The following is a 111,296-nucleotide window of genomic DNA, read 5'->3' on the forward strand; positions in this document are numbered from 1 at the left end:
GCAGGTCGATGATGTAGATGCCGTTACGCTCTGTGTAGATGTACGGAGCCATCTTGGGGTTCCAGCGTCTTGTCTGATGTCCGAAATGAACACCTGCTTCCAGTAACTGCTTCATAGAAATTACACTCATGTTTCTTTCCTCCATTTGGTTGTTCTTCCGCGAGTTTCTTCACCGTGAAATACCGGTTCATATGCAATCCAGGCACCTTTCCCGGTTCCGCCCGCGTGTTTTTTCACTAACTTTGAAAGTATAACATAAGAAAAGGGCTTTGACAAGCCCTTTTCCTTGACAAATTTGCAATTTTCAGCCTAATCTATCCGCTTTAATCTGCCAGCCAGTTGTACAACTCCTCATATTTCTTCGCAGAATTATTCCAGGAGAAGTCCACAGCCATGCCACGGTCAATAATCTTGTTCCACTCACGCTTCTTATCATAGTAGATATGCTCTGCGTAGCGGACAGTGTGCATCATCTCGTGGGCGTTGTAATTGGTGAAGCTGAAGCCGGTTCCCTTACTCTCGTACTCGTTGTACGGCTCTACCGTATCCTTCAGGCCGCCGGTCTCGCGGACGATAGGCACGGTGCCATAGCGCAGACTCATAAGCTGGCTCAAGCCGCAGGGCTCAAACTGGGACGGCATCAGGAAAGCGTCGCAGGATCCGTATACCTTGTGGGACATGGCCTCGGAATAGAAAATATTTGCCGAAACCTTGCCCTGGTACTTCCATGCGAAATGACGGAACATATTCTCATAACGCTCCTCACCGGTTCCCAGAACTACAAACTGTACCTCATCCTGACAGAGCTCGTCCATCACATAGGCAATCAGATCAAAGCCCTTCTGGTCTGTCAGGCGGGATACGATACCGATCATCATTTTCTTCGGATCCACATCAAGACCCAGCTCCTGCTGCAGGGCGGTCTTGTTCTTCACCTTCTCCTTACGGAAGTTTACAGCGTTATAATTATGAACCAGATATTTGTCGGTCTCCGGATTGTACTCGTTATAATCGATACCATTTACAATGCCACGCAGGGAGTTGGCACGGGCACGCATCAGGCCGTCCAGGTGTTCTCCATAATATGGCATCTTAATTTCCTCGGCATAGGTATCGCTTACGGTGGTCACGGCATCCGCGTATACGATGCCTCCCTTCAGATAGTTAGCGTCGCCATAGGCTTCCAGCTTATCCGGCGTAAAATAAGATGCATTCAGACCGGTGATGTCCTTGACCGTCTTCATATCCCAGATTCCCTGGAACTTCAGGTTATGTATGGTCATAATAGTCTTAATTCCCCGGAAGAACGGGTTGTCCTGGAATGAGTCATTCAAATATACAGGAACCAGTCCGGTCTGCCAGTCATGACAATGGATGATGTCCGGACGGAAATCCAGGGACGGCAGTGCAGAGATCGCGGCCTTGGAAAAGAACGCGAACTTTTCGATATCCTCATAGATGTTGCCATAGGGTTTCGGTCCGGCGAAATAATATTCATTATCAATAAAGTAAAACTTCACGCCCTCATATTCCATCTCCAGGATGCCTACATACTGACTGCGCCATGCCAGGTTCATATAGAAATGGGTCACATACTTCATCTGATCCTTCCACTCCTGACGGATGCACATATACTTAGGAATCATTACCCGGATATCGTACTGCTCTTTGTCAAAATATTTCGGCAATGATCCTACTACGTCTGCCAGTCCTCCCGTCTTAATAAAAGGAACCGCTTCTGAAGCGACAAATAAGATCTTTTTCACTGCATTTCCTCCCAGCTCATTTTGGATTTTATTTATATCCATTATAACGCATTCGAAATGCATTTAAAAGTATAATTTGTGCAATTTTTACATTTAAGAGACCTTTCGCTTATTTTCCAGACGGATGCGATCGGAAATCAGGGCGATAAATTCTGAATTGGTGGGCTTTCCCTTACCGTTGCTGACCGTATAGCCAAACAGCTCGTCGATGGTATCCATTTTGCCGCGGCTCCAGGCCACTTCGATGGCATGTCGGATGGCGCGCTCTACCCGGCTTGGCGTGGTCTGATAATGCTTGGCGATGGTGGGATACAGTACCTTCGTCACAGAGCTCAGCATTTCCATATCCCTGACTGACATAATAATCGCGTCGCGCAGATACTGGTAACCCTTGATATGGGCCGGCACGCCGATTTCATGAATCATATTTGTAACATCGGTCTCCAGATCGTGCTCTCCGTACAGGCGCCCCGGCTCCTGTGCCTCACCGGAACAGACCGGGCGTTTCAGCTTTTCGCCGTGTTTCAGAAAGCTTCTGAGTCGTCCCAGCAGCATTTCATTGTTAAACGGTTTCATAATATAATAGCTTGCGCCCAAAGCAAAGGCATCCTCGGTCACGCTCTCCTGCCCGATTGCAGAAAGTACAATAATTGCCGGAAACTTTTTCAGACTCTTATCTTCCTTAAGTTTTTCCATAACGCCCAGTCCATCCATCTTCGGCATAATTAAATCCAGTAGCACCACGTCCGGCGTGTTTTTCCGAATCAGTTCCACGGCGTCTTCTCCATTTGCTGCCGTGCCAACCAGCTCCATCCCATTTTCCGTCTGTATCAGGGCATTCAACATTTCCAACATTCTTTCATTGTCGTCCGCAATTGCAATCGTCAGCCTTTCCATAAGATTCCCCCCATTTCTGTACTGTCTGTGATTTGTTTTGTGATATACCTATTATAACCATTTATTTCCTTTTTCCGCAATTCCAATCGTTCTGCATTTTCAGACAGACAGGGACAGATTTCGACAGGCTTTTTCTTTAACTGACATGGGAAAGCATTTCTTCCACGAAGATGCCGTATCCTTTTGTCGGATCGTTCACAAATACATGGGTTACCGCGCCAATCAGTTTCCCATTCTGGATAATCGGACTGCCGCTCATGCCCTGGATAATGCCGCCTGTCAGAGCCAGAAGCTCCGGATCTGTGACCCGTAAAATCATTCCCTTGTTCACGTCCGACGCGTTCCTTTTCACCTCCTCGATGGCAATGCGGTAATCCCTCATTTCCCCGTTGATCCCGGAACGCACCCAGGCCTCTCCCTCTGTAATTTCCTGTTTATATCCCACCTCCACTGCTTCCCCGTCCAGCTTATCTCCCAGCCTCTCTGTTCCTTCCCCGAAAATCCCAGCCTCTGTATTTTCCTGAATCTGTCCGCAGATCAAGTTGTTTCGATAACGGATAAGCCCGGCTACCTGCCCCGGATTACCTGGTTCTCCACGGTGGATTTCCGCCACGGTCGTGTCGTAGAGCTTTCCTTCGCTGATCTTCAGAAGCTCCCCGGTATCGGAATCATTGATACCGTGTCCCAGAGCGCCAAATTTTCCATTTTCTGTAAGAAATGTCAGCGTACCGATCCCCTGGGTATTGTCCCGTACCCAGATGCCAAGCCTGTAACCATTTTCTGTATCAGCGGCCTGCAGGCGGATTTCAAAAGTCCGGCCGGAACGTTCGATTCCCAGAACCAGTTTCTCACTTCCATTTTCTTCCACACTCTCTATCAGCTTTTCCTTTTCCCGTATCTTCACGCCGTTCACAGAACGGATATAATCTCCGGCCTGCACCAGCCGGAAGGCCGGTTCATAATTCAAACCGTCGCGTCCGGTCACTTTCCCGGTTCCAATCACCATGACGCCATCGGTCTCCATATAGATGCCGATGGGAATACCGCCGGGCGTTACCGTCGTCTTTGGCGTCACCTGCACGTTCGTTTCTTTCAGGGGAATCACCCCCAGATACCGATAGGAAATCCGGTAACTGCTTCCGTTTCGACTGTCGTAAGATGCTTTGGTGACACTCTCCTGAATCTGTGCCGCCACCGGGAAACCGGGTGTTTCCGGCCCTGCGCCGCCCTCCGTCTGGGTATAGGAGTCCGGTATCTGAGCCCGTTCCCGGAAATAATCATATACGCCAAGTACCAGCAGGCTTATTCCCAGCAAAACCAGAAGATATTTTCGGTATGTTTTTCTGCATATCATCTTTGCACTCTCCTCGCCGCGCTGCCTAAGATCAAAAAAGACAGAAACGCATGTCACGTTTCTGTCTTTAGTATGCAGAATCTCCGGTTATCTAGTCTGGGACTTTTTGTTACCTGCCAGTTCTTTCATTTCGGAGGCATTTTGGAAAACAGCGTCTGTAATCTCCGCGCCGCCCAGAATACGGGCCAGCTCTTCGACACTTTCTGTCTCAGTCAGACGCCGGATCTCGGTCCGTGTGCCGCCGTCCGCTACCTGTTTTTCGATACGGAAATGAGTGTCCGCCATGGCCGCGATCTGAGCCAGATGGGTGATGCAGATGACCTGTCTGCTCCTGCCAATCAGCATCATTTTCTCCGATACTTTCTGAGCGGTACGGCCACTGATTCCCACATCGATTTCGTCGAAAATCACAGTTTCAATCTGATCCTTATCAGCCAGTACAGTCTTAATCGCCAGCATGATACGGGACAGTTCACCGCCGGAAGCTATCTTTGCCAGCGGCCTTAAGGATTCACCCGGATTCGTGGAAATTACAAATTCCGCGTCGTCAAAGCCGCCCGACGTATAACCGGAAATGCGGTCAAACTCCAGTTCGAACTCCACATCCAGGAAGTTCAGGTCAATCAAATGCCCCCGAATCTTTGCGCAGAGCACTTCGGCATAGCGTTTCCGGATGACGCTCGCCTCCTCACAGAGACCCTCCAGTTCCCGCTCTTTTTCCGCAGTCTGCTTTTCCAGACGCGCCAGATAGGCGTCGTAGTCCAGCAGGGCCGCCAGGCGCTCCTGCTGCTTCTGACCGTATTCCAGTACCGCTTCCAGCGTTTTGCCATACTTGGATTTCAGATGGTTTAGCTGATTCAGGCGCTCTTCCACCTGCTCAAATTCTTCCCCTGCAAATTCCAGAGAGGATACGTAATCAGAAAGCTCCCGGTTGAAATCATTTAACAGGCTGTCGATGTCTGAAAGCTGACCGGTCAGATCCCTCAGGTCTTCATCCAGGCTCTGGACGCCCTGCAGTTCCCGGAGCGCCCGGCCAATAGCCGTTCCGGCGCCTTCCGCTTCCTCGTAACCGGTCAGTCCGTAGGCGGTTCCAGCCGCCTCCATCAGCCGCTTCGCGCCGGTCATTTTCCGGTATCTCTGCTCCAGCTCCTCATCCTCGCCGATGCTCAGACCTGCGTCCTCAATCTCCTTTGTTTCAAATTCCAGAAGAGACAGCTCCCGCATGCGGCTCTCCTCGTCCATCCGGGCGTTCTTCTGTTCTTCTGTAAGTTTTTTCCATTCCGTGTAAGCCGCCGCCAGCTTTTCCTTTATGGGCTGCAGTTCTTCTTTGGCATATTCATCCAGAATCTCCAGATGCTTTTTCTTCTGCAATAAGGACTGGTGTTCGTGCTGGCCGTGTACGTCGATAAGAAGGGCCGCTGTCTCCCGAAGCTGATTTAAAGTGACAGTCTCGCCGTTGATTTTGTTGATGCTTTTGCCGTTCATGATTTTCCTGGACAGGATAATCTGCCCATCCTCGGGAATCACGTCCAGCTCCTTCAGGCGGTCTTTTAACCTCTCACTGGTAACGGAAAAGACCAGCTCCGCCAGACCAAAGTCCGCGCCCGGGCGCACCAGATCCTTAGCCACCTTGCCGCCCAGCGCCAGACCCACGGAACCGATGACGATGGATTTTCCCGCTCCGGTCTCACCGGTCAGGATATTCAGACCTTCCGTAAAATCAATCTCTGCCTCACGAATCAATGCCAGATTTTTTACATGCAGATGCTCTAACATACTTTTCCTCTCGCTAATCCCTGATTGCTTTTCTTAATTTTTCCATGACGATCATCGTATCGTCCACACTGCGTACTGCGCAGAAAATAGTATCGTCTCCGGCAATGCAGCCCACGATCTCCTGCCAGTGCAGGGCATCTAGCGCCGCTGCAGCTGCCATGGCCATGCCTGCCACTGTCTTGACCACCAGAATATTTTGAGCCATTTCCATGGACAGAAAGCTGTCACGCAAGATACCGATGTACTTGTCACCCATATGATCGCTGCTGCCGGGGACCACCACATATCGCTGCCGTCCGTTTACTGCCATCTTGGTCAGCTTCAGCTCCCGAATATCTCTGGACACCGTAGCCTGGGTGACCCGAAAGCCCGCGTCATTCAAACGGCTGGCCAGCTCCTCCTGCGTCTCGATGGCATACTCGTTGATCAGTTCAATGATTTTTGCATGCCGCTCTATCTTCATTTCGTCTTTCCTCCTAGTTGCCGCGCATTTTGTCACGCAGGACCTCCAGAAAGCTGACCCTGCTGATTTTCAATATGTTGACCGTCTTTTCCGACTTCTTTATCTCCACATAATCTCCTGTAGCCACCGGCACCTGCACCTCGCCGTCAAAGGTTACAAAGGATTCTTCTCTCTGGTTTCTCCTTCCGGCTCCGGTCCGCACCGTCACCCGGTCTCCGCCGGACAATACGATGCTTCGCGCAGTCAGCGTATGGGGACAGATGGGCGTCACCACAATCATGCTGGCCATGGGCGATACAATGGGACCGCCCGCGGACAGGCTGTAACCGGTGGATCCGGTGGGAGTCGATACAATCATGCCGTCGGCGGAATACCGGTTCAACGGCTCCCCGTTGACGGAAATCTCGTAATCGATAATACGAAGCGCCCCTGCACGGTTCACAACGATGTCGTTCAGCGCCAGATTTTTCACCGGCTCTCTGCCCTCCCGGTATACGGTTCCCTCCAGAAGCATCCGGGGTTCAATGGTATAATTGTCAAGAATCAGACTGTCCAGGGCGTCCGGCACACCGGCTCTCTCGATCTCAGCCAGGAAACCCAGGGTTCCCAGATTTACGCCAAGCAAAGGAATTTTTCGATCCACGGTGTCCCGAGCTGCCTGGATCAGGGTTCCATCGCCGCCCAGCACCAATATGCATTCTGTTCCGGCCGGAATCAGGGAGGCGTCTGTGTAGCGATAATCTCCATTTTCTCCGGTTTCTTTTTCTTTCTGAAATTCCCTGACCGTACATTCACAGCCTCTGGCTCTCAGATAGTTGCAGATCTGACGGGTGGTTTCCAAATTTTTATCTTTTTCCACATTGGTAATCACATAAAATCGATTCATCTGTATCTCTTCCCGATTTGCTTATTTTACATCCAGTGTGCCGTGGGCCTCGTCCACGATCCGCTCCGGCTCTACGCCCTCGGGCAGATGACTTTTCAGTTCTTCCCAGGTCGGAATCTCCTCTGCCGCTTCCCGGCCAGTCTTTTGCAGCCATACCAGGTATTCGATGTTTCCCTCCGGCCCCTTGATGGGGGAAAATTCCAGTGCCAGAATATCAAAGCCAATGGACCAGGCATAGGTCAGGACCATCTGAATCACTTCCAGATGGGTGCTCTTTTCCCGCACCACGCCCTTCTTGCCAACCTTCTCCCGGCCTGCCTCAAACTGGGGCTTAATCAGCGCCACCACCTGGCCGTTATCGCTTAAAAGCTCCCGCACCGGAAGCAGTACCTTCGTCAGAGAGATAAAGGCCACGTCGATGGAGGCAAACTGGGGACGCTCATCGATCTGATCAGGAGTCAGGTAACGGATATTGGTTTTCTCCATGCAGACCACACGCGGATCGCTTCGAAGCTTCCAGTCCAGCTGATTGGTTCCCACATCTACTGCGTACACCTTTACCGCGCCGTTCTGCAGCATGCAGTCGGTGAAGCCGCCGGTGGAAGATCCCACATCCATGCAGACCTTTCCTTCCAGACCCAGATCAAAATGGGCCACTGCCTTTTCAAGCTTCAGACCGCCCCGGCTCACATAGCGCAGCTTCTGTCCGTGAATTTCGATGGGTGCAGCCTCTTCGAACATGGACCCGGCCTTGTCCTCCCGCTGCCCTTTTACAAAGACCTTGCCTTCCATAATGATGGCCTTGGCCTGCTCTCTGGATTTTGCCAGGCCTCTGTTTACCAGAAGCACGTCCAGACGTACCTTCATATCATTCTCTCCTAAGCTTTATTCTTACGGCTTCACCTTTCAGCGAAGCCGCCTGTAAACTTTTTACATTCCACCCACATAAGCCGTGATCACACGTTTTACAATGGTTTCCGCGTCCAGTCCTACCTCTTTGTGCAATAGCGCCACATTGCCATGCTCCACATACTCATCCGGCAGGGCGATATTCAGAACCTTCATATCGAAGTCTCTGTCATTGACATACTCCAGCACATGATCGCCGAAGCCACCGTTCCTTACATTTTCTTCCAGTGTTACCAGAAGCTTATGCTGCTTCGCCACCTCTTCCAGCATCTGCTCGTCGATGGGCTTGACGAAACGGGCATTGATGAGCGTGCAGTTGTAACCGGTATCCTTTAAGGCATCCCGCACTTGCTCCGCCGTCTTCACCATACTGCCCACAGCCATCAGGGCGATATCCGCTTCCTCATAGATCCACTCGCTCCTGCCATAGGCAATGGGCGCGCGGAATTCCTGCAGGCCGTCGTAGGCTTCACCCCTGGGATAGCGCAGGGCGATGGGACCGTCATAGTTTACCGCGAACTTCATCATATCGGAAAGCTCCCATTTATTTTTCGGAGCCATAATGGTCATATTCGGAATACCTGACAGATAGGACAGATCAAAAATGCCCTGATGAGTCTCGCCGTCGCTGCCCACCAGTCCTGCCCGGTCAATGGCAAAAATTACATGCAGGTTCTGGATACAGACGTCATGCAGCACCTGATCGTAGGCGCGCTGCAGGAAAGAGGAATAAACCGCTACCACCGGCTTCAAGCCGCCTGCCGCCAGACCTGCCGCAAAGGTTACGGCGTGCTGCTCCGCGATTCCCACGTCGAAAAACCGATCCGGGAACATATTTTTAAAGCGCTTGAGACCGGTTCCGTCCGGCATGGCCGCCGTAATGGCCACCACCTTCTCGTCCCGATCGCCCAGCTTCCGCATCACTGTGGAAAAGATATCCGTATAATTGGCCTTGGACCGTCTGTTCTTGGGCAGGCCTGTCTCAATTACGAAAGGCTCCGCGCCGTGGAACCGGGACGGATGACGCTCCGCCGGCTCATAGCCCTTACCTTTTTTCGTACAGACGTGAATCAGCACCGCGTGATGCACTTTTTTTGCGTCGTTGAAGGTACGAATCAACTGGTCGATATTGTGGCCGTCCACCGGCCCCAGATAGGTGATACCCATGTCTTCAAAGAACATGCCCGGGATCACCAGCTGCTTCAGGCCGCTCTTGGTCTTCTTCAGCTGCCGCACAATGCCGTCGCCGTATACCGGTATTTTCTCCAGGGTATTCTGTAATCCTGCTTTAAAATTGTTATAGCCTTCGTTGGAACGCATACCGTTCAGGTACTGGCTCAAACCGCCCACGTTCTCCGCGATGGACATCTGGTTATCGTTCAGAATGATAATAAAATTGCTCTTTAACTGAGAGGCATTGTTCAAAGCCTCGAAAGCCATGCCGCCGGTCATGGAGCCGTCACCGATAACAGAAATGACGCTTTGATGACCGCCAGTCAGCTCCCGGGCCTTTACCAGACCAATGCCTGCTGAAATCGAGGTGGAACTGTGACCGGTATCGAAGCAGTCGCAGTTACTCTCCTTCCGCTTCGGAAATCCGCTCATGCCGCCATATTTCCGCAGGTCATCGAAGCCTGCCCTTCTTCCGGTCAGCAGCTTATGCGTATAGGACTGATGGCCCACATCCCAGACCACCTGATCCTCAGGGAAGTTAAATGCCAGATGCATGGCCATGGTCAGCTCCACCACGCCCAGATTCGAAGCCAGATGGCCGCCTGTCACACTGATTTTCTCGATCAGAAAATCCCGGATCTCCTGCGCCAGCGGCTCCCAGTCCTCTTTGTTCAGTTTTTTAATATCATTGACCTGATTGATCTGCTCCAGCAGCATATCCTCACCTCAGTTCTATTTTTCTCTTGTAATCAGCATTCGGATCAGTTCTTCCAGGAACGCGTTCTTATGCTCCAGGGAAGCCAGAGTGGAAAGAGCTCTCTCGGAAATCTCCTCCACATCCTTCTTTGCCTTATCAAGGCCTTCCAGCGTTACATAGGTAGTCTTGTTATTCTTATCGTCACTGTGGATCGGTTTTCCAAGCACCTCCAGCGTACTGGTTACATCCAGAATATCATCCTGGATCTGGAAAGCCAATCCCACATCGCCCGCCACGCGCTCCATGGCGGCCACTTCTTCATCAGAAGCGCCTGCCAGGACCGCGCCCACCATCATGGCCGCTTCAATCAGCGCGCTGGTCTTCAGCCGGTAGATAAAATCCAGTTTTTCTCTGGAGAGAGGCTGTCCCTCGGATTCCACATCCACCACCTGGCCGCCGATCATACCGTAGATGCCTGCCTTTCCGGACAGAATCTGTAAGGCCTTTGCGGTCCGCGGACTGGTTTCCATATCGAAAGCTCCCGCCGCTGTCTCAAAAGCCAGATTCAGAAGTGCGTCACCTGCCAGGATACCCATGGCTTCGCCGTATACCGCGTGGGTCGTCTTCTTGCCGCGACGGTACTCGTCATTATCCATAGCCGGAAGATCATCATGTACCAGTGAATATGTATGAATCATTTCCATGGCTGCCATGAAGGGCTCCACGACCTTTCCCTCGCCGCCGAACATCTGATAGGTCTCTTTCATCAGAAGGGGCCTGGGTCTCTTGCCGCCTGCCAGTACACTATAGTTCACCGCCTCCAGAACAGTCTTCTGGAACCCGGTCTCCTGCGGCAGATAAGTTGTAAGCAATTTTTCAATTTCTTCTGTCTTGGTACGAAGCTCTTCTTTAAAACTCATCCAGTTTGCCCTCCTCATTCATGACCAGCATTTTTTTCTCTACCTTATCCAGCTTTTCGCCGCAGGCCTTCAGAAGCTTCATGCCCTCGGCGTAAATCGCGAAGGATTCTTCCAGCGGCACGTCCCGATCCGCCAGCTTCTCAAGCATTCCGTCCAGCTCCGCGAAATTTTCTTCCAGTGTCGCTTCTTTTTTCTTCGTCGCCATACCGCTCTACCCTCTCTTTATCCTTTCGCGGCCTTCTACTACCGCTGTGTATACACCGTCTGTCACATGGATTCGGAGCTGTTCGCCCTCTGCAGCCTCGTCAATTCCGGTTACAGCCTTTCCATCCGGCCCTTCCGTATAGGAATAACCCTGCTGCAGCTTCAGAAGCGGGGAAAGTCCGTGCAGACGCTCAATGTACAGATTCAGGCTATGCTTTCGATCTAACAGCTTGTCCTGCATGGCCTGCGTAAGACCGTTGGATAATTCAGACAGACGCATCCGCTTTTCCAGAAGCTGTGTCTCCGGATTGATACGCTGTACCCTGGTTTTCAACTCCGCCAGTCTTCTGTAATATTCTTCCATTCTGTGACCGAAGATATTCTCAAACTGCCTGCGATAGCCCTGCATCCGCTCCAACAGCTCCCGGATATCCGTCACAGCCAGTTCCGCCGCCGCTGAAGGCGTCGGCGCCCTGAGATCCGCCACATAATCGGCAATGGTCGTATCTGTCTCATGACCGACTGCTGAGATCACCGGCGTATTGCAATCAAAGATGGCCCGTGCCACCTTTTCCTCATTAAAGGCCCACAGATCCTCGATGGAACCGCCGCCACGGCCCACAATCAACACGTCCAGGCCCAACGCATCCAAGGCCTTGATACCTCGCACAATGCTGTCCGCCGCGCTCTCTCCCTGCACCTGAGCCGGGTAGAGAATAATCTGTACATAAGGGTTGCGCCGCAAGGCAATATTGCGGATATCCTGCACTGCAGCTCCTGTAGGCGCCGTCACCACACCCAACCGTTTCACATAGTAAGGAATCGGCTGCTTGTATTCCTGCGCGAACATGCCCATTTCCTCAAGCTCGTTTTTCAGCTTCTCGTAAGCCTCGTAAAGCTGGCCCACGCCGTCTTTGATAATCTCTCTGGCATAAAGCTGATAGCTGCCGCTGCGCTCGTAGACGCTGACACGCCCCAGTACAATGACCCTTTGTCCATCCTGCATAGGAAAGGCCAGACCTTTCCGGTCGCCCGCGAACATGACACATGCCACGGATCCGCTCTCATCCTTCAGAGAAAAGTAGATGTGCCCGGAACTGTGATATTTACAGTTGGACACCTCTCCCTTTACATAAATACGGTTCAGCATAAAATCCTGTGTAAACATATTCTTGATGTATGTGTTTACCTGCGCTACCGTATAGACATGCTTCATTCCGCTTTTCCTGTCTTTCCTATCTTACCTAAAATACCGTTCACAAAGGCCGGAGACTCGTCGCCGCCAAACTTTTTGGACAGCTCCACCGCCTCGTTGACTGCTACGCCCACGGGAACGTCCTCATCGTATTCCATCTCATACACAGCCAGACGTAAAATGGTCAGATCGGCCTTGCCCATACGGGATACCTTCCAACCTTCCGCCGTATCTTCCAGAGCCTTGTCGATCTCCGGCAGTTTTTCTATAATATGCGCATATTTCTTCTCAATATACTGCTGATCCTTCGGCTCCACCTCACCCAGGCTGTCGAAGAACATCCGGATCTGCTCCGGCATCTCCTCTGCGCTGTTAAACTCGATACGAAATAGCAGTTCAAAAATATGCTCTCTTAACTCTCGTCTTTTCATCTTGTCCTTTTTCCCTCTTAATCGTTTGAAAAGGGAGCCGCTGACTGCAGCCGCTCCCCTTCCTGTGCTACTTATTTATCCTCTTTTCCCATATTCACATTAACAATGCGGATATTGACCATGGCAACTTCCAGTCCTGTCATGTTCTCAATGGCGCTCTTCACACGATCCTGTACCTTCTCAGATACCTTCATGATGCTGTAGCCATACTCAATATTCAGAGCCAGATCCACGTCTACGCTGCGGTCTGTCACAAGAACCTTGACGCCCTTGGACAGGTTCTTGACGCCCAGCTTTCCGATCAGTTCGTTGGTGATATTGCCGGCCATGGAAGCCACGCCCTCTACCTCGGTAGCTGCCAACCCGGCTATGGTAGCGACTACCTCGTCCGCGATCTGAACTTCGCCCAGCTGACTGTCCTCATGTATCATATGAACGCCTCTTTTTTCTTCCTTTGACATATCCAAAACCTCCTGTTTTCTGTGTAAATCAGGTTATCCTGCTTACACGAAGCTTTTTTCTTACTTTCTCACACGACCTGGCAACAGATACGCCTCTCCTGCCATGCTTTTTATATTTTATCACACTTTACACGTTGTTGACAAGGGTTTCCCATGGTCTGTGGCCGTAATAATTACCGGCCAAACTCGGACAGGATCAGACCAGGATTTCGATCAAGCGTCATGCCCACGCTCCATGCGTTGGCCCAGATCAGCAACGGTCTGCCCTTCAGATCCTTGATCTTCTTCATATCAGAGGTGCCCACCAGCTTGCTCATGTCGATATCCTCGTTCTCGATCCAACGGATATGCTCGTAGGGCAGCGGCTCCAGACGGATGTCCACGTTGTATTCATTTTCCAGACGATACTTCAGAACGTCGAACTGCAGAACGCCCACGACGCCCACGATGATTTCCTCCATACCGGTGTTGAACTCCTGGAAAATCTGGATAGCTCCCTCCTGGGCAATCTGTTCAATGCCCTTGACAAACTGCTTCCGCTTCATGGTATCAATCTGACGCACACGCGCGAAATGCTCCGGCGCAAAGGTCGGAATTCCTTCGTACTTAATCTGCCTGCCCGGCATACAAAGGGTATCTCCGATGGAGAAAATACCCGGATCAAAGACGCCGATGATATCGCCTGCGTAAGCCTCGTCCACAATCTTCCGGTCCTGCGCCATGATCTGCTGAGGCTGGGACAGACGCTGCTTTCTGCCGCCCTGCACATGGTAAATCTCCATGCCGGCGGTAAACTTGCCGGAACAGATACGGATAAACGCGATACGGTCCCGGTGTGCCTTGTTCATATTTGCCTGAATCTTGAATACGAAAGCAGAGAACTCCTCTTCCATGGGATCAATCAGCCCCACGTCTGCCTTACGGGGCAGCGGAGAAGTGGTCATCTGTAAAAAATGCTTCAGGAAAGTCTCCACGCCAAAGTTGGTCAGAGCCGATCCGAAGAATACCGGGGACAGCTTTCCCTGGCTCACCAGCTCTTGATCGAACTCCGCGCTGGCGCCGTCCAGAAGCTCGATGTCATCCATGAGCTTTTCTTTCTGACCCGGATCCAGGATGCTGTCAATCTGTGGATCGTTGATGGACAAATCCAGCTCCTCACCTTCCTTGGTTCCCTTTTCAGTGTCGGAGAACAGCAGCACCTTCTCGGTGTTCCGGTCATAGACGCCCTTGAATGCCTTACCGGAGCCGATGGGCCAGTTTACCGGGCAGGTGGCAATACCAAGCTCATTCTCGATATCGTCCAGCAGTTCAAAGATATCCATCGCTTCCCGGTCCATCTTATTGATAAAGGTAAAAATGGGGATATGGCGCATGGCGCAGACCTTGAAAAGCTTCCGGGTCTGAGCCTCCACGCCCTTACTGCCGTCAATAACCATAACTGCGGAATCCGCAGCCATCAGGGTACGGTAGGTGTCCTCGGAGAAGTCCTGATGTCCCGGAGTATCCAGAATGTTGATACAATAGCCGTCGTAATTAAACTGTAATACCGACGAAGTAACAGAGATACCTCTCTCCTTTTCGATCTCCATCCAGTCGGAAACCGCGTGACGGGCCGTGGCCTTTCCCTTTACAGAGCCTGCCAGGTTGATAGCTCCGCCATAGAGCAGGAACTTCTCAGTCAGGGTCGTTTTACCTGCGTCGGGGTGGGAAATAATCGCGAAGGTTCTTCTTTTTTTAATTTCATCTACATAATTTGCCATAAATTCATTCATCCTTATCTTCTATGTGTATATGCCTGCGATTCAAAAGCCCATCCGGACACCTTTTCCGAAATGGGCATAACTAATATCCAGTATACACATTTTCGGGACTTTTGCAAGGGGTTGCTTTCTCTCTTCCATTTTTGTTCTATATGTGTTATAATCTTAACAATCAGGTGACTGCTCCGTGCCTGAACAATTCTACAATAGATGTATTTTATAACACAGGATGGTGACTCCTATGGAAAGCGAATTACAGAAAACCTTTCTCGATACCACAGATATTCCGGATATACAAACTTATTTTGTCAATCAGGCCTTTGAATTCCAAGAATTGATGATGATGTACAGCTGTGCCATCCGTGAGATGCGAACCAAGCTGGAGGTGCTGAATGACGAGCTGAGTGTCCATCATCAGCGCAACCCCATTGAATTTATCACCTCCAGGGTGAAGAAGCCTTTGAGTATCGTAGAGAAGCTGCACCGTTACGGCGTGCCCGTCAGCGTGGAGTCTGTAGAAAAGAATCTGAATGATGTGGCTGGCGTCCGCGTGATCTGTTCTTTTATCGACGACATTTATACCGTGGCGGATATGCTGCTGCGCCAGGATGATATTACTTTAATTAAGAAGAAGGATTACATTGAGCATCCCAAGGACAACGGCTATCGCAGCCTGCACCTGATCATCGAGATCCCGGTCTTCTTCTCCAATCAGAAGAAAAACATGCGGGTAGAGGTGCAGATCCGGACCATCGCCATGGACTTCTGGGCCAGCGTCGATCATCGGCTGAAGTACAAGCAGGATATCGAGGATATGGAAAATGTGGACGAGCTCTCGGCGGAGCTGAAGGACTGCGCTGATATCATTGCCCAGACCGACAGGCGGATGCAGGCCATCAAGGATAAGATATATCCCGGTAACGCCCTGCCTCAGACCAATATGGATAAGCTGAAAAAGCTGACGATTCCCCTGAACAACCGAGAAATTTAACTGTACAAAAATAAGACCGTCTCCTTCCAAAAAGGATTCGGTCTTATTTTATGTAAGGATTAATCTTCGAAATTACGGTTATGGCTGTAATGACCCGGATTCGGAACCGGAGCGATGGTGCTAACCCAACGGTTCGTGTAGTTGAAGAAGCCTGCTACAAAGGCTGCTTCCAGAATCTGATGATCATCCAGTCCTGCCTCACGGAGCTTATTCACCTGCTCCTGATCAATGTCGCGGGGATGCGCAGTTACGTACCATGCATACTCGCAAAGCGCGTAGTCCTCTTTGGACAGCTCATCCTTAGCGGAACGATAATTATAGGAAATCTTGTCTACCAGACGGGCATTCTTCCACATACCGCGGAGGTTATCGCCATGGGTGGTCAGGCAATAGCAGCAGCAGTTATAAGAAGATACGACTACGCCGATCATCTCCTTCTGCGCGTCTGTCAGATAGCAGGTGTCATTGTACAGGGAATTCTTGAAATTCAGGAATCCAATGTACTCCTTGGCGTTCAGGGGAAGAATCTTAAACAGATTGTTAATAAAGCCCCAGTTTTTCTCCATGACCTCCACATTTTTATTGAAGACAGCGTATTCCTCGTCTGTCATCTCCTCGCGATCCGGTTTCTGCAGTCTTGAAAGCTGCTCGTCAAATTCCAGCATAATAAAATTCCTCCTAGTTTAATCTTCGGGGCAGATTGCGAAGCATCTTGCAGGGAAGCCTGTACCATCCTTCAGCTTCGGGAACGCGCATACAATCATAGCTCCCACAGCCGGTACCTGATCCAGATTTCTCATAACCTCAATCTGGATGCGGTCAGTCTCCAGAATGTACTGCTCGCCCGGATACGGATACGCGTCCTCTCTGGTGGTCACGTAGCTGGGGTCGGTATCTGCCGGCTCATGTCCGATAGCGCCGATATTACGCTCCTCTACCAGCCACTTGATCGCGTCTACGCTCCAGCCCGGATAATGAGGATTGCCACTCTCGTCCGGATTGTCCAGATTGGACTTCTTATGCCAATCGGAACGGAATGCTACGAACGCGCCCTCCGGGATTCTGCCGTTCTCGCTCTCCCACTTTTCCAGATCTGCTACAGTCATGGTGAATTCGGCGTTCTCGGCACATTCCTTGGACTTGTCTACGACTACCAGAGGATATACCAGCTCTTTTACGGTAATCTTGCTCATGTCACGACCGTCGCCCCAGAAATGAAGCGGTACGTCTACATGGGTACCATACTGGCTGGCTACGCTGTACTGAATACATCTCATGGGAGCCATCATGTCGTCCGGGGTTCCCTCTCTGTAGTCGAAAAGAAGAGTTCCTTCCAGCGGCTTGAAGCCATACCAGTGCGGAGTTTCCGGGCTCAGCTCATGTGTCAGGTCTACCCATTTGTAACCTGTCCCTTTTACTTCTTTCACAAAATCCCACAATTTAAGGTTTGCCATAATATTATCCTCCTTTAACTAAAAAAAGTCAATACAAGACGCGCTTCTTCGGAGTCTCCATTGACTTTATTTTTCACTGTGCAACTTTGATTTGTTATAGTGACTTTATCATAAGATTGTTTTTTTGTCAATACCCTATTTCATATATAGGAATTATATGTATTATAGCTTTCGTACTTTCATATAACACAGTATTCCCTGTAGAGCAAAAAGAAGGCACCCACCAAAACTCTCCGGTGAGTGCCTTCTTACTTTATCTGTCGTTATTCGGCTTATATTTAGAACTTGCCAGCGTCTGCTGCTTCCTCAATAGAAACTGTAGCCCCTTATTTTACTGGCTTTCTAAGTCGTTTTGTTAGTTACCAGTCTGTTACTATTGACACTTTCTACTTATTTGTGCCGCTTAAGCGTGTGTAATGAAGCAGACGATACCAGCCGCCTTTAGTCTCTTTACCGTGGCTTCCGCGTTTTCCTTTTTAGTATAAGCGCCTACCTGTACTTTGTAAAGCCCATTAAGCAGCCTTACGAATACGTCCGTATGTCCGGTCTTCTTAATCTGCTCCGCCATAAGGTTAGCGCCTTCTTTTCTTCTGTAAGCCCCAGCCTGTACCCTGTAGTACTTTTCGGCATCCGCCCCGGCTGCTCCCGCTCCTTGGTTCTCCTGGCTCTCTGTCTTGCCGTCAAACTCTGTAAGCTTATACTGCTCGATAATCTCAATAAGTTTGTTTGCATATTCCGGGTCTGTCGCATATCCAGCAGCCTTAATAGCGTTGCAAGCCTTCTTATAGTCTGTTTCTCCGATTACTTCTTTATAGCGCTTATTTGCCTTCAAAAATGCGCTATGGTCTGTAACGGATTCTTCCCAGCTATCATAAGCGCGGAAAGCTTCGCTTTTCACGGCTACCAGATTTACCCCGTCGTAGCACTCTTTTGTATCTTTGCAATATACTTTACCCTTCCAGGACTTTGTAGCCTTAATTCCGAAAAGGGCTTTACCCTCTGCGGCAAGCCCGGACGTTCCCCAGCCCGTTTCCGTGATAGCCTGGGCGATTGTCAAACTTGCCAGCACTCCGCTTTTCTTCATATCAGCGGACGCAAGCGCGCCCACTGTTTTAATAAAGTTTTTCTGTTCTGTATTCATATCGAAGCCCCCTTATACAGCCGTCAAGCTTGCTACAGCTACCCAACTGTTGATTCCCTTAAGCTTTGCTTCCTGTACTCCTTTATTTGTCTGTACCTTGTCTACCGTGTGTCTTTTGCCGCCTAACTGTGCCGCCGGGACTGCTTTTCCTCTGGTCGAAGACAAGCCGCCATATACCGCACCGCTCTTAATCGTAACAATGCTTCCGGCTTTAATTTCCTGTGTTGCCGGGCTGCTTCCCGCTTCCTGGCTGCCTTTCTTTAACCCGAACTGTACAGCGATTGCATTAGCTACGGCTGCTGCAATCTGTGTCTTTTTAGCTGCGTATGCGCTCATATCGTCCTTATCGTCGATAAAGCACACTTCCAGCAGCGCGGAAGATACGCCCGCCGCCTTCGCTCTGTAGATTACTGTAAAATTCGTTCTCTTAACTCCGCGGTTCTTAAAGCCCAGGGCTGCGATACTCTGTACAATCTTCGTTTCTACCCCTACGGTCTTTTCCGCTGTAGTAACGTAGATTTCCGTACCTGTCGTCCGTCCGTTTCCTTTAAGGTCTGCTGCCCCGGAATTAAAATGGACTTCCAGTACATAACCATAGTTTCCGAAGTTAACCGCCAGTTTTCCGGCTTTTGCGTCTTTGTATGCGTTTCTTTCCGTCGGGTATAAATCCACCTGGGCGTATGCGCTCAAAGTCTTCTTAATTTCCTCGACCATGTAAATAGTCTCGTCTGCTTCTTTTCCGAACTGTGATACAGCGCCAGGGTCGCCTGCTCCGTGTCCGCTAATAAGTAAAATCTTCATGTTTCTTATGCTCCCTCTGTGATTTTTCTTAAAATGTCGTCTTCTGTATCTTCATCCGAAACCGTAACCGTATTATACACATAGTCGTATAAGCTGCTGTTGTCTTCCAGCATTTTCTTAAACTTTACTAACGCTTCCTCTAACAGTTCGTCGTATTTTTCTTCTGTTAAAAATAATGTGATAACCGGGAATCTTTCTGTAAGCCAGTCCCATACCATAGCCCTTTTTACCTGTCCGGTCTTCCGCTTTAATTCCTTTTCCGCTTCCGTAACCATATACAGCAGCGCGATTCTTATTTTATCTAACTGCTGCTGCGGCGTAAGCTTCAAAAAGCGTAATACTGCATATACAGTAAGTCCCAGCAATGCAAGCATAATTACAAAAATTACCCAGTTTTCAAGAATCATTTTCAAAGTTTCCATACTTCGCACCTCTAAAAGTTTTGTATTTCCGTTGGTTCTAACGCTTCGTCTATAAGTGCTTCTGTTTTATCTTTCATCTTTTGTATGGTTCTTTCTTTGATTTCTTCCGCCGGGTTTTCTTCTCCCATGTCGATAAGCTTTTTTATCATGCCTAGCTGTATCTTAATGCCATTTTCAAGCTGTACCGCTTTCAAATACCATATTACAGCAGCGCCGAACACGCCCCCGGCTGTCGGAATTATGTAAGTAAATACTTCTGTAGGCTTTTCGTTCCATGAAAATATAAGGGCTACTATGCAAGTGCATACAAATATTGAACCAGTGCTTAATACTACCTTTTTCTTAAATTCCCGCTTCTTTGCTCTCACTGTGCGCTTAAGCCTTCCAGGTCTTTAATTCTATGGTTTGCTACTTCCTGTTTTTCATCAAGTACCGCCTGGTCTTTTTCTAATTTGTACACCCTTTCTACTACGTTGTTGTGTTTGTCTAATTTTGCTTCGATATAATTAAGTCTGGTCTTAATCGTCCCGTATATCGCGCCGATAGACACCCCGTACACAACTAACTGAATAAGTAAACCTATCCAAAATTCACTACTCAAGCCTTACTAACTCCTTCCTACGGCTCTAACATCCGTTCCAGGTCTTCGCGACCTTCTTTTATGTCTTCTATCATCATTAGTAACTGCTTGTCTTCGTCTTCCATGCTCCTATAGTTCTCTAATTCTTCCAGCAGCAGCCTATTTACTTCTGCCAGGTCTGCTATTATGCTGCTCTGTACCTCTACTACGTCCAGGTCGTAACGCGCTACGTTCGTAGCCTGTACTTCGCCTTCTTCCCTCTGGCTTCTGATTCTGTTAATTATCCGGCGTAATACTGCCATTGCCTATTAACTCCTTTTTCTTAATTTCTGCTTCTATTTGCCCTTTAATCTTCATGCGTAGCCTGTAAGTGTCCGCGTGTTTCGCGTGTCCTTCCCAGCTTGCATATTTCATAAGCAATTTTTCTTTTGTTATTTTTCCGCTTCTGTAGGCTTTGATAGTTGCCCTAATATGTTTAGGGCTACGCTTCCTTATCTTCCGGTAATCTTTGTAAATACGATACCCGCAAAAATCAAAGCCATTCTTAGCGTTGATTATCTGCGTTTTCGGATTTAAGGTAAGCTTAAGCCGCTCGCCTAAAAATGCGTCTATCTTTTGTAACACTTCTACCAGGTGTTCCCGGCTATTGCTAACTATTGCAAAATCATCCATGTAGCGTATATACTTATCTTCCTTCAATTCATGTTTTACGAAGTTATCTAATTCATTTAATACCAGGTTTGCGAAAAGCTGGCTTAATAAGTTTCCCACTGGAAGCCCGCGCCCGTCTTCCCCGTAGCTGTCGATAATGTAGTAAAGCAGATTCAATAGGTCTTTGTCTTTGAAAATCCCGCTTAATATTTGCTTTAATACTTCGTGGTCTACACTATTGAAATATTTGTGTATATCCGCTTTTAATATATAAACCTGTTTTCCTTCAAAAGATAGGTTTCTTATGCACTCCTGGGCGTAATCTGCCGCTTTGTGCATACCCTTACCCGTTCTACAGGCGTAGCTATGATAATAAAACCGTCTTTCTACAATCGGTTCTATTTTATTGTTTATCATGTGCTGTGCTACTCTGTCCCTAAATGGTAGCGCGTATATGTCCCGCTTCTTCGGTTCATACACTACAAAGCGCCGGGCTTCCCCTTGTCGGTATGTTCCGGCTTCCAGGTCTGCCACCAGGTCGTATAATTCTTCTTCCAGGTTATCCGTGAACCTTAACACTTCTTCCCGGTATCTTTTGCACTTTCGCGCCTTTCTGTATGCGTCTTCTGCATTTTCAAAGGTCGCTATATCCTTTATTCCTATGTTACTTCTTTTCATCTTCTGCCGTTTCCGCTTCCGCCCTTCGCTCTCACTACTAACCGGAAGCGTCCTTTTTTATGTTTGCCTGGTAGTCCCAGGACGGGCTATACGTTCTGACTATATGTAAATAGTCCTTGCTAGTAAGCCGTAGCTTGCTAAGTCTGAAAAGTTCATAAGTCACAGCCGAAGCGCGCGCCAATGTTAGCGTTGACATTCCAAGGGTAATTGTTGCAGTTGACAGCGCGGCAGCCAGCGTTAACGCCGTTGTTCCAGTTGCCGCCCGCGAGAAGGCGAAGCAACGTATAGCCCATATTCCTAATTTTGTACTGATTTAATGAAGCCGCCTAACATTTTTCCTATTTCTGTTAGCTTTTTCGCGGCTACTCCGTATGTATGCCCGCTTATGTACTCCTGGTCGTAGGCAATTCTGATATAATACCGTAAAATCACTAATTCTACGTCCGCGTCGTATAAAAGCTTTTTCTTCGTCGTGCTTTTCCCGGCTCTAATGATGTACCGTAAAATATCCATGATACAATTTTTAGTATCTTTCTGTAGCGAAAACTTTTCACTTTTCGGATATTGTCTTAGCACCGGGTATATGTACTTTATAAAATCGTACAGCTTTTCTTGTATCTCTAAATTGCTTTTCATATAATCGCCCTTCCTCTGATTCGCGATTATATCACAGCTATTTTGTTTTGTGTCGCCGTTCCTCATTGTTTCCTATATCCTGGAAATTTACCTTAAATTTTTACCGCGTGTGCGGGCTTCCGCCCGCACAAAACAGATTACAGACTGTCACAGCCGAAGCGCGCGCCAATGTAAGCGATGACATTCCAAGGGTAATTGTCGCAGCTGACAGCGCGGCAGCCAGCGTTAACGCCGTTGCTCCAGCCGCCGCCCGCGAGAAGGCGAACAAGTCCGTAAGTTCCTTCTGTGTATGCCTGTCCGTTTCCAGTGCCTAATACGTCCTTCCAGCTCCAGGACTGTGTACCGTCGTATCTGTAGCTTAATTCGTCCAGCCATTCCCACACATTACCTACGCAATCTACGCAACCGATAGCAGATACAGCATTAACTACTTTACCCGTCGTAGTTCTGGCGGTATTCGTTGTAGCCGCCCAGGCGTTCGTATTATTGCCGTCTGCTCCCTGTGGGCTGCCGTATGCTGCTTGCTGCCATTCCGAATAAGATAACAAGCGCTTACCGGATTTTAAGCCCAGGTCGATAAAGTCATAGCTGTTATGTCCTTCCGTTCCTGTAAGCGGTGTTGCATTGTACGCTGATTTCACGCCGCCTACTCCATTGCTGGACGCTAAGTAAATATCCACCCACAAGCCGCCGCCAGCGTATACCATGCCTTCCGGGCTGCATTTCGGGCGGTGCTTCAACGTCCATACGGAACGCGGAACGATACCGGACGCTACATTAGATTCCCAGCCGCTGCCTTTCTCCACTCCTGCAGTATTGATAGGAATAAGCTTACTGCTTACCTGTCTTACCCTTCCATAATGGAAGCCGCCGATTTTACGGCTTGTCTCTGCATTGTAGCCGTCCGGGTATGTACTGTTAAGGCTGATTTTGTATACTTCGTCTAGGTCTTCGCTGCCAGGGTCACAAATATAAACATAGTAATCTTTTCCCACCACAAACGCACTACCAGCGTCCAGGTTTCCGGTACTAAGTACTGTAGCGTCCGTTTTGAATACTCCTGTACTTCCGACCGTAACCACACACCCAGCCGTTACCGTAAGTGACGTAAGCCCGGAAGCGGTTAAATATTCCGCCGAAGGTGTTACCAGGTCGCCAATATTTGCCATTTTCGCAACCGTAAGTTTTGCCCGCGGGTCTTTGTTAATAAAATCATTACTTAAAAATCTACTCATATCTTGCTAACACTCCTTTGATACTGTCTAATTCTCCCTGGGTAATTCCCAAAGTGTCTAAGATATTTACCGGGCTTTCTACCCCTACTTTTTCTGCTGTTGTTTCCAGGTCGGCGTTAACTCCTATTACCGTCTTCTTTTCCTCTTTTGCTTCTCCCGTGTCTTCTCCCCGGCTCTGCTGCTCAACCGCTACATGCTCTACGCTTTTAATTGTGTATTCTTTGCCTTCACACAATACCTTAGCGCCCTTTTCCGCTTCTGCCAGATAGTTAGTAGTAATGTATCTTTTGTCCTCTGAAATTTCGACTACCGGAACAAAGATATACTTTTCTTCTTCGATTCCGTTAATCACTTCCCTTAACTCTGCTGCTTCCAGTGTGCCAGCCTGTACCATTCCTAACAGGTTATAAATGTCTTTCCCTGTTCCTATTACTTTAGGCATATTCCGCATAATCTCCCGCCTTCCTTATTCCGTTGTTTCGCTTAAGTACCCGCTTCCTAAGTATGATTTATCTAACCACGCTTCTTCCGCAAAATCGTTAAGCTTATCAATATTGTTATAAATGTCCTCTATTAGTCCTTTGTAATTCTGCGCCTGTTCTGCTGCTGCCGTCGCTACCTTTACGGCTTCCTGGCTGGCTGCTGCCGCTGCCGTCGCTTCTTCCTTAACCTGGTTCGCGATTCCTATAGTATCGTTTGCCGTTTTCATAGCTGTAGCAGCTAAAATAGTCGCTTCTTCTACGGTATCTTTTGATTTTTCCACTTCTTGTAATGCGTTTATGATTGCCTTGTACTCTATCGTACTGGCTATCTTATCGCCTACAATTACCGCCGTATCTACCTTTATATTAAAAGTCCAGGAAGCTATATAGCTTTCCTTTTCGTAGACGCTTATAGCGCACTCTGCATATCCGGCGGCGGCTGTCATTTGTTCGGTAATCTCTGCTGTTATCAGATTTTCGACGTAAGTACAATCGTTTAAGATTTCTTCCCCGTCGGACTTCCTACACTCAATCCTTACTATTGCCCCTTCCGGCATTTCGTAAGGTTCGCCGTCATTCAGCAGCACTACTAACAGGTTTCGCGTTTCACTATCAAACTGTTTAACCCTTATAGTCTTTTCTACGCTGTGACGGGCGAAGTCAAATACTAGCCTTCCTACTACCACTTTGCACCGTCCTTACTCGCTCAAATAGCAATTATTTACATAAGACAAGTCTAACCAGGCTTCGCTACTTTGTCCCGCCTGTATGCTTGCATTGTCGTATAGTTCCTTAGTTAATTCGTAATAGTGTTGTGCATTTTTGCCCCCGGCTGCTGCCGTTTCCGCCGCTGTCTTGGCTTCCTGTGCCTTCGTACTGGCTGTCCCCGCTGCTGTTTCTGCTTTCCCCTTGGCTGTTTCCGCCGCTGTTCGGGCTGTGGTGGCTGCCTGTGCCTGTTTTGCCGCCGTCCCGGCTGCCGTCTCTGCTTTTCCTTGGGCTGTGGCGGCTGCTGCCTTAGCGTTCTCTGCCGCTCCCCTGGCTGTCTCGGCTTTTCCCTTGGCTGTTTCTGCCGCCGTTCGGGCTGTGGTGGCTGCCTGGGCTTCCTGGGCTGCCGTCCCCGCTGCCGCTTCCGCTTTTCCCTGGGCTGTTTCCGCTGCCGTCCTGGCTGTGGTAGCTTTACCTTCGGCTGTTTCTGCTTTCCCCTGGGCTGTCTCTGCTGCCGTCTTTGCGCTGGCTGCTGCCTGTGCCTGTTTTGCCGCCGTACTAGCTGCCGTCTCGGCTTTTCCCTGGGCTGTGGCGGCTGCCGCCTTAGCGTTCTCCGCCGCTGTCTGGGCTGTTTCCGCCGCTCCCCTGGCTGTTTCTGCTTTCCCCTTGGCTGTTTCCGCCGCTGTTCGGGCTGTGGTGGCTGCCTGGGCTTCCTGGCTGGCTGTCCCCGCTGCCGCTTCCGCTTTTCCCTGGGCTGTTTCTGCTGCCGTCTTTGCGCTGGCTGCTGCCTGTGCCTGTTTTGTTGCCGTACTGGCTGCCGTCTCTGCCTTTCCCTGGGCTGTGGCGGCTGCTGTCTTTGCTGCGGTAGCTACCTGGGCTTCCTGGCTGGCTGTCCCCGCTGCTGTTTCTGCTTTCCCCTTGGCTGTTTCTGCTGCCGCCTGGGCGTTGGCTGCTGCCTGGGCTTCTTTAGCTGCCGCGTCTGCATGTTCTCCCGCTGCCGTTGCCTGTGTTGTTGCTACTCCGGCTGCTCCCTGGGCTTCCTTCGCCTTACTTTCCGCCTGGGCTGCATATTCTCCGGCTGCTGTCTTTTCCTTTTCGCTTCCGGTCTTTGCCGCTTCTGCTGCCGCCGCGTATTCCTTAGCCGCTGTCGCCTGGGCTGCCGCTAAAGATACCTGGTTACTTGCCGCTTCCGCCGCTGCCTGGGCTTCCTGTGCCTTCGTACTGGCTGTCCCCGCTGCTGTTTCTGCTTTCCCCTGGGCTGTTTCCGCTGCCGTCTTGGCGCTGGTTGCTTCTTTCGCCGCCTTTTCCGCTACTTCCTTCGCTGCTAAAGCCTGGCTATTTGCCCCTTCTATAGAAGCCGTCGCCCGCTGTATGCTGCTACTTGTCTTATCAAAATAGTTTTCTAAGAAGTTCCCTAACTCTACTTCCTCGTTTTCTTTTGTTATACAATTCCATTTGATACGGATACAGCGCGCTTTTACCTCTATCTTTATTCCTTTGTGTCTACAGGTTATCGTATCGCCTACTTCTACGCTTTCCAGTTGCTTATACTCCGCATACTCTACCGTATTTGCCAATTCCACCATATTAACTGTGTAATTAACCGTAGGGTCGTCGATTCCTTTTTTATATTCCTCGTTACAGGCTTTTACAAGCGCTGCCCTTAATGCTGTTAAATTAGCGTAGCCCGTTTCCCCTTCGCTACAATCTTCCTGTAGCTTAATATCGTCAAAGTTTATTACAGCGCCTTTTACCTCTGCATAGCTTCCTATTTTGGGGCTGTCTACCCACGGTTTCGCCCCTTCCAGGACATACCCGTTATAAGCTACTGGAATAATTCTTGTTACTACGTCTTCGTCGCTTACGCTTTCTTCTATCGCTTCCAGATTATGCCCGAACTCTGCTCTTACGCCTTTGTCGCTTCCAATCTGTCGCATAATATATACGTCGTAATTATCGTACAGCCGTTCCCCGCCCCAGCGGTTTATAAAGCTGTTTTCGTCGTCGCCCGCTATTGCTTCTACTATGTTCTTCCGTACATAATAAGCCGTATTCGCTGTCGTTATATCACTGTGGGGTGTAAACTTCGTCCCGCTAAATATAATATCAAGCGCCTGTTGTCCGTTTTTGTTTGTTGGGCGTACATCAACCAGGTAGTTTCCTAAGTTGTCGTAGTATATATGCCTTGCGTATACTGTTACTTCGTCGTCGCTCTTTTCTCTTTTGTAGATTCTGAATAGCTGTTTATCTGAATATGGCGTAGGTGCTGCTATAACATTATCATTAACCAGGTATTCCCAGCGCCCCAGGTTGTCGTATTCGTGGGTTAGTTCTATCTGGCAGATTCCGTCTAACCCCCATTCAAAGATACATTCTAAGGGCGTAAGCGTTATATCTCCGTTCTTCTGGTAATTTGTATTAGTACTTCTATATACTTCTATCATAATTCCCGCCAGTTAGGGACTAACACCACCTTAAAGCCCTCTGTGTATTTAAAATTATTATCCCCTTCCTGTAAGTAAAGCCCTTCGTACTTCCCGGTAAGTGCCGCGTTGCTAATCTCATTCGCTGCGTTGTAGCATATTTCTAACTTCGTATCTATGTTTAGCTGCTCTGTCACTTCTGCCGTTACCTGGTTTCCGTTTACTTCTAAGGTTATTTCTCCATTGCCGTATATCTTATATACTGGCTGTGATTTCATGTAGGGGTTATACAGGTATTCCCCTATTTCTTTTTCGTCCTGTCCGTCTACCCGATACATATAACTTTCACAAGTGAAAACAATTTCAAATTTCCCCTTGCGCTTCGCCGTTCTTTCCGTATCACTCATTACCGCCTTTTTGACTTTATAGTAATACTCCGGGTCGTCGCTAAGTATCAGCCTGTTATCTTTCCCGCTGTACAGCCACTTTTTTACTTTTCGTAAGTCCTGCGCCCATACGTCCGGTGTCTTCGATACAAAGTTAAAGCTTATCGGTATTTCTATATCTTTGTACGTCTTCTTATCCCTGTGTAACTCCCCGTCGCGTCCTTCCACCTTAATAGTGTCGTACTCCCGTTCCGGTACAGGGATAGTAGGGCGGCTTATTACGCTTAACCCTACGTCCTTGCATGATTCGCCATTATAGAAAATGTGGAATGTTGCCCGCATTATGCCGCCCCTTTCGTCTTATCCTTATCGTTCTGGTCTTTTGTGATTCCCTTAACTACTTCTTTCTTCACTTCCTTAGCAATTACTTTTTTGTCTAAGGTCGTTGTATTTGTGGTATATACAATAACTGTAATATCCCTATCCTTTGCAATTTGCTTTGTGCTTACCTCTCCGCCGATAGTAGAAATTTTAGCCGTATTCTTTACCGCCGTTACCGGGTTAACCTCTGCCGCTACCTTTGTTGTCATGCCCTGTAATTCTTCTTTCAAGTCACTCTGTAGCGTTGGCATTTCTGCCGTAATACCTACCCCGATACCTTGCGGTATCATCTTACCTACTAAATCCCTAAACAGTCTTGACGGCGAATGAATACCTAAAGCGTCCTTTGCTCCGTCTAATAAGCTTTTTGCCAGGCTCTTAACCTTTCCGGTCAGCCAGTCCCAACCGCTGCTTATTCCGTTCCATATTCCCGAAACAATATTACTTCCTATCTCCGCCATTTTGCCAGGCAAGCTACTTACACCGTTTACCACAGCGTTATACAGCCCCTTAGCTGCTTCCGTTCCTTTTGCCGCTAACTGTGTTCCCCAGTTTACGACTTGCTGTACAGCGCCTACAATAGCGTTCCAGACCTTACCCGGCATTTGCGACAATGTAGTAATTGTCTGATTCAGTAAGTTTGTTGCTGCTGTTACCGCCCGGCTTCTCATTTGTTCGCCCCAGGTCGTTACTTGCTGTACCGCACTTATGATAGCGTTCCAGATTTTACCCGGTAACTGCTGCATGAAGCTAACCACATTTGCTATAAGCTGGGTCGTTTTTGTTACCGCCTGGGTCTTCATATTCTCGCCCCAGGTCGCTACCTTCTGTACCGCGCTTATAATAGCGTTCCAGATTTTGTCCGGTAACTGCTGCATGAATATTACGACACTGTTTACAAATTCCGGTATTTTCGTCGTAGCCCAGGTGTATAAATCAATTCCGAATTTTATAATATACCCCAGACAAAAACCGATAACATAAGCGATTTTGTTAGGCAGTTCTGAAAAGAACGTAACCACATTTGTTACAAGCTGGGTTATTCCTTCTTCTGCTGCCGTTCTAAGTCCTAACGCCCACTCGCGTATAGCGTCTACAGTACTTATAATAGCGTTCCAGATTTTGCTAGGAAGCTGCTGTAGGAATGTAACCACGCCATTAAAGGCGGCTTCGATTTTTGCTACAATATTCGCCAGAAATTCGATTACCTTTGCGAAAGAATCCGGCAGCGTCTGGGTGAAAAATTTCACGATTGCCGTTACCACAACTTCAATAGCATTTTTTATTTTTCCCCACACATTCGCGATAGCTGCCCTTGCGTCTTCGTTCGTAGCAATAAAGGTAACAATAGCAGCCACAAGCCCGGCTACCAGCGTCACAATTAAAATAATCGGGTTAGCGTTCATAGCTGCGTTCATAGCCCATTGTGCTATAGTAGCGCCTTCGTTTGCCAGTTTGAACGCCTGGAACGCTGATACTACACCCTGGATAAGCGAAGCCACTTTAAACGCTGCGAACCCCGCACCGATTCCGGCTAATACGCTTACTATCGCGTCGCCGTTATCTGCAATCCAGCCCAGCCCTTCCAGAAGTGTAGGCAGAACAGCCGCCACTATTTCGCTTGCTTTTTCTACCATATTTCCGAAGCCTGTAGCTATCTTCTCTAATGCTCCGCTTAAGCTGCCGTCCGTTAAGTCGGTCTGTAGCTGCCCGATAACTTCCGTTATATTTTCTACCGCGTTCGTAAGTGGTGTTTTGAATTTCTCATAAGCTGCGATTCCTAAGCCTTCTAGCCCACTTTTCAGTATCGTAACTTTTCCCTGTAAATTGTCGTTCATTGTAGCCGCCATATCTGCCGCTGCACCGTCACAGTCTGAAATATAGCCGCTTAACTCGTCGAAGCGCTCCCCGCTGTTTGCCAGCAAAGCGTTTACGCTCTTAAGGTCTACTTTATTGAAGATACTATTAAGTACTTCTGTCTGTTCTCCCTGGGTCATTGTTCCCAGGATTCCGTTAAGGTCGTTAAAGGTTTCATTTAACGGGCGCATGTTCCCGTTTGCGTCGAATACCTGTAAGCCCAGCGCTTCCATTTGCTTTTTAGCTTTATCTGTAGGCGCTGTAAGGCTTAGAATTACATTTCGTAACGCTGTTCCGCCTTCTGCTCCCTTTACGCCGTTATCTGCGAAAATACCTAATACGGTATTCATTTCGACCACGCCGCCCGCCAGGTTCTTAGCAGTTCCGCCTACCGTTAGAATCGCTTCGCCTAACTGCTGTACGTTTGTATTACTTTTCTGCGAAGTCTTCGCCATTTTGTCAACGAAGCTTTCCGTAGTCCCGGCTGCGTCCCCTAGTGCGCTCATGCTATCCGTAACCATATCGGAAGCTGTCGCTAAATCCATTCCCCCGGCTGCTGCAAGGTTAAGGACTGTCGGTAACGTCTCTATGGACTTGTCCGCGTCATATCCGGCAAGCGCCATATAGTTAAGTGCTTCTGCTGCCTGTGTTGCCGAAAACTGCGTAGTTGCTCCCGCTTCCTTCGCCGCTTTCTGCAATTTGTCAAATTCTTCGCTTCCGGCTGCTATTTCCTCTGTCGTGATTCCCATAGTAGCCGCTACCTGGCTCATTCCGCTTTCAAAATCCGAACCTACGCCAACTGCTGCCGTCGCAAGTGTCTTTAAGCCATTAGCCAGGGCTTTAACGCCATTTATGATAGCGCTGGATATTAAATTAGCTTTTATAATATCGCCCAGGCTTACCGTTTTCTTCCCGGTTTCGTCCATGTTGTTTCCGGCTGCTGTTATTTCCTTTCCGAAAACCGTCCATTTCTTACCTGTGCTGTTTAATTCTTCTTCGGTTCGTTTTAATTCTGTTTGTTGGTCTGCTAAGGCTACCCGCGATTCATTGACTTTAATAGTATTTTTTGCTATCGCGTCTTCCTGTTTCTTAACTGCGTTTTCAGCCTTTGCATGTGCTTCTTTCGTTTCGTCTAGCTGTGCCTTTAATTTTTTACTTTCTTCGCTGTCTTTACCTGTCTCCTTAACGCTTTCCTTGTATGCTGCGGTAAGTTCCGCTACCTTCTCTTTTAACTTCTGCTCTGTTGCCTGTAATTCTGTAAGCTTCTGCTTCTGTGCCGTAAGATTTGTCTGTTGAAGCTTAATAGCGTCCGTCTGTAGCTTTATCTTAGCCGTTAACTCCGTCTGTTTAGCCTTAAGTAAATCGGTCTGGCTGCCTAACGCCTTCGCCTGTGCCGCTTCTACTTTGTATTCGCTGGTTACAAGCTTCATTTGCGTAAGCATTGACTTCATTTGACTGGTAAACTCGCTTGTATTAGCCCCTATTCGTAGACTAGCACCAGCCATTTATATAACTTACTCCTTCGCTTGCGTTTCTCTGTCATATTCGACTTGAAATACAACGTAGTCTAAAAGGTCGCTTAAGTCCGATTCCAAACAGTCCTTATAACTGTTTCGCATATTCTTAATACATATCTGTAAAATATTATCCAGGGCGTTTCTGTACGTTTCCCATATTTCTTCCTGGGAATGTTCCTCGATATAACCATTTTCCCGGTCGTATTCGTCGAAGGCGCTACCCTGGTCTTCTACTTGCTGGCTGCCGTTCAAAATGTCGCTTATGTTCCGTATTTTTTCATTTACGGAAGCGTCCACGATTTCGGCTACCGCCTTAAATGTACTAATAACTTCTGCTACGTCCAGTTGTTCTATTTCTTCTTCCTCTATCCTGTCATTAAACACTACTCTGATAACAGCAGAATACAGGTATAATAAGTCGTTTTCGTCTTCGGTTTTGCTTATCAACTCCATAAGCTGTATGTACCGCCTGTAAGCGTATGTCGTGATACTGTAGAAATGCTTAAGTTTCCCGCCGCATTTGATACAGGTATCAATTAAACTTGTGAACTCAAATTTTTTTTTGCGTCTTTCGCCTGTTCTGCCAAACGCTTAATAATGTTCGCATTGATAAGCGCAAAGTTAAAAATAATCTGTGATACGTCCGCAAGTTCCGCGTTTGCTTCCTCAAAAGTAAACTGATTATCATAGATTTCTACAATCGCTTTTACCATGCGGTCTAAGTCGTCGTCTGTGTATGTCTGCTTTTCCGGTGTTACCAGGTCGTCGTATACTTCCCTAAACGCCCGGTATTTCTTTCGCCCGATTTTTCCGCTTTCGTACTCTTTACCGCCTACGGTAATAATATTTGTCTTTAAGGTCTTTGCGGTTTCCTCTGCCTGGATGTTGGTATTATTCATAATTTCCGCGTTGATAAGTGAGAAATTAAGAATAATGCTGCTGATTTCGTCTAAGCCGTCGTCTGCTTCCTCAAAAGTGAACTGATTCCCAAACACCAGTACAATAGCTTCTATCATGCTATCTAAGTCGTCGTCGCTAAAGGTCTGCGCTTCCTTCTCTTTTCCTAACAGGATTTCGTATACTTCCGCAAATTTCCTATATTTTTCTCTTGTGATTTTTCCGCTTTCGTATTCCTTACCGTTTAAGCTGATTTTCATAATATAACCCTTTCTGTAAAGGGTGTCAGATTCTGACACCCTCTCATTTTATTAGTGTCCTGTTTCGCTTGCTGCTTTCGGTACTTCCTTATACTCCTGGACTTCGCTAAACCATGCAGCGATAGCTTCTTTTGCCGTCGTGTGTTCTTCCAGTAAGTTACTTTCGTCCACGATAAGGGCGTAAAGCTTCTTTTTTTCTCCCTCTATAGTATCTTCTTTCTTTCTGGCGTAGAAAGTGAAGGTAATCTTAATTGTTTGGGCTGTCTTTTTGTCCTTAACCGTTTCGTATGTAACGTCCGGGTGTTCCGCTTTTCCGCAATAGTACCAGCTAAATTCATACTTGCCGTTCCCCTGTTTTGCCCGGAAGCCTAACGCTACTTCTTTTGCCTTATCCCCTTCCGCTTTTGCCAGGAAGCCGTATTTATAAAGAGTATCAAACAGTAACGCATAGTCTCCCGGCGTTAATCTGTTTACCTCTAATTCAATTTCTGTTTTTTCGTATGTCTCTACGGTGTCTTCTACCTCGTCGTCGCTGTAGGTATACTCGACGCTAAAGGTATCTTTTACCGTTGCGGCGATAGCCTTAGCAAGTCTTACGGGTACGTCCGCTGCGTATACGTCTTCGTCGTTCGTTGTGACTGCTGCTACGCAAATGTCCTTTAAGCCTACCAGGCGGCTTCTGGTAATGGTTTCTGTATTTTCCTTTACTGTTGCCATGTTTTAATTTTCTCCTTCCACATTCATAGAAAAGTAAAAGCGCGCTGCTTTATGGTAGATTCCTGTTTCTACTTCGTACTGGTCGTTTCCGGTAAAATAGGTAAAGCCCGCCTTTTTCAGCAGCTTCTTAACCTTCTTTTTCAGCTTAAAGCAGTCTTCTTTACTCCATATATCAACCTGTATGTAATATTCTTCGTTTTCGTTTGTATCTTCGCTAAAATCTATATCTTCGTCACTCATAAAGTAAAATGTTATGTGTGTATCGTTTATATTCTGGTTATACCAGCCTTCTTCCGTGTGTACCCCTGTTATCCCTATCACTTCCGCTATAAATGCGGTTAAGTCCAGGTCTTCACTGTTGGGGTATTCCGCCAGAACTCTATTAAGCTGTTCTTTTTCTTCTTCGCTCAAAAGTGCCATGCTTATTCCCCCAGCTTTTCCTTTAATGTCTTTTCGTATTCTTCTTCTGCAATTTCCTTTAGCGCCTGGTATGTCGGTCTTGCTGCGTCCAACATAAAATGTTTAGGCTTGTGCATGGTCGTACCCCATTCATGGAATTTCATATAAAAGAACGGGGAAGTATCGCCCCTGTCCCATCCCACCAGTTCGCCGTAATTCCCGCTTTGCGTCGTTCCCTTCTTCGGTACATTGTCCGCCGCGTGCTGTCCGGTTCTGCTGCCTTTTCTGCCGGATTTCATAGGGTTACTGCTGTATGCTTTCTTCCGTATCTGTCCTTCCGCTTCCTGTAAGCCGATTTCGCCAGCCCGTTTTATGATTTTCTTGTTTAGTGCCTTTAGTTCTGATTCCGTAGAAAGTCTTTCTATTTCCTTCTGCATTTCATTCAGTCCTAAAAACTCCATTGAAATATCAAAACTCATACTATTTCCTGTGCCTTTATCACGATTTTCCTACGGTTATACTTTCCGTAGTCTGCCGCGATAATGTTAAACACCCTTTCGCCCCATTTAACCCGGTATTCCTTTGTATTTAAGGCTTCCAGTTTTAAACAAAACCTGGTTTCAAAATTCACTACGTTTTCTAATTTTGCTTCCAGGGCGCTATATAACTCTTTTCCGTACAGGCTCTTTACATCACACCAGCACTTATGATAGTCTTCCCATGTTTCCACTGGTCTTCCTTTTTCTACTGTCTTTTTACGTTTTTGAATTACTAAATACATAATCACGCCCCCACATTCGCCAGCTTGTCTAATATGGTTTTTGTGATATTATCGGTTTTTGTGTTGCTTCCTACCGTAGTAGAACGCACTTCGTACATATCGCTTACGATTTTCTTTAGAAGAAGGGCGGCGATTCTCCGCCCTTTTTCGTATTCTTCGTCGCTTTCGTAGTTCGCCTTATCCTTATACCCAGTGCCTACGCAACTATCTATATAAGCTTCGGCTGTCAAAATAAGCCCGCTTATTTCCTCGTCGTCTTCGTCGTAGCTTACCCTTAAATAGTTCTTCGCCTGTTCAAGCGTTAATAATTCTGCTGCCATTTCCTACCCCTTCCGGGACGCATTAGGCAGCCGGGGTAAATTCTACCTTGAAGTCTGCCCTGTCGTCCAACTTCTCACAGTCAAAGCGTTCCTGTACCTTAAGTGCTGTTTCGTCAGATTCAAAGAATACAGACTTATCTGTAGACACTGTGTAGCCCTTTCTTTCAAAGAACTTAACCAGCGCATACAGGTTAACCACATAAAATACTACCTTTCCGGTCGCGCTTGCTGTTACCGCTTCGTCGCTCAAAGTGATAAGCTGGCGGTTCTGGAAGTAGTCTTTACCGTTTACGGTCTTTACTAAATCCAGGTTTCTACCGTTCTTATCTTCCTGGGACTGCAAATATACATAACCTGTAAGGTTTGTGATAACTACAGTCTTTGCGCGAAGTGTCGGTAATACGCCGTCGATTACCTTTTTAACCCCGCGCCAGTCTGTCACGCCTGTAGACTTGTCTGTAGCGTTGTCCTCGACAATCTGTAAGATTTCGTCGTTTTCACTGTTAACGCCAGCTTCCGCAAAATCCGGCTTAATAACATCCTGGATGATATTAACAGCTTCGTCTTCCTGTAAGTCGTTGGCAATCGGAACTAACGCGCCGTAGTTCTCGATATTGTAGCTAATATCCTGTGTGTTAGCGGCTTCCCCTGTCAACTTAGTACCAGATTTATACTTAGTAAGCTTCTTGCCGCCAATCTTTGCAAACGGCATTTTTCCATGATTGGAAGTAGCGCGTACAATGTGGCAATGTTCCTTAAGGCTGGGGAAGCCCTCACGCAATACCTGGATGTCATTAACGAACTGCTCCGGCAGAATCGCGGCGTTGTTGTCAATGGTTACGGCTGCTCTTTCCTCGTCCGTAAGTGCTTCTTTTCCCTTAAGCGCAAATTTAACTGCTACTCTCAACTCGCTTACTGCGGAAGCTGTACGCTTTTCTTCCTTCTTGCGCTTCTGTCCTCTTAATTCCTCTTTTTCCTCGTCGTCTTCTGCTTCTCTTACAGCAAGCAAGCGCTGTAATCTTCTTTTTTCCTCTAACGCCGCTTCTGCCTTATCCGCGTCGCGGCTTTCCAGGTAGCCGTTAATCTCCTCTGTTTTCTTTCCGATTAACTCTCTGATTTCCTGTACTGTCATTTCTTAAAACTCCTTTTCGTTTTCTTCCCTAAGCTGCATAAGCCGGGCTTCCATTTTTAATTTTTCTAATCTCTTTTCTTCTTTCGCTTCTTCTTTTACCTTCTCAAAGCTTCTACAGCTAATTTCTGAACTGTCATAAGCCGGGAAGGTGCAAGGGCTTACTTCCAGCAGCGCCGCCTTTACTACGCTTCTTTTGTAAATTTCTTCGCCTTCATGTACTACTTTGCTCCACCTGTCTTCCTGGCAGATAAAGCCGAAGCTGCTACCGTCTACATCCCCGCGCTGTACGCTCTCTTTTACGTCATTTCCCCAGGTATTGTTAGGTAAATCAATATCATACGCTAACCCTGTAGTATCTGCCGTATTGAAGCGTAACGTATCGGTTTTTGTGCTTCCTAACGGTCTGCTTGTGTCGTGATTCCATAAGGCTTTTATCTCTTTCCCCGCTTCTTTACAGCTATTTAAGCTTTCGTCGAAGCAGCCCGCCGCGATTTCCTCTAAATATTTGTCGCCCCAGCGGTCTACTATCAAAACAGGGGTATTGTATTTAACTGCATATCCGCCGATTGTCCGGCTGTCTTCTCCCTCTGCTGCCGCTCTTACTTCCAGGGCGATTCCCTGGCACTTCCGGCAGTAATTACGAATTTCCGGGCTTTCTCCTTCCGTTCCTCTATTCGTTGGCATTGCTCCCGCTCCCTTCTTCTTTTTTGCCTATGTCTTTTAGCTTCAAAACTCCGGCATTTACTATTAGTTCGTCCCCGTCCGGCAGCTTTTGGCGCTGTAGTTCTAGCCTGGCTTCGTTCGGGGTGTAGATTCCGTTAGAAACATAAGCACAAAGTATTTTCTGCTGTGTTTCTGCCGAAGTCCTCAAAATCACGTTCGTATTAAAACGTGCTTTGTAGCCCTTGTCCCGTTTCTCTTTTGTTAATGCGCTCCATGTAGTTTCCTGTTCTATGGATTCAAACAGTATTAACAGTGTGTCAATTAAAAAGCTTAATTGCTGCTGTTCCAGGGAATTATTATTAGCGTCCTTAAGGTCGTTAAGCTGGTGCATTTTGATACCAAAAAGCGCCGCTATCTGGCTTATAGACATTCTTCTAATCTGTTCGTACTGCGCGTCCGCCAGTGACAAATTGATAGGCTGCACACTAAAGCCCGCCGGGACTGTAAAAATACGTTTTCCTTTGCTGTAAAGCCGCCCGAATTTCTCTTGTGTCTTCCTTAACTCTTTTTCGTCCTTAATGTCAGACGTAAGCTGTACTACCAGCTTATTAGTAAGCCCGTTATCGTACAGCGTATTAAGGTAATTCTGCGCCTTTATCTGCCCTTCTATCGTGCCTTTCACAATTTCCCTAATCGGTTTTGTGTTGATTCCGTCCATTGTAAAGCCCTTGAATATAAGCAAGTCTTCATAAAAGCCGGATTCTGTAAGACTGCTGCCTACAATCCTGTAATCTACTAAAACCTTGTGCCTAAGCTTCGATTTTAATAGCCCCGCGTCGTCTACCGTGATTCCTTCCACTGTACACGGGTACAGCGCTTCTATTTCTCCGTTTTTTCCGTACTGCTTCGCAATCGCGCTAATACCTTCATGCTGCCTGGTGGCTTCTACTGCCTTCCACATGTCAATAGCTGTCATGTAGGGGTTAGGGCGAAGGCTTAACAGTTCGTTTAGTCTTTCTTCTGTTGCCCTTCTTATTCCGTTTTCTGTGTCTTGCACCAGGTAAAGCGGCGTTTTTGCTACCGCTTCCGATAACTGCTTAATGCAAGTAAAGTACGTTGCTTCCCTCATGGCTGCCGCTGGCTGCTCTGAATCTATCCCGAATACCTTTAGGAATAGCTTTTCTTCATCCGTAAGCGTTATGCTATCGGTCGTTTCTTCCCTCTTTTCCAAAAAATCTAAAAACATTACTTCTTACCACTCCTAACCAGCATAACCGCCGCTACCAGCATTTCGCCGCTTAGTAGATATAACCCCGCGTGTTTGCTTATGTCATACGTTACCGCAAAACCAATAACCAGGGCTGCCACTAATAGCGCGTCTGCGACTATTAACCTTTTATTTTTTATCTGTTTTATTCTCTTAAGCATTTTCTACCTTCTTTACATAGCGTCCAGGTATTCAACCGGGTTATAATGTTCAATACCGTTTTCTTCGATACACAATAACAAGCCCATAAGCATAGCTATAATGCCGTCTATCTTAAATTTCGATTTCTTCTTGCTGTACTTCACGCCTAACATTTCGTCGTAAACCGCTATACAGTTCTTAGCCATGAACCGGAAACACTCATTTTCTGCTATGATGATTCTTTCATCTACTAACAGGTTTTCAAAATCATTTATAACCTGTGTCATGGTCTTCGTTCCCTGTCCTAACGGTATTACTTCCCAGCGGTCTTCCAGCCTGTTAATAATCGTCTGGCTTCCCCACTGGTCGAAGCCTATTTGTTCTATCCTGTACGTTTCGTCCAGTTCCGTAGCATGGTCTAAAAACCTATCGAAGTTTATATATTTCCCGTCAAGCGCTATTAAATCGCCTTTCTTTATCCAGTATTCATAAGGGTTATTATCCTTATGCTGTCTGTATGCTACGGTTTCTTTCGGTGTGTACAGATACGGAACGACTATAAAGCGCCCCGTAGTTTCTTCATAGAATACCAGGACAAAGCCCGTAATATCGTTCTTGCTGGATAAATCCAGCCCGCCCCAGCACTTCCAGCCTTTTAAGTCTTCTGTATCTACCTTTTTCGTGCATGTGTCCCATAAATCCATATTGATAGCGCCTTTTTCATGGTCTAATGCTACATGCTGGTTTAGGAACATTCTTCTAAACATGTTTTCCTGTAGTGGCATTAGCCTAATGCGCTTTGCATAGTTCGCCAGGTCTTCCAGTTTCCTAAATACTCCTAATGCCGGGTTTGATTTATACCACTGGGCTTCGTCCTCTACGTTACAGTCTTTGTCCGCTTCGTATATCCGATAATAAAAGCTAGGGTCGTTTACCTCTCCGGCTTCTATCTTTTTCGCCATTGTGTAAAGCTGCATTTCCGGGTTTGCTGGGTCTTCCCCGCTGGAAGCTGTCGTAATTGTCATTATTAACGGTTCATCCCATGCACCTTGTCCGGTTCTAAGCTTTCCGTACATTTCGTCGTTTTTTGCCTGGTGTATCTCGTCCAGGACTGCCACATAGTCGTTAAAACTGTCCGCATTATCCGCGTCAGAAGACAGTACCATAAGCTTATTACCGTTGTCCTTCCGTACAATGGTTTTTGTACTGCTCGTTATCTTGCAGTACCGCCTTAAGGTCTTATTTGTCTTTATGAAATGTTCTACAGTTGCGTATAATTCCCCCGCCTGTTTCGTCGTATTTGCTGTTAAAATAAAAAGCGCGCCGAAGATATGCCGCTGACAGAAGAACAAATACACTACAATGATTGCCGCTAAGAATGATTTACCATTTTTTCGCGGTATGTTTATATGTGCTTCTCTATGTTTGCGCTTGCCGTCGCTTCTTCTCTTTACACAAAGAATTTCGGTTATAATCTCAAACTGAAATTCTAGTAATTCAAATTGTCGGCTTGCGCCCCTGTCATTAGTCAACTTCGACACGAACTTAAATACTTTCGTTGCTTCTTCAACGTCGTAATAATATTCTTCGTTGTCCCACTTCTTTTGTAACTTTTCCAACCAGGAAGCTAATAGCAGTTCCTTTTTAATCATGCGCTACCATTCCGTCTAATTCCGGGTCTATGCCGCTCTCCGAAGCGTTCCCGGCTTCCTTCATCCGCTGCCGCGCCGCCGGGGTTAACCCCAATTCCTTAGCCCATGCCCTTAATTCTGTTTGCGCTTTGTTTGCTATGCTTACTTCTGGTCGTTGCTGCTCGTAGCCGTTGTCCCCAACAAGCATACTGTAGCCCTTTTCGTCTATAATCTGTTCGCACCGCTGCCACTTTGCATAATTGATACAATAGGCTTCCAGTGCCTTTAAGTCTTTGTCTGTAAAATCTTTTCCTTCTTCCGCTAAAATCTTGGCTACTCTGCGCCATTCCTTTTTAGCGGTATTATTTAACCACTTCGGGCATGGTTTAGGCTTATTTTTTTCTTTTTCATTTTCTTCTTTTGCCATGCTTCCACCTCATGCACTCCCCCCTATAGTAAAAATTGCCGTTTTTTTTCAAGCAAAGTTGAACTCGGGACTTTTATTTTATGTTTTTAAATTTTTATATCCCCCCTGTCAGAACGAACTCCCTATAGAACTGTTCTGACATTTCGTATAAAATCTTTTGCATTTTCTTCTTTGCCTTATAGCTGCGGTCATACTCCTTGTGTATGCGCCTATGGTTCGCTTCGCTTAGTCCTATCACGTTCGCCGCGTCCAGTCTTCTAGCCCAGGCTTCCGTTATCTCTTGTATGTGGTGGTAGTTCTCCGCGTCTATAATTCTTCCAGTCGTATAGTATTCGTAAATGTCTATGCCTAGCTGTGCTGCTGCCTGGGCGGCTCTGAACTGCTCCCAGGCTTTGCTATTATAAAACTGCTGCCGCCTGGCTTCCTGTTCGTCCCTCATGCGGCGCTGCTTATATTCTCTGTACTTCTTCCTGTCCGTTTCCCTGTGCTTATCACAGTACTTAACCCCGGCTTCTACTACCTTGTGACAGCCTGGATAACTGCATAACTTCTTTATCATGTGCCGCCCTTCTTTCGGTTAGCGCTGCCCTGGATTTCATGCAGCGCCGGAGGTTTAGGACAAACAAAAAAGAAGAACCAGACAAAGGGGTCGTTACCTCTGTCTAATTCTTCTTGTGTTTGTTCCTTAATATTACCATAAAGTTTTTATAGTTTCAACCGCTTTTATTTGATTTACCCATATACTTTTAATAGTTTTAGGGTAGGAAAAAGGCTACCAGCCGTAGCCGATAGCCTATATATGTTACAGTGCCAACTTATATAATACCAACTGATTAAGGCTTACGCCTTCTTCCTCTGCCTGGATTGCTAACCGCTGGTGTAATGATTTCGGAAGTCGTACATTAAACTTCCCGCTATAGTTCTCTGTTCTTTCCGGCAGCGGGATAGGTAAGTTATTTTCTAACTTAACCTCTAAATATCCTTCCATAGCTTCGTTAAGATTTTCGTACAATTCTTCCAACGTATCGCCTGTACTCTGGCAGCCGTCCAGTTCTAAGATTTTCCCGTAAAAATAATGCCCGCTTTCGTCGTTCATTTCCTTTACGATTCTTGTATACGGCAGTTCCATATAATCCTTTACTTCCATTATGTCCTACTCCTTTCTATTGCTCTTTTATATTATATCCAGGTTAGGGGATTTACTCCCCTATCCTGTTAAGTATGTCTACTATGTACGCCTTCTTTAATGGGCTTTCCTGTTTGATTGTGGTAAGGTCGCCTGTCTCTTTGTTCAAGTACTGTTTGTGGCTTCCTTTCTGTCTTACTCCTTCGTAGCCGTAAGCCCTTAGTACTTTGTCAGCTTCTTCGGGGCGTATGCCGTTCGGCTGTCTTTTCATTTTTTCAATTATCTTTTCTACGCTTGGCACTTGGTTTATCTCCTTTCTGATATTATAGTACCATATTTAGTACTATAAGTCAATTCTTTTTTGCATGTTTTTTATACTTTCTTCTGGTACAAAGTCCATGCAATCGCCGCCAGTTATTAGACTTGTCCGTATTTGCTGCTGCCAACTGCTGCCGCTTCCGGCTTCGTTCTAATTGTTTCTTTCTTTCTCTTATGGACTGCTGCCGTAGGCGTTTCTTTGCCTGTTCGCTCCCCATAGCTTCCGCCATTCTTTTATAAAACTCTGAAAAACTGTTTACAATCTGCCTTCCCGCTTCCTGTATTGCTTTCGCTATGCGTCCGAACGCTTCTACTACTGCGTTCCATTCTTCCGGCGTTCCCTTCCATTCTTTCGGTACTTCTGTCATTACTTCCCCTTTCCTTCTATCACTGTAAGGTTTATCGGCTCTATCATATCTTCCAGCAGTACATAATATGGTTTTTTGTTTCCTGGCGCTGCCTTCAGATTCACATAGGGGAAGTGTACGAAGTACGCCAGTATTTCCATATCCGGGATATTCCGAACTTCTTTAACCGTTCCAATCTTCCCCAGGATATGCTTAATATGCTTCTGCTTAACGCCCACTTCCTTAAGCCTGGCTTCTGTGCATGTTACCCGTACTTTCTGTCCTTTTCTTATCTCCATTTCCTTTTACCCCTTTATGTGTTATTACATATCCGCTATCTGTTTCTATCGCTTCTTTGCTGCATAGAAACGGCTTATTCTGTAAATCGTCTACTATTTTCTTGACATCCTTTATATCCATTTTTTAAATCCAGCTTTCTACTACGTTTTTATGGTCTTCCTTGCTTCTCGCAAAAGGCAGCATAGCCGGGAAGTGCTTTGTAATATCTTCCCGGATTTCCTCTACGGTATTCCTGGTTATAATAATATTCGTCGGCGCTGTCCCTTCAAATAACCGGGCTACGCATTTGTCCGGGTAATCATCCGGGCGATTGAATACGCATATAATAGGCTGCTTTAATTCGCTTGTGTTTACATCTGCAAAGCTTTTAACTTCTGTTGTTTTCATTCTCTCCGCCCTTTCTTGCCGCCAGTTCACAGTTAATAACGATTTCCTGTAAATTGTAAAAATCGTCTTCACTTATGTATTCCCTTAAATTGAATAAATCCGCTGTAAGAATTGCTGTAGCTTCCGGTATGTCTACCGCTTCGTCGTCTGCTGCCGCCTGGTCTTCATCTGCTCCCGTTTCCGGTTCATTTATTGCACCCGCAAGCCCTTGTTTTTCCTGGCTTTGCGGTTCTTTCGTAGTGTCAGATTCTGACACCTTTTTAGACGTTTTCTTAATTGTGTTTTTCAGTGTTTCCACTACTCCAAAATATCCGGCTTCTAGCATAGCTTCCATCAGCTCCATTAAATCATAGTCCCTAAGATAGTCTGTATACTGCCTATCGTCTCTTTCCAGGTGGAAGCCCAGATTATCGAAGTACACCGTATAGCCTTCGCCTTCATGTTTGAAGCTAAAGCTTGTCTTCCCCGGTGCATACTTGCCGTCTTCGTAGCAAAGCTTCTTTCTGTAGTTCTCAATGATATTTAACAGGGCGTTAATTCCTCTGCTGCCTTTGTAGGATTCTATGAAGTCCTTACTAAACGCCCCGGAATGAAGGATAGCGGTAATATAGCAGCTATACGGAAGCCCTCTGGGCGTATAATCTGGATTCAATACGCCGCCAATTTTAAAATGTGCTGTATCGGTCTTTATACTACGCCCGCCTGTTACTTCCGGGTAGTCGTCTAAATCCTGCTGCATATCTACTTGTTTTTCCGGTTCTTTATCCGATACCGGGTACAACTCATTAACCAACTGCACAAAACGCGTCCAGGTTATTTCCTCTGCCCTGTCAAGCCTTACGCCCCTTATACTACAATCATAATCTACGCCGCCGCTATTTCCGCCCGCGTGGCTTCTTCCCAGGTGTTCTATACATGCTTCCTTAAGCTTGCTTCTGTCCCCGTCGTACCGCTTCGCGTGTGCTTCGTAGAATTTCTTTACGGCTGCTGGTGTCGGCTCTTTTTTCTTCTTTTCTTCCTCGACCATTTTCTTAACTTCGCCGCTCAACATTTCCCCGGATTCTATTACTTCCTTCTGCTTTTCCTCTGGCAGCCTGGAAGTTTCGTAAGCCGTGGTAAAATTCATTTTTCCATTCTTAAAGGCTTCTTTTCCTTCCTCGCACAAATTATTAGTAATACTTTCCATTTGTGCCGCTTTTCCGGTCGATACGCCTACAGCGCTTGCTATGTAATCGCGCATTTTGCCTTCTATCTGTACTTCCCCGGATTCCTTCGCCGTTATCAGATACTTCTTAAACTCCGCTACGCCTTCCGTTAACTCCCAATCGCTTAAGCGTCTGCTAAAGATATTCGCGCTATGCAGCGTAAGCATAAACATAGCTTCGGACATTTCCTTTATTTTGCAGTCAATCAGCTTAAAGCTGTCGTGTCCGCGCTCGATATTAAGGACTGCTGCCGCCGTTCTCCTATGCCCTACTATAATTCTGTCCTGTCCCGCTACCCGTCCTACTATAACTTCCTGTAGCTGCCCCACCAGTAACATATTGTCCGCCAGTTCCTCTATATCTTCCTGGGCGTACTTATTATGCTCGCTTGGAATCAGTGTGCGCGGGTCTAGCTTTATCTTCCGGTATTCCTCTGTAAATATAATGCCCTGTCGGCTGTTCTGGTTCAGTCTGTCGCCTACTCCTAATCTACCCATTATTTACCCTTCCTTTCTTGTTAATCTTATATATTCTGCTGCCAGGCTCTTATAGTCCCTTGTCGCCGCGCTCCTGGGTGTTGTCTCTATAAGGCTCTTTCGCTTCTCATACGTCCAGTCTACAACCTTCTTACTGTAGCGAATATGTGTATTAAAGGTGCTGTACTCGCTTTTCCGTAAGGCTTCTTCGCCCTTCACTACGCTTATGTCGTTCGTGAACATAGTAACCAGGCATTTAACCAGGGATAAGCCGGGGTTATACGGTCTAATTTCCTCTATAACCTCTGTCAGTTCTTCCATTCCGTCTAAGGCGTTCTTATCTGCCTTAATCGGTATAATAACGTCGTCTGCTGCTGCCAGGGCGTTAAGTACATTGATTCCGACACCAGGCGGGCAGTCAATTAAACAATAGTCGTACTGTTCTTCCACCTGGTCTAATACATCCTTCAATCTTACAATCTGGTTCGCTTCCTGGTCTAACATAAGGTCTACTGCTGCCGCGTCCATATTCATATTAGCCGGGATAATGTCAAGCCCTACGCGTCCGCTGCTGCGTATTACGTCTTCTGCCATTGTATCGGTATCGCGTAAGACGTTTTCCATGCTCTTATAATCATAGCTATGTACCCCGAAGAACTTACTTACGTTCGCCTGTATATCGTTATCCACCAGCAAAACCCGGTATTTATATACTGTTGCCATAATTAAAGCCAGGTTTATAGCTGTTGTGCTTTTTCCTACTCCGCCTTTTAAGTTAACTACTGCTGCTGTTCTCATACGCTTACCCCTTCCTTATTTCTCTATTGCAGTTCTGATAATCCCTATTAGTTCTGTCTTCGTTACCTTTTCCCAATTTTCATGTTCTTCCAATTTACTTCGTAACCAAGCGCTACAATCTTCTTTTTCTTTCATTCTTTGTTTTTCTTTTCGTAAGCTATCTTCTGCCATGTCCGCCGCTGTGATTAACGTATTTCTTTCTTTTCGCAATTTCTCAATCTGGTCGTTTAATCTGTCTATCTCTCTTTCCTTTTCTCTTACCTCTTTTTTTGCTTCTGCTTCCCTTTTTTTATATTCGTCCGCTTCTATTATTGCTATTTCTCGTTTTTTTCTATTTTGCGTTTCTGTTTCTCTTTCCCGTTCTGTAATATCTTTAATTTGTGCTTTTAATTTTCTGTTTTCTTCCAGAATATCTACTAAATGCGCTTTTACGCTATCCACGCTTATATATTCGCGTAATAGATTTTCTTCCGGTTGCTGCACTATTTCCGTACATTCTTCTTTTCTTTTTAAAAAATCAAACATTCCTAAACCGTCCTTTCTGCGGCAGCAGTCTTAACAAATGCTGCCGCTGCTGCATTGTTTACAGTTACCTTCGTGATATACTTTTTTCCTTGCCTTCGACCAAAGAAGTAGGCGCTTTATCTTTTGTTACTCTTTTCTTCCTAAGCAGCCCATATTATCGCAAGCCCTACAATCCGTCCCGCAAAATCCTATAAACCGCTTTGTATTTACCCGGTCTGTTAGCTTCGCCTTCTCTGCCGGGTATGTGTCACTTTTAATATCCAGGCTTTCTAATGCTCCGTCCAGATACGCCTTAATAACCTCTATAGCTGCGTCCGAACCATACGCTATAATAGCCCTTCCGCCGATTCTGTTAATAGTGTCAATAAAAATAAGCTGTTCTTCTGTTGCTTTATTGCTTCCTACCTTCAATTCGACATACAGGTTATTATAGCCTCCTGCTGCATACGGTAAGCATATATCGCTTACCCCTGGCTTCATGCCCTGGCGCTTTAGGTCTGCCCCAGCCCTTACGCTTCTCTTTCCTTCGTTGGCTGCATGATACATAGCCTTAAGTACCGGTGTCTGTGACTGCTCCCAGCGTGCCCAATCGAAAACGGCGGCTTGTGCCTGGGCTTCGCTTTCTCTACGCTCCATACTCTAATACCCTTTCCGCTGCTCCCTGGGCTGCCTTGGCGGCTGCTTCTGCTGCCGTTTCCAGTTCAACGCTTAAGCATTTCCCTTTTGCACTTAATATAATTGCCTTCTTCATGCAGCCGTTATCACTGTAATTTCTACAGGTTTTCATACCACACACTACGTTAGTACTGCTCATTGTCCTTATCCTTTCCCGTTATTTTCTCTGCCAGCATTAAGACATACAGCGGAAGAACCAAAAACCACACCGTACTAATTATCCATGCCGTTAACGAAGCCTTCCCGAACAGCTCCGGCGTTTCCATTGGTTCGTAGTACCCTTCTTCTTCGTCGTTCTTACGCACCGCCCACATGATTAGCGGTACAGATATAACGGCACATACGCAAAAGCCCACTAGGTACACCGTAACGGCGATAAGTAACACCTTATTCATGGGCTTTTCCCTGGTCTTCCCCGGCTGCTGCCGTCTCTGCCTTAAGCTGCTGCTTTGCCTTCCCTGGTGTCTCTGCTATGTACTGCCCTACCGCCTTCGTGATTTCTTCCACTGCTAAGGCTGTTACTGCTCCGTCGGCTTCGTATTTCTTTAATACCGTATCTAAAGCCTGTCCCGCTAAGGCGATACCATTTACTAAGCCTTCTTCGTAGCCGTTGTCGTAGCTTCGGTCTGTTACCCTAGATAAGTACCCGTCTAACTCCTGGCGGCTCATTCTCTTAATGCGTCTTGCTGTCTCCCTGTCGATTCCTAAAGTTTTTCCCATTCTAATTCCGTTTCCTTCCATGTCTGATTGATTCTTACGAACGTATAAGTAAAGAACGTGTAGCCTGTCTTTTCGTGTATACCTTCCCTAACGCTATCGCCGTCCAGGTAATACGATTTTTCCAGCTTCTTAGGCAGCCTGGCTATTTTGTTGTACCAGCCTTTGTCCTTTATCGGTTCTTTTCTTAAGATTGTCGGTTTTCTTAGGTTCTTAGAACTATTCCAGCGTTTCCCCTGTAAAGCGTTCGGGTCTTTTAACATGCCGTCGCTTTGCTTTATCAGATACGACGCTAACTTAGCGTAGTTCCCGGAATCATCCAGGGGGTTAAAGTGTGTCCGCCCTCTGCCTTTCCAGGCTTTTGTTATTGCCCGCTGGCTTACTTCGTCTGGTGTATTTATAACTAAGTGATGATGTAGCGCCCCCTTCTTGCCGATTTCCATAACGTGTATGTACTTGAATACCAGCCCCAGGGATTTATACAGCTTCCGCATTTCCTGTAAGAAGTCGTCCGCGTCTGCTCTCATTGCCTTCCTTCCGGCTGGACGTTCACTAAGCTTATAATCTAATACTAAATGCGTGTCCCCTTCCTGGAAGTTCTCGTTTATCAATCTCCTTAGTTTTTTCTCTGCTGCTCTTTTGTTTACTTCTCTCTGTTCATCTGTTGTAAGCTGCTTCCTCTTTCCCCGCTTCACTCCCTTCTTGTTAAATCTGCTGCTATAATACTTTGATACCTCTATGGTATTTCCAGCCTTCACTACCTCTATGATGTACGGCATATACTAACCCACCCTATCGTTAATACTTTTATCAAGCCATAAAAGGGGCGGAAACCCCTTGAAAAATAAGCTTTTTCGTTGACTTCCGCCGTACATTTTGGTATACTTATTTATGTGAGTAAGTACAACATGTACGGCAAAGCCGCTAGATTATTTCCCGATAGTCTAGCGGCTGTTTTATTGTCTTTTTTGGCTTTCTTCGGGTGTGTGTATTCTGCCGTTAAGCAGTTTCTTTTTTCTTCTGTAATTCGTACTGGTTTACTGACAGTTCGTAGCACGTTCTAGGCTCTTTTCCCCTGTCCCCTAAGTCTTTTATATACTCGCGGCTCTGTAAGCGCCCTACGGCTTCGATACAGTCCCCTACATGCAGTTTTTCCGTTGCCCTGGTGGCTGTGCCGTTCCACATGATAGACGGGATATAATCGCTTAACTGGCTTCCGTCCTCTCTGTGTACCGCTAATAACAGGTCTGCAATCAGCAGCCCGCGCGGTGTCTCTCTAATTGGTACTTCTTTGCACAGGAAACCCGTAATAACTACCTGGTTCGTGATTCCCTTGTAATCGTCGTCTTCCTGGATAGAAAACGCCCTTACGGAAATATCCAGCTTGTCCTTAATGTTCCTGGTTCTGATTTCTCCGGTAATAAGAAGCTGCGCGCCTACTACTTCCCCTTTTTCGTCAATGTCTGCCAGGGCGTTATATGCTGCCGTGTCTTCCTCTACCACAATGGGTAAAATGTCAATAATTCCGCTTTCCCTCTGTACCGCAAGGTTAAACTTGTAGTACTCTGTTCCTTTTTTGTCTATGCTTGCCTGTTGCGGGTAGTCCAGGACTTCCCCATACAGTGATATAAAATTGTTCATGCTCTCCTACTCCTTTTCCTTCTCTTTCCAGTAATATTCCCTGGTTTCTCCGGTGTCGTCCTTAATGGTAATCGTTCCCCATGCGTCGCCCTTCCCGGTAATCGTCGCTTCCTTCTTTACTGCTGCCGCCTGGGCTTCTTTTGCCTTTATGCTGCTTTCCGCCAGTGTTGCCACTGTGAACAGAATAAGGGCTACTATTGCTACAACTGCTGCTATACGCTTATTATCTCTACGGTTTGCTCCCAGACATCCCAAAAGAGAACATACGGTAATTGCTGCTAAGAAAATCTTTAAAAACATCTTTAGTACTCCTTCCACTTTTCTCTAAATTTTGCCAGGCGCTTATTAAAAGCTTCCTGGTTCTGCTCCCGCTTTGGTTGCTCCGGTTTCGGTGTTCCCGGTCGCTTCCTAAGTTCCGGTCGCTCCGCTGCCGTAAGCACTATCGTATTGTTTGTGTAAAAATCTACTAAGTGCTGCTGCCCGCATACCTCACAGGTGTTAACTACATTGTCTTTCAGATTCAGCAAGCGGCTGTTGCACTTAAGGCAGTTCCGCGCCTTCTTATTCCCCTTGCTGGCAATTCTCTTTAATATCAACTTTTCTTCGTCCCTTCTTCTGTGTCTCTTTTTGCTAATACCATTTTGGTGGCGATATAAAGCGCCTTCTGTGTTACTTCGTCCAGTCCTTCAAGAAGTAAGTTAGCTTCTTCGGCTCTTGCCTTTTTGTGTTCCATGTTCTCAACCGCTGCCGCTGTCATATTAACAGCCCCCTTTCTTCCTTCTGTTCGCTGCCAGGCAGCCCCGGAATAATCGTTCTATCGTTTCTTCCTGGCTGCTTAAGCCTACCTTCTGCCCGGTATACGGTACACATGAAATAACCTTAGATTCTGCCGTAGTGCAGTTCCTACGGGCTTCGTTCTCATTTCGCGCCGGAACTAACCGGGTCTGCCTTCTGCCTAATGTTTCTACTTCTACTACAAATTTCTTCACTGTTTTTCACTCCTACTTTTTATGTAATTTTCTACCGCTTCCGTCGCCCGCTTATAACATTCCGTTTCGCTTTCCTCTTTGATTTTGCAAATACTACGGGTTTTCTGTTCTCCCCGGTATTCCCATATTTCTATTAAGCCGTCGTCGTATAAGCTAAAGCGGCTGTGCATACGCAAGTTACTAACCCTCTGCGCTTGCCTGTACACTCTATAGAATTTGCTAATAGCTATTCTACGGTCTGCTTCTTTGTTATCCGTCTTATGCGCTCCCTTCCTTTCTTCACGCCCTTTAATACCAGGCTTAAAACCTTACAGGCTATTACTGTTGCCGCCAGTAAAATAGCGCCCGCTGCCACTGTTACCAGAATAATAAAAACTTTCACGCTCAAACTTTGATACCTCTAAACAAGGACTTTTACGACTGCTGCCACAGCCTTTTATCTTTTGCTTCTCAATGCCGCTATTTCTGCCTTAATGTCTTTTCCGGTGTAATCAGCTAAAAGCTTTTCGCTTATCTGATACGCCCAGGAAGAAGAACCCGGAAGCTGTATAGCTATTCCTATGTTTAGCTTCCCTTGCTGCATAGCCACCCGGACAAACTGCGGCGATACTCCTAAAATGTCCGCTGCTTCCGCTGGCTTTATGTTGTTATCCCTCAAATTATCCCCCGCTTTCTACTTCAAATCTTAATTTAAACTGTGCCGGGTAAAGGTCTACTTCTGGTCTTCTTTTTCCCGTCCAGCGTTCCCCACCCGCTTTTCCTACACACTTCCAGCCAGCAGCCTTTAGGCTTGTACCACTTTCGGATTCTAAAATATATGTAATCAGTTTCTTATATCCTAAGTTTCTTGCCGCCCGCCATGCTGCCGAATAAAGAAAACTGCAAGCGTTTCTATATCCGTTTGTGCAAAGTCTATTTACCTCCAGCGTCCAGCCGTCGTCTAAGTATCTCGAAACGGGTCTACCTACAATCGCTACCCCGACTATTTCCCCGTCAACTGCTGCCGCTATACTAAACTTATGCCCTACTACTGGCTTATGGTGTCTGTGATACCGTTCTACATAAGCGTTAGCTTCTTTTAGTGATATTGGTACAAGTTCTAACATCTTCTGCCTTCCTTTCTGTCCCTTCTGCATTTACCCAGGCTTAGGACTGGCTACCGTTGGTAGGCTGCATTACGCTTTTTCTTTGTTCTTTTTCGTGGTATAATTATCAAAAAACTTAAGGGGGTTTACCATGAAACACATTTCATATTCTTTTAGCAATTCTGATATAGAAGCTATCACTTTTGCCCTTACTATCCTTCCGTCCCTGGGTATCGAAGAAACAGAAGCCCAGGCAGCTATTAACTATCAGTGCTGTTGTTCTGCTGGCGAAAAGCTTCTTAAGCACGATACCAACATAGCGCCTAATGAGTTTCGCGTTATCCTGGCTTCCCTTCAAGCCGTCCAGCTTATCAACCAGGGCGAACTTGAAGTAGACCAGGAAACAAAGCAGAAATGCAGCAGCTACTTATTTACTGTCAATAAGCTTGTGTCTGTCTTTGATAAGCAAATGTCATAGTTTACGCTTACTGCAATTTCATTTTCAAAATTACTATTTGCAAGCTGCCGAAGTCTTTCGGCGGCTTCTTTTCTGTCTGGCGGCATTTTCCCACGCTCCTTCCCGGCTTGTTTTACCGTGTAGGCGCTTTTTCTCATTAAAAAAGCTGCTTAAAAACCTGTTAGCCTTCCATACGCTCTATAGCTGGCGTAACCGCTGCTATTTTTTCACAGTATGCAGTATCAGCTATTAGCTTGCTTCCTCTGCTGCAAGGTAGCCACCCTTGCCACTAATGCGCCGTGTGGGATTTGAACCCACGACTTACCGCTTATGAGGCGGTCGCTCTAACCACTGAACTAACGGCACTTGCCGGGCGGCTGCTGCCGCCCTGGTACTTTATTACTTCATCCCCATAGCTTCCATCATTATTCCGACTGTGCTTTCCTTTTCGTCCCACTGTAAAAGCAGCCCCTTAATTGCATACGGAAGGTCGAAAGGTATAGTTACATGTCCTTCTTCCATAGTGTTACAGGTTTCATACATTGCATTGATTGCCGCTAACTGCCATTCCTCTACTTCGTTTTCTTTGTCGCTAAGGAATTTCACTACTTCGCTTGCCGCCTTCATGCAGTTGTGCATACATCTAATATTATTTTCCGCACAGCTTACCATAATTACCGGTTTGCCCTCTGCTTTTGCTTTCTCAAACTCTGCGCGCTGTTTCGCTCCCTTTTCTTCTTCCTCTAACATAAATTCTGCAAAATAGCATACAAGCTGTCTGGTTCTTTTAATTGCCTTTTCTCTGGTTTCTGTAAAATTTCTCATCTTCTGCACTCTCCTTTACTTTCCCTGTTTCAGTCCTAAAATGTAAAAATATACTTTTCTCTGTAATTGATAGTCCATTTTATCAATGAAGCTATGTAATGCTCGTTTAATAGTGTCCGGCTGCATTGTCCTTTACCTTCCTTTCGTTTACCTCTGTGTTGATTACATTTACAGTATAGTAAATTACATATACCTTGTCAACACCTTTTTAATATTTTTGTTGATTAAGTTTACTTTTTGTGCTATCTTATAATTACTATTAAGAAAGGGGGCTTTTCAATGAACGAACGATTAAGACAATTACGAAACTATTTAGGCTTAAGCCAGGAAGCTTTTGGCGAAACTGTCGGCGTTACAAAGGCTGCTATTAGCCGTATTGAAAGCGGCGTTAACTCTCTGTCAGACAGGATGATACTTTCTATTGTTACCCGACACAATGTTAATGAAAATTGGCTTAGGACTGGAAGCGGCGATATGTTTAACCCTATGTCCGAAGACGAAGAATTAGATATGTACATAGGTCGCATATCCGGCAGCGAAGATAAGTTTAAAAAGAATCTGCTTAAGGCTCTTTGTAAGCTTACGGATGAAGAATGGAACGTGCTTAAGAAAATCATTGCAGAAATGAAAGAAGGGTAGACGCTATTTACGTCCACCCTTCAACCCCAGGATATAAAAGTATATCTTCCTTAACAATCTTTCTTCCTGGATAGTATCTATAAGGTTGTGTAGCTTCTCACGCATTATAGTTAAGCCCCCTTCCTTAGTGCTACCCATTATAAAAGATTTTTCCCGGCTTGTCTTATATTTTAAAAACATTTCCAGAATCTTGGAAATATTTTTACTGCCAGGGCTTCAAAGGTTTTACTATGGTATACTTACTTATATTCTGATTCGTACAAGTCGCTAATGCGGCAGCCTAACCCCTTGGCTATCTTTTCCAGGTTAGCCAGTGTAGGTGAAGTCTTCCCGTTTTCAATATTGTTAAGCGTGGATTTACTTACACCTGTTACGGCTGCTACAGCTTCCAGCTTTAAGCCTTTAGCTGTACGGATTTCCCATAACTTAATAATTACCATAATCTACCAGCCTTTCCGCGTGATAGATTCATGGTACTAAATGAGTAGGACGGTTCATTATGAATACAAAAGATGAATATTTTAACCAGACTTTCCGCCTTGTTGGGGTCACTTTTGATAACGAAGACGGAACAAACAGACAGAAATTATTAGAAGATATAAAGCTTTTTCGTGGTTCTAATGGATATGATTATAAAAGGGGGAATTTAACTGTAAACCTTGTCAAATATAAATTTGAGAACGAAGACGCTATACGGGTTGACGTTGGAATATCGCAAGATACATTAGGGCATATTTCCAGACAAGATTTACCTTTTCTATTAGAAAATTATGATTATATACACGAAGTACCTTACTTAGATATATACTACGGTACTCCCTACGGCTGTTCGGTTACGGTTACTTTCAAAAATCCCGATTACATACCAGAACCCGAAGCAAACCCTATTGATAATAAACCAGTAAAGAAAGCCGGCTTTTTATCAAAGCTTTTCAAAAAATAATTAAAAAGCCGTCCCAGGCTGCCACCCGGAACGGCTCACGCGATACCTATAAACAAGGGCTTATAGATAATCTCAACGCACATACGATTATACCATAAGCCTAACGATTTAGAAAGGGGCTTATTTTTTATACCCTTTTTTAGAAAGGCTGTGATTATATGCTTATTAAATGCCCGGAATGTAACAGGGAAATTAGCAGCGCTGCCGCCTGCTGCCCTGGCTGTGGCTATCCCATTAACACCCCGCCGAAGCCTAAGAAGCAATCGAAGAAGAAAGGCGGCGGCTCTAAGCTGCCGAACGGCTACGGCTCTGTATATAAGCTATCCGGCAACCGCCGTAACCCCTGGGTAGCTGCTAAAACTTTCGGCTGGATTCTGGACGAAGAAAAAGGAACGGCAAAACAGGTACAGCGCCCTATAGGTTACTTCCCTACAAAGTCGGAAGCCCTGGACGCGCTGGCGAACTATAACGAAAATCCTTACGATATTGACGTACACAATATCACTTTTGAAGAAGTTTATAATAAATGGTCTGCCGAATACTTCCCCACCCTTAAGAGTAAGTCCAGCGCCCGCACCGTGATAGCTGCTTACAAATACTGCAAGCCTATCTATTCTATGCGTATGCGTGATATAAGGGTAAACCACTTAGAACAGACCATAAAGGACGCTACCGTAGGCGATAGCACTAAGGCGCGCATGAAAAGCCTTTTTAACCTTATGTACCGCTATGCTATGAAGCATGAAATAGTAGACAAAGACTACGCCGCCCTGTGTGACGGCGTGAAGAAGCCTAAGCCGACTATAGAACGTATACCATTTTCCCAGGAAGAAATAAAAAACCTGTGGGATAATATAGACTTCCCTTTTACGGATATGGTCTTAATCGGTATTTACTCCGGCTGGCGACCGCAAGAACTGGCGATATTGAAACTTGCAAACGTTGACTTAGAAGCCCGTACCTTTACAGGCGGTCTTAAGACAGAAGCCGGGATAGACAGGGTAGTACCGATACACCCGCTTATTTTCTCCCTGGTGGAAGCAAATTATAAAAAAGCCCTGGCTATGGGTAGTGAATACCTGTTTAATGATGAAAACGGGCAGCAAGGCACTTACTTAACCTACGATAAGTACCGGGGCAGATTCAAGAAAGTTATGAAGCGGGTAAACCAGAACCATAAGCCGCATGATACCCGCCACACCTTCATAACGAAGGGTAAGTATTATCAAATGGACGACTATATATTAAAAATGATTGTGGGACATGCCATTAACGACGTAACAGAAAAGACATATACGCACCGGGTAATTGAAGAACTGCGCCGGGAAATAGAGAAAATCATAGAATAGAAAAACAGGGGGCGCACCGTCTAAAGTGTGTCCCCTGTTTGTTAGTTACGCGTGTTAGTTACCTGTTAGTTTCGTGTTAGTTACCTACTCTATTTTCGGCTTTTTCACACTTTCCTACAATTCCTGTAACCCGCATAAATACTATATTCCTTAGAACTTGCCAGCGTCTGCTGCTTCCTCAATCGCTACTGCAACTGCAACAGTCATACCAACCATCGGATTGTTACCGGCACCGATGAGACCCATCATCTCTACGTGAGCCGGTACAGAAGAGGAACCTGCAAACTGAGCGTCAGAGTGCATACGTCCAAGTGTATCGGTCATACCGTAGGAAGCAGGTCCTGCTGCCATGTTGTCCGGGTGAAGGGTACGTCCTGTACCGCCGCCGGATGCTACGGAGAAGTACTTCTTTCCTGCCTCCAGGCGCTCCTTCTTATAAGTACCTGCTACCGGATGCTGGAAACGGGTCGGGTTGGTAGAGTTACCTGTGATGGATACGTCTACGTTCTCCTTCCACATGATCGCTACGCCTTCCGGAACGCTGTTTGCGCCGTAGCAGTTAACCTTTGCGCGAAGTCCCTCGGAGTAAGCCTTGCGGAATACTTCCTTAACCTCGTTGGTGTACGGATCGTACTCCGTCTCAACGTATGTAAATCCGTTGATTCTTGCGATGATCTGAGCAGCGTCCTTTCCAAGGCCGTTCAGGATAACGCGCAGCGGCTTCTGACGAACCTTGTTTGCCTTCTCTGCGATACCGATAGCGCCCTCTGCTGCTGCGAAGGACTCATGGCCTGCCAGGAATGCGAAGCACTCGGTCTCCTCTTCCAGAAGCATCTTGCCCAGGTTACCATGTCCCAGACCTACCTTACGTGTATCAGCTACAGAACCCGGAATACAGAAAGCCTGAAGGCCCTCTCCGATAGCTGCTGCAGCGTCTGCTGCCTTGCGGCAGTCCTTCTTGATTGCGATAGCTGCGCCTACGATGTATGCCCAGCAAGCGTTCTCGAAACAGATCGGCTGAATGCCCTTGATCTGATTGTATACATCCAGACCAGCATCCTTTGTGATCTTCTCTGCTTCCTCGATGGAAGCGATGCCATAGCTGTTCAGAACAGCGTTAATCTTATCAATACGTCTTTCATATGATTCAAACAATGCCATTTTTCATCTACCTCCTCGATTACTCTTTACGCGGGTCAATGATCTTAACCGCATCTGCTACACGGCCATACTGACCCTTCGCCTTTTCCCATGCAGTGTTCGGGTCATCACCCTTCTTGATAAAGTCTGTCATCTTGCCAAGAGAAACGAACTGGTATCCGATAATCTGGTCTTCTGCATCCAGAGCGATGCCTGTTACATAGCCCTCTGCCATCTCCAGGTAACGCGGTCCCTTCTTCAGAGTGCCGTACATGGTACCAACCTGAGAACGAAGTCCCTTTCCAAGGTCCTCCAGGCCTGCGCCTACTGCAAGTCCATCCTCTGAGAATGCGGACTGAGAACGTCCGTATACGATCTGCAGGAACAGCTCACGCATAGCGGTATTGATAGCATCACATACAAGGTCTGTGTTCAGAGCCTCAAGTACAGTCAGGCCCGGCAGAATCTCGGACGCCATAGCTGCGGAATGAGTCATACCGGAACATCCGATGGTCTCCACCAGTGCCTCCTGGATAACGCCTTCCTTTACGTTCAGGGTCAGCTTACATGCTCCCTGCTGCGGTGCACACCAGCCAATGCCGTGTGTAAAGCCGGAAATATCTTTAACTTCCTTCGCCTGTACCCATTTTGCTTCTTCCGGAATCGGAGCGGCGCCATGGTGTACGCCCTGTGCTACCGGACACATCATCTCGACTTCATGTGAATAAATCATTTTAAAACTCCTTTCAGAATGGATTAATAGCGACCCGGGGTGGCTTAAGTCCCGCTTTGTCGCATTTGGTTATATTTTCGCACATAATGGTGAATTCGTCCAGTCTTTTTTTGTAAAAAGTCTGTGATCCGTGAAAAAAATAATGAACGCTGTTCAAGACTTGTTTCTTTTTCCTTTTTATACTACAATGAGATATCATACTTTTACAGGGAGAATTATCTATGAATCCAATGCAGCTTTTGAAAATGAAATCCGCCTGGGACCGTTTCCAGTCCGCGCACCCTAAGTTTCCGCTTTTTCTGAATTCTGTCATGCAAAACGGGATTCACGAAGGGACGATTCTGGAATTCAAGGTCACGGAGCCGGACGGCAGAACCTTCTGTTCCAATCTAAAAATCAGCAGAGAGGATCTGGAGCTCTTCCAGGAGCTGAAGGAGCTGGCCCAGCAGAACCGGTAACGTATGAACGCCGCAGGCAAAGCCTACGGCGTTTTTCTCTTTTGTGCAATCAGACATTGCACGATCCTGCATTCAGGCCAGTCTCAATAACATCTCGCTGTGCTCCTGAACTACTTTTTTTAAAACATTTACATCTTCCTGCATGGTGTCGATCTGTTCGGTCCGAAACTGATACCTCCGATATGTAGAGGTATAGCAGGCTTCGATATTCTGAAGTCTCGGCAGCATATCGTTCTCCAGCAGGAGTTCTACTTTCAGCATATGTCCCTCGTTGATAGTCATGCGGTCTTCTACAGCCGTCATGCGACCTTCCATTACTGTCATACGGCCTTCCATTGCTGTCATACGGCCTTCCATTGCTGTCATGCGCTCTTCCATTACCGTCATGCGCTCTTCCATTACCGTCATGCGCTCTTCCATTGCTGTCATACGTTCTTCCAGCTTCGTTACGCGTTCCTCCAGGGCTGTCATGCGTTCTTCCAGCTTCGTTACACGCTCCTCCAGGGCTGTCATACATTCTTCCAACTTCGTTACGCGTTCTTCCAACCTCGTTACGCGTTCCTCTAGCCTTGTTACGCACTCTTCCAGTCTGTCCAAACGCATATGAATACCCTGTAGCTGTTCATGGATAGGGGCCAAATGCTTTTCCAATTGCTTCTCCAACTGCTTTTCCAATTGCTCGCTGAACAGTTGGGATATCATAACTGCATCTTCTTTTGTCAACGCCATAAATTCTCCTTTTCCGAGACAGCGCCATTTCCAGAATATGCAATGTCATAAAGTCATAATACTATAATGCGACAGATTTGACAAGGAATTTCCAAATAAATCAAAATCTTTCTTTTTTATATTCAATCATGATTCAGATATGCCACCAGATCTCCGAAAATCAGATCTCTCTGACAGTAATTGGCCACACGGATCTCGTGACGGCTAGTCATCTCCCGATCCTTTACCCAACGGCAGTCATCACCAAGAATCGGCGACGGGACACGCGTAGACTGTACCCAGCCCGGATTTTTCAGAAACGCGATCGTGGAAATTAAAGCTGCTGAACTTGCAAAAAAGCATGGACTTACCACCGTCCTGAAACCTAGCGCCTGCACTTTTCTTCCAACCAAGCTTTTAAAACTTATTGATATACTGGTACCAAATCTAGATGAATTAAATGAAATCTGTCCTGGTTCAGACAGTATGGAAGAAAAAACCAGTTTTCTTTTATCTAAGGGCATCCAAACAGTTATCGTAACTCTTGGTTCCCAAGGCTGCTACATCCGTTCCCGGGAATTTTCTTGCTCACTCCCGGCTATTGATGTTATTTCCGTAGACAGTTCCGGTGCCGGAGATGCTTTTATTTCCACACTGGTATCCTACCTGCTTTATGATTACGATCTGATCTCTGCAGCCAAAATCGCCACTTACGCCGCAGGCTTAAGTACCACTCGACAGGGCACTACGACTGCTCTCGTAGATCGCTACACGCTGGAACCCTATATTCGGCGTATGGAAGCACATTTATTAAAATAAAATTCTACACAAAAATGCGGCTCCTTTTCCTGATTTCCGGTAAAAGAAGCCGCATTTAGCTCTATTTAGTTCCCGCAGGTCTCAAATATCTTCTCTCCGGCCTCCACGTGCCCGGTCTTTATGTCCTTCACATTTTCCGGGGCAGACGCCAGAACCGCTACAGTGGCGTCGTAGCCGGCTGTCCTGATGGCCTCTATATCGAATTCCAGAAGCTTATCGCCCTGTTTCACCTTTGCACCAGCTTCGCATAAGGAAGTAAAATATCTTCCCTTTAATTCTACCGTATTGATCCCCACATGAATCAGAAGCTCCGTGCCGTCCGCGCTTTCCAGTCCGATGGCATGCTTCGTATCAAAAACCATAGTAACGGTTCCGTCAAAGGGAGCCTGGATCTCGCCCTTCTCCGGACGGATACCTGCGCCCTTGCCCAGAACGCCGGATGCAAAGGTCGGATCCGCGATCTCCGTATAGGAAATAGCCTCGCCAGTGACCGGAGCGTATACCGCGCCGCCTCGGGAACCTTCCTTTTCCGTTGCCGGAGACTCACTTACCACAGGGACTTTCTCTGCCGGAGCAGCCTTTGTCTCCACCGGATCCTTGTACCCGAACACCCAGGTCAACGCAAAGGCTGAGCCTGCGGAAATAAGGAACATCACAATATAATTCAGCGGATCATTCAGGCAGAGCAGCAGGCCGAAGATACCGGTGACGCCGGTTCCGGTTGCGCCCAGACCCACGACGGAAGCATAGAGGGCTCCGCAGGCGCCACCTGCCGCTCCGCAGATAAAGGGCTTGAAGAACCGCAGGTTTACGCCAAAGATAGCCGGCTCGGTGATTCCCATGAAGCAGGACATGGCGGAGGGGACTGCCATGGATTTCGTCTTCTGATTTCTGGTTTTCAGCGCTACCGCCAGGGCTGCTGCGCCCTGGGCGATATTCGCTGCGGACGCCAGCGGAAGCCAGTAGGTTTTTCCATAAAGGCCAAGCTGACCCACATCAATCAGCGTATACATATGATGGACGCCCGCCACTACCGTAGTGGAATACAGACCGCCCATGATAAAGCTTCCGATACCGAAGGGCAGGGTCAGAAGCTGCTGTACCCCATTCAGGATACCGTTTTCCACAGTTACAAAGATAGGACCGATGATGGAAAAGGTCAGGTAACCTGTGACAAAGACGCTGACCAGCGGCGTCACAAACAGGTCAAACATGGCCGGAACAACCTTGTGCAAACGCTTTTCAATCTGGCACATGACAAATACCGCGATGATAACCGGAATGACATGTCCCTGATAGCCCACCAGGTCTACTCTGTAAAGGCCAAACCAGACCGGAAGAGTCTGTTTCACGCCCTCGGTCGCTACCGTCCAGGCGTTCTGCAGATTCGGATGAATCATCATCATACCGATGACTGCGCCCAGATAGGGATTTCCGCCGAATACCTTGGCCGCGCTGTACGCAATCAGAATGGGCAGGAAGGTATACGCCGTGTTGGCAAATAAATTCGCCAGCACAAACAGGGAGCCTGAGGTGTCCAGATTCAGGAACCCATTATTTACCATAAAATTCAATGCTTCCATGATTCCCATCAGAAAACCGCTGGCCACGATAGCCGGAATAATCGGAACAAAAATGTCGCCCAGAGTCTTGATGGCCTGCTTGTAGAAGGGCTGCTTCTGAGCCGCCGCTTCCTTGGCCTCCTCCTTGCTCACACCGGTCATGCCGGAAATGGCAAGAAACTCGTCGTAAACCTTATTGACAACGCCCGTTCCTAAGATGACCTGCAGCTGTCCGGACGCGCTGAATACGCCCTTGACGCCGTCAATGTCTTCCACTGCCTTTGCGTCGCATTTCTTATCATCCGCCAGTACCAGCCGGAGTCTCGTGGAGCAATGCGCCACTGACACCAGATTTTCTCTCTTTCCTACTTTCTCATAGATTGCTTCCGCTGTCTTTCTGTAATCCATGGTTACCTCCCTTATGATTTACATCCGCAGCCGGCCTTTTGCTCCCGGCGCGCTCACTGTGACTTCTATTTCTTCCCCGTCCGGATAGAACCGGGTGGAAAATACATCCTTGCCGCCGTTTAAGAACACTTCCACACAGGAGGCGTCCACAATCACTCTCATATCTGTCAGTCTCGTCATTTTACGTCCGCGCATTGTACGGCCTGATCCCAATAGCTTGTCTTTAAATTCCATGCGGAAAATCTGTTCTGTGCTGTTCCATGTCAGCCAAAGATACTCCGCCAGTGTAATTTTTACATTTTCTTCCAGTTCATTTTCATTCGAAAGCTCGATTTCAAATGCCTTTCCCATCATGCCTGCAAAATCATTTTCAAAGGACTGCTCCGCTGTCCAATAAGCATCCAGCTCCCGGATGGGACTCTGGCAGAGCACGCCGTCCTTCACAGACAGTTCTCTTGGCAGGGTCAGTACATGCTGCCAGCCATCCTCCACCGTGCGATTCGTGTAGAACGCATCCACATCCGCCATGCCCATCCAGCCGATTTCGATGCGCCGTCCGTCCTCAGTCTCGAAGGTCTGGGGCGCGTAGAAATCAAAGCCGCCGTCCAGCTCCCGGAATTCACCGCTCACCGAAGTGGTGCGGAAATCGCCATCCAGGAAGGTGGTGACACTCTGATAGACGTTGTTGTATTTCAAACCGTCCGCTTCTACGCCCTGGGGTGAGATACTTAAGACTGTGTGTCCGTCCACCTCGTACAAATCCGGGCATTCCCACATGAATCCGAAGGGCTTCGGAGACTTGAGGCGGTGGGTGCAGAACCATTTGACGCCGTCGCCGGACGTAAAGAGGAGTACCACGCCCTGATCCTCTTTGGTGCGTGCGCCCTGTACCATGTACCAGTGGCCATTTTTCTTCCAGACCTTGGGATCCCGTACATGGCAGGTCAGGTCCATGGGATAATCGGCGTTAGTCAAAAGCAGTTCTTTCCGGTCAAAATGGATCCCATCCAGACTCACGGCCCGGACTGTGTTAGCCTGGCGACCCTGGTTGATGTAGTCGTAATCGCCCAGTTCTTTCACATTTCCCGTGTAATAGAGGTACATGTGGTCATCCTCGATGACTGCAGATCCGGAGTATACGCCGTGGCAATCATAGGGCTGATCTGGGGAAAGGGGAATGTTCTCCAGCTTCCAGTGCAGCAGGTCCGTGCTGGTGCAGTGAGCCCAGAATTTCAGGCCGCCCTTTTCCTCAAATGGAGAATACTGGTAAAAGGCATGGTAGACGCCCTTGTACTGACAGAGTCCGTTCGGATCGTTGAGCCATCCCACCGGCGGGGCGATATGAAAGCCCGGGCGCCAGCGTTTCGGCATCTGTTCCGCTTCCGTGAGGGTCTGAGAAATCAGTTTTTCCCAAGTGCGATGCAGTGCGTTCATTTCGTTCTCTCCTTTTCTGAAATCTCTGAGCTTTCCCGGACGATGAGCCGTGCCCCCATGGGATGAGCGACGAGCTCCCTGCCTTCCGGCTGCCCGATATTCTTTATCAGGATGTTTACGGCCTCTTCCGCCATCTCCCGGTTTGGCTGGGAAACGCTGGACAGGGCCGGGTACAGGTACTCGCAGGTATAGGTGTTATCGAACCCCACTAGGGCTGCACGCTCCGGCATCGAGATACCAAGCTTCTGCAAAATGCCGTGAACCTGTACGGCACGGCGGTCATTATAAGCAAAGATACCGGTTTTTCCCGGATGTGTATCAAAATGAGCTTTCAAAATGCCTTGAATTTCCCGTGAATTTTTTGTCTCTATCAGGGTCAGCTTCTGCTCAAAATGCAGATCCGTTTCCTTCATCTTCTCTGCGAAGCCCAGATACTTTTTATCCTCAGTCGTTCCCACAAAGATATAGTGTTCACAGCCAACGCTTTTCAGATGCTCCGCCACCTGTGCGCCTGCCTCTGCATGCTCAATGTAGACACAGTCCATCTGGTCAGTCTCCCGGGTAATAGCCACAGCCGGGATATCCAGGGCTTTGATGTCTTCCCGGAACGCGGCGTCATGCTCTGCCACCGGCACGATAATCAGGCCGTCCACCCGGTAGCGCCGCATAACGTCCAGACAGTGTTTTTCCTTCTCCCGATCGTAATCCGAGTTAAACAGAATCAGACTGTAGCCCTTTTTTCTCGCCGCCTGCTCCATGTATTTCTCCAAATCCGCGAAAAAGGAGTTGGAGATATCGGTCAGCACCACGCCGATGAGCTTGGTTCCGCTGCCCACCAGCCCCCGGGCCATGGCATTGGGTTGAAAATTATGTTCTCTGGCGCAAGCCAGCACTTTTTCCCGCACCTCCGGTTTCACGGAAGTGTTGCCGTTCAGCACCCGGGATACGGTAGGCTGCGACACGCCGGTGAGGCGGGCGATTTCGGTCATTGTAATCATGGATTATCTCTCCTGTCGATATGGTTTTCTTCTATGTTGTAATACTTGTAAAAACCAGTGTTTATGTTTGTGAATACGTATTCACATGACGGCATTATAGTAGCATGGGGAGGAGTGAGTGTCAATTGGTGGATTGTACAAAATGAACCGAAAATTTTTGTGCATTGCACCGAAAAACAGGTTGAAAAAGGAGCTTTCCTAAGGAGGGCCTAATTGCGCCCGAGCGTGGAAAGCTCCTTTTTCAACCGTCCGTCTTCAACCAAACGGTTTTTCCCTTATAACCGGAAGCACCCGCCCCCAATAAACTCCCGCACCAGCGAGTTATCCGGAATATTCGTACTGTCTACTCCCAGGAAATAATCCAGGAACTTCAAAAGCCGCTTGGCCTCCAGATACTCCGGTGCTTCCCGGTCGATGCCGAAAAGCAGCGGCTCCGCATACTGCTTCAGAACCGAAAGTTCATAAATCAATGCGGAATTAAATACCACATCCGCCTCCTCCTGGTAGGGGAAGATATTCTCCTCCTCGCCTCTGCGGACCGAAGGCCACATGGAAATGGTGCGGGCTGCGCTAGCTCCGCGTGTCCGCGCGTCGCGGACCATACGGCGGATGAGTCTGCCATCGGTAGTCGGGATCCGGTTGTGCTCATCTACATTCAGCTGTGTCAGAGCGCTGATGTAGATCTTAAACTTACTCTCCCGGGGCAGACTGTGGGACAGCTTGTCGTTCAGACAGTGAATGCCCTCTATCACCAGAATGTCATCCTCTCCCATAGTCATATAGTCGCCGTTATACTCCTTCTTTCCGGTCTTGAAATTGAAGTACGGCAGTTCCACGGTTTTGCCCTCCAGAAGCTCGCACATCTGCCGGTTAAACAGCTCGATATCCATGGCCTCCAGGCATTCGAAGTTATAGTCTCCATTTTCATCCCGGGGCGTCATTTCCCGCTCTACGAAATAATTGTCAACGGAAATAGGGTGCGGCTTCAAACCTGCCGCCGCCAGCTGGATGGACAGTCTTCTGGAAAATGTCGTCTTGCCCGAGGAAGAAGGTCCCGCGATCATGATAAACTTTCGACTGCGATCTGCCGCAATCCGGCTTGCAATCTCCGCAATTTTCCGTTCCTGCAGGGCCTCCTGAGTCATAATCAGCTGATGCAGGCCACCCCGGGCGATACAGTCGTTCAGATCGCCGACAGTGGAAATACCCAGCAGATCGCCCCATTTTGCAGATTCCTTCATTACCTGAAATACCTTATGCTGGGGTGCGAAGGGCGGAATCTTTTCCGGCTCTGCGGCAGTCGGGAACTGAAGTACAAAGCCTTCATCGTAAGGATACAGCTCAAAATACTTGAGATACCCTGTATCCGGCACCATATAGCCATAGTAATAATCCTCAAATTCACCGATATTGTAGATATTTACCCGAGAAGCCCGGCGGTAGCGGAACAGCTTTTCCTTATCGTACATCCGATGGTTATGAAAGATGCGAAGCGCCTTGTCCGTACCCACATTTTTCTTCTCGATAGGAGTCTTACGCGCCACATATTCCTGCATCTGCGCCTTCACCGCCGCAAGGAACGTGCCGTCGACCTGCACGTCGCCCTCCACAGTACAGTAATAACCGTTGCTCAGGGAATAATGTACCTGGGCCCGTGTCACATGATCGTGGCCCGCCACCCGGTAGATAGCTTTCATCAGCAGCATCGTCAGGCTGCGTCGGTAAGACTGGGCCCCCACCATATCCGCCGTGGTGTAAAATGCAAGCTCCGCATCCTCGTACAGCTTCTTGTTCAGCTCCCGCAGACGCTTATTGACTGACACCAGCACGATATCGTGGGAATAATCCTTTTGCATATCCGCCGCGATTTCCAGATATCGGGTTCCTTCCGGATATTCATATGTTTTTCCGTTCAGACTTACCTTTACCATTTTCATATGCCGCACCTCCATATTTTACATTGGCAGCTGCATGTTCTGATACAGCAGCCATGAAACTTCCATTTTTCGAGTATCTTTTACAGCACCTGAAAGGGCTGCTTCACCGGCGCAGTATATACGCGAAGCTCCGGGCAGTTTTCCTTCAAAAAATGCTCCATATCCGCGATATAGATATGCTCCACTCCGTAATGTCCTGCGTCAATGATCGCCATACCGCAGTCCGCCATATCGATGCCGGTGTGATGATCGATATCGCCGGTGATATACACTTCCGCTCCCATAGAGAGCGCCGGCTTCGCCTCACTCTTTCCGGATCCCGGACAGATGGCTGCCCGCTGCACCTGCTTCTCCAGCTCTCCGAAAATCTTCACATTGGGAAGCCCGAAGCGCTCCTTGACAAAATTGGCACACTCCTCCAGGGTCATACTCCGAGGCAGATCGCCCACACGGCCGATGCCTTCGCCGTCCAGCACTTCCTCCAGTACCTTTCTATCCTTCAGATCCAGCATATCCGCCGCCAGCTCCGCCATTCCCATCACATCATAATTGGTATGCATGGCATAATAGGAAATGTCGTTTCGAATCAGGCGAATCAGCCGTTCGCCCACATAATCGTCGGTGGTCACAGATTTCAGGCCGCCGAAAATCATCGGGTGATGGGTCAGCAGCAGCTGCGCGCCGCACTCGGAGGCCGCGTCCACCATCTCGTCCGTAGCGTCCAGGGCAATGTAGACTGTATCCACTTCCCGCTCCCGGCTTCCAGCCAGAAGGCCCACATTGTCCCAGTCACAGGCATATTTGCGCGGATACCGCGCCTCGATTTTATCCAGAATATCCTGACATCTCATTCTCTATACGCTCCTGTTTTGTTACTGTACATTGTAAATTTTTGTATTTATCGCCAGCTTGTTATACAGCTCAGCACTTCTGTCAGCAGCCCGATTTCCGCCGCCACTTCCGCTCTCCGCGCCGCAATCCGTCCGTCATCATTCTTCGGAAGCCCAGCCTCTATCTGCCGGTTTACCTCAAGCCTCTTCTCCAGGAAATCCGCCAGCACCTCCGGAGATTCCTGGAGTCCCAGCTTTCCGAAGCGGTACTCCGCCTCCGTATAGCCTTCCGTCTCACCCGGTACGGCCTTGAACATGGGATAATATTTCCCCTCATCCAGCAAAATATCTTCCTTCATGATATGCCAGCCGTGGGTACACAGCCACCGCCGCACCTCGTCAATTTCCGACTGGGGCTGCAGCACCAGCTCCCGCACACCCATAAGCGCCCGGGTTCCTTCCGTCAGAATCCGCACCATCAACACGCCGCCCATGCCGGCGATAAGCACCGTGTCCGCCTCGCCGCCTTTTAACTCATGCAGTCCGTCAGACAGCCGCGTCTCTATGTAATTCTCCAGTCCGGCATCAGCGATATGGCTTTTTGCCCGCTTAAGAGGCCCCTCATTGATGTCCATGGCTATCGCCGACGGGATCTTTTTCTCCCTGCAAAGACAAAGGGGAACATATCCGTGATCTGTTCCCACATCTGCCAGCCGGCTGCCCTCTGTGACCAGCTCTGCCAGTCGGTTCAGTCGTCTTGAAATATTCATTTTCCTAGTCCAGGTAATCCTTGAGCTTCCGGCTGCGGCTCGGATGACGCAGCTTCCGAAGTGCTTTCGCCTCAATCTGACGGATTCGCTCACGGGTTACGTTAAATTCCTTTCCAACTTCTTCCAGTGTCCGGGCACGCCCATCATCAAGACCGAAACGCAGGCGCAGAACCTTCTGCTCCCGGTCTGTCAAGGTGCTTAAAACCTCTACCAACTGCTCTTTCAGCAGGGTAAATGCCGCAGCGTCCGCCGGGACCGGTACATTGTCGTCCTGAATGAAATCGCCCAGATGGCTGTCCTCCTCCTCACCGATAGGCGTCTCCAAGGAAACCGGCTCCTGGGAAATCTTCAGAATTTCACGCACACGCTCCACCGGCAGCTTCATCTCTGCCGCGATCTCCTCCGGAGTAGGTTCACGTCCCAGCTCCTGCAGCAGCTGACGGGACACGCGGATCAGCTTGTTGATGGTCTCCACCATATGCACCGGAATACGGATGGTCCGTGCCTGATCGGCAATGGCTCTTGTGATAGCCTGACGAATCCACCAGGTAGCATAGGTACTGAATTTATATCCTTTTCGGTAATCGAACTTCTCTACCGCCTTGATAAGTCCTAAGTTTCCTTCCTGAATCAGATCCAGGAAGAGCATACCGCGGCCCACGTAGCGCTTCGCTATGCTGACTACCAGTCGAAGATTGGCCTCGGCCAGACGCTTCTTCGCATCCTCGTCGCCTTCTTCCATACGCTTTGCCAGTTCAATCTCCTCGTCTGCGCTCAGAAGGGGAACCTTGCCGATCTCTTTCAGATACATACGAACCGGGTCCTCGATGCTGACGCCGTCGGGAATGGAGAGGTCTAACTGCTCCACGTCCATGTCGTCGTCATCCTCTGCCAGAAGCAGGGCGTCGTCGGGCTCGTCCCCATCGCCGGTAATCCGAAGCACATCGATATTATTGGCCTCCAGATACTCCAGGATTTTCTCCATATGATCCGGATCCAGATCAAACTCCGCAAAGAAGTCGCTGATCTCCTGGTACTCCAGAATATTCTTTTTCTTCTTCGCCATTACCAGAAGCTCTTTTAATTTCTCCTCAAACTTTGCTGCGTTTTCTTCCATGTTGTTCCATCCTTCCATAACTTGTTAGTATTTTATCCTTAATCCAGTGAAATATGCAGTTTCTGAAGCTCCCGCCGCTCCTGTATAAGCTTTTGCAGTCCCGCCATATCGGTGGGCGCAAGCTCTTTTCCTCTGCGGTTCAATGCTTCCTGCCGGATTTTGTAAATGGTCTCCTGCAGGGCTTTTTCATTCTCCTCTCTGGTCTCCACCTGCTTTAACTGGGCGTTGAATACAGCTGCGGCCTCCCGCTGCTCCTCCGCGTTTTCAAAACGGCTTAAAATTCCGGCGGGGTTTAATTTCCCCTGTTGATCCTGCTGCTCATACAGCATCCGCGCAATCTCAGCGTACAGTGGCACGCTGAAATCTTCCGGACGGATGTAACGCCTTATAACCCGGGAATACTGCTCATCGGAAATCATCCAGGTAAGCAATAGCTTCTGGGACGCCGCCGTTCCCTCGTCCTTTTCTTTTTTAGCGGACGATACGTCCCGGGGGCGCGGCGACGGAGCCTGTCCGCCTAAGGATAGACCCAGCTGGTTAACTTTCCGCCGCAGGGCCTCGTAGCCGGTGCCGTATTTGGCCGCTATGGCCTCAATATAATTATTACGCTCGATTTCATCGGAAAAACCCAAAAGCTTCTTCGAGGTTTCATCAAAAAATGCCGTCTTCTGGGCCGGATCCTTTAAGTTGTACTGACGCTCCAGCACCTCCACCTCAAAGAGGAAGCTGCTCTGAGCCTCGTCGATACGCTGCTGAAAGGCTTCGCGCCCCATATTTTTGATAAATTCATCCGGATCCTTGTAGGGCTTCATATTGATGACCCGCATGGTCAGTCCCGCTTCCTTCAAAATCGGGATCGCCCGGAGAGCCGCTTTGGTTCCGGCCTCGTCGCTGTCGTAGGTCACCAGCACTTCGTCGGCGTAGCGTTTCATGAGAATCGCCTGCTGGGTGGTCAGCGCCGTTCCCAAGGACGCCACCGCCTGGCTGAAGCCTGCCTGATGAAGGGCTATCACATCCATATAGCCTTCACAGATAATCAGGTTTCCTTTCCGGGAGCTGCGGGCAAAATTCAGCCCATACAGGTTCCTGCTCTTATCGAAAATCTTTGTCTCCGGCGAGTTCAGATACTTGGGCTTCGCGTCGCCCATGACACGGCCTCCGAAGCCGATGACCCGATGATTGGCGTCCATAATCGGGAACATCACCCGGTTCCAGAACTTGTCATAGACGCCGCTGCGCTCGTCCATGCTGAACAGCCCCGACTCCTTCAAGAGGGCGTCCGAATACCCCTCATGCTTCAGGTACTGGTACAATTCCTTCGTCTGCTGCCCAGAATAGCCCAGTCCGAATTTTTGAATGGTCTCATCCGTAAGCGCCCGATTTTTCAGATACTCGTACCCCACCCGGCCCTTGGGCTGCCGGAGCTGATAGTAGTAGTATTTCGCCGCTTTTTTCTGAATCTCCAGAAGCCGGCTCTTTAAGTCCGCCTGAAGTCTGGCCTCCTCGGAGTATTCCACCTCCGGCAGATCCACGCCGCTCCGGTCAGCCAATGCCTTCACTGCCTCGGGAAAGGTATAATTTTCATATTCCATTAAAAATGTAAAGACATTGCCGCCTGCGCCGCAGCCGAAGCAATAATACATCTGCTTGCCCGGCGACACCGAAAAGGACGGGGACTTCTCACTGTGGAAGGGGCAGAGTCCGAAATAGCTGGATCCCTTCCGCTGAAGCCGCACGTACCCGGAAATCACATCTACGATGTCATTCCGCGAGCGCACCTCTTCGATCAATTCTTCTGCATAATACATCTATTCTGCCACCTATGCGTTCCATGCTTTTGGAACAAAGTATTCTTCGAACTTATAAATCGCGTACTGGTCTGTCATGCCGGATATGTAATCGCACACCACGATCTCCAGTGGATCCCGACCACTGGCCAGCATGGCCTTAAACTCATCCGAAAGCTCCTCCGGATGCTCCATATAATAGGAAAACAGCCCCTCCAGCATATTCCGCGCCTTAACCTCCTCGCCCTTGGCGATGGGATTCGTATACACATTGTTGAACATGAAGCTGCGGAGCGCGTGCATGGCTCCCTCCACCTCTGCGGACATACAGATGTCCGGCTTTCCCATGCTCTGGGAAATGACGTCGTGTACAAGCGTGTTCAGCCGCTCCCGCGTCGTGCTGCCCAAAATATCCCGGTATTCTTTTGGAATATCTGTCTCCTCCAGAATCCCGGCGCGGATGGCGTCGTCAATATCGTGATTGATATAGGCAATTTTATCGGAAAAACGTACCAGCTTGCCCTCCAGGGTAGACGGATGGCCGCTGGTCCGGTGATTTCGGATGCCGTCCCGCACCTCCCAGGTCAGATTCAGACCTTTTCCGCTTTTTTCCAGTTTTTCCACCACGCGGACACTCTGCTCATAATGAGCGAAGCCGGCGCTGCAAAGGTCGTTTAGGACCCTCTCGCCTGCGTGTCCGAAAGGCGTATGTCCCAGATCGTGACCCAGGGCGACAGCTTCGGTCAGATCCTCATTGAGGCGCAGAGCCTTTGCCATGGTTCTGGCTATCTGGGAAACCTCCAGGGTGTGGGTCAGACGGGTACGATAGTGGTCGCCCCGGGGTGTCAGGAAAACCTGGGTCTTATGCTTCAGACGACGAAAGGACTTGCAGTGCAAAATCCGGTCCCGGTCTCTCTGATAGACTGGCCGGATATCACAGGGTGGCTCATACCGATCCCGCCCCCTGGAATTCTTACTCAGAGAAGCATACGGACTTAAATAATCGCTTTCCCACTGTTCCGTGCTTTCGCGTATAGTCATACATCCACCTCTTTATGATGCTGTACTGCATGGTTATCAGTTTTCCTCTATTTATAATATTCTGCACCGGTTCCCCATTTCCTTTTTTATTTTCCAGACGCCTTCTCCTGCTCCTTCTGAAGCTGCAGAAGCTCCACGTCCGAAACGTAATGGCCGTCGCCTACCAGCTGCCAGGGCCGGGGAGGAATCTTCGGATATTCCTTCTTACCTACAATGTTGGCGCGCATGTAAGCGAACAGCGCCTCCTCGCCCTGCTCGTCCAGCAGGTGAAGCAGATGCTCCAGAAGTGCCCGGGTCTCATCGTGAATCATGTAGGAATCCTTTCCCTTTTCATAATATTTCAGAGACTCATGCTGATCATAATGACCCTTATTGTAGATTTTGGACGCAGCCATGCGATCCATCATCATCTCGGCCACATAGCGGTTGGGCATCTTCATGCCGGTCATGCCCTTCACCGGACCTACGCTGTAATCAATCCAGTACTCGTAATGGTGCTTGTTGCGGCCCTTATGGTGAAGCCAGGCCGCTGAATAGCCCTTGTCCTCCCGCTCGGCATTATTGGGGCTTCTGTAGCCCTGATAGTATTTACAGCCCGGTATAAATTCCGTGGGCGTATATTTGGACATGTCGTGCAGCAGTCCCTGCCGGTACAGCCCTATCTTGAAGCAATGCCGCATGACCATGATTTTATGTTCTGTAATGGTGCAAAAATGGTTCCAAGCTTTCATTCTTCCTCTGCTCCTGCCTGTTTTTTCTGTTCCTTCTGCTCTTTTTTCTCTTTCCGCCTTGTCTGTCCCCGCAACACCAGTATGGTCCGCTCTGAAACGGTCACAGTGCGCTGATCTGTAAGGACCTCTTCGCTGCCCTCCGCATGGATCCCATCTGTACCTTCGATTCCCGTATCCAGGGCAATGGTCCAGGCCTGTTTGCCCGGCAGCTTCGGAAGTGCGAATTCATGGGGAATCCAGTGCATATTGTAGGCCACGTAGAAGGAATCGTCATGCTCCTTTCCTTCTGAGTTCGCCGACACATACTCGCCTGCGTAGAGAATTCCCACGCTCCTGCTGTAATTTTCAAAATCGCCCAGCCATGCCCGTTTTCCATGGTAGGACACATCCGGATGGCCGCAGGACAGGTAATCAGTCTGCCGAAGCTCCGCGTCCTGATGAAAGACCGGATGATCCTTTCGGAAGGAAATGAGGCGTCGCACATATTCTTCCAGGTATTCCCATGCCTTGCCCGGTTTCCATTTGATCCAGGACAGTTCATTGTCCTGACAGTAAACGTTGTTATTGCCTAACTGACTGTTGCCGTGTTCGTCGCCGCCGTACAGCACCGGAACGCCCTGACCGAGATACAGCATCACCAAGGCGTTACGAAGCTGTCTGGAACGAAGCTCCAGGGTCTTTTTCTTCCGGCTCGGTCCTTCCTCGCCGCAGTTCCAGCTATAGTTGTAGTCGGTACCGTCCCGGTTATCCTCGCCGTTGGCCTCGTTGTGCTTCTCATCGTAGGACACCGCGTCCATCAGGGTAAATCCGTTATGGCCTGCCAGATAGTTCATGACCGCATGACGCTCCGGATTTTTCCGTTCTCTCCAGATAAAAGCCGGGATCATGCCCTCGTCGCCCTTCAGGAAACGACGGATATCCATCATAAAACCGTCGTTATATTCTGCCAGATTGCGGAAACCCGGAACAGAACGCCCGTCGTAAATCTCATCCAGTCCGAAGCCCTCGGACATGATTTTCGTGTGGCTGAGAAGCGGCTCCTGGGCCAGTGCCTCCACCGGCGTATGATCCCGGTTTACGTGAACTCCGTCTATGTGGTATTCCAGTACCCAGTAGCGGATGCAGTCCAGTACCCGGGCAGTCTGCATGGCTTTTGGGAAATAGAATTCCAGCACCAGCTCAATGCCGTTTTTATGCAGCTCCTTTACCAGCGTTTTTAATTCCCGCACCGGGTCATTGGAAGCCGCGTAAGAGGCCTTCGGCGCAAAATAATAGCTGTCGGTGTAGCCCCAGTAGTTCATCAGGGGTTCGTCGGATCTGCCCCGACGGATAGCTGGCCGTTTTTCGTCCCAGGCCTCCACTTCCGCGAACTCATAGACCGGCATCAGTTCCAGCTGATTGATGCCAAGCGCCTTCAGATAGGGGATTTTTTCCCGCACGCCTGCGAAGGTGCCTTTGGCACGGGCGCCGGATGTGGGATGTTTCGTGAAGCCGCGCACATGGGTGGCGTAGGCAATCACATCGGTATAGGGGATCTGCAGAGGCTCGTCACCCTCCCAGTCAAACTCATCGGATATGATACAGCCGCGCAAAGCAGCCTCTCCTGCCGGCGCCTGTCCCCAGGTTTTGCGTCCGGAGATACGGCGGGCGTAGGGGTCTGTCACGACGGTGCCTGCAATGCGGTAGTTATATTCGTATTTTTCTATGGGAAGCTTTTCTATTTCGACGGAACGCAGGTCGCCGTAGCGGGTGCTGTATTCCATGGGGATCTCGATCTCGGCTTCCGGGCTTCCTTTTTTATACAGGAGCAAGGCGCAGTCCTTTTCTGCTGGAACAGCAGCCGTGAAGCTTATCCACGCTCCCTGGCGTTCGATGCCGGGGCGGTGGTAGGAGCCTGTTTTTATGGGATATCGGAATGAGATGTCCAGGGTTTTCATGGGGTGTGGGTCCTCCCTTTTTATCAAATTTTGGGGATTTTTGAAAAATTCACGAAACTTCGCCAATTATGATTATTATAACAGATTTTTGGGGGACAGGGAAGAGGGAATCATAAATGGACGGGTCTGGTTGTGAATGCCCTTCGCCCGGTTTTGTACAGCAGAGCCCGCCCGCTCTCTGTTGAGAGACAGGGCGGGCGTGGTTTGGTTCTACTCTTTTGATGTCGGATCGGTGGGATCTTCTTTTTTATGGAAAATCGGCTTTTTCCAGACGATTTTCCGCACAATTTTTATAACAATAAAGGCCGCTGCCGCGAAGATCGCGAAGTAGGGGAGAGATGCTACGAACCAGATGGCGAAGCTTCGGAAACCTCGGCTGATGTGGTAGATATTATCGGTCAGGCGGGTTTTTAGTTCGCTTGCGAAGCTTTGCTTTTCCGGGGCGCTTTCACGGTCTACTTCGTAGAGATCGATGTTGACAGTGCTGTAGGAGACCTGGTTGTCGTAGGTGCGTAGGGTGGTTTCATAGGTTTGCAGTTCGTAACGGATTTCGGACAGGCGGGTTTCGATTTTGATGATGTCGTCCATGCTTTCGGCCTGTTCCATGAGGGTCAGCAGACGGTCCTGTTCGGTTTCCAGGGCTTTTTTGTGACTTTCGGTGTCTACGTACTGCAGGGTGATGTCTTCGACACTTTCGCTTTTGCTGGTGACGTTGCCCAGGCCGCTGACGGTGGTGACGAAGGTGTCCAGTTTGTCGGCGGGAATGCGTAAGGTCAGCCAGGCGGAGCGGTTGCCTCTTCCGTAGTAGCTGCTTCCGTTTACCTCAGATGTTTCCGTGTATCCGCCGGTCTCGGTAACTTTGGCCTGGATACCGGAAAGTACTGTCTCGAATTCTCTGGTTTCCATGTTCAGGGTGACGGTTTTGATCAGCTTCTGGCTGGTGTTTGTCGGTATCTCGATGCCGGATTCGGCGGTGACTGCGCCGTCTTCCGCCACGTCGTCCCAGGCCTCATTTTCATATGCGCCGTAGTCCGCGCTGGTTTCTTCGGTTACGCTGGCAGCACTCATGGCATCTTTGGATGCTCCGCCGCAACCCGCTGCCAGTGTGCCTGCCATCAAAATGGCCATGATCCATACTCTCTTTTTCATTTATTTTCCTCCAGAGCTTCCTCCAATCCCTGTTCTACGCTCTCGAATCGGAATCCGGCACTGAAGGGCTCGCCGTCTACATAGGTGATAATCCGGTAGGCGTCTGCGTCATAATCCAGATCATAGTCGGTCAGATCCAGTTCTTCATCCTGGGCCATACCGGGCTCCAGGACCACGGTAGTGTCCTGCTGCCCCACAGGCTCGCTGTTTCTGGTCACCACGTACCAGGCGCCGTCTTTTTGTACCTGTAATTCCATATTGGCGTTATAGGAAATGGGTGTCTCGCTGATGTTACCAATTGTGACTTTTACCACTTCTGCGTCCCGTGCGATCACCGGGCTGGATACCAGAGTCTTTACACTCTCGGTCTCGGCGGTCACATTCTGTTCCTGGGTCAGGTAGATGTCATGACCCGCGAAGGTGATTTTCTCCGGCGCGTTTTCTTTCCCTGCAGCGGACGCCGCTGCTGTGTTCTCTGCGCTTTCGCCCTCTGTTTCCACGTCTTCATCCGCCGCCTCTTCGACGCTGTCTTCCATGATGGATGCTGTCTCCGGAGCTGCCGTATCAGCTGTCCCGCTGCTCTTTTTTCCGCCTGCCAAAAACAGACCGGTGCAGACGCCGCTCACCACCAAAACCGCCAGGATACAAGCCGCAATCTTATTGAAGCTGTAGACAAATTCCCGCTGCGTAATGGTGTTTTTCTTCCGCTTCGGCTTACCGCCCGCATCCAGGAGCTCCTGCATGTTTTGCTGAAAATCTTCGGAATACCGGTGCATGCGCGCGATTTCCCGCTCCGACGGAATAAAGCTTAACTGTTCATCCATACATTCATCGAAGGCTTCCGCAAGCAGTTCTTTTTCCAGCTCTTCTCTCTTCTTATCGTCCCGCACTGCCTGCTCCCTCCTTTGTCAGCATGAACTGAAGTTTTTTCCGTGCCCGGTAGTACCGCACGTTGACGGTTTTGGAAGAAATCCCCAGCAAATCGCCAATTTCCCGGTCCGAAAGCCCGTGTACATACTTGTATTCGAAAATCACCCGGTAGTTCTCCTCCAACTCCAAAACGCTGGATACAATGGCGTTATAATTTTCCCGGGTTATGTACTGGCTTAGAGCGTCCGGCTCGCCGGTTGGAATCTCGTATTCCAGTTCTTCCATGGACAGCTCGCCCTTTTGCTTGCGCAGAATGTCAATGGCCTTGCTTTTCACAATCGTCATCAGAAACTTTCGGGTTTTGGAACTCTCGACAACCTCGATCTTGTCCAAATGTCTGGTCAGTGCCAGAAAGGTCTCCTGTACGGCATCCTCCGCCAGATGATCGTCGCCCAGCATCTGGTTGGCCACATACCAGCAGAAATGCTGATACTGCTCATAGACCTCTGTAAATTTTTCTTTTTCGTCCTGGGTGTCCAGTATGGACAGGTACATCAGCATGCGCAGCTTCCTCCCGAAATCATGTTACATTTACTATAACGCAATCTGTTTACATTTTACTACAACAAATACTTAATTTTTTATGAACAGCCCGAAAATTTTTTCAAAACTCCGCGCAATCCCCACAGAGAAAAAGAAAAGCTGACATGAAATGCCAGCTTTTCCCTGAAAATTATTTTTAAGCTTTCTCTATATATCCGCTTTTTATGACTCAGTGCTATAGTTCGGAGCCTCTTTGGTGATATGAATATCGTGAGGATGGCTCTCCTTCAGGGACGCCGCGGTAATCTTAATAAAGCGTCCTCTCTGCTTCAATTCCTCGATGGTCGGTGTTCCGCAGAGTCCCATACCGGAACGAAGTCCGCCCAGCATCTGGAAAATAGTGTCCTCCACGCTTCCCTTGTATGCCACACGGCCCTCTACACCTTCGGGAACCAGCTTCTTTGCTCCCTCCTGGAAATAGCGATCCTTGCTGCCGTTCTCCATAGCGGAGATAGAGCCCATGCCACGGTATACCTTGTATTTTCTTCCCTGGAACAGCTCGAACTCGCCGGGAGCCTCATCGCAGCCTGCGAACATGCTTCCCATCATGCAGACATTGGCGCCTGCGGCAATGGCCTTAGTAATATCTCCGGAGTATTTGATACCGCCGTCGGCGATAACCGGGACGCCATACTCCTTCGCTACCTCGTAGCAGTCCATAATCGCGCTGATCTGCGGTACGCCGATACCGGATACCACACGGGTGGTACAGATGGAGCCCGGTCCGATGCCAACCTTTACTGCGTCTGCTCCTGCTTCAATCAGATCCTTTGCAGCTTCGCCGGTAGCGATATTGCCTGCGATCAGCGGCAGTTCCGGATATGCTTCCTTGATCATCTTCAGGCAGCGGATAACGTTGGCGGAATGTCCATGGGAGGAATCCAGCACGATTACGTCCACCTGCGCCTTTACCAGGGCGTCCACACGCTCCAGTACATTGCTGGTGATACCTACGCCTGCGCCGCAGAGCAGTCTTCCCTTCGCGTCCTTGGCGGAATTCGGATACTTGATCTGCTTTTCAATATCCTTGATGGTGATTAAGCCCTTTAAATTGAAATCGTCGTCAACGATGGGCAGCTTCTCTTTTCTTGCCTTGGCCAGGATCGCCTTGGCTTCCTCCAGGGTAATACCTTCCTTTGCGGTAACCAGTCCCTCCGAGGTCATGGAATCCTTGATTTTCTTGGAAAAATCAGTCTCAAACTTCAGATCGCGGTTGGTGATGATACCTACCAGCTTCCGGCCCTCGGTGATCGGCACGCCGGAGATGCGGAACTTGGCCATCAGCTCGTTGGCGTCTGCCAGGGTATGCTCCGGGGATAAATAAAACGGGTCGGTGATAACGCCGTTTTCAGAACGCTTTACCTTATCCACTTCCTCTGCCTGCTTTTCGATAGACATATTCTTATGGATAATTCCGATACCACCCTGTCTTGCCATAGCGATCGCCATGCGATGCTCGGTAACGGTATCCATGCTGGCACTCATCATCGGAATGTTCAGCTTGATGGTTTTCGTCAGATGTGTGGTCAGATCCACCTGATTCGGAATCACCTCGGAATAGGACGGTACCAGAAGTACATCGTCAAAGGTAATGCTTTCTCCAATAATCTTACCCATTTTATTCTCTCCTCTCAAGTCATTGTTCTTCTATTCATTTGTGTCCGTGTGCGACGGTTATTGATAACTTATCTTAGCGAAAAGATTCTGAATTGTCAATACATTACAGAAGAAAAAAGAATACAAAAAAAGCTGTCGGAAAACAGCTTTTTTTGACTCATAAGTTTTTTTAATCACTGTACCCTTTTCTTTCCGATAAATGCTTCCGGCTTTACACATATGTCTTTACCAGGCGGACACGTATTGTTCTACATAGAGCAGACAATTGTCAGACCCACACATAAAATCAGGAACAGCCAGTCCCGGGCATGCACCCGCACCTGCATGTATTCGGTCCGCTTTTCCTCTCCCGAAAAGCCCTTGGACTCCATGGCAATGGAAAGTTCCTCGGACCAACGGACGGATTTCACCAGCAAAGGCTTCAAAAGCGCCGGGGATACCGGAAACACCTTCAATCCCCTCGCCCGAAACGCCGCCCTGGTCCGCTTATATTCCTGTACCGCCTGTGGAAATACGCCCCAGGCTGCCAGAAGGCCGTAGGCCCAGACCTGCGGCAAATGAAACTGCTTTTCAAAGGACTTGACCATCAAAATCCGATCCGTGGTCAGAGTAAACAGGAAACCTACGCCCGCATAGGCCAGCACCCGGCTCGCCTGAGCCACCCCGTTCCAGACCCGGGAATCGCTGACCAGAAAGTCTGCCGCCGCCACCGGCATGGACGCGTCAGCCGAAAACCGGTAGCCGGTAAAGAACATCCCCGTAGCTGCCAGCAAAATGGGCAGCATCAGAAGTCCCAGGGTCTTCAGGCGAACCTTTGACACCAGCAGAGCTGCCATGCAGAGGACGAACACCGCCAGATTCAGCACTGGATTGTAGCGGAAGGCCAGTACAAAGGTCACGCACAACAGCGTCACAAATTTCATTGCCGGATTCAGTGTACGCATAGTCTGCCTCCCTTCAGTTCCAGTATCTCATCTGCATAATCCTTCGCCAGCTGCCGGTCGTGGGTGGAGAAAATCAGGGCCACACCATGCTCTCTGGCCTGTCGGCACAGGGCATCCATGATCGCCTTTGTGTTATTGCGGTCCTGGGCGTAGGTAGGTTCATCGCAGACCAGCACCTTACAGGGATAGGCCATCAGGGCCGCCACGCCAAGTCTGCGCTGCTGCCCCTGGCTCAGCATATAGGGAGAGATATCCCGATATCGCCAGAGCTTGATGCCGCGCAGGATTTCCTCCGTTTTCATCTCCGCGTCCTCCCGCTTTTTCAGACCCACCAGAATCTCCTCTTTCACCGTATCGCTTACAAACTGATCCTGGGGATTCTGGGTGACGAAACCGATTTTACCCAAATCCTGTTTCCGGAGCTTTCGAAGCTCCCGGCCTTCCAGCAACGCCTGTCCCTGATAGGAATAGAGGCCGGACAGTGCGCCGAAGAGACTGCTCTTTCCACAGCCGCTCTCACCCACAATGGCATAGATGCAGCCGGAACGAAATTCGGCATTTATATCTGTAAAAATATGGTTATTTCCATGTCTGAGTGCCAGATGCTCTAACCGCAGCACCACGTCGCCTGACTGCGCTTCCGGAAGCTTTGTCTCATAGGCCTCGCCCGGTACAATCACGCCAAGCTCCTTCAAAAGCGCCCCGTCCAGTGTATTTACATCCATGATTTCCGGCCGCAATACACCATTTTCCATAACCCGCACTTTATCCGCGATACCAAGCCAGTTCTCCAGCCGGTGATCCACCGCCAGAATGCCGATGCCCTTCGTCCGGTTCAGTTCTTTTAATTTGCCCGCAATCATCCGGGCGGAAGCGTCATCAATATTGGCAAAAGGCTCGTCAAGCAGGAGCCATTTGGGTGACAGCAGGGTCAGGCAGGCCAGCATAACCTTCTGACGTTCGCCGCCGGACAGGCTGTGAAGCGTCCGCTTTTTCAGGTGTGATATCTCACAGAAAGCCAGCGCTCCGTCTACTTTCTCCATCATCTCTTCCCGGGGCGTGCAGATATTTTCCAGGCAGAACAAAAGCTCATGCTCCACTGTATCCATGCAGAACTGCAGCTCCGGATTCTGGAACATCATGCCCACCAGGGCGCAACGCTTCGATGCCGTCAGACTGTCCGGACGTACTCCTTCTACGCTGACGCTGCCGGAGCGCAAAATCCCGGCGCTGTGAGGGTAGATGCCCGCTGCCAGATAGAGCAGGGTGGATTTGCCACACCCGGAAGCGCCGGTGAGAATGGTAATCTCACCGGCATCAAATTCCGCACTTAAATCATAGAGAATATTCTTTCTGTCTTCAAAATAGGTAAATTCCAGATGTTCGACTTTTATACTCATGCTTCAAAATACTCGTTGGTAAATTCCTTCTCGGTTCTTCCGGAAATCACGCCGCACTCCACCAGGAAATCCGCCATACGGTTCCATCTCTGGGCGTCGATTCTGCCCCACCGGCCTTCCTTGTCAAGCAAAATCGGAGCCAGATGCTTCTGACTGCGGATAAGCAGAGACTCCGTAGCGTCTGCAGGCAGCATATCACGTACTTCCATAACGGTTTCTTCCGGATGCGCAGCCACCTCACGGTATGCCCGATCCAGGACCTTCAGGAAACGACGCACTGCATCCGGCTTTTCACGTAAGATTTCCTCGGAAGCCGCCATGGCCGGCGCGCAGAAATCAAAGATGGGATCCACATCGCCCAGGTTAAAGTAGTTAATCTCTTTTCCTGCCTCAAGCAGAACCTGATTTTCCCAATTCTCATAAACCCAGGTAGCGTCCGCCACATTGCCCAGGGTGGCTACGATATCGCCTACATCCAGATTTACCAGATTGATCTTATCGTAGTCGCCGCCGTCTGCTTCTACCACGCGACGAATCGCTGCGTGGAACCAGGCTGGGGTCCAGTGAGTCAGACGCTTGCCCTCCAGCTCTCTGGGGCGGGTGATGCCCGCCTCCTTCAGGGAGACGATACCGGAATCACATTTTTGGGTCATAACCGCGATACCGGTCAGGTTAATACCCCGCTCCCGGCACTCCAGCATAGCAATCTCCGGTCCGCAGACAAAATCTCCGCCGTGGAGCTCCATCTCGCCATGTACCTCACCGAAGATCTCCACATCCAGATCGGCCTCTTTGAACCAACCGCGCTTCTGCGCCAGCAGATAGCCTGTGTGATTTGTATTCGGGAACCAGTCCAGAACGACCTTTAACTTATCCATTTTTTAGTCCTCCTCGTCATATACCTTTCCGCTCTTTGCTTTCGCGCCGATGGCATAGCTCTTTACCACACCGGTCTTTGCCAGTCCGTCGCCAGCCAGCTTGCAGATCACGCCGGAGAATACGATGGCGCTTACGAAACGGACTGCCAGCTGCGCAATCAGAAGGCTCGGTGCCAGCGCAATGTAGTTCAGATAGTAAAGCTCATAACAGAAAATGAAGGCAGCGGAAAATACGCTTGCCAGGGACATGCTCGCCAGATCCCATTTCTTATAACGGAATAAAGCGAATGCAAGCTCTGCACCTGCGCCCTGAATCAGTCCGGTCAATACAACGGTTACGCCGCCGGAATTGCCCATCAGAAGCTCTACTACGGAAGCCAGTACTTCTGCCACCAGAGCTACGCCCGGCTTACGGATGATGTAAGCAGCCAGTGTGGCAGCCATGAACCATACGCCATAGATGATTTCAAACGCGAAGTTGGAAAGTCCGGTCGGGGCAAGTACGGTAGAAAGCACAACGCCTCCGTCAAAAACAGCCAGGTAAATGGCTGAAAATACGACTCCCAAAATCGCCATCATGATGATGTCCTTCAATTCCCATTTCTTTGTTGTCATGTTACAGTTCCTCCTAATAGTATGTGTTAAACTGTGCCGCAAGAGGTTTTTGCGCAAAAAAACGCCCGGCCTACGCCGGGCGGATTTATCGCATATCTTTTAAAAATCTACTCCCTACGATGGCATTATCCAACAGGTTTTACGGGTCATGGACAGCCTCAGTCCAAATCTCAGCCGGCTTCCGCCAGCACCCCTATGCTTGTTGTTCAGTTTCCTAGTAGAGTATAGCATGGTTTGGGGGCGGATGCAAGGGGGGATATTGACCCCGGGAGAAAACAAGCACCCCCGCGGCAGGATAAATCCTGCCGCGGGGGTGCTTGTTTTTCTTCCTTGGGCTTATATTCGAAAACCACTTACGTGGTTTTCTCATTAACACATCTGATGAAACCAAATGCCCGGCTATGCCGGTCGCTTGGTTTCCTGCTGATGTGTTACATCATTCCGCCCATTCCGCCGCCTGCGGGCATTGCGGGTGTCTCTTCTTTGATATTTGCTACACAGCTCTCGGTTGTCAGGAAGGTAGCTGCTACGCTGGTTGCGTTCTGCAGTGCGCTTCTTGTTACCTTTGCAGGGTCAAGAATTCCTGCTTCTACCATGTTCACATACTCTTCATGCAGTGCGTCGAAGCCGATTCCCGGCTCGCTCTCTCTTACCTTGTTGATGATCACTGCGCCTTCCAGTCCTGCGTTTGCGGAAATATGGAACAGCGGCGCTTCCAGTGCTTTCAGGATAACCTTTACACCGGTCTTCTCATCGCCCTCTACTGTATCAAGCAACTTTGCTACCTTCTTGGTTGCATGGATATATGCGGATCCGCCGCCGCCGATGATACCTTCCTCTACAGCTGCCTTGGTTGCTGCCAGAGCATCCTCCATACGAAGCTTTGCTTCCTTCATCTCAGTCTCGGTTGCAGCGCCGACACGGATAACTGCTACGCCGCCAGCCAGCTTTGCAAGTCTCTCCTGCAGCTTCTCACGGTCGAAGTCGGACTTGGTCTCCTCGATCTGCGCACGAATCTGTGCGATTCTCTGCTGGATATCTTCCTTGGAGCCTGCGCCCTCAGCGATGATAGTATTCTCTTTCTGAATCTTAACAGACTTGGCTGTACCAAGATCCTCGAGTTTTGCATCCTTAAGTTCACGGCCAAGCTCCTCGGAGATTACATTTGCGCCTGTCAGAATAGCGATATCACGCAGCATCTCTTTTCTTCTGTCGCCGTAACCCGGTGCTTTTACACCTACAACAGTGAAGGTTCCACGCAGCTTGTTCATAACCAAAGTGGTCAGAGCTTCGCCCTCGATGTCCTCTGCAATAATCAGGAGCTTTCTGCCGCACTGTACGATCTGCTCCAGCAACGGAAGGATTTCCTGTGTGGTGGAGATCTTCTTATCGGTAATCAGGATATACGGATTATCCAGAACTGCTTCCATTTTCTCCATATCCGTTGCCATGTATGCGGAAATATATCCTCTGTCGAACTGCATACCTTCTACCAGGTCCAGCTCAGTCTTCATGGTCTTGGACTCCTCGATAGTGATAACACCGTCATTGGTCACCTTTTCCATAGCGTCAGCAACCATGTTGCCAACTTCTTCGTCTCCAGAGGAAACTGCTGCAACTCTCGCGATCTGATGCTTTCCGGTAACCGGGCTGCTCATCTCTTTGATCGCCTCTACTGCCGCGTCTGTTGCTTTCTTCATACCCTTTCTCAGGACAATCGGGTTTGCGCCTGCCGCCAGGTTCTTCATGCCTTCATGAATCATAGCCTGTGCCAGAACCGTTGCGGTGGTTGTACCATCACCTGCTACATCGTTGGTCTTGGTCGCTACCTCTCTTACCAGCTGAGCGCCCATGTTCTCAAACGGATCCTCAAGCTCGATCTCTTTTGCGATGGTCACACCATCATTTGTGATAAGGGGTGCGCCGTACTGCTTATCCAGTACTACGTTTCTTCCCTTTGGTCCGATTGTTACTCTTACGGTATCCGCAAGCTTATTAACTCCAGCTTCCAGTGCTTTTCTGGCCTCTACGCCGTATTTGATTTCCTTAGCCATTTCTGATTCCTCCAGTTTCTTTTTCAGATTTTTATATCATTATTCGGTCATATCCTGACGGATATGCACGCTCCGCTCAGGATGCCATTCGGCAAAGAATAATATCTTTCGATATTATTCTACAATTGCAAGGATGTCATTCTGCTTTACAATCATGTACTCTTCGTCGCCAAGCTTTACTTCATTTCCGGCATACTTGGAATAGATAACCTTATCGCCAACCTTTACGTGCATGGTAACTTCTTTTCCATCTACCATTCCACCAGGTCCTACTGCTACGACCTCAGCCTGCTGCGGCTTCTCCTGAGACTTGCTTGCCAGAATGATTCCGGATGCGGTAGTCTCCTCTGCTTCAAACTGCTTCAGTACAACTCTGTCTCCCAACGGTACTAACTTCATTTCTATTCCTCCTTGGATTTTCATCTTATCCTCATTTTATTATTAGCACTCGTTCAATATGAGTGCTAACTTACGGTTATTATATTAAATCTTTCCAGAAAATTTGTCAACCGCTTTTTTGGATTTTATGCTTTTTTTAGAAACTACGATGGAATTTCCTATTACATAAAAACAGTGCAGAAATCGTTCTTTTTGAATCTTTTTCTGCACTGTAATCGTATTCTCATTTTGGAAGCCTTATGATTCTTTCTTTAATTTCGCCAGCTCATCGAATACCACATCGTTCACTACTTTAATGTAGGTTCCCTTCATTCCGGAGGAACGGGACTCAATGACGCCTGCACTCTCGAATTTCCGAAGGGCGTTGACAATGACGGAACGGGTGATGCCCACGCTGTCAGCGATACGGCTGGCTACCAGGATACCTTCGTTGCCCTTCAGCTCCTCAAAGATATGGGTAATAGCCTCCAGCTCCGAGAATGACAGGGTGCTGATGGCGGATTTTACAATCTGGACCTTTCTCTTCTCTTCCTCGTTCTCCTCATTGACAGAACGCATCATTTCCAGACCTACAACGGTGGTGCCGTACTCGCTTAAGATAATGTCGTCGATATCGTACTGCTCTTTGTATTTATACAGGAACAAGGTTCCCAGACGCTCGCCTGCGATATCAATCGGAGTAATGATAGCCTGATAATCGCGAACATTCTCGGATTCAAAGCCCAGGGTCTGCAGATTCACGTTCTCCTTGGTGGACAGGATACTTAAGAGGCGCTCGTTCAGCGCTTCGTCAATATGCGCGCCAACTTCATCTACGATCAGCTCCTGAATCTCCTCCACACCTTCACAATGGCTGATACCCAGCACTTTACCCTTCTTACTGATAACCAGAATATTAGAATTCAGAATTTCTGTCAGCACCTCACAGATATCGTTGAATACCACTTTACTGGAATTGTTATTGTGCAGCAGCTTATTGATCTTTCTTGTTTTATCCAATAATTGTACGCTCACTCTATTCCCTCCATCGTATTTTAGTTCCCGAAAGCGTTCTTTTTCTACCTTTTCGCTTTATTTTTTCAATAACTCGGAATTTATATGAATTTTATCACAATTCTATCCATTTTTCAATCTATATTTTCAAAGTTTTCTGACTACTTACTTCTCATCCTGTTTCTTCAGCATTACATGGCCGCAGGTTTCATTGGCGCAGACCAGCTTGCTGCCCTTTTCTACCATATAACTGCCGCAGACCGGGCATTTTTCCTTCGAAGGCTTCTGCCAGGACATGAAATCGCATTCCGGATTATTCTCACAGCCGTAATATTTTCTTCCCTTCTTGGTTCTGCGAAGTACCACGTCCTTGCCGCATTTCGGGCACGGTACGCCGATTTTTTCCAGATATGGCTTGGTATTGCGGCACTCCGGGAAGCCCGGGCAAGCAAGGAAACGGCCATGTGGACCGTATTTGATAACCATATGACGGCCGCATTCCTCGCAGACCACGTCAGTTACCTCATCCTCAATCTTTACCTCTTTCAGCTCTTTTTCCGCTGCCTCAACCGCTTTTTCCAAATCCGGGTAGAAATTCTCTACAACCGTCTTCCAGTTGACGGTTCCCTCTTCAACGCAGTCCAGAAGTCCTTCCATATTAGCCGTAAAATCAGTCTCCACGATGGTGGGGAAGGCCTGCTTCATCATATTGTTAACGACCTCACCCAGTTCGGTCAGATACAGGTTCTTATTTTCCTTTGACACATAACGGCGGGCGATAATCGTCGTAATCGTCGGCGCATAGGTGCTGGGACGTCCGATGCCCAGCTCCTCCAAGGTCTTTACCAGCGCTGCCTCTGTATAGTGAGCCGGCGGCTGTGTGAAATGCTGTTTGCTCTCAAATTCCTTCAGCGAAAGTTTCGTATCCTTACTGAATCCTTTCAGGAGACGGCTGTCTCCCTCTTTTTCCTCATCCTGCACATAAACCGCCATGAAACCGTCGAAGGTCACCCGGGACGCAGACATGGTGAAACGGTATTTGCCTCCGTCTATCTTCACGGAAGAGGTCTCATAGACTGCGTCCGCCATCTGGCTGGCTGCAAACCGTTTCCAGATCAGCTGATACAGGCGGAACTGCTCTCTGGTCAGGGAATCCTTCACAGCAGCCGGTGTCCGGGACAGATCCGTGGGGCGAATTGCCTCATGGGCGTCCTGAATCTTCTTGCCGCTGGTCTTGGCGCTCTGACCTTTGGATGTATAATTTTCTCCGTAATTGGAAGCAATGTATTCATGCGCCGCCTTCGCTGCTTCCTCCGATACACGGGTAGAATCGGTACGCAGGTAAGAAATCAGCGCCACCGTGCCACTGCCCTTAATATCCACACCCTCGTAAAGCTGCTGTGCCACGCTCATGGTCTTCTGGGTGGAAAAATTCAGGGTTTTGGAAGCTTCCTGCTGCAGGGTACTGGTTGTAAAAGGAAGGGGCGCTTTTTTCACTCGCTCGCCGTTCTTCACCTCACTGACCTCATAGGAGACGCCATCCAGCTCCTTCAGGATCTGCTCCATCTCTTCTTTGGACTTCACAGTCATTTTACCGTCCTTCGTGCCGTAGAAATGGGCCTGCAGCGGCTTTTTACCGCCGTCCGCCAGAAAATCCGCGTCCAATGTCCAGTACTCTTCCGGTACAAACGCATTGATCTCTTCCTCCCGATCCGCAATCAGACGGAGTGCCACAGACTGTACGCGGCCTGCGCTTAAACCTCTTTTTACCTTCGCCCAGAGAATCGGGCTGATACGGTAACCTACCATACGGTCCAGCATCCGACGGGCCTGCTGGGCATTGACCAGATCCATGTCGATCTCACGGGCATTTTTTAAGGATTCCTTTACCGCACTCTTGGTAATCTCGTTAAAGGTAATCCGGTACATTTTCTTCGGGTCCAGCTTCAGCGCCTGGGACAGATGCCAGGAAATCGCCTCGCCTTCCCGGTCAGGGTCGGTTGCAAGATATACTTTATCTGCTTTCTTCGCTTCTTTGCGCAGCTTAGCAAGAATATCACCCTTGCCGCGAATGGTAATGTATTTTGGTTCGTAGTCGTGCTCCGCATCGAACCCCAGCTGGCTCTTGGGCAAATCTCTTACATGTCCCTGGGACGCCAGCACCTCATAGTTGGATCCCAGAAATTTCTTGATGGTTTTTACCTTTGCGGGAGACTCCACGATAACCAGATTCTTTGCCATAATACTTACTCTCTTTCTTTGATATCCGCTGTCTGCTGCAAATGCTCTTAAGAAAGCGTATAATAATTTTTATATACTTCTTTGGCATAGCCTTTCATTTGCAGTTTTGTCATAACGCTCAAGGTCTCTCCTGGCGTAAGTCCTGTTTTCGCGCAGATCTCCGCCAGGCTCTGAGCCTGCAAGCGTAAACAACTATACACCAAATTTTCAGACCTTTCAAGCACAATTTTATTTTCTTGCATTTTTTTCCTGTTAAATCCCGGTAAAATATGGAGAACTTCTAACAGCTGTTCCGGTGAAATGGCGATCCCGGCTCCCTGTCTTATCAGGTTATTACAGCCGGCGCTTAAGGCCTCTCCCAGGGGTCCCGGGGCCGCATAGACTTCCTTTCCCTGCTCCAGCCCATAATCGGCGGTGATAAGAGAGCCGCTTTTCTCCCTTGCTTCTATTATAAGTACCAGATCCGACATGCCGCTTAAGATCCGGTTTCGTAATGGGAAATAATATTTCAGAGGCCGGACGCCCGGTGGACACTCGGAAATGATTCCGCCCCGCCGTTCCAGTTCCATATAAATATCCCGGTTGGATTCCGGATAGCACATGTCCGCTCCGCCTGCCAGCACCGCAAAGGTCGCGCCATCCTTTTTCAATGCCCCGTAATGGCTGTAAGCGTCGATACCCCGGGCCATGCCGCTTAAAATCTGTACCCCAGCTGCCGCCAGCTCCCCACCGAACCACTGGGACAGATTGCGGCCATACGTGGTACAGTCCCGGGCTCCCACAATGGCGACTGCAGGTTTTTCTTCCTCAGGAAGCTTTCCCCGGACAAAGAGACCGCAGGGCGCGTCCGGAATTGTGCCGAGCCGCTTGGGATAGCGGGGATCTTCGATACTTAAAAAGGTAAGATTAAGCCGCTGCAGGCGCTCCGCTTCCCGATTAAAGTCCCATTTTTTCCGGTTTACGGCCAGTATCGTCAGTTTCTCCTGATTCGAGGGAAAACTTTCCGTCAGCTCCTGTTCTTTGCTATGAAAAACCCGCTCAGGAGTTCCATATTTTTCCAGTAATTTATGTTCCAGGCCGGGAGCGTAAAAGAGGCTGCTGCAAAACCACTGCCAGTAATTTTTCTCTGCCATCCTTCTATATCCCCTTCATCCATAAATTCCGATCGGGCGGCCTGTATCCCAACGCCTCCAATATATGCCTTTCTTCTATCTGTTCTTTTCCTTCCAAATCCGCAATGGTTCTGGCCACCCGGACAATCCTATGATATGCCCGGGCGCTTAAATTTAATGCATCAAAGGCGTCCCCCAACAGCTCTTTTTCCTTTTTCCCAAGCCCACAGTATTTTTCTGTATCGCCTGCGCCAAGCTGGGCGTTGAATCGTGCCTTCAATCCCAGGTAACGCTCTTTTTGTATCTCATGGGCCTGCTCCACCCGAGTGCGAATCTCCGCCGTGGATTCCTCCTTTCCGGTCTGCTGCAGGGCGTCGAACCCCACCGGAGAAACATTGGCGCAGATGTCGATCCGATCTAACAAAGGCTGAGACAGCTTTCCCAGATATCGAATCACATCCCGCTGGGCGCAGCAGCAGCGGTTCCGGTCCGGATAATAGCCGCAGGCGCAGGGATTCATGGCCGCCACCAGCATGAAATCCGCCGGAAATGTATAGGTTCCCGCCGTTCGGCTGATACAGATCCGCTTCTCCTCCAGAGGCTGGCGCAAAATCTCCAGGGCAGCCCGGCGAAATTCCGGCAGCTCATCTAAAAAAAGGATTCCTTTGGAGCTCAGGGATACTTCCCCCGGTCCGGGGATCCGACCGCCGCCAGCCAGGGCCTCCGCCGTGGTGGTGTGATGGGGTGAACGGAAGGGACGCTTTAAAAGCAGAGACCCCCGCTCCGGCAGCAATCCCGCGATACTGTAAATTTTTGTAATCTCCAGGCTTTCTTCCAGGGACAGTCTTGGCAGAATTCCCGGAATCCGCCGGGCAATCATGGTTTTACCAGAGCCTGGCGGACCAATCATCAGAAAATTGTGCATGCCCGCGGCTGCGATTTCTGCCGCCCGCTTCACTTCTGTCTGTCCATATATCTGGGCAAAATCCTCCTGTCCTTCACTTTCCGCCGCCTGTTCAGAGAACAGTGCGTCCACATCTACAACCGTCTTTCCGGCCTGTTCCGGATGTTGTAAGATTTCTATTAATTCCTTAAGCTTTGACACACCCACAACTTCCATATCCCGAAATACCGCTCCCTCACGGGCATTCACAGCAGGAACGATACAGCGACGAAGCCCCAGTTTTTTGGCCTTTTCCACCAGTGCCAGCACGCCGGAGACACCCAGTACCTGACCGCTCAGGCTTAACTCGCCCACAATCATCAAGCCATCCAGATTTCCGGCAGGAATCTTCTCCATTGCTCCCAAAACTGCGGCAGCCACTGCCAAGTCAAACCTGGAACCTTCCTTTCGGATGCTGGCCGGGGCCAGATTCACAGTAATACGCTTCGTCGGAAGCGGATAACCGGTATTGCGCAGGGCCGTCCGCACCCGATCTGCCGCTTCCCGCACCTCCGACGCCAGATAGCCTACCATCAGAAAGCCCGGCATACCTTCGCTTACATCTGCCTCCACACGAACCGGATAGCCCTCCACGCCGCCGATGGCCGCCGATAAAACCTTACAAAACAAAAGATTTCCTCCACTTCTTCCCCTTTATTCTCTTTTTCTTCTGTAATATATGGAAACCCCCGGAGACTTCCGGAACAATCTGAGAAAAGCATATCGCATTTTCGAAAAAAAATCTGCTGTTTTATTCTTTTTTTATTTTTTTCGGCAATGTTCACAACCTGTTTCACACAAAAGGAACGGCTGCGCTGCCGCGCCGCCGCCCTTCTCTCTGCTTATTCGTATACGGTTGTCGTAATTTCGCCCCCTGCACAGTCAAAGAAAACCGCGTCAGAGTACGCGTAATTGTCCATGGCGTCACGCATCTCATAAACCATGGAATAAGAGCCGTCCGGCAGTTCCATTTCGCCAAAGGCTGTGTCCGCTGTCACCGTGAAGGTATCCGCTGTATAAGCCTCGAATTCATCCTCGCCGCTGACGCTGGCCATATACCAGATGGTGGTCAGCTCATCACCCTCTTCCAGCAGACGCAGCTCCTTGTCTGCCATGCCGCTGTCGTCGATACCCTGGCGCGCGCCCAGGATACTCCACTCCTCGGTATTGAAATCGTATACTACCTGAAGGTTATAAGCCTCACCGTTCAGAAGAACCGGTACGGCATACAGATTGTAATCTTCACTCTCATAGCTTAACTCCATATAAGCCAGATTGCCGTCGATGCTTCCCCAGACATTGCGGAAATTGTCGTAAAAGATACCGTTGTCCCAATCTGCTTCCATATCGTTATCCGTACCCAGAAGCAGCATCATGTCATTTTCCTCATCCACATAATAGAGAGAGAAGCCGATGCCCGCCAGGATATCATTGGCCTCCGGTCCCAGGGTCAGATAGGATACGCCGTCCCCGTTCACTTCCAGCGCTTTGCCGTCCCAGTCCACACTCAGCAGATTTTCCACGGTCGGAAGTTCCGTGAAATCCATATCGGCAATGTATTCCATACCCGAATCATCCAACTCGCCGGTCAGCTCATAAGCATAGAAATATTTGAAAGCAAGACCTGCTCCTACGCCTGCGTAACCGTTGAAATCATTGACATCACCATTGTAGGAATAGTAACAGGAAAGACCGGTCGCCTCACTGCGGTACTGGCCGCCCACCTGATAAAGCACACACGCATCCAGGGCGTCCAGCACACTCTGGGCGGATCCAAGCATGCCGGAGCTTTGGCGGGCCATATGGCCCAAATCCACCATATTCGTATAACCCTGCTCCTTGGTATTTCCACCATAATTCTCGCTCTGGGAAGCCGCACGGGCAAACTGGGAGAAAAAGGCCGGATCGGTGCAGGCCGCGGACAGCGCCTCCGCGCCAAAGGTCTCATAAGCCTTAAGAAGCGGGCCTACCCTGGATAAATCTGTCAGAGAAAGCGTCGTATTATCCTGGGTTCCTACTTCCTCGCAGCCGGCATAATAGGCGTCGCAAATGATTTTTCCAAGTTCTTCTCCGTCCATATCCGGATTTTCTGCCAAGGCTCCTACCCACTGAGAATAATACCAGCCATTGGCTGGCTCTGTCTCTTCGGAAGCCACCAGGTAATGTGCCAGATCGGAAAACGTGTTGGCCACATCCACGGTCGCCATCAGGCAGGTATCAAATCCAACCAGCTCCAGCGGCTGCTCCTCTTCCGAAGGCTCCCAGACGCTGGAAAATGCCGCGTACATCTCATCCAGAGTTAGTGAGTCATAACCATAAATTTCATCAAAAGAAGCGCCGGACACCGAGCCGCCGCCGTGATTCCAGAATACCACTGCCGTCTTTTCCGCCGGGTAATTGGTCTCCGCAAAGCTTAAGAAATCCGCCAGAGTCTCTGCGTCTCCCATGCTGGCAGAGGGCTGCTCGTCCACCAGATTCAGGCCCTCGCTGTTATAGACCCATCGCTGCAGCTTGGACGCGTCCACCACATCGTTCTGCCACTCACTGGCACCGCCGGTTTCAATGACCACATTTACATTTTCCGGCAGCTCTACCTCCATCAGTTCTGCCAGATCGCCGGTAGCAAAGCCGCCGCCCGACTCCAGATCACTTCCGCACAGATACCAGTAGATGGACCAGGTTCCTTCTTCGCCGGAAGCTGCACTTACAGATGGAGAAGCCGCTTCCTCTTCGTCACCGCCACAGGCGCACAGGGACGCTGCCATGACGCAGGACAAAAACAGTGCTATCCATTTTTTCTTCATACCCAGTCCTCCTTTGCCGCCGGATTCATCATTTTCATCAGCTTCTTCGCCATCGTATGAAGCTTCTTTTCCTTCTTTTCGTATTTCTCGATATATTCCTCCACGCTGGGATCGTCCCGATCGAAGGACGGGCCATCCACCTTCCACTGCATCTTGCTCCAGTAGGGGTGCTGAAGATTCAGCGTTACCTTGAACTGGCGGACCGGCCCTTTGGTATCGAAGGTGGGACGATCGAGAGTTGTCAGCCGTTTCGGTTCATTGCCGATAACCGTGGGCATGGGACTGCCGCTGCGGGTATGCTGGCGTTCAGCGGCATCCTGGCGCTGCAGCATCCATTCAAATTCCTGGCGTTGCAGCTGGAACTGCTCGATCAAATTCGACATGGCGCGTACTCTGTCCGGCGCGTCGCTCTCATGGCATTTCAGATTTTCCTTTCCACTGGCATAGATGGCGGTGCTGTCCTCCTTAATGGTAAAGGACTTGATTGCTGACACTTCGAACACCAACGCCCGCTCGTCATCCCGCAGACGCAGCAGCCGGTGATCCGTATCCAAAAGCAGACTTCCGCCGCCGAAGCCGAAATCGTAACGCCAGGTCTCATTGAAGGTGTCCCGCAGCGTCTGATTCTGATCATAGAACGTCAGATATTGCCGAAACCGCTCCAGATTCATTTCATTTACTGCGCCGTCCGGCAGATCAATTTTCTTATCACATTCCTTACAGATGGGCATATCCTCGATTTTCGTCGGAAGCAGACGTGGGGTCGGATTGCCGCAGATGGGGCACACTTTTTTGTGGTTGCTGAATAATCCCATAATATTCCTCCTGTTATCTCATTTCCAGATACGCTTTTTTCTGAAAATGCAACAATCTGGCCGCCACATTCATCGGAAACGGCCTTATACTCTGATTAAATTTCGATACCGTATCATTGTAAATCAATGTGCTGGTCTGAAGCATTTTTCCATAGCTATCCAATGCGTTCAGATAATTTCGACAGTTTTTATTTTCCTGCACAGCCGGGCAGTGCTCCACTGCCTCCAACAAAATCCGCTGTGCTTCCGAAAGCAAAGCGCCCTGTTCGGCTACGTCAGCAGGCTCCGTCTCCGCCGTCACAGTGCGCCGTTTTCCCTGAAGCCATCTCGCCGTCTTCCACAGTTCTTCTCCATGCGGCTGCAACAGCTCCAGTAAGGCAATCGTTGCCTCATAACGGGAGAATAACTGCACTCCGATCTGGCCCATGGCATTTTTTATATTTTCATCCATTGCCGTCAGTCTGCGCTGTGCTGAGATTATCCAGCCCACCAGCAGTATCAGTAGCAAACCCACTATCATTCCTGTTTTCATAGTTCCCGTTACCTTGCTTTTCCAAGTGACCAGTCCATAAAAACGGCGGGTGCGGACCATGCCGCATCCGCCGTTCGGATTTCTGTTTTTACTGCATGAAATACAGTCCGTTGTAACCGGTTGTATCAGAAAGGGCAATCATGACAACGCTGCCGTCATCCTGCTGAGCAAATGCGCAATAATACTTCAGCTCACTGCCATTGTTATCAAAGTATACGCCGTATCCGGTGCTGTCTGCCTCATAGGTGCCGTCTATTTCTCCGCCACCCTGTACCATCTTTGCGGTACCATCCGCATTGAACACGAAATCAAGCTGTCCGCCGTACTGCTCCAGAGATGCTGCGATTTCTTCATCCGTCAGCTCCTCGCCGTCAATGCAGCCGCCTGTAAAGCTCCAGGTGGTATCTGCCACATCTACCGGCTCAGTCATCATATCAATGCTCCACAGGGGACCGTCATCGCCTTCTGCGAATTCCACATCCTCTGCTGCAGTCTCATCTGTAGCTTCCTCGGTATCCTCTGTCGCCTCTTCGGTATCTGCAGTCTCCTCAGTCGCTGTTGCATCAGCCTCTGTCGCATCGTCAGAACCTCCGCAGGCTGCCAGAGACAGAACCAACATGGTACCTAAAATCATTGCTAGCACTTTCTTCTTCATAATAAATTCTCCTTTATCCTCTTTTTTACGGCCCCGCCGCTTTCTGATTGTAGGATACCGGATTTTCCATAAAAAAGGAGCGATTCGACATGAATCGCCCCAAATCTGCATTCAATCTTCCTAAGGCTTTTATACCACAATTCCCTGCCGCTCAAAGGCATATTCCAGGTACCGGGTTTTGATATCGGAATATTTTCCATGGGGGATGGGAATTTCTTCCTGATTCTGCATGACAATACTTTTCGATGAAAGAGTCCGGATGTAATCCATATTGATCAGATAGGAGCGATGTGGCCGCAGAAAATTCTCATATATGGCCAGCTGTCCCGCCAAATCGTCCAACTTTCCCTGACTTTCCAGTGTCCGGCCATCCTCCATGCAGAACAACAGCGTCCGGCCCATAACCTCGCAGCAAATCAGTTTTTCCAGTTCTATCCGTGTAATTCCGGTCTTGCAGCGCATGATCAGGCTCCTCTGTTCCGCCTTTTTGCACTCGGCAATCACTGAATCCATCAACCGGCAAAAGCTCTCCGCCCATATGGGCTTCAACTGATAAAAGTACGCGCCTACGGTATAGGATTCCACTGCGAATTCCGCTGAGGAAGTCAGGAAAATAATCTTAACCGCCGTATCAAATTCCCGTATTTCCCTGGCCGCCTCCATTCCGGTCTGTCCCGGCATCAGCACATCCAGAAACAGGATGTCGAAACGCAGCCCCTTTTCCATATCTGCCAGAAGCTCCAGCGGGCTTTGATAAGCCGTGTACGCAAGCTCTCTATTCTTTTCTACCCGATAGTGATCCAGTAAGACCTGAAGCTCCTTCAATATCGATAAATCATCATCACAAAAACCTATCTTCAACATAACCGGCGCTGCTCTCCTCTTTTGTACTTTTCGTACTGTCGCTTCTATTATAAACTGGACATCTTTGACAAATCAAGTCATTCCTCAGGAAAATATTCCCGCAGCTTCAAGAGCGCGTTTTTTTCTATCCGGCTGATATAGGAGCGGGAGATTCCAAGCTTCGCCGCCACCTCTCGCTGGGTATATTCCCGCCCATTATAAAGGCCGTAGCGCATGACCAGCACCGTCCGTTCCCGTTCCGTCAAAATTTTCCTGAGCAATGCGTAAAGCTTCCGGCTGTCCTCTTTCAGACAGACCCTGGAAAACGCGTCCCGCTCGCTGCTCTCCATGATGTCCAGCAGATGAATTTCATTTCCCTCTTTGTCCGTGCCGATGGGATCATAATAGGAAGTTTCCCGGGCGGTTTTCTTTTTGGAGCGGAAGTACATCAGGAGCTCATTTTCTACACACCGGGCCGCATAGGTGACAAGTCTTGATCCTTTATCGCTGTCGAAGGTGGTCACGGCCTTGATGAGGCCGATGGTCCCTATGGAAATCAGATCCTCGGTCTCTTCTCCACTGTTCTGGTATTTTTTTACAATATGTGCTACCAGCCGGAGATTGCGCTCCACCAGAACGTCCCGCGCCTGCGCATCGCCCTCTTTCAGCCTCTGCAAATAGTACTGCTCTTCTTCTGCTGCCAATGGTTGCGGAAACGTCTTCAAAAAAGGCACCTCGCGGGCGGATTTATCTTATCTTATGATAAATCCGGCTGTGAAGTGCCTTTCCCAGTTGTTTTGGGCAAGTACGATTTTCATTGCTTATTTTAGTGTCTTGCAACTGTAGGCTATGCAACCCTGCTTGTCAAAAATCTTTGCAATTACATAGATTTTTTTATCTCCCATTCTGTATCATCCGCAAAAGTTTTTCAAAAGACTGGGCAAAGCGTATATCATCCTCTTCTGTACGCTTTTTCGGTCCTTTCAGATGATTCTTATGAGAACTTCGCCTTGCCTTCTTATTCAGGTGCCGCTCCATAAGCAACTGGTCGATATTTTCGTTCGTATACCACTTACCGGATTGGTGAATGGCATACGCACCTTTTCCAAGAGCCATAGCAGCTACCCCATAGTCCTGCGATACTACAACATCACCTTTATGGCAAATGCTAATCAGCTTATAATCTACGGCATCTGCTCCTGCTCCGACAACAATTACTTCGCTATAATCAGAAGTCAGCACATGGTTCGTATCACACAGCAATGTGGTTGATATGTTGTATTTCTCTGCTATTTTCTCTACAATACCTACTACCGGACACGCATCTGCATCCACAAATATCTGCATCCCTTGCCCTCAATTCTGTCATTCTTTGTAATTCACAGGTGTTCGAACCTCAATCAGATTTCCCGATGGATCATAAAATCTTACAAGCTTCTGTCCGCCCTCCAGCTCCATCAATTCTGTAACATAAGTTACAACCTCTCGGCCAGCCTCCAGTTTCTTTATGATACCCTCTATATCATGATCTACAAAATAAAGTTCCGTCCTATTGTTATATGGTACGGTATGTAGTTTTGTACTGTCGTACCATACATCCGCGTCCTGCAATACCAGTCCTTCAGACATAATTACATTGCCTTCCAGCCTTGTAACCACACGCAGTCCAAACAGTTCCTCATAAAATTTTATGGACTCTTCGATATCGTCCACAATAATCAAAACATTTTTCAAACTCATGGATTATGCCCTTTCCACTTTTTGAAGCTGCGTCGTAATGACAGCTGTGAAGTACTCCTGCCATACCTATAAATTCATTTGCACTTTTTCAAGCAACAACACATCTGCCGGAAGCCAATTTACGTAACAAAGTGATTCTTTGTTTAACCATCGCGCAGCTTCATGTTCTTTCAACACAAGATCTCCCCTGTAGATTTCACACCAAAAACATTCCATTGAAAGATGAAAGTCCGGATAATCGAACTCAATTGTATCAATCAAATCACCTACAGCTATTTCTGTGTCAAGTTCTTCCAGGATTTCACGCTTTAATGCTTCTTGCGGTGTCTCGCCAGATTCATTTTTTCCACCAGGAAATTCCCAGCCTGCAGAAGTACTATATTTTGTATTAAATGTGCATAATCATACTACATTTCGTACTTTGTAGGGTATTACCCTATCTTTTTAGCAAAAGTAAATATGAAAATCCTTTATTTATAGGCTTTCTCCGGCTTTTGCACTAAGGTTATTAAGTATCGTTTTATGTGCATCTTAACAAAAATAGGGTACTATATTTTTGTAATTAACTTCTTCCCCGCCTCTGCAAGAGGCTTTCTAAATGTATAAACCAATCCAGAAACCACTGCCAATGAACCTAATATTTTCAGATTATGATTTCTATGACTTTCCTGCTGTCTCTCATAAAACTGTTTATTTTCTGTATCTTTTACATACCTCTCTTTTTGCATTTCAGCAATTCTTTTTCTTATAGCAGCTCTTTCTTCATCACTTTCAGCTTTTTCCATATTTAATTTCAGAATTTCATATTCTGCATTATCTGCTTCGCATAGTTTATTTACATATGCTTCATTCGATTCAAGAATCGCTTTATCAAATTCTGTTGCATCACTTATGGCATTATTAGCAGTTTCTTTGAACATTTGTATTTTACGTATTTTATCTTCACCTTTAGTTGGTCTACGCTTGGCAACTACTTTTTTTGATTCACTCATGCAATTCCACCTCCAAAGATTTCTTTATTTTCTCTATCAATGTTAGATCTGCTGGTAACCATCGAACAGAATTCCGTTCATCCTTGCTTAACCACTTAGCAGCTTCTGCTTCCTTCAGTACCAGCTCTCCAGTTATTGTCTCACACCAAAAGCAGTCCATTGAAAGATGGAAATTGGATAGTCATATTCAATAGTATCTATTAAATCATATACTTTAATCTCTGTATCCAATTATTCTTTAATCTCCCGTTCTAAAGCCTGTTGAAACGTTTCGCCTTCTTCTATTTTTCCTCCTGGAAACTCCCATTGACCTTGGAACTCCCCATATCCCCTGGCTGTAGCAAATATCTTACGTTTTTTCTTTACGGAATCACAAATAACTGCAGCAACTACTTTAACTGTTTTCATTTTCTACTGTCTCCATTACATCATTAAAGAATATTGAAATTGCTTTTTCCTTAATTGAATAGTATCTTTTATCTCTTGTGACATATGATACATAGCCTCTTTTTGACAGTTTTTCCATTATCTTTGTTATTGCCAAATGATGCCGATCAACTTCATTTCCGATCTCTACTGCAGACATTTCATGCTGTCTATTATTGTATAAAACACGCAGTATATCAATTTCTATATCAGGCAAGCTTTCCGATTTCCACTTTGCTATCTGCTCCTTCATGATTTCTTCTAATTGATTTACTTCTTGAATACAATTCTTTTCTTGACAGTTTAAGCAGAATCCAAATTTTTTAGCAACTTCATATTCAGCTTTATCTTTATATTCATAACCACAATTACTACATTTTGGAACTTCAACAGCATTTATGGCTGCTGGTATAAAATCAGTATAATCAAATTCATCCTGTCTCCAATAATCATATGCTCTTCTAAACTCAGGCTTGCCATAATCTATTTGATTTTCTAAGCACAATCCATAATTCAAGCCGTAATAAGATACCCTGATGCCGGGCTTTCTACTACTTCCTTCATTAAACTTGCTTACAATATAATACAACTCTAACGTTTGTAAAATACTTTCAATCTCTTTATCAATATAGAAATGTGATGTTGGAAGCCAATATGTTATACCAGATTTATTCTTTTCTATAGTCTGCTTATATATATCTTTTATACTTTGTTTTCCTGTGTATTTTTCTATCAGACCTCTTTTTATGGTTTTTGCCATTTCTATCAAATCGTCCATCAATTTCTTTTGTGTCATTTGTGTAAGAATCTTATTCTCATCAAAAAATGATTCCTTATATCTACTGTCGTTGCAAAAATCTGCCAATATATTGTTTACAAAATATGTTTTAGATGCATTATCTAAATCTGCAATTGTGATACCATTTCCTTTATTGATGGAATTAAGAAAACTGTACTTTAAAATATAGCCAAGGCTTCTAGGAATACCTGCGGATGCATAGAATAACGTTTTATAGTATATATCTATTTTTTCTTTAGCAGTATCAAAAATATCGTCTGCGTCTAATTGCTCATTCGTATATACTGAAATTCTCTTTTTCAGCGTTCTCTTTATATAATCAATTCCTGATGCTTCAACATTCTTGTAATTCGTTGATGTTTTCTCATATACATCATAAAAATCGAGAGAATATGATACTATTTTCGACGAATCTATATTTCCTAAATATATTCTATATGGATATGCAGCGAGCTTAATAACAAAAACATCATTATATGAAGAAATAATTGGCGCTATTAAGGAATCTACTATTAATTTCTGTGAATCCTTTGCTAATTCACTAAAATCATCTAAAAATAGATATACTTTCGCCACTGAATGTTTATCCAATATCTTCTTCATTTTATTTAAAACCGTATTTATGGAGAAAATACGCATTTCTTGTTTTGTATATTGTTCTTCCGTTGCATTCTTTTGTGAAAAAGACAACCCTGCTTCTGCTTTTTTATCTGTATTCGCATTAAGATTAAACTGTGTATTTTTTTCACTATTTGTAGCGAATTGCATTGTTCTTCTGAAATTTTCATCTATGTATTCACCATTTTTTATTTCCTCAAAGAGTTTTTCAATATCTTTATCTTGAAAAATCTTCTTACAGTCATTTTTTATTTTCTCTAATATTTGATTAAAAAACTTCAAATAGACATTATATTTGTTCATCAACTCCTGTTCTTCACTATTTGATGTTCTAATTTCCTCATAACAAGATTGTAAATTTATGTATACTGATATTACACCTTTCTTTTCTTTAAGTTTTTCTTCTGCTTGTAAAAAAATAGTAGACTTTCCAGTTCCCCTACGCCCCTTAAAAATAGCATGGTTTTCATCTAATGCCTGTTTTAAGAAATAATCATTTTCAAACAAATCCACATATAACTGTGGCAACAAATTTTTATTCTCATCGTCTCGAATATCAGGACGACCACTTTTTATCAGAGATTTAAATGCTTCTTCGATATTATCCCTCTGGGACAGCAATGTTAAACCATCCATTGTACTTCTCTCCTTTATCATCTATATCAATTTATCCTTCAGTTTCTACAAGCTATCTTCTATTTTATCGACATCAACAAAATGCAAATTTACTGTTGTTCCATCTCCACTTTCAAAGCGAATTGGAGAATGATTTCTCATTTCATCATTCACCGGGTATAACAACCATATTTCAGGAGTGTTATATTTCTTCGAGTAAGCATACATCTGATACATATCAGCCTGTGAAATACCATAATTTACCCTTTCGTTATCAACGAGACTTTTCCATTTGGTATCCAGAATTACTGTGCGCCCTCCTCTTTTCATAACAATGTCCGGTCTAAGTGCAAACTGTCTCCTTGATTCCATAAAAAGATAATGCCCCTTATCCTGGCTGGAAACCTCCCAACCTTCCGAGCTCATAACTTTTTTCATCTGTTGAACCACATAACTTTCATATACAGACTTTATCGGAAACAGTAATGCTCTTGATGCTATTGCGCCGGAAAATGTAGTAAAACTCTTATTCATCAGAAATGCCTTTGACCATTGCATCAACATTTCATAATCCTTGGTATTTCTATTAATAATCACCTGCGAAAATCCTTCGCATAATTTACCGAAGCATCTACCATTTCAAATGCTGTTAGTAGCTGTCTTATTTCTTTTGAGTTTTCTGCACTTGTCGTCAATTTCTGTAACTTTGCGAGTGTTGCTCTTTGTGTATCGCAAGCAGCTCATTTTTATAAAATGTCGTTAGGATCCAGCTTTTTAATCTTCCCATATTTATTCTTTCTCCACTAATTCCCAACCGCGAACTCCTCTTGAAGTATCCAATGTATACTTTTTAGAACATTCATCACAACTTATCCAAATATCATGATCGCGAAATCCAGGAATATTATCATGTTCTTCTATGATTTTTCCTTTCCCGCAGGGGCACTCATATTCGTATCTCTCCATATCACCTTCTCCGGCACCATATCCTAGATGGTTTTCTTCTGAAGAATATATCAACTTTGTTCTCATATAGCTTTACCTCCCTCATTAATAATATTGCTCAATGTAACTGTATGCCCGATCAAAAACTTCTTTATCCTTAATCTTATATTTGATCCAGACAACACTACGAAGTGCTTAATAGCTCGTAAACATTTCTTCCTTCTATGCTATCATCTCTTTTATCCGGAGCAGCTGTCATTCCCAGCCAAAGTTTTGGAGTAAAATGATTCATCACTTTCTGATATGTATCTGCCGGAACATGGTGAGCTTCATCTAATACAATACAGTCAAATGCATCTTTTTTATATTGAAGCAGGTGCTCATCACGATTCAATGTCTGTACTGTCGCAAACACATAATCCGCATCATATTCATAGTATCCTGCACCAACCAATCCCATTGAAACGGACCTGGCAAATACTTTTTCATAAGACTTCTTTGTCTGTCTTGCCAACTGGCCGCGATGAACCAGGAACAGTACTCGTTTAAACCCAAGTTCTCTCATTGCAAATGCAGACGCATAGGTCTTTCCCGTACCAGTCGCAGAAATCAAAAGTGCTCTATCCTCACCAGCCTCAAGAATTTTTCTCAAATTCGTAATAAACCCCACCTGCATACTGTTTGGCTGCAGTTTATATTTTTCAATTGATATGATTTCTTCCTGTTTTGCAATCTCACGCTGGTGCTTGATGATCTCATATTGCTCGCTATACTTCTCATAGAATTCATCAAACGATAATGCATAGTTTGAATTCCATAATTCATTGAATTCAGCAATAATTTCCTGCGCTATTTCTCCCTGTTCTGTTAAAATTAACTTTGTATTCCACTCTCTATTACTCGTAAGTGCTGCGCTTGTGATATTAGAACTGCCAATAATAATACGATAAATTTCTTCTTTCTTGAAAATATAACCCTTTGTGTGAAACCCTTCCTTAGCAGCTTCTACATCATACATTTTAAGTGTGATATTGGATAGTTCGTTGAGTTTTTTCAAAGCTCTAGGCTCACTAAAATTCAAATAATTGGTTGTAAGAATTTCACCTTCAATATTTCTCTTCTCAAGCTCTTTCAATGTTTGAAGAAGAGGGGTAATACCATTCATTGTAATAAATGCTACGCTTATCTGGAAACTATCACATGCCAAAAGTTCGTCCTCAATAGACGAAAATACTTTCTTTCCTGCTTTATGATTATTGGATACAAATTCTGGTCTATATATATTGTTTGAAACAACAGAACCGTCGATATATGCTGTTTCAAATCCTAATCGTACTTCATCAATCTTCCCCATATCTCTTTCTCCATTATTTTTCTTCAATCCCCTGCTACCAGTATATTCTTTTCCCCACTCACTTTCAAAGGTTTTTATCATAACAAACCTTTTTGATTCGGTATCTTCTCCGGGAAAGTAAGGGAACAGGCCAGGTAGGCTTGTTCCCTTACTTTTTCTTATGCAACATTCAGCTTTGAAACCCGATCAATATATTCCTTCATATCCTCTATATATTCATATGGTGCATACTCTGGATAAATATCCGGTGAATCCAGTACTACTATCTGCACCCCTTCTGCCCGAATCGCTTCCAATGTTCCCGGCAGACATCTTGCCTCATTCGGTGTTTTGCAACTGTAGGCTATGCAACCCTGCTTGTCAAAAATCTTTGCAATTACATAGATTTTTTTATCTCCCATTCTACTCACCTCTCAATTTTTTCAACTGTTCTACAAACTCCTCTTCATTCTGTATCATACCTGCCTTATAGCTCTGATACATCATTCTTCCAATTTCAGCAGTATCATACTTATAGATGTACCGATGGCTCCATACATTAAACTTGAAATCATCACCGCACCAAAGCTGTATCTCTATCGGATAGGCCAGATTATCTCTTTGATAATATAAATGTATTGCCCGATATCCATCGTCTACCTTTTTCCCTTTTCTCAAATCTACCACTCTAAAATATTCTGGAAAGTTCAGCGGATATTCATCCATGCGTAATCGAAACCCTAACACATCATTGAAGCACTGTTTAAATCCACCGTGATTTCTTAAGGTTTTTTCATACTTTCTGTAAATAGAATCGTCGCTTTTAAAACGAGATCCAATCAAATTTTCCTGAATCAGAATATCCACATAGTTTGCTCTATATTTTCCAATATCCTGAATTATTTTTTCCAGAGGTGTCTGGCTTAGTGAAATCTGTTTTAAGCTTTGTCCCAAAGTGGATGTATAGGATAACTCGTCCAAAATTTCTTTTGAAATAAACTGTTCCATTTTCACCTCTCCAAACTTCATTCACCTTATTATACTACATTTTCATTTATAATCCTAACAACATTTTTAAGATATTTCAATGCTTTCTTTAAAATACCTCTCCCATGATCCCCTCTTTACCCGTATCGTTTCGTTTTCCCACCCTCTGAGCGTTCTCGGATCAATTCCAAGCTGTCTCGCAAATGGTTTCTTCTGAAGTCCCAGCCTTTCCCGATACTCTCTTATCAACCTTCCCTGCCCCGTATACAGGAATTGAGTATATTCGTCCAGCAAATCCTCCACCGGAATCTGATATAGCCCAGCCAGCATGGCTGCCCGTTACCCACAGGTACATCTTTTGCCACCTGAAACGCGTTTATGATAGGATAGCATTCTCCACACACCGTGCCGCGTAGGTTGCAAGCCTTGACCCCTTTCCACTGTCGAAGGTCGTCACAGCCTTGATAAGCCCAATGGTCCCGATGGATATCAAATCCTCCGTTTCCTCTCCTGTTCCCTGGTATTTTTTTACAATATGCGCCACCAGGCGGAGATTGCGCTCCACCAGAATATCGCGCGCCTGCCCATCGCCCTCTTTCAGCCTCTGCAAGTAATACTGCTCCTCTTCTGCCTCTAATGGTTGCGGAAACGTCTTCAAAAAAGGCACCTCACGGGCGGATTTATCTTATCTTATGATAAATCCGACTGTGAAGTGCCTTTCCCAGTTCCTTATACCACTAATTATTTCCTTTGGCTTTTGTCTATTAAAAGATTAGTACAAGTTGCCGCTGCAATATAGATTACTAAAATAATAATCTCTAACACCAAAGTATTGTACGGGCGAGGATAGAATTTTGCCGCAACGCTTACGATAAATCTAATTAGGAAATAAAGACCCAACCATGCAGAAATTTTATAGAATTTTCTGCGAAAGTTTTTCGTTTTTTCTGTTGCGCTGGATACTTTCTTCTGATACGTATATTCAAACCCGCCAATGGCTGCAACAAACGGCAGGAAACTTAGAAATGCAAAAAACACATTTTGAAGAATGAACGTTGTCATAAACTGCATCAAAAGTATCATCACTTCAAGTGTCACCAGATAGATCATAATCTGACCAAGATTATCGTTTTGAACTTCTTTTACTTTTGGCAAATCATTGTCACTTTGGTAATCATCGTTCAGTAAGTAATCTGTTGTAACACCAAACAGCTTGCTGAGTTGAAGAATGTTATTTGCATCAGGCATCGCAGTCCCTGACTCCCAACGAGAAATAGCTTGCCTTGAAACATCCAGCTTTTCAGCCAAATCTTCCTGCGACATCCCATTAGATTTCTTTAATCCGATAATTTTATCTGATAGCTTCATTTAAAAACCTCCTTTGCTTCTATGGTTTCATTGTAGATAACACTACCAAGAAACTCCACCACATCAGCTTTACATATCCGCAACAAGAGTTTACATTGTATTATTTTTCAAGAATTTGCGGGTCAAGAAGGAAATCATAGATATTCACGGTCAAAATACCATAGTTATCATAGTACGGCTGTACAATATCTTTTGTAATAACAATCTTCTTGAAAGAATCGTCTATCTTTCTAAACGGTCTGATTTCCTGAGTACGTTTCGCTTCATCAGGTAATGAATAAGCTGATTGGATATAATATCTGGAAGAACCGAGATTGCATACAAAATCAACTTCCAGCTGTTTACGAGTTACCTTTCCTTCCTGGTCTTTCTCCGCAATGGTAACAACGCCAACATCCACGCTGTATCCACGCATACGTAATTCATTATAAATCACATTCTCCATGGAATGTGTCTGCTCAAACTGACGGAAGTTAATCCTTGCATTGCGAAGCCCAAGATCAGAGAAATAGTATTTCTTTGGAGTTTCAATATATGCCTTACCCTTGATGTCATATCTCTGCGCTAATTCAATAAGGAAAGAATCCTCAAAACAATCCAGATATTTCTTGATCGTTTTCGAAGTGATTTTGGACTTTTTTACAGTCTTAAAGGTATTTTTCAACTTCTCAGGATTGGTCAGAGAACCAATGGCAGAGGAAAGGATATTCAGCAGGTCTTCCAGTTCTCCAATATTTTTAATACGGTTACGTTTGAAAATATCCCGAATATAAATTTCGCTAAACAGGTTTTGCAATGCTGTCGCCTTATCGCCGGTACCTTCACGAAGAACAACCAGTGGGATTCCTCCGTAAAGCATATATTCAGACAATCCCATATACTTGTCACCTCTGTAAACAGACATAAATTCCGAAAAACTCAGTGGATACATATGGACTTCATCTCCACGTCCGGCAAACTCCGTAACAATATCTTTGGACAGGAATTTTGCATTACTTCCGGTTACGAATACATCCATATTATCTTTACGCAGATAACCATTCAATACAGATTCAAAGCAATCCATCAGCTGAACTTCATCCAAAAGCAGATAATACATTCCATCCGTGGTAACTTGGGAACGGATATATGCCATAAATTTCTCCGGATCAACTCCACGTTTTTCTTTTTCAATCTTGATAAGACTTTCGCCAATCAAATACAAGTCATCTGCGGAGTCAAAAGCAAAACGAATAATATGGTCAGCAGGGACACCTGACTCTAACAAGTGATTATAGAATATATTATTCAGCAGATAGGACTTTCCGCATCTGCGAATACCTGTAATCACCTTAATCAAACCATTATTCTTTCTTCTAATCAATTTATCTAAGTAAAAATCTCTACGAATCTCCATACGATAACCTCCTCGTGAAAGATTTTTGCAACCTAATACATTTTTCTGTTCTACATTACCATATCATAGCCTTCAAATCAATATGTATAGCCGGTTTCAGGAAAGATTTTTGCAACCTGATACATTTTTCTGTTCTAAAACATATTATATGCTTCAATCAGGATATTATCCCTGTATTCGCTCATTGTTTTATTCTGTTTTTACAAAGGAAAAGCAGCCACAATGGGGTCATCCAAATCAACCCCTGGTGGCTTATTGAGAACAACCAAAAAGTCATTACATTATTCTTTCTATCCTGTACACTGAAGGTGTAACCAATACCTCAAAGAAAGGACCAATAATGAAAGATTTAACTTGTAATGACTCTGTGAAGTCGCAGCAGGGAGATAACTTTTTAAATAAATTTGTGCAAAAAGCACAAAAGTAACGATGCTATTCGGATTTTTCGTATATTGACTTAAATGAAAGAAATATCTAAAATTTAAGTAACAAAAAAACAGGGAGGAAAATGATGATGAAAAAGTGAAGGCATATCTGTTGTCTGTTAATCCGCAGGCAGATGTAACAGTGTATCCTTTACATGCTCCGAAAGGAAAAACTGATATGATACGGATTAAGATTCCGGGAACAAGAGGAAAGAGTAAATGAATGGATGCGCCGACAATCGGACTTCTCGGTCGCTTGGGAGGACTCGGTGCCCGCCCTGAAGTAACCGGTTTTGTTTCTGACGGAGACGGGGCACTGGCTGCACTTTCTGCGGCGGCAAAACTTCTGGATATGCAGAAGAACGGAGATTATCTGGAAGGAGATGTGATTATTTCCACTCATATCTGTCCCGATGCGCCTACAAGACCTCATGAACCGGTTCCGTTTATGGATTCGCCGGTGGAAATGGCACAAGTGAATGCAGAAGAAGTGTCTGATGAGTTGGATGCGATTGTATCGATGGATACTACAAAAGGAAATCGAATTATCAATCATCGCGGTATCGCAGTTTCAAATACTGTAAAAGAAGGGTATATTTTAAGATGTAGTGAAGATTTGCTGAATATTATGGAAAGAGTAACCGGCAGATTGCCACAGGTATTCTCTTTGAGCACACAGGATATTACGCCTTATGCAAATAATTTGTACCATCTGAACAGTATTCTGCAGCCATGTACGGCAACTGCAGCACCTACGGTGGGACTGGCAATTGTAACAGAAAGCGCTGTTGCAGGGTGTGCAACAGGAACCACACAGTTTGCTGATGTGGAGGCTGCCGCAAGATTTCTTGTGGAAACGGCAAAAGACTTCGGAAGAGGTGTGTGCAGTTTTTATGACAAGGAAGAATATGCAGAACTTTTGCGCCGTTATGGCAGCTTAGCACATTTGCAGACAACAGGATGCGAAAATTAATTTAGGAAGGAACAAGAAATGAAAGAGAAGCAAAAGAAACAAAAGAAACCTTTTAAAATCCCACATACTTATGTTATTCTGGGTATTATTATTGTAATTATGGCAGTCCTGACCTGGATTGTTCCTGCAGGTGAATTTGACAGAGTTGTAGATGAGGCATCAGGAAGAACACTGGTTGTACCGGGATCCTATCACGAAGTGGAGGGAAATCCGGTGGGACTGTTCAGACTTCTGACCCTTGTACAGGAGGCAATGATTGACTCCTCCGGTATTATTTTCTTTATTTTCTTCGCATATGCTTTTGTGTATATGCAGATGAAATGCGGAGCGTTTGATGCTGCTGTCGGTGCGATGCTGAGAAAACTGCACGAACATAAAATGTTTATTATTCCGCTGTTTATGTTGATTTTTGGGCTTTGCGGCTCCACTTTCGGTATGACCGAAGAAACTTTCGGATTTATCCCGGTATTTATGGGAATTGCCGTGGCATTACGATATGATGCTCTGGTTGGCGGGGCTATGGTATATGTCGGTGTTATTACAGGTTTTGCATCTGCGACAGTTAATCCATTTACAATAGGCGTAGCTCATACCATTGCGGAACTTCCGATGTTTTCAGGACTTTGGTTCAGATGTATCGTATTTGCAGTATTTATGTGTGTATCCATGTGGTATGTGATGCGTTATGCGAAAAAGGTGCAGAAAGAGCCGAGACTGAGTATTGTAAAAGATGTGGAACTCAGTGCAGAAGGTTTATCCGAAGAAGAACTGATGAAAACCGAGTTTACAGTTAAACATAAAATCAGCATGCTGCTGTTTTTGATCACTGTAATTTTAATTATGTTCGGTGCAATCAAGCTGGGCTGGTACATCAATGAAATTGCCGGTCTTTTCATCGGTATGATGATACTGGTCGGACTGATTCAGGGATATAATTTCAGTGAAATTGCGCAGATTTTTATTGAAGCCTGCCGTGATATCATGTTCGGTGCGCTGGTATGCGGTGTTGCGAAAACCATTCTTCTGGTAATGCAGGACGGTATGATTATAGATACCTTTACCAATGCTATTGTAGGCATTGCGGATACCAACAACAAGTATCTGTCTGCCTTTATGATGCTGATTACGCAGAATCTGCTGAACTTCTTCATTCCGTCCGGAAGCGGACAGGCTGTAACCAGTATGCCTATTATGGTTCCGATTGCAGATATGGTAGAGCTTCCGAGACAGGTTGCAGTTCTTGCTTATCAGTTCGGAGACGGCTTCTCCAATATGATTTGGCCGACTTCTGTTGCAACATGGTGCGGTATGATGAAACTGCCGATGGACAAATGGTATAAATTTGTACTGCCGCTGGGCGGAATCCTTTTGGCGTTGGAGACTGTATTTATTATGATTGCTACAGCAATCAACTACGGTCCGTTCTAAACAAGGAGAAAAGTTATGAATTGTGTTGATGACAAATTAAAAGAAGAGCTTTTGGAGCTGAGCCGATATATTTATGACAACCCGGAGCTTGGATATGAGGAGTACAAGGCTTCTGCGGCGCATGCGGCACTTTTGGAAAAGCATGGATTTCAGGTGCAGCGCGGTTATTTGGGTATTGAAACAGGCTTTCGCGCAGAATATGTAAAGGGCGAGGGTGCTACAGTTGCGTATCTGTCGGAGTATGATGCGCTTCCGCAGGTAGGACACGGCTGCGGTCATAACATTATGGGAACTCTTTCCACAGGAGCGGCAATTCATCTGAAGGAGCATATGGGAGATTCCCATGGCCGGATTGTTGTAATCGGCACACCTGCGGAAGAAACTGACGGTGCAAAAGTGAAATATTCTAAAGACGGTGCTTTCGATGATGTGGACGTAGCACTGATTTCTCATCCTTTCTGTGCAAATGTAAAGAGCGGCATCTCTTTTGCACTGAAAGCACTCCGTTTTGAGTTTTTCGGAAGGGCTGCTCATGCGGCAGCTGCACCGGAAAAGGGAATCAATGCTTTGGATGCGTGTATCTCAACCTTTGTGAATATAGGTCTTCTGAGGCAGCAGATTGTGCCGACTGCAAGAATTCACGGAATTATAAAGGACGGAGGCACTGCCGCAAATACGATTCCGGAATACGCATGTGCAGAATTCTATGTGCGCGCGACAAGTAAATCTTATCTGGAAAATCTGGCGGAGAGAGTCTGCGCCTGCGCAAGGTCCGGTGCCGAAGCTTCCGGAGCAGAGCTTAAAATTACTGAGTTTGAAACAGGAAATGACAATCTGCTGACAAACCGGGCGCTGCAGGAGTGTCTGTGCAGAAATCTTGCAAAAGTAGGCATTACAGATATCGAAGAGGCGGGAGAAGCCAATGGTTCTACCGATGTAGGAAATGTGAGCCATGTCTGCCCGACTATTCATCCTTCCTGGAACATTATGGCGCCGGGTGAAGTGTATTCTACTCATACGGTGGAATTCAGAGAAGCGACACTGCGACAGCCGGCAAAGGACGCACTGATGGTAAATGTCTGTGCGATGGCTATGGCAGGAAAGGAAATCCTGGATGATCCGGAACTTCTTGCAGAAATCAAAAGAGAATTTGCAGAAGCAGTTGCAAACGACTGATACAGAAGAGATTTTGTATTAAAATCCATATAAACCTAAAAGAGGGTATCGCAAAACCACCAGATTAGATGATTTTGAGCGATATCCTCTCTTCTATTTTCTTTTCTGAGTCGGGTTTGTCAAGTAAAATGTGTAAGTTTTAGAAAAATATTTTGGGGGAAGGAAACCTCCCCGTTCCTATACTAGAATACTTTTTAGCGTTAATTCATTATCTAGAAGCTATCACATACCAAAAGCTCATCCTCAATAGACGAGAATACTTTCTTTCCTGCTTTGTGATTATTGGATACAAATTCTGGTCTATATATATTGTTTGAAACAACAGAACCGTCGATGTATGCTGTTTCCAGTCCTAATCGTACTTCATCAATCTTCCCCACATCTCTTTCTCCATTATTTTTCTTCAATCCCTTGCTACTAGTATATTCTTTTACCCGCTCACTTTCAAAGGTTTTTATCATAACAAACCTTTTTGATTCGGTATCTTCTCCTGAAAAAGCAAGGGAACAGGCCAGGTAGGCTTGTTCCCTTACTTTTTATGCAACATTCAGTTTTAAAATCAGAGCAATAGATACCTTGCTACTGCTTTTCTATGCTTCTTTCCGTCTCAGAATATCGCAGGCGTCCGCTTTGCCGCTTAATCTCACGCGCAGCTTCTGCTGGGGATGTGGCGCGCTCTCCATGGCTTCGCCTTCTTCATTCAGGATAGCTTCTACCCTGACAGCCAGATTTTCTCCGTCCGGCTTCATGATCTCAATCATTTCTCCCACAGAAAACTTATTCCGCTGCTCCAGGTGGATATAGTTTTCCGCGTCCACGTCTCCAACAATTCCAAGATAAGTGTAGCCCTTCTGATAGGTATTATTATCGTAAATCTGAGAACTCTCATCCGGCTTTCCATAGAAAAATCCGGTGGTGAACTCCCGGTAGGTGCAGGCCGCAATCTGCTCTTTGTACCAGGGCAGGTTTTTCTCGTAGAGCTCCCGGGACTGCAGGCAGTCGTCAATGGCCTTTCGATAGGTTCTCGCTACCGTCGCCACGTAAAGCGCCGTCTTCATCCGCCCCTCGATCTTGAAGCTGTCAATACCGGATTCCAGAAGCTCCGGAATATGCTCGATCATGCAGAGATCCTTGGAATTGAAAATATAGGTTCCCCGCTCATTTTCATAGACCGGCAGATACTCGCCCGGGCGGCTCTCCTCCATCACTGCGTATTTCCAGCGGCAAGGATGGGTGCAGGCGCCCTGATTAGCGTCCCGACCGGTGAAATAATTACTTAAGAGGCAGCGGCCGGAATAAGAGATACACATGGCCCCGTGTACAAAGGTCTCTATCTCCAGATCATCCGGAATATGTGCCCGCAGCTCCCGCAGTTCTTCCATGGAAAGCTCTCTGGCGGACACCACTCGCTTCGCGCCCTGCTGATACCAGAACTGATAGGTCAGGTAATTGGTATTGTTGGCCTGGGTGCTGATGTGTCGCTCGATCTCCGGGCAAATCTCCTTTGCCAGCATAAAGACGCCCGGATC

At 47.3% G+C, this 111,296-nt stretch carries 125 protein-coding genes, 1 tRNA gene and 5 pseudogenes (2 of these 131 only partly in view); 10 read left to right on the top strand and 121 right to left on the bottom strand.

All coding sequences use genetic code 11. The features are described from left to right. The 15 genes from rpsB to ACESZP_RS01640 all read right to left on the bottom strand — a co-directional run. A protein-coding gene (gene rpsB, locus ACESZP_RS01570) for a 30S ribosomal protein S2 (protein WP_178039676.1) crosses the window boundary here: on the bottom strand, nt 1–130 show its 5' portion. It extends 605 nt beyond the left edge of the window; 130 of the gene's 735 nt are visible here — the first part of the coding sequence; its start codon is at nt 128–130; its stop codon lies off the left edge, out of view. Nucleotides 131–323: 193 nt separating this feature from the next. Continuing rightward, nucleotides 324–1,766, bottom strand: coding sequence for a glycogen synthase GlgA (gene glgA / locus ACESZP_RS01575; RefSeq protein ID WP_499707833.1), 1,443 nt, complete (start codon nt 1,764–1,766; stop codon nt 324–326). A 93-nt stretch (nt 1,767–1,859) separates the two neighbouring features. After that, nucleotides 1,860–2,663 (bottom strand): sporulation transcription factor Spo0A, encoded by an 804-nt coding sequence (gene spo0A, locus ACESZP_RS01580; RefSeq protein WP_178039674.1) that lies wholly within the window; start codon nt 2,661–2,663, stop codon nt 1,860–1,862. A 136-nt stretch (nt 2,664–2,799) separates the two neighbouring features. Further along, nucleotides 2,800–4,017 carry a SpoIVB peptidase gene (gene spoIVB, locus ACESZP_RS01585; protein WP_499707834.1) on the bottom strand — a complete coding sequence of 406 codons (1,218 nt, stop codon included), beginning with the start codon at nt 4,015–4,017 and terminating at the stop codon, nt 2,800–2,802. Between the two features lie 87 nt (nt 4,018–4,104). Next, nucleotides 4,105–5,793: a DNA repair protein RecN gene (recN, locus tag ACESZP_RS01590; RefSeq protein ID WP_499707836.1), complete on the bottom strand. Its 1,689-nt coding sequence runs from the start codon at nt 5,791–5,793 to the stop codon at nt 4,105–4,107. A 13-nt stretch (nt 5,794–5,806) separates the two neighbouring features. Continuing rightward, nucleotides 5,807–6,256, bottom strand: coding sequence for an arginine repressor (locus ACESZP_RS01595; protein WP_178039671.1), 450 nt, complete (start codon nt 6,254–6,256; stop codon nt 5,807–5,809). Nucleotides 6,257–6,269: 13 nt separating this feature from the next. Next, nucleotides 6,270–7,142 carry an NAD(+)/NADH kinase gene (locus tag ACESZP_RS01600; RefSeq protein WP_499707837.1) on the bottom strand — a complete coding sequence of 291 codons (873 nt, stop codon included), beginning with the start codon at nt 7,140–7,142 and terminating at the stop codon, nt 6,270–6,272. A 21-nt stretch (nt 7,143–7,163) separates the two neighbouring features. Beyond that, on the bottom strand, nt 7,164–8,009 hold the full coding sequence (locus ACESZP_RS01605; RefSeq protein ID WP_499707838.1) for a TlyA family RNA methyltransferase: 846 nt from the start codon (nt 8,007–8,009) through the stop codon (nt 7,164–7,166). 63 nt (nt 8,010–8,072) lie between these two features. Further along, a complete protein-coding gene (gene dxs, locus ACESZP_RS01610) occupies nt 8,073–9,941 on the bottom strand; it encodes a 1-deoxy-D-xylulose-5-phosphate synthase (RefSeq protein WP_178039668.1) in 1,869 nt (622 codons plus the stop codon). A 15-nt stretch (nt 9,942–9,956) separates the two neighbouring features. Continuing rightward, a complete protein-coding gene (locus ACESZP_RS01615) occupies nt 9,957–10,841 on the bottom strand; it encodes a polyprenyl synthetase family protein (protein WP_499707839.1) in 885 nt (294 codons plus the stop codon). After that, nucleotides 10,831–11,046: an exodeoxyribonuclease VII small subunit gene (gene xseB, locus ACESZP_RS01620; RefSeq protein ID WP_178039666.1), complete on the bottom strand. Its 216-nt coding sequence runs from the start codon at nt 11,044–11,046 to the stop codon at nt 10,831–10,833. Before xseB ends, ACESZP_RS01615 begins: the two co-directional genes overlap by 11 nt. Before the next feature lie 6 nt (nt 11,047–11,052). Beyond that, the gene (gene xseA, locus ACESZP_RS01625) at nt 11,053–12,261 is read right to left on the bottom strand and encodes an exodeoxyribonuclease VII large subunit (protein WP_499707840.1); all 1,209 of its coding nucleotides are present in this window, start codon (nt 12,259–12,261) and stop codon (nt 11,053–11,055) included. Beyond that, on the bottom strand, nt 12,258–12,671 hold the full coding sequence (gene nusB, locus ACESZP_RS01630; RefSeq protein ID WP_178039664.1) for a transcription antitermination factor NusB: 414 nt from the start codon (nt 12,669–12,671) through the stop codon (nt 12,258–12,260). The genes xseA and nusB overlap by 4 nt, the downstream gene beginning before the upstream one ends. Nucleotides 12,672–12,742: 71 nt before the next feature. Beyond that, a complete protein-coding gene (locus ACESZP_RS01635) occupies nt 12,743–13,132 on the bottom strand; it encodes an Asp23/Gls24 family envelope stress response protein (RefSeq protein WP_178039663.1) in 390 nt (129 codons plus the stop codon). Between the two features lie 173 nt (nt 13,133–13,305). Further along, a complete protein-coding gene (locus ACESZP_RS01640; RefSeq protein ID WP_499707841.1) occupies nt 13,306–14,892 on the bottom strand; it encodes a peptide chain release factor 3 in 1,587 nt (528 codons plus the stop codon). Nucleotides 14,893–15,133: 241 nt separating this feature from the next. Between ACESZP_RS01640 and ACESZP_RS01645 the strand changes: the two genes are divergently transcribed. Then, nucleotides 15,134–15,883 (top strand): GTP pyrophosphokinase, encoded by a 750-nt coding sequence (locus tag ACESZP_RS01645; RefSeq protein WP_499707842.1) that lies wholly within the window; start codon nt 15,134–15,136, stop codon nt 15,881–15,883. Nucleotides 15,884–15,942: 59 nt separating this feature from the next. Here the strand turns inward: ACESZP_RS01645 and ACESZP_RS01650 are convergent, their stop codons facing one another. The 50 genes from ACESZP_RS01650 to ACESZP_RS01895 all read right to left on the bottom strand — a co-directional run bounded on the left by ACESZP_RS01650 (nt 15,943) and on the right by ACESZP_RS01895 (nt 50,477). Then, nucleotides 15,943–16,548 (bottom strand): peroxidase-related enzyme, encoded by a 606-nt coding sequence (locus ACESZP_RS01650; protein WP_178039660.1) that lies wholly within the window; start codon nt 16,546–16,548, stop codon nt 15,943–15,945. Nucleotides 16,549–16,566: 18 nt separating this feature from the next. Then, nucleotides 16,567–17,337: a cyclase family protein gene (locus tag ACESZP_RS01655; RefSeq protein WP_178039659.1), complete on the bottom strand. Its 771-nt coding sequence runs from the start codon at nt 17,335–17,337 to the stop codon at nt 16,567–16,569. A 403-nt stretch (nt 17,338–17,740) separates the two neighbouring features. Beyond that, the gene (locus ACESZP_RS01660; RefSeq protein ID WP_215677712.1) at nt 17,741–18,478 is read right to left on the bottom strand and encodes a glucosaminidase domain-containing protein; all 738 of its coding nucleotides are present in this window, start codon (nt 18,476–18,478) and stop codon (nt 17,741–17,743) included. A 12-nt stretch (nt 18,479–18,490) separates the two neighbouring features. Then, nucleotides 18,491–19,279, bottom strand: a complete 789-nt coding sequence (locus ACESZP_RS01665; RefSeq protein WP_118510355.1) for an N-acetylmuramoyl-L-alanine amidase — start codon at nt 19,277–19,279, stop codon at nt 18,491–18,493. A 5-nt stretch (nt 19,280–19,284) separates the two neighbouring features. After that, nucleotides 19,285–19,701 carry a phage holin, LLH family gene (locus ACESZP_RS01670; protein ID WP_154314740.1) on the bottom strand — a complete coding sequence of 139 codons (417 nt, stop codon included), beginning with the start codon at nt 19,699–19,701 and terminating at the stop codon, nt 19,285–19,287. An 11-nt stretch (nt 19,702–19,712) separates the two neighbouring features. Beyond that, nucleotides 19,713–20,069, bottom strand: a complete 357-nt coding sequence (locus ACESZP_RS01675; RefSeq protein ID WP_154314739.1) for a hypothetical protein — start codon at nt 20,067–20,069, stop codon at nt 19,713–19,715. Then, complete coding sequence (locus ACESZP_RS01680) at nt 20,066–20,302, bottom strand: hypothetical protein (RefSeq protein ID WP_154314738.1); 237 nt, start codon at nt 20,300–20,302, stop codon at nt 20,066–20,068. The genes ACESZP_RS01675 and ACESZP_RS01680 overlap by 4 nt, the downstream gene beginning before the upstream one ends. A 17-nt stretch (nt 20,303–20,319) precedes the next feature. Beyond that, nucleotides 20,320–20,583: a hypothetical protein gene (locus tag ACESZP_RS01685; protein WP_118702511.1), complete on the bottom strand. Its 264-nt coding sequence runs from the start codon at nt 20,581–20,583 to the stop codon at nt 20,320–20,322. Next, entirely contained in the window at nt 20,558–21,610 is a 1,053-nt protein-coding gene (locus tag ACESZP_RS01690; RefSeq protein WP_499707843.1) for a reverse transcriptase domain-containing protein, read from the bottom strand. The genes ACESZP_RS01685 and ACESZP_RS01690 overlap by 26 nt, the downstream gene beginning before the upstream one ends. Nucleotides 21,611–21,907: 297 nt before the next feature. After that, the gene (gene avd / locus ACESZP_RS01695) at nt 21,908–22,312 is read right to left on the bottom strand and encodes a diversity-generating retroelement protein Avd (protein WP_118510343.1); all 405 of its coding nucleotides are present in this window, start codon (nt 22,310–22,312) and stop codon (nt 21,908–21,910) included. Between the two features lie 71 nt (nt 22,313–22,383). Continuing rightward, entirely contained in the window at nt 22,384–23,481 is a 1,098-nt protein-coding gene (locus tag ACESZP_RS01700; RefSeq protein ID WP_499707844.1) for a phage major tropism determinant, read from the bottom strand. Next, on the bottom strand, nt 23,474–23,923 hold the full coding sequence (locus ACESZP_RS01705) for a hypothetical protein (RefSeq protein WP_147357173.1): 450 nt from the start codon (nt 23,921–23,923) through the stop codon (nt 23,474–23,476). The genes ACESZP_RS01700 and ACESZP_RS01705 overlap by 8 nt, the downstream gene beginning before the upstream one ends. Nucleotides 23,924–23,947: 24 nt before the next feature. Further along, nucleotides 23,948–24,649 carry a BppU family phage baseplate upper protein gene (locus ACESZP_RS01710; protein WP_154314734.1) on the bottom strand — a complete coding sequence of 234 codons (702 nt, stop codon included), beginning with the start codon at nt 24,647–24,649 and terminating at the stop codon, nt 23,948–23,950. Between the two features lie 12 nt (nt 24,650–24,661). Further along, entirely contained in the window at nt 24,662–27,112 is a 2,451-nt protein-coding gene (locus ACESZP_RS01715; protein WP_499707845.1) for a phage tail spike protein, read from the bottom strand. Further along, the gene (locus ACESZP_RS01720) at nt 27,109–27,819 is read right to left on the bottom strand and encodes a distal tail protein Dit (RefSeq protein ID WP_154314732.1); all 711 of its coding nucleotides are present in this window, start codon (nt 27,817–27,819) and stop codon (nt 27,109–27,111) included. Before ACESZP_RS01720 ends, ACESZP_RS01715 begins: the two co-directional genes overlap by 4 nt. Next, entirely contained in the window at nt 27,819–31,145 is a 3,327-nt protein-coding gene (locus ACESZP_RS01725) for a phage tail tape measure protein (RefSeq protein WP_499707846.1), read from the bottom strand. Before ACESZP_RS01725 ends, ACESZP_RS01720 begins: the two co-directional genes overlap by 1 nt. A gap of 84 nt (nt 31,146–31,229) precedes the next feature. Further along, nucleotides 31,230–31,685, bottom strand: a complete 456-nt coding sequence (locus ACESZP_RS01730) for a hypothetical protein (protein WP_118510331.1) — start codon at nt 31,683–31,685, stop codon at nt 31,230–31,232. A gap of 83 nt (nt 31,686–31,768) precedes the next feature. After that, nucleotides 31,769–32,389, bottom strand: coding sequence for a phage tail assembly chaperone G (gene gpG / locus ACESZP_RS01735; RefSeq protein ID WP_118109511.1), 621 nt, complete (start codon nt 32,387–32,389; stop codon nt 31,769–31,771). 51 nt (nt 32,390–32,440) lie between these two features. Next, entirely contained in the window at nt 32,441–33,106 is a 666-nt protein-coding gene (locus ACESZP_RS01740; protein WP_294337477.1) for a major tail protein, read from the bottom strand. A 3-nt stretch (nt 33,107–33,109) separates the two neighbouring features. Further along, nucleotides 33,110–33,526: a hypothetical protein gene (locus ACESZP_RS01745; RefSeq protein ID WP_118510325.1), complete on the bottom strand. Its 417-nt coding sequence runs from the start codon at nt 33,524–33,526 to the stop codon at nt 33,110–33,112. Nucleotides 33,527–33,528: 2 nt separating this feature from the next. Next, nucleotides 33,529–33,984, bottom strand: coding sequence for an HK97-gp10 family putative phage morphogenesis protein (locus ACESZP_RS01750; protein ID WP_118109505.1), 456 nt, complete (start codon nt 33,982–33,984; stop codon nt 33,529–33,531). Further along, nucleotides 33,981–34,286 carry a phage head closure protein gene (locus tag ACESZP_RS01755; protein WP_118510323.1) on the bottom strand — a complete coding sequence of 102 codons (306 nt, stop codon included), beginning with the start codon at nt 34,284–34,286 and terminating at the stop codon, nt 33,981–33,983. The genes ACESZP_RS01750 and ACESZP_RS01755 overlap by 4 nt, the downstream gene beginning before the upstream one ends. Before the next feature lie 2 nt (nt 34,287–34,288). Continuing rightward, nucleotides 34,289–34,606 carry a head-tail connector protein gene (locus ACESZP_RS01760; RefSeq protein WP_118109501.1) on the bottom strand — a complete coding sequence of 106 codons (318 nt, stop codon included), beginning with the start codon at nt 34,604–34,606 and terminating at the stop codon, nt 34,289–34,291. Between the two features lie 22 nt (nt 34,607–34,628). Further along, nucleotides 34,629–35,738, bottom strand: coding sequence for a phage major capsid protein (locus ACESZP_RS01765; protein ID WP_118510321.1), 1,110 nt, complete (start codon nt 35,736–35,738; stop codon nt 34,629–34,631). A gap of 3 nt (nt 35,739–35,741) precedes the next feature. Beyond that, a complete protein-coding gene (locus ACESZP_RS01770) occupies nt 35,742–36,422 on the bottom strand; it encodes an HK97 family phage prohead protease (protein ID WP_118510319.1) in 681 nt (226 codons plus the stop codon). Continuing rightward, the gene (locus ACESZP_RS01775; RefSeq protein ID WP_499707848.1) at nt 36,409–37,647 is read right to left on the bottom strand and encodes a phage portal protein; all 1,239 of its coding nucleotides are present in this window, start codon (nt 37,645–37,647) and stop codon (nt 36,409–36,411) included. Before ACESZP_RS01775 ends, ACESZP_RS01770 begins: the two co-directional genes overlap by 14 nt. 194 nt (nt 37,648–37,841) lie before the next feature. Continuing rightward, nucleotides 37,842–39,461 carry a terminase large subunit gene (locus ACESZP_RS01780; protein ID WP_118109492.1) on the bottom strand — a complete coding sequence of 540 codons (1,620 nt, stop codon included), beginning with the start codon at nt 39,459–39,461 and terminating at the stop codon, nt 37,842–37,844. After that, a complete protein-coding gene (locus tag ACESZP_RS01785; protein WP_118510315.1) occupies nt 39,454–39,867 on the bottom strand; it encodes a phage terminase small subunit P27 family in 414 nt (137 codons plus the stop codon). Before ACESZP_RS01785 ends, ACESZP_RS01780 begins: the two co-directional genes overlap by 8 nt. A gap of 94 nt (nt 39,868–39,961) precedes the next feature. After that, on the bottom strand, nt 39,962–40,426 hold the full coding sequence (locus ACESZP_RS01790) for a DUF8602 domain-containing protein (RefSeq protein ID WP_499707850.1): 465 nt from the start codon (nt 40,424–40,426) through the stop codon (nt 39,962–39,964). A 243-nt stretch (nt 40,427–40,669) separates the two neighbouring features. Further along, the gene (locus ACESZP_RS01795) at nt 40,670–41,014 is read right to left on the bottom strand and encodes a type II toxin-antitoxin system HicB family antitoxin (RefSeq protein ID WP_118510311.1); all 345 of its coding nucleotides are present in this window, start codon (nt 41,012–41,014) and stop codon (nt 40,670–40,672) included. Nucleotides 41,015–41,066: 52 nt separating this feature from the next. After that, entirely contained in the window at nt 41,067–41,294 is a 228-nt protein-coding gene (locus tag ACESZP_RS01800) for a type II toxin-antitoxin system HicA family toxin (protein WP_005611816.1), read from the bottom strand. A gap of 49 nt (nt 41,295–41,343) precedes the next feature. Beyond that, nucleotides 41,344–41,679 (bottom strand): hypothetical protein, encoded by a 336-nt coding sequence (locus ACESZP_RS01805; protein WP_499707851.1) that lies wholly within the window; start codon nt 41,677–41,679, stop codon nt 41,344–41,346. Then, a complete protein-coding gene (locus ACESZP_RS01810) occupies nt 41,679–41,957 on the bottom strand; it encodes a hypothetical protein (protein WP_118702533.1) in 279 nt (92 codons plus the stop codon). The genes ACESZP_RS01805 and ACESZP_RS01810 overlap by 1 nt, the downstream gene beginning before the upstream one ends. A 124-nt stretch (nt 41,958–42,081) precedes the next feature. Next, nucleotides 42,082–42,345 carry a hypothetical protein gene (locus ACESZP_RS01815; RefSeq protein WP_499707852.1) on the bottom strand — a complete coding sequence of 88 codons (264 nt, stop codon included), beginning with the start codon at nt 42,343–42,345 and terminating at the stop codon, nt 42,082–42,084. Next, on the bottom strand, nt 42,326–44,047 hold the full coding sequence (locus ACESZP_RS01820; RefSeq protein WP_499707853.1) for a ParB/RepB/Spo0J family partition protein: 1,722 nt from the start codon (nt 44,045–44,047) through the stop codon (nt 42,326–42,328). The genes ACESZP_RS01815 and ACESZP_RS01820 overlap by 20 nt, the downstream gene beginning before the upstream one ends. 3 nt (nt 44,048–44,050) lie before the next feature. Further along, a complete protein-coding gene (locus ACESZP_RS01825; RefSeq protein WP_499707854.1) occupies nt 44,051–44,824 on the bottom strand; it encodes a ParA family protein in 774 nt (257 codons plus the stop codon). A 15-nt stretch (nt 44,825–44,839) separates the two neighbouring features. Then, entirely contained in the window at nt 44,840–45,349 is a 510-nt protein-coding gene (locus ACESZP_RS01830) for a hypothetical protein (RefSeq protein ID WP_499707855.1), read from the bottom strand. Nucleotides 45,350–45,475: 126 nt separating this feature from the next. Continuing rightward, nucleotides 45,476–45,985 carry a VRR-NUC domain-containing protein gene (locus tag ACESZP_RS01835; RefSeq protein ID WP_195389818.1) on the bottom strand — a complete coding sequence of 170 codons (510 nt, stop codon included), beginning with the start codon at nt 45,983–45,985 and terminating at the stop codon, nt 45,476–45,478. Next, entirely contained in the window at nt 45,975–46,136 is a 162-nt protein-coding gene (locus tag ACESZP_RS01840) for a hypothetical protein (protein ID WP_499707856.1), read from the bottom strand. Before ACESZP_RS01840 ends, ACESZP_RS01835 begins: the two co-directional genes overlap by 11 nt. A 13-nt stretch (nt 46,137–46,149) precedes the next feature. Beyond that, on the bottom strand, nt 46,150–46,419 hold the full coding sequence (locus ACESZP_RS01845) for a hypothetical protein (RefSeq protein ID WP_118538813.1): 270 nt from the start codon (nt 46,417–46,419) through the stop codon (nt 46,150–46,152). Continuing rightward, entirely contained in the window at nt 46,412–46,744 is a 333-nt protein-coding gene (locus tag ACESZP_RS01850; RefSeq protein WP_499707858.1) for a hypothetical protein, read from the bottom strand. Before ACESZP_RS01850 ends, ACESZP_RS01845 begins: the two co-directional genes overlap by 8 nt. Further along, nucleotides 46,729–47,520 (bottom strand): rolling circle replication-associated protein, encoded by a 792-nt coding sequence (locus ACESZP_RS01855; protein ID WP_499707859.1) that lies wholly within the window; start codon nt 47,518–47,520, stop codon nt 46,729–46,731. Before ACESZP_RS01855 ends, ACESZP_RS01850 begins: the two co-directional genes overlap by 16 nt. A gap of 220 nt (nt 47,521–47,740) precedes the next feature. After that, nucleotides 47,741–48,382 carry a single-stranded DNA-binding protein gene (locus ACESZP_RS01860; RefSeq protein ID WP_154314717.1) on the bottom strand — a complete coding sequence of 214 codons (642 nt, stop codon included), beginning with the start codon at nt 48,380–48,382 and terminating at the stop codon, nt 47,741–47,743. Nucleotides 48,383–48,388: 6 nt separating this feature from the next. Continuing rightward, nucleotides 48,389–48,682 carry a hypothetical protein gene (locus tag ACESZP_RS01865; protein ID WP_195389813.1) on the bottom strand — a complete coding sequence of 98 codons (294 nt, stop codon included), beginning with the start codon at nt 48,680–48,682 and terminating at the stop codon, nt 48,389–48,391. A 2-nt stretch (nt 48,683–48,684) separates the two neighbouring features. Further along, entirely contained in the window at nt 48,685–48,978 is a 294-nt protein-coding gene (locus tag ACESZP_RS01870; RefSeq protein WP_154314715.1) for a hypothetical protein, read from the bottom strand. Continuing rightward, nucleotides 48,975–49,139: a hypothetical protein gene (locus ACESZP_RS01875; protein ID WP_249397695.1), complete on the bottom strand. Its 165-nt coding sequence runs from the start codon at nt 49,137–49,139 to the stop codon at nt 48,975–48,977. Before ACESZP_RS01875 ends, ACESZP_RS01870 begins: the two co-directional genes overlap by 4 nt. Nucleotide 49,140: 1 nt before the next feature. Then, on the bottom strand, nt 49,141–49,371 hold the full coding sequence (locus tag ACESZP_RS01880) for a hypothetical protein (protein WP_118510285.1): 231 nt from the start codon (nt 49,369–49,371) through the stop codon (nt 49,141–49,143). A gap of 226 nt (nt 49,372–49,597) precedes the next feature. Further along, on the bottom strand, nt 49,598–49,759 hold the full coding sequence (locus tag ACESZP_RS01885) for a hypothetical protein (protein ID WP_181974192.1): 162 nt from the start codon (nt 49,757–49,759) through the stop codon (nt 49,598–49,600). 48 nt (nt 49,760–49,807) lie between these two features. Next, nucleotides 49,808–50,029, bottom strand: coding sequence for a MerR family transcriptional regulator (locus tag ACESZP_RS01890; RefSeq protein WP_118510283.1), 222 nt, complete (start codon nt 50,027–50,029; stop codon nt 49,808–49,810). Nucleotide 50,030: 1 nt separating this feature from the next. Beyond that, complete coding sequence (locus ACESZP_RS01895; protein ID WP_154314711.1) at nt 50,031–50,477, bottom strand: XF1762 family protein; 447 nt, start codon at nt 50,475–50,477, stop codon at nt 50,031–50,033. Between the two features lie 130 nt (nt 50,478–50,607). Between ACESZP_RS01895 and ACESZP_RS01900 the strand changes: the two genes are divergently transcribed. After that, a complete protein-coding gene (locus ACESZP_RS01900) occupies nt 50,608–50,934 on the top strand; it encodes a hypothetical protein (RefSeq protein ID WP_118702545.1) in 327 nt (108 codons plus the stop codon). 272 nt (nt 50,935–51,206) lie between these two features. Here ACESZP_RS01900 and ACESZP_RS01905 read toward each other — a convergent pair. Continuing rightward, a tRNA-Ile gene (locus ACESZP_RS01905) sits at nt 51,207–51,279 on the bottom strand. 33 nt (nt 51,280–51,312) lie between these two features. Beyond that, nucleotides 51,313–51,738: a hypothetical protein gene (locus ACESZP_RS01910; RefSeq protein WP_499707861.1), complete on the bottom strand. Its 426-nt coding sequence runs from the start codon at nt 51,736–51,738 to the stop codon at nt 51,313–51,315. A 279-nt stretch (nt 51,739–52,017) separates the two neighbouring features. Between ACESZP_RS01910 and ACESZP_RS01915 the strand changes: the two genes are divergently transcribed. Continuing rightward, nucleotides 52,018–52,377, top strand: a complete 360-nt coding sequence (locus ACESZP_RS01915; RefSeq protein WP_118510273.1) for a helix-turn-helix domain-containing protein — start codon at nt 52,018–52,020, stop codon at nt 52,375–52,377. Nucleotides 52,378–52,616: 239 nt separating this feature from the next. On the opposite strand, the gene ACESZP_RS01920 is transcribed toward ACESZP_RS01915, so the two are convergent. Further along, the gene (locus tag ACESZP_RS01920; RefSeq protein WP_118510271.1) at nt 52,617–52,817 is read right to left on the bottom strand and encodes a helix-turn-helix domain-containing protein; all 201 of its coding nucleotides are present in this window, start codon (nt 52,815–52,817) and stop codon (nt 52,617–52,619) included. 59 nt (nt 52,818–52,876) lie between these two features. Between ACESZP_RS01920 and ACESZP_RS01925 the strand changes: the two genes are divergently transcribed. Beyond that, the gene (locus tag ACESZP_RS01925) at nt 52,877–53,320 is read left to right on the top strand and encodes a hypothetical protein (RefSeq protein ID WP_118702548.1); all 444 of its coding nucleotides are present in this window, start codon (nt 52,877–52,879) and stop codon (nt 53,318–53,320) included. Nucleotides 53,321–53,478: 158 nt separating this feature from the next. Next, the gene (locus ACESZP_RS01930; protein WP_195389184.1) at nt 53,479–54,669 is read left to right on the top strand and encodes a site-specific integrase; all 1,191 of its coding nucleotides are present in this window, start codon (nt 53,479–53,481) and stop codon (nt 54,667–54,669) included. 150 nt (nt 54,670–54,819) lie between these two features. On the opposite strand, the gene ACESZP_RS01935 is transcribed toward ACESZP_RS01930, so the two are convergent. Continuing rightward, nucleotides 54,820–55,830: a GGGtGRT protein gene (locus ACESZP_RS01935; RefSeq protein ID WP_499707863.1), complete on the bottom strand. Its 1,011-nt coding sequence runs from the start codon at nt 55,828–55,830 to the stop codon at nt 54,820–54,822. 19 nt (nt 55,831–55,849) lie between these two features. After that, complete coding sequence (locus ACESZP_RS01940; RefSeq protein ID WP_158364323.1) at nt 55,850–56,542, bottom strand: iron-sulfur cluster assembly scaffold protein; 693 nt, start codon at nt 56,540–56,542, stop codon at nt 55,850–55,852. A 221-nt stretch (nt 56,543–56,763) separates the two neighbouring features. On the opposite strand from ACESZP_RS01940, the gene ACESZP_RS01945 reads away from it, so the two are divergent. Further along, complete coding sequence (locus ACESZP_RS01945) at nt 56,764–57,000, top strand: hypothetical protein (RefSeq protein ID WP_178039657.1); 237 nt, start codon at nt 56,764–56,766, stop codon at nt 56,998–57,000. 72 nt (nt 57,001–57,072) lie between these two features. Here the strand turns inward: ACESZP_RS01945 and ACESZP_RS01950 are convergent, their stop codons facing one another. After that, nucleotides 57,073–57,729 (bottom strand): hypothetical protein, encoded by a 657-nt coding sequence (locus ACESZP_RS01950; protein ID WP_499707865.1) that lies wholly within the window; start codon nt 57,727–57,729, stop codon nt 57,073–57,075. A gap of 122 nt (nt 57,730–57,851) precedes the next feature. Further along, nucleotides 57,852–58,082, bottom strand: coding sequence for a hypothetical protein (locus ACESZP_RS01955; protein WP_499707926.1), 231 nt, complete (start codon nt 58,080–58,082; stop codon nt 57,852–57,854). Here ACESZP_RS01955 and ACESZP_RS01960 point away from each other — a divergent pair. Beyond that, nucleotides 58,036–58,527 (top strand): PfkB family carbohydrate kinase, encoded by a 492-nt coding sequence (locus ACESZP_RS01960; protein WP_499707866.1) that lies wholly within the window; start codon nt 58,036–58,038, stop codon nt 58,525–58,527. The two genes, ACESZP_RS01955 and ACESZP_RS01960, sit on opposite strands and share 47 nt — an antisense overlap. Nucleotides 58,528–58,592: 65 nt before the next feature. On the opposite strand, the gene ACESZP_RS01965 is transcribed toward ACESZP_RS01960, so the two are convergent. From ACESZP_RS01965 to ACESZP_RS02195, 47 genes and pseudogenes are all read right to left on the bottom strand, one after another. Next, nucleotides 58,593–60,497 carry a PTS sucrose transporter subunit IIABC gene (locus ACESZP_RS01965; protein WP_499707867.1) on the bottom strand — a complete coding sequence of 635 codons (1,905 nt, stop codon included), beginning with the start codon at nt 60,495–60,497 and terminating at the stop codon, nt 58,593–58,595. A gap of 18 nt (nt 60,498–60,515) precedes the next feature. Then, nucleotides 60,516–61,931 carry a glycoside hydrolase family 32 protein gene (locus ACESZP_RS01970; protein ID WP_499707869.1) on the bottom strand — a complete coding sequence of 472 codons (1,416 nt, stop codon included), beginning with the start codon at nt 61,929–61,931 and terminating at the stop codon, nt 60,516–60,518. Beyond that, the gene (locus ACESZP_RS01975; RefSeq protein WP_499707870.1) at nt 61,928–62,929 is read right to left on the bottom strand and encodes a LacI family DNA-binding transcriptional regulator; all 1,002 of its coding nucleotides are present in this window, start codon (nt 62,927–62,929) and stop codon (nt 61,928–61,930) included. Before ACESZP_RS01975 ends, ACESZP_RS01970 begins: the two co-directional genes overlap by 4 nt. 275 nt (nt 62,930–63,204) lie before the next feature. Next, nucleotides 63,205–64,866, bottom strand: a complete 1,662-nt coding sequence (locus tag ACESZP_RS01980; protein ID WP_499707871.1) for a uridine kinase family protein — start codon at nt 64,864–64,866, stop codon at nt 63,205–63,207. Between the two features lie 80 nt (nt 64,867–64,946). Continuing rightward, nucleotides 64,947–65,717 carry a Nif3-like dinuclear metal center hexameric protein gene (locus ACESZP_RS01985; protein WP_499707873.1) on the bottom strand — a complete coding sequence of 257 codons (771 nt, stop codon included), beginning with the start codon at nt 65,715–65,717 and terminating at the stop codon, nt 64,947–64,949. Nucleotides 65,718–65,764: 47 nt separating this feature from the next. Further along, nucleotides 65,765–66,466 (bottom strand): tRNA (adenine(22)-N(1))-methyltransferase, encoded by a 702-nt coding sequence (locus ACESZP_RS01990; protein ID WP_499707874.1) that lies wholly within the window; start codon nt 66,464–66,466, stop codon nt 65,765–65,767. Nucleotides 66,467–66,470: 4 nt separating this feature from the next. Beyond that, the gene (gene rpoD / locus ACESZP_RS01995; protein WP_178040185.1) at nt 66,471–67,583 is read right to left on the bottom strand and encodes an RNA polymerase sigma factor RpoD; all 1,113 of its coding nucleotides are present in this window, start codon (nt 67,581–67,583) and stop codon (nt 66,471–66,473) included. Between the two features lie 38 nt (nt 67,584–67,621). Further along, the gene (gene dnaG / locus ACESZP_RS02000) at nt 67,622–69,391 is read right to left on the bottom strand and encodes a DNA primase (RefSeq protein WP_499707876.1); all 1,770 of its coding nucleotides are present in this window, start codon (nt 69,389–69,391) and stop codon (nt 67,622–67,624) included. Between the two features lie 12 nt (nt 69,392–69,403). Next, a complete protein-coding gene (locus tag ACESZP_RS02005) occupies nt 69,404–70,411 on the bottom strand; it encodes a deoxyguanosinetriphosphate triphosphohydrolase (protein ID WP_499707877.1) in 1,008 nt (335 codons plus the stop codon). Between the two features lie 200 nt (nt 70,412–70,611). Then, nucleotides 70,612–71,142: pseudogene (locus ACESZP_RS02010) on the bottom strand (DUF5662 family protein); the annotation flags it as partial. Beyond that, a complete protein-coding gene (locus tag ACESZP_RS02015; protein ID WP_499707879.1) occupies nt 71,139–73,079 on the bottom strand; it encodes an alpha-amylase family glycosyl hydrolase in 1,941 nt (646 codons plus the stop codon). The pseudogene ACESZP_RS02010 and the gene ACESZP_RS02015, both read right to left, overlap by 4 nt. Nucleotides 73,080–73,289: 210 nt before the next feature. After that, nucleotides 73,290–74,228, bottom strand: coding sequence for a DUF4349 domain-containing protein (locus ACESZP_RS02020; protein ID WP_499707880.1), 939 nt, complete (start codon nt 74,226–74,228; stop codon nt 73,290–73,292). After that, complete coding sequence (locus tag ACESZP_RS02025; protein ID WP_499707881.1) at nt 74,225–75,118, bottom strand: immunoglobulin-like domain-containing protein; 894 nt, start codon at nt 75,116–75,118, stop codon at nt 74,225–74,227. Before ACESZP_RS02025 ends, ACESZP_RS02020 begins: the two co-directional genes overlap by 4 nt. Next, entirely contained in the window at nt 75,105–75,659 is a 555-nt protein-coding gene (locus tag ACESZP_RS02030; protein ID WP_178040179.1) for a sigma-70 family RNA polymerase sigma factor, read from the bottom strand. The genes ACESZP_RS02025 and ACESZP_RS02030 overlap by 14 nt, the downstream gene beginning before the upstream one ends. A gap of 204 nt (nt 75,660–75,863) precedes the next feature. After that, nucleotides 75,864–77,318, bottom strand: a complete 1,455-nt coding sequence (gene guaB / locus ACESZP_RS02035) for an IMP dehydrogenase (RefSeq protein ID WP_178040178.1) — start codon at nt 77,316–77,318, stop codon at nt 75,864–75,866. Nucleotides 77,319–77,566: 248 nt separating this feature from the next. Then, nucleotides 77,567–78,262 (bottom strand): energy-coupling factor transporter transmembrane component T family protein, encoded by a 696-nt coding sequence (locus tag ACESZP_RS02040; RefSeq protein ID WP_499707882.1) that lies wholly within the window; start codon nt 78,260–78,262, stop codon nt 77,567–77,569. Further along, nucleotides 78,250–79,662: an ABC transporter ATP-binding protein gene (locus tag ACESZP_RS02045; protein WP_499707883.1), complete on the bottom strand. Its 1,413-nt coding sequence runs from the start codon at nt 79,660–79,662 to the stop codon at nt 78,250–78,252. Before ACESZP_RS02045 ends, ACESZP_RS02040 begins: the two co-directional genes overlap by 13 nt. Beyond that, nucleotides 79,659–80,540 carry an ABC transporter substrate-binding protein gene (locus ACESZP_RS02050; protein WP_440323012.1) on the bottom strand — a complete coding sequence of 294 codons (882 nt, stop codon included), beginning with the start codon at nt 80,538–80,540 and terminating at the stop codon, nt 79,659–79,661. Before ACESZP_RS02050 ends, ACESZP_RS02045 begins: the two co-directional genes overlap by 4 nt. 3 nt (nt 80,541–80,543) lie before the next feature. After that, entirely contained in the window at nt 80,544–81,155 is a 612-nt protein-coding gene (locus ACESZP_RS02055) for an ECF transporter S component (RefSeq protein WP_178040174.1), read from the bottom strand. A gap of 431 nt (nt 81,156–81,586) precedes the next feature. Next, nucleotides 81,587–83,209, bottom strand: coding sequence for a chaperonin GroEL (gene groL, locus ACESZP_RS02060; RefSeq protein WP_178039275.1), 1,623 nt, complete (start codon nt 83,207–83,209; stop codon nt 81,587–81,589). Between the two features lie 114 nt (nt 83,210–83,323). Then, nucleotides 83,324–83,608: a co-chaperone GroES gene (locus tag ACESZP_RS02065; RefSeq protein ID WP_178039274.1), complete on the bottom strand. Its 285-nt coding sequence runs from the start codon at nt 83,606–83,608 to the stop codon at nt 83,324–83,326. Nucleotides 83,609–83,845: 237 nt separating this feature from the next. Beyond that, nucleotides 83,846–84,622: a GTP-sensing pleiotropic transcriptional regulator CodY gene (gene codY, locus ACESZP_RS02070; RefSeq protein WP_178039273.1), complete on the bottom strand. Its 777-nt coding sequence runs from the start codon at nt 84,620–84,622 to the stop codon at nt 83,846–83,848. Nucleotides 84,623–84,766: 144 nt separating this feature from the next. After that, the gene (gene topA, locus ACESZP_RS02075; protein WP_349164693.1) at nt 84,767–86,842 is read right to left on the bottom strand and encodes a type I DNA topoisomerase; all 2,076 of its coding nucleotides are present in this window, start codon (nt 86,840–86,842) and stop codon (nt 84,767–84,769) included. A gap of 47 nt (nt 86,843–86,889) precedes the next feature. Next, nucleotides 86,890–87,975 (bottom strand): DNA-processing protein DprA, encoded by a 1,086-nt coding sequence (gene dprA / locus ACESZP_RS02080; RefSeq protein ID WP_499707884.1) that lies wholly within the window; start codon nt 87,973–87,975, stop codon nt 86,890–86,892. A 4-nt stretch (nt 87,976–87,979) separates the two neighbouring features. After that, on the bottom strand, nt 87,980–89,527 hold the full coding sequence (locus ACESZP_RS02085; protein ID WP_499707885.1) for a YifB family Mg chelatase-like AAA ATPase: 1,548 nt from the start codon (nt 89,525–89,527) through the stop codon (nt 87,980–87,982). Nucleotides 89,528–89,739: 212 nt separating this feature from the next. Beyond that, nucleotides 89,740–91,701, bottom strand: coding sequence for a clostripain-related cysteine peptidase (locus ACESZP_RS02090; RefSeq protein WP_499707887.1), 1,962 nt, complete (start codon nt 91,699–91,701; stop codon nt 89,740–89,742). Next, nucleotides 91,698–92,516 (bottom strand): hypothetical protein, encoded by an 819-nt coding sequence (locus ACESZP_RS02095; protein WP_499707888.1) that lies wholly within the window; start codon nt 92,514–92,516, stop codon nt 91,698–91,700. The genes ACESZP_RS02090 and ACESZP_RS02095 overlap by 4 nt, the downstream gene beginning before the upstream one ends. A 13-nt stretch (nt 92,517–92,529) precedes the next feature. Next, the gene (locus ACESZP_RS02100; RefSeq protein ID WP_499707889.1) at nt 92,530–93,108 is read right to left on the bottom strand and encodes a LemA family protein; all 579 of its coding nucleotides are present in this window, start codon (nt 93,106–93,108) and stop codon (nt 92,530–92,532) included. Nucleotides 93,109–93,136: 28 nt separating this feature from the next. After that, nucleotides 93,137–93,703 (bottom strand): isomerase, encoded by a 567-nt coding sequence (locus tag ACESZP_RS02105; RefSeq protein ID WP_499707890.1) that lies wholly within the window; start codon nt 93,701–93,703, stop codon nt 93,137–93,139. 129 nt (nt 93,704–93,832) lie between these two features. Then, complete coding sequence (locus ACESZP_RS02110) at nt 93,833–94,567, bottom strand: LytR/AlgR family response regulator transcription factor (protein ID WP_499707891.1); 735 nt, start codon at nt 94,565–94,567, stop codon at nt 93,833–93,835. 77 nt (nt 94,568–94,644) lie between these two features. Next, nucleotides 94,645–95,271, bottom strand: a complete 627-nt coding sequence (gene sigK, locus ACESZP_RS02115) for an RNA polymerase sporulation sigma factor SigK (protein WP_499707893.1) — start codon at nt 95,269–95,271, stop codon at nt 94,645–94,647. 96 nt (nt 95,272–95,367) lie between these two features. Then, nucleotides 95,368–95,451 (bottom strand): DUF6718 family protein, encoded by an 84-nt coding sequence (locus tag ACESZP_RS02120; protein ID WP_499707925.1) that lies wholly within the window; start codon nt 95,449–95,451, stop codon nt 95,368–95,370. Then, entirely contained in the window at nt 95,441–95,893 is a 453-nt protein-coding gene (locus ACESZP_RS02125; RefSeq protein WP_499707895.1) for a YaiI/YqxD family protein, read from the bottom strand. The genes ACESZP_RS02120 and ACESZP_RS02125 overlap by 11 nt, the downstream gene beginning before the upstream one ends. Nucleotides 95,894–95,911: 18 nt before the next feature. After that, nucleotides 95,912–96,286, bottom strand: a complete 375-nt coding sequence (locus ACESZP_RS02130; RefSeq protein WP_499707896.1) for a VOC family protein — start codon at nt 96,284–96,286, stop codon at nt 95,912–95,914. 66 nt (nt 96,287–96,352) lie between these two features. Next, nucleotides 96,353–96,652: pseudogene (locus ACESZP_RS02135) on the bottom strand ((deoxy)nucleoside triphosphate pyrophosphohydrolase); the annotation flags it as partial. A gap of 182 nt (nt 96,653–96,834) precedes the next feature. After that, nucleotides 96,835–97,278, bottom strand: coding sequence for a hypothetical protein (locus ACESZP_RS02140; protein ID WP_499707897.1), 444 nt, complete (start codon nt 97,276–97,278; stop codon nt 96,835–96,837). Beyond that, nucleotides 97,271–97,686: pseudogene (locus ACESZP_RS02145) on the bottom strand ((deoxy)nucleoside triphosphate pyrophosphohydrolase). Before ACESZP_RS02145 ends, ACESZP_RS02140 begins: the two are co-directional and overlap by 8 nt. Next, complete coding sequence (locus ACESZP_RS02150) at nt 97,673–99,757, bottom strand: hypothetical protein (protein ID WP_499707898.1); 2,085 nt, start codon at nt 99,755–99,757, stop codon at nt 97,673–97,675. Before ACESZP_RS02150 ends, ACESZP_RS02145 begins: the two are co-directional and overlap by 14 nt. Before the next feature lie 45 nt (nt 99,758–99,802). After that, complete coding sequence (locus ACESZP_RS02155; protein WP_499707899.1) at nt 99,803–100,333, bottom strand: McrC family protein; 531 nt, start codon at nt 100,331–100,333, stop codon at nt 99,803–99,805. A gap of 192 nt (nt 100,334–100,525) precedes the next feature. Further along, nucleotides 100,526–100,768, bottom strand: a complete 243-nt coding sequence (locus tag ACESZP_RS02160; protein ID WP_499707901.1) for a hypothetical protein — start codon at nt 100,766–100,768, stop codon at nt 100,526–100,528. A gap of 97 nt (nt 100,769–100,865) precedes the next feature. Beyond that, the gene (locus tag ACESZP_RS02165; RefSeq protein ID WP_499707902.1) at nt 100,866–102,116 is read right to left on the bottom strand and encodes a DEAD/DEAH box helicase; all 1,251 of its coding nucleotides are present in this window, start codon (nt 102,114–102,116) and stop codon (nt 100,866–100,868) included. A 77-nt stretch (nt 102,117–102,193) separates the two neighbouring features. After that, the gene (locus ACESZP_RS02170; protein ID WP_158362368.1) at nt 102,194–102,436 is read right to left on the bottom strand and encodes a DUF6718 family protein; all 243 of its coding nucleotides are present in this window, start codon (nt 102,434–102,436) and stop codon (nt 102,194–102,196) included. Between the two features lies 1 nt (nt 102,437). After that, nucleotides 102,438–103,022 carry a nucleotidyltransferase family protein gene (locus ACESZP_RS02175; protein WP_499707903.1) on the bottom strand — a complete coding sequence of 195 codons (585 nt, stop codon included), beginning with the start codon at nt 103,020–103,022 and terminating at the stop codon, nt 102,438–102,440. Nucleotides 103,023–103,088: 66 nt separating this feature from the next. After that, complete coding sequence (locus tag ACESZP_RS02180; RefSeq protein ID WP_262670638.1) at nt 103,089–103,295, bottom strand: helix-turn-helix domain-containing protein; 207 nt, start codon at nt 103,293–103,295, stop codon at nt 103,089–103,091. An 88-nt stretch (nt 103,296–103,383) separates the two neighbouring features. Beyond that, nucleotides 103,384–103,659, bottom strand: a pseudogene (locus ACESZP_RS02185) (sigma-70 family RNA polymerase sigma factor); the annotation flags it as partial. 83 nt (nt 103,660–103,742) lie between these two features. After that, nucleotides 103,743–104,369 carry a helix-turn-helix domain-containing protein gene (locus ACESZP_RS02190; protein ID WP_499707905.1) on the bottom strand — a complete coding sequence of 209 codons (627 nt, stop codon included), beginning with the start codon at nt 104,367–104,369 and terminating at the stop codon, nt 103,743–103,745. Nucleotides 104,370–104,469: 100 nt separating this feature from the next. Beyond that, nucleotides 104,470–105,765, bottom strand: a complete 1,296-nt coding sequence (locus tag ACESZP_RS02195) for an ATP-binding protein (RefSeq protein WP_499707906.1) — start codon at nt 105,763–105,765, stop codon at nt 104,470–104,472. A 516-nt stretch (nt 105,766–106,281) separates the two neighbouring features. Here ACESZP_RS02195 and ACESZP_RS02200 point away from each other — a divergent pair. The 3 genes and pseudogenes from ACESZP_RS02200 to ACESZP_RS02210 form a co-directional block, all read left to right on the top strand. After that, nucleotides 106,282–107,163 (top strand): annotated as a pseudogene (locus tag ACESZP_RS02200) (DUF1177 domain-containing protein); the annotation flags it as partial. An 18-nt stretch (nt 107,164–107,181) separates the two neighbouring features. Continuing rightward, nucleotides 107,182–108,591, top strand: a complete 1,410-nt coding sequence (locus tag ACESZP_RS02205; RefSeq protein WP_499707908.1) for a YfcC family protein — start codon at nt 107,182–107,184, stop codon at nt 108,589–108,591. Between the two features lie 15 nt (nt 108,592–108,606). Further along, complete coding sequence (locus ACESZP_RS02210) at nt 108,607–109,767, top strand: M20 family metallopeptidase (RefSeq protein ID WP_158362354.1); 1,161 nt, start codon at nt 108,607–108,609, stop codon at nt 109,765–109,767. Nucleotides 109,768–109,979: 212 nt separating this feature from the next. On the opposite strand, the gene ACESZP_RS02215 is transcribed toward ACESZP_RS02210, so the two are convergent. Then, nucleotides 109,980–110,228 carry a hypothetical protein gene (locus ACESZP_RS02215; RefSeq protein ID WP_499707910.1) on the bottom strand — a complete coding sequence of 83 codons (249 nt, stop codon included), beginning with the start codon at nt 110,226–110,228 and terminating at the stop codon, nt 109,980–109,982. Nucleotides 110,229–110,357: 129 nt separating this feature from the next. Beyond that, nucleotides 110,358–111,296, bottom strand: partial view of a peptidase U32 family protein gene (locus ACESZP_RS02220; RefSeq protein ID WP_499707911.1) — the 3' portion only. It continues 297 nt past the right edge of the window; 939 of the gene's 1,236 nt are visible here — the last part of the coding sequence; its start codon lies beyond the right edge, outside the window; its stop codon occupies nt 110,358–110,360.

The sequence above is a fragment of the Candidatus Dorea massiliensis AP6 genome (assembly GCF_964245105.1).
GTDB classification, from domain to species: domain Bacteria; phylum Bacillota; class Clostridia; order Lachnospirales; family Lachnospiraceae; genus Laedolimicola; species Laedolimicola intestinihominis.

Excerpts from the sequence above, each read along its gene's own strand:
- spo0A (WP_178039674.1), bottom strand. The coding sequence starts at position 2,663 with ATGGAAAGGCTGACGATTGCAATTGCGGACGACAATGAAAGAATGTTG.
- spoIVB (WP_499707834.1), bottom strand. The coding sequence starts at position 4,017 with ATGATATGCAGAAAAACATACCGAAAATATCTTCTGGTTTTGCTGGGA.
- recN (WP_499707836.1), bottom strand. The coding sequence starts at position 5,793 with ATGTTAGAGCATCTGCATGTAAAAAATCTGGCATTGATTCGTGAGGCA.
- ACESZP_RS01595 (WP_178039671.1), bottom strand. The coding sequence starts at position 6,256 with ATGAAGATAGAGCGGCATGCAAAAATCATTGAACTGATCAACGAGTAT.
- ACESZP_RS01600 (WP_499707837.1), bottom strand. The coding sequence starts at position 7,142 with ATGAATCGATTTTATGTGATTACCAATGTGGAAAAAGATAAAAATTTG.
- ACESZP_RS01605 (WP_499707838.1), bottom strand. The coding sequence starts at position 8,009 with ATGAAGGTACGTCTGGACGTGCTTCTGGTAAACAGAGGCCTGGCAAAA.
- dxs (WP_178039668.1), bottom strand. The coding sequence starts at position 9,941 with ATGCTGCTGGAGCAGATCAATCAGGTCAATGATATTAAAAAACTGAAC.
- ACESZP_RS01615 (WP_499707839.1), bottom strand. The coding sequence starts at position 10,841 with ATGAGTTTTAAAGAAGAGCTTCGTACCAAGACAGAAGAAATTGAAAAA.
- xseB (WP_178039666.1), bottom strand. The coding sequence starts at position 11,046 with ATGGCGACGAAGAAAAAAGAAGCGACACTGGAAGAAAATTTCGCGGAG.
- xseA (WP_499707840.1), bottom strand. The coding sequence starts at position 12,261 with ATGAAGCATGTCTATACGGTAGCGCAGGTAAACACATACATCAAGAAT.
- nusB (WP_178039664.1), bottom strand. The coding sequence starts at position 12,671 with ATGAAAAGACGAGAGTTAAGAGAGCATATTTTTGAACTGCTATTTCGT.
- ACESZP_RS01635 (WP_178039663.1), bottom strand. The coding sequence starts at position 13,132 with ATGTCAAAGGAAGAAAAAAGAGGCGTTCATATGATACATGAGGACAGT.
- ACESZP_RS01640 (WP_499707841.1), bottom strand. The coding sequence starts at position 14,892 with ATGGCAAATTATGTAGATGAAATTAAAAAAAGAAGAACCTTCGCGATT.
- ACESZP_RS01645 (WP_499707842.1), top strand. The coding sequence starts at position 15,134 with ATGGAAAGCGAATTACAGAAAACCTTTCTCGATACCACAGATATTCCG.
- ACESZP_RS01650 (WP_178039660.1), bottom strand. The coding sequence starts at position 16,548 with ATGCTGGAATTTGACGAGCAGCTTTCAAGACTGCAGAAACCGGATCGC.
- ACESZP_RS01655 (WP_178039659.1), bottom strand. The coding sequence starts at position 17,337 with ATGGCAAACCTTAAATTGTGGGATTTTGTGAAAGAAGTAAAAGGGACA.
- ACESZP_RS01660 (WP_215677712.1), bottom strand. The coding sequence starts at position 18,478 with ATGAATACAGAACAGAAAAACTTTATTAAAACAGTGGGCGCGCTTGCG.
- ACESZP_RS01665 (WP_118510355.1), bottom strand. The coding sequence starts at position 19,279 with ATGAAGATTTTACTTATTAGCGGACACGGAGCAGGCGACCCTGGCGCT.
- ACESZP_RS01670 (WP_154314740.1), bottom strand. The coding sequence starts at position 19,701 with ATGGAAACTTTGAAAATGATTCTTGAAAACTGGGTAATTTTTGTAATT.
- ACESZP_RS01685 (WP_118702511.1), bottom strand. The coding sequence starts at position 20,583 with ATGGCAGTATTACGCCGGATAATTAACAGAATCAGAAGCCAGAGGGAA.
- ACESZP_RS01690 (WP_499707843.1), bottom strand. The coding sequence starts at position 21,610 with ATGAAAAGAAGTAACATAGGAATAAAGGATATAGCGACCTTTGAAAAT.
- avd (WP_118510343.1), bottom strand. The coding sequence starts at position 22,312 with ATGAGGAACGGCGACACAAAACAAAATAGCTGTGATATAATCGCGAAT.
- ACESZP_RS01700 (WP_499707844.1), bottom strand. The coding sequence starts at position 23,481 with ATGAGTAGATTTTTAAGTAATGATTTTATTAACAAAGACCCGCGGGCA.
- ACESZP_RS01705 (WP_147357173.1), bottom strand. The coding sequence starts at position 23,923 with ATGCCTAAAGTAATAGGAACAGGGAAAGACATTTATAACCTGTTAGGA.
- ACESZP_RS01715 (WP_499707845.1), bottom strand. The coding sequence starts at position 27,112 with ATGATAGAAGTATATAGAAGTACTAATACAAATTACCAGAAGAACGGA.
- ACESZP_RS01720 (WP_154314732.1), bottom strand. The coding sequence starts at position 27,819 with ATGCGGGCAACATTCCACATTTTCTATAATGGCGAATCATGCAAGGAC.
- ACESZP_RS01725 (WP_499707846.1), bottom strand. The coding sequence starts at position 31,145 with ATGAAGCTTGTAACCAGCGAATACAAAGTAGAAGCGGCACAGGCGAAG.
- ACESZP_RS01730 (WP_118510331.1), bottom strand. The coding sequence starts at position 31,685 with ATGGAGTTGATAAGCAAAACCGAAGACGAAAACGACTTATTATACCTG.
- gpG (WP_118109511.1), bottom strand. The coding sequence starts at position 32,389 with ATGAAAATCAGCTTAAACGGTAAGGAATACGAAAGCGGAAAAATCACA.
- ACESZP_RS01740 (WP_294337477.1), bottom strand. The coding sequence starts at position 33,106 with ATGGCAACAGTAAAGGAAAATACAGAAACCATTACCAGAAGCCGCCTG.
- ACESZP_RS01745 (WP_118510325.1), bottom strand. The coding sequence starts at position 33,526 with ATGGCACTTTTGAGCGAAGAAGAAAAAGAACAGCTTAATAGAGTTCTG.
- ACESZP_RS01750 (WP_118109505.1), bottom strand. The coding sequence starts at position 33,984 with ATGAGTTTTGATATTTCAATGGAGTTTTTAGGACTGAATGAAATGCAG.
- ACESZP_RS01755 (WP_118510323.1), bottom strand. The coding sequence starts at position 34,286 with ATGTATTTAGTAATTCAAAAACGTAAAAAGACAGTAGAAAAAGGAAGA.
- ACESZP_RS01760 (WP_118109501.1), bottom strand. The coding sequence starts at position 34,606 with ATGGCAGCAGAATTATTAACGCTTGAACAGGCGAAGAACTATTTAAGG.
- ACESZP_RS01765 (WP_118510321.1), bottom strand. The coding sequence starts at position 35,738 with ATGACAGTACAGGAAATCAGAGAGTTAATCGGAAAGAAAACAGAGGAG.
- ACESZP_RS01770 (WP_118510319.1), bottom strand. The coding sequence starts at position 36,422 with ATGCCAACGAATAGAGGAACGGAAGGAGAAAGCCCGGAAATTCGTAAT.
- ACESZP_RS01775 (WP_499707848.1), bottom strand. The coding sequence starts at position 37,647 with ATGTTTTTAGATTTTTTGGAAAAGAGGGAAGAAACGACCGATAGCATA.
- ACESZP_RS01780 (WP_118109492.1), bottom strand. The coding sequence starts at position 39,461 with ATGATTAAAAAGGAACTGCTATTAGCTTCCTGGTTGGAAAAGTTACAA.
- ACESZP_RS01785 (WP_118510315.1), bottom strand. The coding sequence starts at position 39,867 with ATGGCAAAAGAAGAAAATGAAAAAGAAAAAAATAAGCCTAAACCATGC.
- ACESZP_RS01790 (WP_499707850.1), bottom strand. The coding sequence starts at position 40,426 with ATGATAAAGAAGTTATGCAGTTATCCAGGCTGTCACAAGGTAGTAGAA.
- ACESZP_RS01795 (WP_118510311.1), bottom strand. The coding sequence starts at position 41,014 with ATGGAAGTAAAGGATTATATGGAACTGCCGTATACAAGAATCGTAAAG.
- ACESZP_RS01805 (WP_499707851.1), bottom strand. The coding sequence starts at position 41,679 with ATGACAGAAGTACCGAAAGAATGGAAGGGAACGCCGGAAGAATGGAAC.
- ACESZP_RS01810 (WP_118702533.1), bottom strand. The coding sequence starts at position 41,957 with ATGGAGATAAGAAAAGGACAGAAAGTACGGGTAACATGCACAGAAGCC.
- ACESZP_RS01815 (WP_499707852.1), bottom strand. The coding sequence starts at position 42,345 with ATGAAAACAACAGAAGTTAAAAGCTTTGCAGATGTAAACACAAGCGAA.
- ACESZP_RS01820 (WP_499707853.1), bottom strand. The coding sequence starts at position 44,047 with ATGGGTAGATTAGGAGTAGGCGACAGACTGAACCAGAACAGCCGACAG.
- ACESZP_RS01825 (WP_499707854.1), bottom strand. The coding sequence starts at position 44,824 with ATGAGAACAGCAGCAGTAGTTAACTTAAAAGGCGGAGTAGGAAAAAGC.
- ACESZP_RS01830 (WP_499707855.1), bottom strand. The coding sequence starts at position 45,349 with ATGTTTGATTTTTTAAAAAGAAAAGAAGAATGTACGGAAATAGTGCAG.
- ACESZP_RS01835 (WP_195389818.1), bottom strand. The coding sequence starts at position 45,985 with ATGGAGCGTAGAGAAAGCGAAGCCCAGGCACAAGCCGCCGTTTTCGAT.
- ACESZP_RS01840 (WP_499707856.1), bottom strand. The coding sequence starts at position 46,136 with ATGAAAACCTGTAGAAATTACAGTGATAACGGCTGCATGAAGAAGGCA.
- ACESZP_RS01845 (WP_118538813.1), bottom strand. The coding sequence starts at position 46,419 with ATGAATAAGGTGTTACTTATCGCCGTTACGGTGTACCTAGTGGGCTTT.
- ACESZP_RS01850 (WP_499707858.1), bottom strand. The coding sequence starts at position 46,744 with ATGGGAAAAACTTTAGGAATCGACAGGGAGACAGCAAGACGCATTAAG.
- ACESZP_RS01855 (WP_499707859.1), bottom strand. The coding sequence starts at position 47,520 with ATGCCGTACATCATAGAGGTAGTGAAGGCTGGAAATACCATAGAGGTA.
- ACESZP_RS01860 (WP_154314717.1), bottom strand. The coding sequence starts at position 48,382 with ATGAACAATTTTATATCACTGTATGGGGAAGTCCTGGACTACCCGCAA.
- ACESZP_RS01865 (WP_195389813.1), bottom strand. The coding sequence starts at position 48,682 with ATGTTTTTAAAGATTTTCTTAGCAGCAATTACCGTATGTTCTCTTTTG.
- ACESZP_RS01875 (WP_249397695.1), bottom strand. The coding sequence starts at position 49,139 with ATGACAGCGGCAGCGGTTGAGAACATGGAACACAAAAAGGCAAGAGCC.
- ACESZP_RS01895 (WP_154314711.1), bottom strand. The coding sequence starts at position 50,477 with ATGTTAGAACTTGTACCAATATCACTAAAAGAAGCTAACGCTTATGTA.
- ACESZP_RS01900 (WP_118702545.1), top strand. The coding sequence starts at position 50,608 with ATGAAACACATTTCATATTCTTTTAGCAATTCTGATATAGAAGCTATC.
- ACESZP_RS01910 (WP_499707861.1), bottom strand. The coding sequence starts at position 51,738 with ATGAGAAATTTTACAGAAACCAGAGAAAAGGCAATTAAAAGAACCAGA.
- ACESZP_RS01915 (WP_118510273.1), top strand. The coding sequence starts at position 52,018 with ATGAACGAACGATTAAGACAATTACGAAACTATTTAGGCTTAAGCCAG.
- ACESZP_RS01920 (WP_118510271.1), bottom strand. The coding sequence starts at position 52,817 with ATGGTAATTATTAAGTTATGGGAAATCCGTACAGCTAAAGGCTTAAAG.
- ACESZP_RS01925 (WP_118702548.1), top strand. The coding sequence starts at position 52,877 with ATGAATACAAAAGATGAATATTTTAACCAGACTTTCCGCCTTGTTGGG.
- ACESZP_RS01930 (WP_195389184.1), top strand. The coding sequence starts at position 53,479 with ATGCTTATTAAATGCCCGGAATGTAACAGGGAAATTAGCAGCGCTGCC.
- ACESZP_RS01935 (WP_499707863.1), bottom strand. The coding sequence starts at position 55,830 with ATGGCATTGTTTGAATCATATGAAAGACGTATTGATAAGATTAACGCT.
- ACESZP_RS01940 (WP_158364323.1), bottom strand. The coding sequence starts at position 56,542 with ATGATTTATTCACATGAAGTCGAGATGATGTGTCCGGTAGCACAGGGC.
- ACESZP_RS01945 (WP_178039657.1), top strand. The coding sequence starts at position 56,764 with ATGAATCCAATGCAGCTTTTGAAAATGAAATCCGCCTGGGACCGTTTC.
- ACESZP_RS01950 (WP_499707865.1), bottom strand. The coding sequence starts at position 57,729 with ATGGCGTTGACAAAAGAAGATGCAGTTATGATATCCCAACTGTTCAGC.
- ACESZP_RS01965 (WP_499707867.1), bottom strand. The coding sequence starts at position 60,497 with ATGGATTACAGAAAGACAGCGGAAGCAATCTATGAGAAAGTAGGAAAG.
- ACESZP_RS01970 (WP_499707869.1), bottom strand. The coding sequence starts at position 61,931 with ATGAACGCACTGCATCGCACTTGGGAAAAACTGATTTCTCAGACCCTC.
- ACESZP_RS01975 (WP_499707870.1), bottom strand. The coding sequence starts at position 62,929 with ATGATTACAATGACCGAAATCGCCCGCCTCACCGGCGTGTCGCAGCCT.
- ACESZP_RS01980 (WP_499707871.1), bottom strand. The coding sequence starts at position 64,866 with ATGAAAATGGTAAAGGTAAGTCTGAACGGAAAAACATATGAATATCCG.
- ACESZP_RS01985 (WP_499707873.1), bottom strand. The coding sequence starts at position 65,717 with ATGAGATGTCAGGATATTCTGGATAAAATCGAGGCGCGGTATCCGCGC.
- ACESZP_RS01990 (WP_499707874.1), bottom strand. The coding sequence starts at position 66,466 with ATGAATATTTCAAGACGACTGAACCGACTGGCAGAGCTGGTCACAGAG.
- rpoD (WP_178040185.1), bottom strand. The coding sequence starts at position 67,583 with ATGGAAGAAAACGCAGCAAAGTTTGAGGAGAAATTAAAAGAGCTTCTG.
- dnaG (WP_499707876.1), bottom strand. The coding sequence starts at position 69,391 with ATGTATTATGCAGAAGAATTGATCGAAGAGGTGCGCTCGCGGAATGAC.
- ACESZP_RS02005 (WP_499707877.1), bottom strand. The coding sequence starts at position 70,411 with ATGACTATACGCGAAAGCACGGAACAGTGGGAAAGCGATTATTTAAGT.
- ACESZP_RS02015 (WP_499707879.1), bottom strand. The coding sequence starts at position 73,079 with ATGAAAACCCTGGACATCTCATTCCGATATCCCATAAAAACAGGCTCC.
- ACESZP_RS02020 (WP_499707880.1), bottom strand. The coding sequence starts at position 74,228 with ATGAAAAAGAGAGTATGGATCATGGCCATTTTGATGGCAGGCACACTG.
- ACESZP_RS02030 (WP_178040179.1), bottom strand. The coding sequence starts at position 75,659 with ATGCTGATGTACCTGTCCATACTGGACACCCAGGACGAAAAAGAAAAA.
- guaB (WP_178040178.1), bottom strand. The coding sequence starts at position 77,318 with ATGGGTAAGATTATTGGAGAAAGCATTACCTTTGACGATGTACTTCTG.
- ACESZP_RS02040 (WP_499707882.1), bottom strand. The coding sequence starts at position 78,262 with ATGCGTACACTGAATCCGGCAATGAAATTTGTGACGCTGTTGTGCGTG.
- ACESZP_RS02045 (WP_499707883.1), bottom strand. The coding sequence starts at position 79,662 with ATGAGTATAAAAGTCGAACATCTGGAATTTACCTATTTTGAAGACAGA.
- ACESZP_RS02050 (WP_440323012.1), bottom strand. The coding sequence starts at position 80,540 with ATGGATAAGTTAAAGGTCGTTCTGGACTGGTTCCCGAATACAAATCAC.
- ACESZP_RS02055 (WP_178040174.1), bottom strand. The coding sequence starts at position 81,155 with ATGACAACAAAGAAATGGGAATTGAAGGACATCATCATGATGGCGATT.
- groL (WP_178039275.1), bottom strand. The coding sequence starts at position 83,209 with ATGGCTAAGGAAATCAAATACGGCGTAGAGGCCAGAAAAGCACTGGAA.
- ACESZP_RS02065 (WP_178039274.1), bottom strand. The coding sequence starts at position 83,608 with ATGAAGTTAGTACCGTTGGGAGACAGAGTTGTACTGAAGCAGTTTGAA.
- topA (WP_349164693.1), bottom strand. The coding sequence starts at position 86,842 with ATGGCAAAGAATCTGGTTATCGTGGAGTCTCCCGCAAAGGTAAAAACC.
- dprA (WP_499707884.1), bottom strand. The coding sequence starts at position 87,975 with ATGGCAGAGAAAAATTACTGGCAGTGGTTTTGCAGCAGCCTCTTTTAC.
- ACESZP_RS02090 (WP_499707887.1), bottom strand. The coding sequence starts at position 91,701 with ATGAAGAAAAAATGGATAGCACTGTTTTTGTCCTGCGTCATGGCAGCG.
- ACESZP_RS02095 (WP_499707888.1), bottom strand. The coding sequence starts at position 92,516 with ATGGGATTATTCAGCAACCACAAAAAAGTGTGCCCCATCTGCGGCAAT.
- ACESZP_RS02100 (WP_499707889.1), bottom strand. The coding sequence starts at position 93,108 with ATGGTCCGCACCCGCCGTTTTTATGGACTGGTCACTTGGAAAAGCAAG.
- ACESZP_RS02105 (WP_499707890.1), bottom strand. The coding sequence starts at position 93,703 with ATGAAGAAGAAAGTGCTAGCAATGATTTTAGGTACCATGTTGGTTCTG.
- ACESZP_RS02110 (WP_499707891.1), bottom strand. The coding sequence starts at position 94,567 with ATGTTGAAGATAGGTTTTTGTGATGATGATTTATCGATATTGAAGGAG.
- ACESZP_RS02120 (WP_499707925.1), bottom strand. The coding sequence starts at position 95,451 with ATGGGAGATAAAAAAATCTATGTAATTGCAAAGATTTTTGACAAGCAG.
- ACESZP_RS02125 (WP_499707895.1), bottom strand. The coding sequence starts at position 95,893 with ATGCAGATATTTGTGGATGCAGATGCGTGTCCGGTAGTAGGTATTGTA.
- ACESZP_RS02130 (WP_499707896.1), bottom strand. The coding sequence starts at position 96,286 with ATGAGTTTGAAAAATGTTTTGATTATTGTGGACGATATCGAAGAGTCC.
- ACESZP_RS02140 (WP_499707897.1), bottom strand. The coding sequence starts at position 97,278 with ATGAGTGAATCAAAAAAAGTAGTTGCCAAGCGTAGACCAACTAAAGGT.
- ACESZP_RS02150 (WP_499707898.1), bottom strand. The coding sequence starts at position 99,757 with ATGGATGGTTTAACATTGCTGTCCCAGAGGGATAATATCGAAGAAGCA.
- ACESZP_RS02160 (WP_499707901.1), bottom strand. The coding sequence starts at position 100,768 with ATGAGAACAAAGTTGATATATTCTTCAGAAGAAAACCATCTAGGATAT.
- ACESZP_RS02165 (WP_499707902.1), bottom strand. The coding sequence starts at position 102,116 with ATGATAAAAACCTTTGAAAGTGAGTGGGGAAAAGAATATACTGGTAGC.
- ACESZP_RS02170 (WP_158362368.1), bottom strand. The coding sequence starts at position 102,436 with ATGGGAGATAAAAAAATCTATGTAATTGCAAAGATTTTTGACAAGCAG.
- ACESZP_RS02175 (WP_499707903.1), bottom strand. The coding sequence starts at position 103,022 with ATGGAACAGTTTATTTCAAAAGAAATTTTGGACGAGTTATCCTATACA.
- ACESZP_RS02190 (WP_499707905.1), bottom strand. The coding sequence starts at position 104,369 with ATGAAGCTATCAGATAAAATTATCGGATTAAAGAAATCTAATGGGATG.
- ACESZP_RS02195 (WP_499707906.1), bottom strand. The coding sequence starts at position 105,765 with ATGGAGATTCGTAGAGATTTTTACTTAGATAAATTGATTAGAAGAAAG.
- ACESZP_RS02205 (WP_499707908.1), top strand. The coding sequence starts at position 107,182 with ATGAAAGAGAAGCAAAAGAAACAAAAGAAACCTTTTAAAATCCCACAT.
- ACESZP_RS02210 (WP_158362354.1), top strand. The coding sequence starts at position 108,607 with ATGAATTGTGTTGATGACAAATTAAAAGAAGAGCTTTTGGAGCTGAGC.
- ACESZP_RS02215 (WP_499707910.1), bottom strand. The coding sequence starts at position 110,228 with ATGATAAAAACCTTTGAAAGTGAGCGGGTAAAAGAATATACTAGTAGC.